Source organism: Desulfocurvus sp. DL1XJH-121, assembly GCF_054819825.1.
Window position 1 is genome coordinate 1 of the sequence record NZ_JBTVWW010000005.1, and the last position, 110,514, is coordinate 110,514.

Genomic DNA, 110,514 nt, shown 5'->3' on the forward strand with positions numbered 1-110,514 from the left:
TGGGGCGCGGCCGCGCCACCCATTCCAACACTCCCGACAAACCAACGCCCTACCCGCGAGGGAACGCGGTGGGCGGGAGGGAGGGCAGAAGTGGTTTTGCGTAACGATAAAAAAGCGCGGCCCAAGCCAACCACCCCGTTCACCTACATATCCAACACACTGACCCCCTCCACATGAATATGCGGCGCCGCGTGCTCCAGGTCGAAGCGCGCCCGGGCCTTGCCCACGGCGTCTTCTCCCTTTTCGGCCTCGATGTTGTAGCTGTACATCTTCTCGCGCTGGGAGGGATGCAGGTCCTGGGCCTCGGGGCTCGTGTCGGTGGTCAGGATGAAGACCTTGAATCGTTTCATGGCGGTCTCGTATGTGGTTGTCTTGGCTAGAAGGTGAACGTCCGCGTGTCGCCGCAGGCCGCGTAGGTCATGAGGCGCACGCCTGCGGGCGCGAGGCCCCGGGCCCGGTCGCAGACGTCTTGGGGTTTTCCGAAATCGTGGGTCGGCACCAGGACCGGCGGGCGCACGGCCTCGGCGAAGCGCTGGAAGCCGCCCAGCCCCGGCAGGCGCAGATCGCAGTCCGTGAAGGCCAGGTCCGGGGCGAAGTCCCGGACCGCCTCGATGCTGCGGCCGAAGAAATTCCGCACCTGGGTCTCGGCGGCCCGGGCCAGCCCGGGCCAGAGCCATTCGGCCAGGTCCCCGCCGTAATAGATGCGCAGGCCCTCCAGGCGGATGAGGAAGGCCACGCCCAGGTCGTTGCTCTCCAGGGCCCGCACCGAGAGCCCGGCCACGTGCGCCTCCTCGCCCGGGTCGCCGCCGCCCGGGGCGTCCCCGGGCTCCAGGACCACGGCCCCGGGCAGGTCCAGCTCGGGCACCATGTCCGGCACGTCGAAGGACAGGGCCAGGGCCGCGCTGCGCGCCGCGCCCAGGGGCCCCAGGATGTCCGGGGAGCAGTGGTCCTCGTGGCTGTGGGAGAAGAAGGCCACCGCGTCCCGGTCCGCCAGGGCCTCGCGGACCACGGCCTCGGCCTCCGGGGGGCGGTGTTCGGCGCCCGGATAGTCGAAGACCAGGGCCAGTTTCCCGGCCCGGACCACAAAGCAGTTGTGGCAAACATAGGTCACCTGGACGTGCATGGGGCTCCTCCGCGCGGAGCCCAGGCTATACCGCCCCGGCCCCGGGCCGCAAGGGTTTTGGGGTTTGCAAGGCGCAGGGATTTGGCATAAATAGCAGATGGGGGGCCTTGCCCGGCGGCGCGGCCCCGTGAACCGCAACAGGATGCACGCATATGCCCAACAAGATGAACTTCGGCCTGTTCCGCGACGGGCCGGGAGCGCCCAACGGCCGCAAAGTGGCCATCGCCGGGGCCGGTCCCTCGGGTCTGGCGGCGGCCGGCTACTTGGCCTGCCGGGGATACCAGGTGGACGTCTACGACAAGATGCCCAAGGCCGGCGGCCTGCTGTATTTCGGGATTCCGGACTTCCGCCTGCCCGTGACGCGCACCGAGGCCGCTGCCAAGCGCCTGGAGGACGTGTACGGCGTGCGCTTCCACCTGCGCACCAAGGTGGTGGGCGCGGCCAGCGAGGCCCATGACGAGGGCGACGATTTCGACCACGGCGAGGTCCTTTTGGACGACCTGCGCCGGGACCACGACGCCGTGATCCTCTGCACCGGGTCCTGGCGCTCGCGGCGCATGGGCATCCCGGGCGAGGACCTGGCGGGCGTGCTCTCGGGACTGGAGTATCTGTTCCCCCTGCGCGGGGCCACCTGCTCCGAAGAGGTCTGCGTCATCAAGGCCGAGGCCAAGAACGTGGTGGTCATCGGCGGCGGCCTGTCCGCCGTGGACGCGGCGGACTGCGCCTTGCGCAACCACGCCTCGCGCGTGACCATGCTCTATCGCCGGACCATCAACGAGGCCCCCGCCGGGCCCTACGAGATCTGCCTGCTCCAGGATCGGGGCCTGATCTGGAAGGAATTGGCCGCACCCGTGCGCATCGTGGGCGAGGGTTCGGTCACGGGCGTGGAGTACATCCAGTGCGTGCTGGGCGAGCCCGACGAGTCCGGCCGCCGCTGCCCCCTGCCCCAGGACGGGTCCAACGAGGTCCTGGAGGCGGACATGGTCATCAGCGCCGTGGGCGAGCTGCCTTCCCTGCCCATGGGCGACAAGATCGACCTGCCCAAGGTCCGCAAGGGCGCCACGGCCTGGCCGCGCATGAGCATGCTCGAGGGCGTGTTCCTGGCGGGCGACGCCCTCACCGGCCCCAGCAAGATCGGCTGGGCCGTGAGCGGCGGGCTGGAGGCGGCCAAGTCCTTGGAGGAATGGCTGGATTTCAACCGCACCGCTTAGCAGACCGCCCCAAAACAGCGATCTGCGGCGTTGCTGCGAACAATGCAAACCCTCGCGTATTGGGATACGCTTCGGCCTTGCATTGTTCTTGCGCCTTGCATCTCACTATTTTTGAACGGCCTGCGCAGAATGATCTTTTCAACAAGCGGCCGGCTGTCGGAGTAAGGATATGCCCACGAGCACGCAAAAGACCAAATGGGTGGACTACAGCCGCTGCATCGGCTGCGAGTCCTGCGAGGCCATCTGCAAGTTTCTGTACGGCCTGCCGCGCATCCAGATGACCGAGACCGACGACGGCCTGGCCTTTCCCCTGTATTGCCACCACTGCGAGCACCCCATGTGCGTCAAGGCCTGCCCGGCCGGGGCCATCGCCAAGGACGAGGAGACCGGCGTGGTGCGCCACGACCCGTCCGTGTGCCGGGGCTGCAAGGCCATGAAGTGCATGGAGGCCTGTCCCTTCGGCGCCATCTACCACGCGGGCGGGGTGGTGCCGGTGACCAAGTGCGACCTGTGCAGCGGCCGCCAGCGCCTGGGCCTGGGCCCGGCCTGCATGGAGATATGTCCGGCCGAGGCCATCCACTTCGTGACCCGCGAGGAGCTCGAGGTGTTGCGCACCAAGGAGTCCAAGGTGGCCCAGAAGCTGGTCATGAAGCAGATCCGGGAAATGAAGGAAATGCGCCTCAAAGGCGGCAAGTAACGCGCGTCCCGGCTCGCCCGGGACGCGTCGGCGGAGACGGTCATGAGCGTGATAGTGGAACTGGCGATGTTTCCCATGGACAAGGGGGAGAGCGTAAGCCCCTACGTGGCCGGGGTTCTTTTGGCCATCCGCGACAGCGGCCTGCCCTACGACCTGAACCCCATGGGCACCTGCATCGAGGGCGAATGGGACGAGGTCATGGACTTGGTGGGGCGCTGCTTCAAGGACCTGCAGTCCAAGAGCGACCGCGTGTACATGACCATGAAGGTGGATTGGCGCAAGGGCCGCTCCGGCGGGCTTTCGTCCAAGACCGCCTCCGTGCGCGCCAAGATGGATTAGCAGACCGCCCCAAAACAGCGATCTGCGGCGTTGCTGCGAACAATTCAAACCCTCGCGTATTTGGATACGCTTCGGCCTTGAATTGTTCTTGCGCCTTGCATCTCACTATGTTGGGACGGCCTGCCAAGAGACTTATTCCCGAGGATCACGGCCCCCGGGGCCGCAACCGAGACAGACCAGAACCGCCTGCCGCGGCAGAGTACTATCCATGGAATCCCCATCCCGATCCCTGCTGCGCGACAGGAACCTGCGCATCCTCTTCGGCGTGACCCTGATGGTGGTCATGGGCGTGTCCAGCATCGCCCCCGCCTTTCCGCCCATCATCAAGACCTTCAACCTCTCGGCCCACAAGGTGGCCTGGCTGGTCACGGCCTTCACCGTGCCCGGGGCGGTGCTCACCCCCGTGTTCGGCATCATGGCCGACCGCTACGGCCGCAAGCGCATCCTGGTGCCGTCGCTGGCGTGTTTCGGGCTCTTCGGCGGGGCCTGCATCCTGGCCCAGAGCTTCCACGCGCTCATCGTGCTGCGCTTTTTCCAAGGCATGGGCGCGGCGGCCCTGGGCGCGCTGAACATGACCATCATCAGCGACCTGTACACCGGCCGGGAGCGCATCCAGGCCCTGGGCTACAACGCCGGGGTCCTGGCGCTGGGCACCACCATCTATCCGCTCCTGGGCGGCGTCCTGGCCCAGATCGGCTGGCGCTGGCCCTTCATCCTGCCCCTCATGGCCCTGCCTTTGGCCCTGGCCGTGGCCCTGGGCCTGGACTGCCCGAACCCCGAGCGCGACGTTCCGTTCATGGACTACATGCGCCTGGCGCTCAGGCGCGCCACCGAGCCCAAGGCCCTGGGCCTGTTCGTGACCACGGCCCTGACCTTCGTTCTGCTCTACGGGGTGCTCATCTCCTTCATGCCCCTGTATCTGCACGACACCTTCGGGGCCGAGCCCTGGGCCATCGGCACGGTGTACGGGGCCACCAGCCTGGGCACGGTGCTCGTGTCCGGCCAACTGGGGCGCATCGCAAAGCATCTCTCGCCGGTGCGCATCCTCGCCCTGGCCTTCGTGCTCTACGCCCTGAGCTCCGCCCTGGTGCCCCTCATGCCCGGGCTGTGGTGGATGCTGCTGCCGGTGCTGATCTTCGGCCTGGCCCAGGGCCTGAACATCCCCTGCGTGCAGTCCATGATGGCGGAATTGGCCCCCATGGAGCAGCGCGGCGCGTTCATGGCCCTCAACGGCATGATCCTGCGCATCGGCCAGACCCTGGGGCCCCTCATCGTGGGCGCGGCCTACGCCATGGACGGCTACGACGGGGTGTTCGAGTGCGGCGTGGCCCTGGCCCTGGTGGCCTTGGGGGTTGTTCTTACGGTGGTGCGCCGCAAGTAGCGGACTGTTGATGCAGCAGCCGTTTTTCGCGGCGACGCGGCGGTCCGCTAGGCCTTTCCCTCGGCGCGGGCGAAGCGCCGCAGGCTGAACTCCACCACTGCCACGGTCCCGGGGCCAGGTTCGAGGCGCAGGCTGCCCATGAGCTGGAAGGCCACGATGTTGTTCATCAGGCGCATGCCCAGGCTGGTGGCCTCGGCCGGATCGAAATCCTCGGGGATGCCCGGGCCGTCGTCGGCCACGCGCAGCCGCACCGTGTCTCCCTCCCGCGACAGGCCCACCCTGAGCTCCCCCTGTTTCCGGTCCTTGAAGGCGTGCTTGTAGGCGTTGGTCAACAGTTCGTTAAGCACCATGCCCAGGGGCGTGGCCGCGGCGATGGGCAGAAGCAGGTTCTCCGTGTCCAGGTGCGCGCTGACGTGGGCGGCCTGGAAGACCTGCACGAGGTAGGAGTTCAGGTTGCCCACGTATTCGGCCATGTCGATGCTGTCCAGGGTTTCGCTCTGGTAGAGCTGGCTGTGCACCAGGCTGATGCCGTGGACCTTGGAGGACAGCTCGGTGCACAGGTCGTGCACCTGGGAGTTGTCCGTGCGGCGGCTGGCCAAGTCCAGCAGGCTGACCACGATCTGCAGGTTGTTCTTGACCCGGTGGTGGATCTCCTGGAGCAGGGTCTCCTTTTCCGAGAGGGAACTGCGCAATTCCTCGGCCATGCGCATGCGCCGCGCCACCTCGTGCTCCAGGCGGCGGTTGGCGAGGGTCAGTTCGCTCGTCCTGTCGCGGACCTCGTTCTCCAGTTGCCCGCTGTGGCGCAGCAGTTCGGCCTCCGCGCTTCTGCGCCCGGCCAGCTCCCGGGACAGGCTGCGCTGCTGGCGCAGGAAATGCGTGGCCAGCAGGGCCATGAGCAGGGCCACGGCCGAGGCGTAGAGCCCGGCGGCCATGCCCGCCGGCCGCTCCAGGGCCATGGCCAGTTCCAGGAGCCCTCCGGGGTCTCCGGGGGGCTGGCGCAGGGGCAGACGCAGCACCACCGTGTTCAGGCCGCCCACCTTTTCGCCGGAGAACTGCGGCTGGTCCCCGGACAGAACGAGGTCCAGGACGGGCCCGGCGGGCGAGCCGATGCGCGAGGGCCAGGTGCTGGCCACGGCCGTCAGGGCCCCGTCCGGGCCCGGGACGTAGACCGAGATGCGCACCACGTTGGGGACGCCCGCGGCCGCGTCCTGGATGTCCTGCTGCATGCGCGGGGCGTCGGGCGGCGGCCCCAGGCCGCGCACCAGCATGCGCCCCAGGACCCTGGCCGTGGACAGCATGCGCGAATTCAGGGCGTCGCGGTCGTGGTAGAACAGGGATAGGGTGGCGAAGGCCGACAGGGCCAGGAACAGGACCAGGAGCACGGCCACGACCAGCATGTTCTTGCCCGGGGAGGTCCCGGCCGGAATGCGGGTGCCGCGGTCCCCGCAAAGCGGGGCCGCCGAGCCGTGGGATGGGGGCTGGTCCATGGCCCTATATAGCGCGCGTGAAGAAAAATGGGAAGGCGCGGCGGGCCGAGGGGGATCAGACGTAGACGTCCAGGGCCGCGCCCGGCGGGGTCTGGGCGGCGGCGTTCAGTTCGTCCAGGATTTCCTGCGCGGCCTGCTCCAGGGTGGCGGCGGCCCCGGGCGCGCCGTCCTGCTCCAGCCGGTCGGCGGCGTCGGCGACGCCCCGGCGCAGGTTGGTCAGGTTCAGGCCGTCCGTCAGGCTGTCGCGGATCATGTCCGCCACGCCGTCGGCCGCGTCCTGGCCCCAGGCCTGACTCACGGCGCTGGCCAGCCCGGGCACCGCCTGGGCGATGCTCGTTGTCTGCGGGGTCTGGGCGTAGAATAGCTCGCTCAGGCCGTTGTCGAAGTATTCGTTGATGCTGTCGTTGAGTTCGCCGTTGAAGCGGGAGATGACCTTGTCTCCGCCGCTGAAGCCGAAGTTGCGGTCCACGAAGGCGATGACCCCGAGCAGCCCGTTGCCCAGGCTGTCCTCGTCGATCTCCTCCTGGCCCACCTTGGAGTACACGATGCCCATGGCCGCCGTGGCCGCGTCCGATCCGAACTCCTCGCCGATGTATTCCATGGCCTCGGCCAGGGACGAGGCCAGCGTCGAGGTGTCCTTGTCCCCGTCCTGGGCGGCCTGGGCCATGCGCAGGGCCAGGTCCTGGGCGAAGCCCTGGGCCGCATCGGCCACGTCCTCCGAGGCCGGGGTGCGCAGGCTCGCGGACGCGAACTCCCTGGCCGGGGATTCGTCGGTCCCCGGGGTCACGCCCCATGCGGAGGTGTAACCCATGGGCTGGTAGGCGATGGAAGTGACGGTCATGGCTCTCCGCCCGCGCCCGTTTCAGGCGCGCGGCAGTCTCGTTATCGGCCGGTGCCGGGGCGGGCTTTAGGGTTTGGAGCGCCGCCGTCTGGGCGCGCCCAGGAAGGTCTCCAGGCGTTCGCGGTCCAGGGCGGGCAGGGGGGAGAAGTCGATGCCCATGTGCCAGGTGCCGTCGGGCGCGGCTTCGGACCATACGGAGCGGGCTCCGGGCACGTCCAGGCGCAGGTCGCCTCCCTCGCTGATGAGTTGCATGTCCAGGCGGCTGCCCGCGTCGATGCGCTGCTCCGCCGCACAGCGCACGCCGACCACGGAGATGTCCAGCACCCGCGCCGTGAGGTCGCCGCCGGAGTTGTCCGTGGGCGTGCAGCGGGCCGTGAGGCAGACCTTGTGCCTCCTGGCCCGGCGCAGTTCGTCGGAGACGTCGCAGGTGCGGTTGCGGCCCTGGCCCTTGGCCCGGTACAGGGCCCTGTCCGCGGCCTCGATGAGGGTTTCGGGCGTGGCGCCGTCGTCGGGGAACGAGGCCAGGCCCAGGCTCATGGTTATCCGCGACAGGGGCCGTCCGGCGGCGTCGCAAACCGTCTCCCGGGCCATGGCGGCCCTGATGCGTTCGGCCACCACCACCCCGTCCTCCCGGCTGGTGTGGGGCAGGATCAGAGCGAACTCCTCGCCTCCGTAGCGCACGGCCTGGTCCATGAGCCGGGCGCAGCGCCTGAGGACCTCGCCCGTGTGCTCCAGGGCCCTGTCTCCGGCGGCGTGGCCGTAGTTGTCGTTGAAGTCCTTGAAGTGGTCCAGGTCGGCCATGATCAGGGACAGGGGCCGTTTCAGGCGGCGGGAGCGTTCGATTTCCTTCTTTAGTTCCGGCAGGAAGTGGCGGCGGTTGTACAGGCCCGTCAAGTCGTCCACGATCATCAGCCGCGTGCAGTGGGCCAGGGTGTCCGCCTCCAGGGTCACGGGAGACTCCAGGTGCGGGCGCACGTTGATGAAATAGTCCACCACGCAGACAAGCAGGCCCAGGTCCCGGCCCGCGAGGCGGGTCAGGCCGCGGCGGTTGTCCAGGATGGCGGCCCAATGGGCGCGGGCCTCGTCATTGGGAAAGCGGATGTGGGTCAAAAAGGCGATGGCCAGGGCGAATATCCCCGGGCCGAAGAGTTTTTCCAGTCGCGCGCAAAAGGCCTCGGACGGCTCTCCGTCCTCCCGGGCGCAGGCGAAGAACGAGTCCAGCCGTTCCTGGCCCAGGTTGTGGAGCAATGGTTCCTCTGGCATGCGCGCGCTCCGGTGTTTTCCTCCGTCGGCGCCCGGCGGAGTGTAGGGCATTGTTTCAAACCTAATGGAATTTTGCCTTTGGAGTCAACGCGTCGATTTTTTCTTCTGGCGGAAGGGGCGGGTCGCCGTGCTTCACCTGCGGCCGGGGCTCTGGTATTCGGAAGACAGGCAACGACCCGCGTCCCCCCGGGCGCAGGGAAAGCGTGGAACTCAAGCGAGGTGACTCATGCAGCCGCAGGATGAAGCCAGGTTCAAGTACTGTCCCTTCCTGACCACCAAGGACGACAAGTTTCGCATGTGCCAGGGGGCGCAGTGCATGATGTGGCGCTACAAGCACTCGGAGAAGAAGGGCGAGACGGACCTGGGCTACTGCGGCTTGGCGGGCAAGCCCGCCGGGGCCATGTAGCGGGAGCCTATTCGGCGTCTTCGTGCCAGGGGTGGCTGAAGATCCAGTCCCCGCAGACGAGGCGGCCGTGGGGCGCGTCCCCGGGCAGGAGCTCCGGGCCCGGGGGGGGCGTGTCCGCGCCCGGGGCGACGATTTCCGCGCCCAGGGGGCAGCCCAGGGCGTAGGGCGGCAGCAGGCTCTCGGCGCCCTCGCGGCCCAGGGGGATGATCCGCCCCGCCAGGCGCGCGCAGGTTTCGCAGGGCGTGCGGCCCTCGCGCACCGTGACGCGGGCGTACACGTCCTCTCCGGACAGGGCGGCCTCGATGAGCTCCGTGGTCCGGCCCAGCACGCCGCCCAAACGGTCCATGAAGGCCTGGATGGCCTCGGGGTCGGCGTCGTGCTCCTCGAACATCAGCCAGATCACTTCGCCGGACAGGCGGCGAAACAGCGGGTGCAGGTCCAGGAGCCGGCGGGGAGCGGGGGCGGATCGCGACATGGCGCCTTGCTTACCTCCTTGGCCGGGGAACCGCAAGGCCGGGGCTTTTAGCGGACTTGACTTTGGTTCCGGCAGGGGCCATCCTCTCAAATAATGGGAGGAACTCCGTTCAAAGCGGGCGTCAGGCCCACGCTCCTCCCGCATCGGGCTCGGCGGAGGCCGGGCGCACAGGCGACACGGGCCAGGCGGACGGCAACCCTGGAACCAACCGCAACCCTGTTCGGCCACAGGCCCCGTTTCAAGACAATCTTGGAATATGGTCTTTCAACCTGGCAGCGGAGCGTCCCCGGGCAATGCATCCAAGGAACGCAACCTGAGGCAGGGCCCTGTTTCCCGGCAACGTCCGAGCTCCACCGAAACGTGGGCAGAGGCACGTCGTCAGACAGCTTGCAATAAGGCCGTCAGCCCCCGCCTCCCTTGTGGAGGCGGGGTTTTTTCCGGAAAAGAACAGGTGGCTGGGGGTGCTTCCCTTTATTTTCCATGCTACGGTGAAGGTGCCGGGGCGAGTGGTTCGCCAAAGCCGGTGGAAGCGGAGGGCGGATTGATGCAGCATGCAGGGCGCGACGTGAAGGCCGCAGAGGTTTCACAGGCCATGCACAGCTTTTTGGCTCCGGAGTTCGTGTTCGGCCCGGGTGCGAGCCTCAAGGCCGGGGAGGCCCTCAAGGGCCTGGGCGCCCGGCGCGTGCTCGTGGTGACCATGGCCGACCTGCGCGGTTTCGCCTGGCACGAGCGGTGCCTCGGGGGCCTTGCCGAGGCCGGGATCGGCTACGTCGTATACGACTCGGTTTCCCAGAATCCCCGCGACACCGAGGTCATGGCCGGGGCCGAATTCTACAAGACCCAGGGCTGCGACGCCATCCTGGGCCTGGGCGGAGGCAGCCCCCTGGACTGCGCCAAGGCCATCGGCGTGGTGGTGACCAACAACCGCCACGTCCTGGACTTCGAGGGCCAGGACAAGGTGGAGAAGCCCGGCCCGCCCCTGGTCTGCGTGCCCAGCACGGCGGGCAGCGCCGCCGAGGTCTCCCAGTTCGCCATCATCACGGACACGGAACGCTGGGTGAAGATCGCCATCATCTCCAAGACCATGATCCCCCATCTGGCCCTGGTGGACCCCGACGTCACCATGACCATGCCCCCGAGCCTCACGGCCAACACCGGCCTGGACGTGCTGACCCACGCCATGGAGGCCTACGTGTCCCGGGAGAGCTCGCCCGTGACCAGGCTCTTCTCCCTGGAGACGGTGCGCCTTGTGGGCGCGAACCTGGCCCGGGCCGTGGCCGATGGCGGCGACAGGGCCGCGCGCGAGGCCATGATGCTGGCCAGCATGTACGCGGGCCTCGGGTTCTCCAACGCCATCCTCGGCGCGGTGCACAGCATGGCCCACAGCCTGGGCGGCCACGCGGACCTGCCCCACGGCCTGTGCAACGCCCTGCTCCTGGACGTGGTGGCGGCCTTCAACTTCGACTCCGCGCCCGAGCTTTACATGGACGTGACCGGGGCCCTGGGCGTCGAGGTCGCGGGCCTGGACAGCGAACAGGGCCGCGAGGCGCTCATCGAGGCCGTGCGCTCCCTGAAGCGCGCCGTGGGCGTGGACAAGCGCTTGTCCGCCCTGGGCGTGAGCTCCAAGGACTTGGACAAGCTGGCCGAACTGGCCCTCAACGACCCCTGCATGGCCACCAACCCGCGCAAGCCCACCCTGGAAGACGTCAGGAGACTGTTCGAGCAGGCCATGTAGCGGCCTGGGGCGTGGGTAAATTTTTCGCCCCTTGCCTGCACGGTCCGCATTGTGGTCAACTGCGCCATGGACATTGCAACCGGCGGGACCAGATGGCAGGCTTCTTGAGAAGATTGTTCGGCAGGGCCGGCGCGCGGGCCGAGGCCCTGGAAAAGGACCCTTCGCTGGGCCGCATGGTGGCGGGGCTCCTGGAGAACTGCGAGTACGCCCTGTGTGCCGGGGACGGAGCCGCCGACCTTGCCGTGCACCTGGCCAGGCGCTTCCCCCAGCGCGAGATACTGGCCTGCGAGCCCAAGAGCGAACTCTGCCACCGGGCCATGAACAGCGCCGGCCAAGCCAAGAACGCCTATCTGCACAACGTCACGCCCGCCCAGTTCCTGGGCCTGGTGGAGACGGACAAGCCCTATCTCTTGGACAAGGACGTGCTGGTGGTGCTGAACGCCGCTGGCGGCGGGGCGGAGCGGCGCTTTTTCGACGAGGTGTCCTTCGTGGCCTCGCGCTTCGCGGCGGCCTATCTCCTGGTCCTGGGCTGCCGGGTTCCCGGGCGCGACGAATTCGCCTTCGAGAGCCATCGCGGCCGCGAATGCTCCCTCAAGAACCTGGCTCCGTCCCTGGGCGGCTCGGCGCATTCCGTGTTCGTGCCCGGGTACGAGGTGCCGGGCTCCAGGCGCCGCGCCGTGGCGGGTTGGTGCCTGATCGCCCTGGGGCGCAACGCCTCGGCCGTGCTTCCCGAGGAGGCCGCCGCCCTGGCGGCCAAGCCCGAATAATCCCTGTCGTTACGCCAGAAGGGCCATGGCCGTGGGAATGGTCAGGGCCGAGGCCATGGTCTGCACGGTGATGATGGAGGCCATGAGCTCCGTGTCCCCGCCCAGCTGCCGGGCCAGGATGAAGGACGAGGACGCCGTGGGCAGGGCCGCGAAGAGCACGGCCACGGCGCGGGCCTCGCCGTGCACGCCGAAGAGCATGCAGGACCCGGCGGCCAGCAGGGGAAAGACAATTAGTCCGCAGACGATGGCCGCGGCGATGCCCCGGGCGTCGCTGCCCATGTGCGAGAAGCGCAGGCCCGCGCCCACGGCCAGGAGGCCCATGGGCAGGGCCGCGCGGCTGAGCACGTCCAGGGTCTCGAAGAATACCCCGGGCAGGGGCAGGGCCGAGGCGTTCAGCGCTAGGCCGGCCCCGCAGCCCAGGATCAGCGGGTTGCGCAGCACCTCCATGAGCAGGCCCGCGCCGTGGCCGTTGCGCGCGGCTCCGTGCCGGGCCACCACGGTCACGCACATCAGGTTGTTGAGGATCACCGTGCCCAGGATGACCACGGCCGACAGGGTGATGCCCAGGTCCCCGTACAGGGCCGCGGCCCCGGCCAGGCCGATGTAGGTGTTCATGCGCACGCTGCCCTGGAAGACCGAGGAGAAGGCCGGGCCGTCGAAGCCCAGCCGCCTGCGCAGCGCGAGGAGGATGCCGCCCAGGACCAGGGCCGCGCAGAACGTGGCCATGGCCAGGGCCGGGGCGCCGCCGCCCAGGTCCGCCGGGGCCAGCTTGCTCACCAAGAGCGCGGGAAAGAGCACGTAGTAGGTGATGCGCTCGGCCAGGGGCCAGAAGGCGTCGCCCGGAAAATGGAAGCGGGACAGGGCGTAGCCCAGCAGAATGACGGCGAATACCGGGACAATGGCGGAAATCATCAGGGCCTCCAGGCCGGAATGCGGGGAACCGGGACCGGAGGGTAGCCCAAAGCCCGGGCATGTTCAACGGGGATGGCTTTGCACGGGCCGCGCATTGCCCGGTGCGGGAATTTGAGGCATTGTCCCGCCATGGAAGATGTTTCGTTCGAGTGCCGGGCCTGCGGCGGCAAGGCCGAGCTCAAGGGCCGCTGAGCCGCCGCCAGGGTGGTCTGCAGGTCCTGCGGGCTCGACGTTCCGGTCTCGGCGTACCGCGACGAGCTGGACCGCTGGAAGGAGCGGGCCTGCGAACCGGACGGGGACGAGGCTTGCCCCGCGCGCGCCGCGCGCGGGGGAAAGCGGGGAGGTGGCTCATGAGTTGGGTGCTGGCCGTGTTGGCCGCTGGCGTGGCCCTGTTCTTTCTGCTGCGGGCCAGGAACCAGGCCGCCAGGCGTTTCCGGGACGTGCTTGAGGCCCGGGCAAGGGACGACGAGGCCCGCAAGGGCAAGCTGGACCGCGACGCCTAACGCGGCCCGTCCCAAACGATCCATTTCATTGCTTCGGGAAATGCGGCCCCGCATTTCTCCGCGCTTCGCATCCCACAATTTTTGTGCGGCCTGCGCACAGTCTTCCCCCCCAAGCTGCGCAGGCTGCTGTCTTTCCTTCTTCCCGCGCAAGGGCCCCGCGTAGCGGACGGGCCACAAGTGTGCGGATGCCGCGTTTCTGCGAACGCCGCAAATCCTCACGTATTGGGATACGCGTCGGACTTGCGGCGTTCTTGCGCCTTGCATCCGCACACTTGTGGCCCGTCCGCTAGATGTCGGCGCGGACGTGGAACATCTTGTAGATAAGCCCCAGGCAGACCGCGAACACCGCCGCGCACACGCCCAGCGCAGTGTTCCAGTAGGGCGGCGAGGCCAGGGCCAGGCGGATGAGCAGGGTGGCCAGGGCCAGGCCCGAATTGCGGAACACCGCCTCGAAGGAATGCAGGAAGCGCTGGGCGATGATGACCACGAAGATGTCCGAGAAGATCAGCACCGTGTAGAAGACCAGGAAGAAGTGTACCAATTCGCGGCCCATGGCCATCTGCCAGGCGTTGAACAGCCCCAGCCCGGTGAAGGTTCCCAGGAGGATGAGGGCCAGGACCTTTTTGGCCACCACAAAGGAATACAGGGCCGCGCCGTTGCGCACGCGGTCCCTGTTTTCGGTTATGCGGCGGTAGTAGAGGAGCATCAGGAACACGGCCAGGGCCCCGAACCCGTCGCAGAGGATGCGCAGGATGATGTCCAGGTGCTGGGGCATGCTCACCAGTTCCTGCAGGTTCACCAGCTCCTTGAAGGCGTTGCGCAACAGGATCAGGGACAGGATCTCGAACTGCTTGCCCATGGAGCGGGAAAAGGAGCAGGGCAGCACGAAGATCATGCCCGCCACCTCCAGCACCAGCAGCAGGGTGAAGGCCGCGTTCACCGCGTAGAACGGGTTGTCCGGCACGATGCGCGAGAGGTGCGCCGGGAGCAGGCCCAGGCGGTCCGCCTCCACGGCCGCCAACACGCCCAGGAAGCAGAAGGCCATGGCCGTGACCAGGATGCGCTGGGTGGATTCGCGGTCCCAGCGGTGGTGCAGCCAGTCGAAGACGTCGGCTCCGCTTTCCATGATTCTGGGAAAGAGTTGCGTCATGGAGTTTGATCGAGGTTTTTGCCCAGGCAGCGTCCCAGCCTGCGGTCGGTCTTGAGGATGTGGTTGACCAGCCAGTCCTTGAGAAAGACCAGGATCTCCTTGCCCAGCTTGGGGTTGATCTCCGCCACGTGGTCGGAGAAGAAGTCCAGGGCCTTGAGGTTGCACTCCATGTGCTCCTCAAGATGCCGTTCCTGTTCCGGATAGTCGCAGGCCGTCATATAGCGCTCTTCCGTGGTGAAATGGTAACGGGTGTATTCGGTGAGTTCCTCGGCGGCCCGGCCCACGGCCTCGGGGTTGCAGCCCTGGGAGCAGGCCTCGTGCAGGGTGTTGATGATGGCCAGGAGCTTTTTGTGCTGGTCGTCGATCTCCTCGACGCCCACGGTCATGCGTTCGTCCCATTCGATGAAGGGCATGGGGCCTCCTGTGTGCCGCGTGTTGCCGCCGCTCGGGTCTGTCGCCGCAGTTTACCAGCTTAAGCCGCAAGGCCCGGGCTTGGCAAGGCGGCCTTGCCTGAATCCCTTGTGTTGGGGCATAGTCGGGTCCCCCGCGCGGCTCACCGCGCGGGCACGGGAGTTGTGGGATAGACATGAGCGACAAATCCGTATCCGAGGCCGTCCGCGAGCTGGAACAGCTCAGGGACGAGGGCTATCTGGGCGAGGAGCAGTTCCGGCGCGAGATGCGGGAGCTCTTGGAGCGCGTGGAGAACGGGCCCCCAGCCCCGGCCGAGCCCGAGGCCGCCGCGCCCCCGAAAAGCCCTCCCGCCCCCAAGCCCGCCCCGGCCCCCAGGCCCAAGCCCGCCGAGCCCGGCCGGGTGCTGGTGCGCGGCAAGGTGCCCTGGGACGACGCGGGCGGGGCGCGCGTGCGCCTGTCCGCGCCTCGGCAGACGGATGACGAGTCCGGAAACGGGCCCGTGACCGTCGGCCCCGGGATCAAGCCCCTGAACCCCGTGCAGCGCGAACACCTGGCTCGCATGGCCGTGCGCACCAACAAGGCGCTCAGCCAGCGCCGCGACCCCAACGTGGCCTTTCTGCTTTCCCTGTTGCTGCCCGGTTTGGGCCAGACCTATTTCGGGGACTACGGCTCGGGCGTCCTGCTGATGCTGCTGGGCGGGGCCGGCTGGATCGGGGTGGTCATGCAGGAGTGGTGGGTGCTCTACGTGCTCGCGCCCTTGTGCCTGCTTTCCGGAGCCCTTGCCCAGCGCTCGGTGCAGGCCAAGAACCGCTACCTGGACCAGCGGAACCTCATGGAAGCCCGGGTCAGGAAAGAGGAATCGCGTCTCAACGTGGAGAAATCCATCCGTCAGGCCGGGGCCCCCCCGGCGAGGCCGCGCTAAGACAGGCTGTCCCAGAACGCACGATTGCTGCGTTGCTGCGGAAAATGCAAACCTCGCGTACGGGGTCTGCGTCGGCCTTGCATTTCCCTTGCGCCTTGCACTCGCACATTCTGGAACAGCCTGTCAGCTTTCTTCTTGCAGCAATTCTTCCTTGCGGGCTTGGATGGCTTCTTCCACCTCGTCGGCCACGGCGGCGATGTCCGGGGGCTCCGGGGATTTGAGGAGCGCGGTCTGCACGTTCAGTTCGCGCATGATGCGCACTTCGTCGGGGTTGAAGTATCCCTCCCAGGCCTCCACGGCCTTGTCCGGCTTGTTCAGGCGGCAGTGCGCGAGGCCCAGGTACAGGGAGGAGAAGTTGTCCTTGCCCGCCTCGCGCAGCACGCGGTCGAACTCCACCCGGGCCTGGACGTAGCGGCCCAGGCGGTAGTGGCAGTAGGCCACGCGTTTGCGGGCCTCCAGGTGCGCGGGGAAGAGCTGGATGCATTCCCTGTACAGGGGGGCGGCGGCTTCGTAGTCCGCGCGGGCGAAGGCGGCGTTGCCCTGGGCGAAGGCTTCCTTGGCGCGGGCGGCATCGTCCTTGCTCACCCCCTCCGTGGCCGCCGCCAGGGATCCGAAGTCCCGCCTGGGCTCCGGCTCCCCGCTCTCGCGGCGGACCTTGCGCAGCCCGGCGAACAGGAAGTCCCGGCGCGAGAGTCCGTTGTCATTCTTCTTGGCCACGTGCGGCTCCTTTGGCTGAATGAGGGGCAGAATACCCAAAAGCGCACGGGGGTCAACCGAGCCGGCTTGCCGGGTGCGCGCGGGCGGTGTATGCAGGCCCCTGTCCCGACCCGCAATTCCCCTGGGAGGAACGCATGAAATACGTTCTCGTGGCTGGATTCATCCTGCTGGGCCTGGTAAACCTGAATCTGGTGCGCTCGGCCCTGAAGACCGGGCGCGTTCAGTCCCGGATGCTGTCCATCGTGCGCAAGGAGTCGCCCACGGGCTTCTGGACGGCCATCCTGTTCCAGGTACTCATCAGCGCGGTCTGCTTCGCCGTGGCCGCGTATCGACTGTCCTACGACTGACCGCGTGGGATGGAGGCCGCCATGGACAAGAATCTGCTGGTCGTCATGGGCGAGGGCGCCGAGACCCTGGACGAGGTCCGCTTCATCCTGGGCTTTTTCGCCGCGCCCGAGCACCTCAGCCTGACCTTCTTCCATACTGTGACCAACCCGGGGCGGCTGCTGCCCGGGGACACGGGCGCCAGCGTCCGGGACCTGAGCTGCGGCGTTGGCCCTAAGGACCGGGAGGCCGACCGGGGGCTGGAGCGGGCCCGCCGCCTGCTCTGCGGCCACGGCTTCGAAGGCTCGGGCATGCGCGTCAAGACCCTGTTCAAGCGCTACGCGTCGGTGCGCGACGTGATCATGGAGAGCGAACAGGGCTTGTACGACGCCGTGGCCATGGGTCCGCCGGGCGTGGACTGGCTGGAGCAGGCCTTTGGCGACGGCGTGGGGCGCGAGGTGCTGGAGGACTACGCGGGCGCGCCCCTGTGGATCTGCCGGGAGGTGGAGGAGGAACGCTCGGGCGTGCTCCTGTGCATGGACGGCTCCGCGTCCAGCCTGGCCATGGCCGACCACGTGGGCTTCATGCTGGAGCACGAGGCCAGGCACAGGGTGACCCTGTACACCGTGGCGCCCGAGGGCGAGGACGGCGAGGCCCAGGGCCGGGAGGCCCTGGGGGCGGGCATGGCCGCGCTCCTGGACAACGGCCTGCCCGAGGAGCGCATCGACGCGCGTCTGGTGCGCGGGGCCGACGTGCCCGGGGCCATCCTACGCGAGGCCCGGGAGGGCCGCCACGCGGCCGTGGCCATGGGCCGCACGGGCACGGGCCAGGGCCGGTTCCCCCGCCTGTTCATGGGTTCGGCCAGCGACACCGTGCGCCGGGAGCTTTCGGGCGCGGCCCTCTGGCTCAGCCGCTAGACTTCTCCCCTGTCTTTCAGGTTGGTTACCCCTGACGCGAAGCCGCCGGGGGCCCGCCCCCGCGCGGGGTTCAAAAACGCGGGCCATCGTGCTACGAACCGGACTTCCCATTCCTGTTCCCTCCACCGCCTGGCCGCGTCCGGCCCGGAGGCGCGGATACTCAGACGCAAGGAGAACAATCCATGCCGAGGAAGATAGTCATCATCGGAGCCGTGGCCCTGGGGCCCAAGGTGGCCTGCCGCGCCCGGCGGCTGGACCCGGAAGCCGAAATCATCGTCGTGGACCGGGATTCGGTCATCTCATACGGCGGCTGCGGCATTCCCTATTATGTGAGCGGAGACATCCAGGACGCCAAGGAGCTCTGCTCCACGGTCTACCACGCCGTGCGCGACCCCGCGTTCTTCGGCCGCTACAAGCGCGTGGACGTGCGCACCCGCACCGAAGCCCTGTCCGTGGACCGCAAGGCCAAGAGCGTCCGCGTGAGAAATCTCGACTCGGGCGAGGAATACGACCTGGCCTACGACACCCTGGTCTTCGCCACGGGCTCCTCGCCTTTCGTGCCGCCCGTGCCCGGCGCGGACCTGGAGGGCGTGCACACCGTGGCCAACCTGCACAAGGCCGTGCTGCTCAAGGACAAGATCAGCGAGGGCCGGATCGACAGCGCCGTGGTGGTGGGCGGCGGCGCCATCGGCCTGGAGATGGCCGAGGCCCTGACCGCTCTGTGGGGCATCGAGACCACGGTGGTGGAGATGTGCGACCACATCCTGCCCCAGGCCATGGGCCCGGACCTGGCTCTGATGCTGGAAAATCACATGCGCGACAACGACGTGCGGGTCATGCTCGGCACCCGGCTCATGGAGATCACGGGCGACGCCGAGGGCCGCGTTGCCTCGGTGAAGACGGACAAGGGCGAGATCCCCTGCCAGCTGGTGATCTTCGGCGTGGGCGCGCGCCCCAACACGCAGATCGCCGTGGACGCCGGGCTGGCCGTGGGGCCCTTCGGCGGGCTGCTCGTTGACGCGCGCATGCGCACGTCCGACCCGAGCATCTATGCGGGCGGCGACTGCTGCGAGGTGCGCAACCTGATCACCGGAGGCTCCACCTACCTGCCCCTGGGCTCCCTGGCCAACCGCCAGGGCCGGGTCATCGGCACCAACGTGGCCGGGGGCAACGAGCGCTTCGAGGGCGCGGTGGGCACCTTCTGCATCAAGGTCTTCGACCTGGGCGCGGCCAAGGCGGGCCTGACGCTGAAGCAGGCCCGCGAGGCCGGGTTCGACGCCGAGGCCGCCCTGGTGGTCATGGCCGACCGGGCGCATTTCTTCCCGGGCAACGAGCTGATGTACATGACGCTCATCGCCGACCGCACCACCCGCCGCGTGCTGGGCATCGAGGCCGTGGGCCCGGCGGGCGACGCGGTCAAGGCCCGGGTGGACGCGGTGGCCGCGCTGCTCAAGTACAAGCCCGACCTGGACGACATCTCCAACCTGGAGGTGGGCTACGCCCCGCCCTTCGCCTCGGCCATGGACATCGTGAACGCCGCGGGCAACGCCCTCAAGAATATCCTGGACGGCTACAGCGAGCCCGTGGACGCCGTGAAGTTCCTGGAGATGCTGAAGGACGAGGACAACGTGTTCGTGGACGTGCGGGCCGAGTCCGTGTCCAAGAAGATGCAGGCCATTTACGGGGACCGCTGGATCACCCTGCCCCAGGACGACCTGCCCGACCGCTACGACGAGTTGCCCCGGGACAAGCGGCTGCACGTGTTCTGCAACACGGGCCTGCGCTCCTACGAGAGCCAGCTCTTCCTGCGCGAGAAGGGCTTCACGAACCTCAAGAACATCGCGGGCGGCTACGCCGTGGCCCGGCTGCTCAAGCCCGGCATCGACGAGCAGGACGGCGAAGACTAGCGCCGCTCCTCACCCGGTGAGACGACAAAGCCCCGGTCCCTGCGGACCGGGGCTTTTTGCTTCGGCTAGTGCGAGCAGCTCGTTCCAAAATGGTGAGATGCAAGGCGCAAGGAATTGTTCGCTGGCCGTCCTGGCCAGCGCCCCTGCGGGCGACGCGCTTCGCTGCGTCGACCAATTTTGCTTTCCGGTAAAATTGTCAAGACCGACGCGTACTCCCGTACGCGAGGGTTTGAATTTCCCGCAGCAGCGAAGCGACGCCGCAGATCGCTGTTTTGGGGCGGTTTGCTCAGCGGAGGTCTTCGGCCGGGAAAAACAGGGGGCAGAATCTGCCCTCCATGCGCACGTAGACCCTGTCGGACCATTGCAGTTTTCCGGCCTTCACGGGCGGGGTGGTCAGGGAGTCGATTCCATACACGGCCAGGAGAGTCAGGAACAGAAAGAGAAACGTCAGGCGCACGCGGGGGAGTCTCCTTGGGGGAATTAATTGCAGCATGGGCGCACAGGAGCAAGGCGCGTGCCGAAGGGAAATGTTTGTTTTTTATAACATACTGGAATCTATATATTTGCCAAGGATGTAAATGCGCGCGACGCACACGATCCCCCCGCCGAAGCGGGGGGATCGTGTGCGTTTTGGGGTGGTTCGCTAGGCCGTTCAAAAGCGTGCGAGCGCAAGGCGCAAGGGAAATGCGAGGCCGACGACCGACTAGCTGTTAGGCGAGTCTTCGAGCCTTACAGATATCGAGAGCAGAGCTGTACTCCCCATACGCGAGGGGTCGCATTTCCCGCAGCAACGCGGCGGGCGTGCGGTTTTCAACGGTCTAAATCCAGTCGTCGCCTTCCTCAATGGGCGCAAACCCCCGCCGCATGGTGTTTTCGCAGACCACGTAGGGGTCCATGAACTGCAGCAGGTAGTCCGGGCCGCCGGCCTTGGAGCCGATGCCCGACATGTTGTAGCCGCCGAAGGGATGGCGCTCCACCAGGGCGCCGGTGCAGTTGCGGTTCAGGTACAGGTTGCCCACGTTGAAGCCCGTGCGGGCCTTGTTCAGGTTCTCGGGGCTGCGGCTGAACACCGCGCCCGTGAGGGCGAACTTGGTGGAGTTGGCCATGTCCAGGGCCTCGTCGAAGTCCTCCGCACGCATCACGGCCAGCACCGGGCCGAAGACCTCCTCCTGGGCGATGCGCTGCTCCGGGGTGATGCCGTCCACGATGGTCAGGGGCGCGTAACAGGCCTTGTCCAGGTCCACGCCCTCGGGCAGGCGCTTCACGAGCAGGTTGCCCTCCTGGGCGGCCAGGCCGGCGTAGTCCGTGACGCTCTTCTGGGCCGCGCGGTCCACCACCGGGCCCATGGAGCAGGCCGGGTCCTCGGCCGGGCCCAGGCGCAGGGAGCGGGCCGCCTCCACCAGGCGGGACACGAACTTGTCGTACACCGCGTCCAGCACGATGACCCGCGAGCAGGCCGAGCACTTCTGGCCCTGGAAGGCGAAGGCCGAATAGATGGTGTGGCTGATGGCCTCGTCCAGCTCGGCGTCGTCATCCACGATGATGGCGTTCTTGCCGCCCATCTCGGCGATGACCTTGGTGCATTGGAGCTGGCCGGGCGCGGGCACGGCGGCGGTCTTCATGATGTGCAGGCCCACCTCCATGGAGCCGGTGAAGGCCACCATGTGCACGTCCTTGTGGCCCACCAGGTAGTCGCCCATGACCGAACTCTTGCCCGGGGTGTAGTTGAACACGCCGTCGGGCAGGCCCGCGGCCTTGAAGGCGTCCACCAGGCCCCGGCCCACCACGGAGGACAGGCCCGAGGGCTTGTAGAGCACGCAGTTGCCCGTGACTATGGCCGCGGCGCACATGCCGCAGGAGATGGCCATGGGGAAGTTCCAGGGCGCGATGACCGCGGCGATGCCCTTCCCGCGGTACTGGTACAGGGACAGCTCGCCCGGAGCGCTGCCCATGCGGCGCGGCTGGCCCAGGCGGATCATCTCGCGGGCGTAGTATTCCAGGAAGTCGATGGCCTCGCCCAGGTCGGCGTAGGCCTGATCCCACTGCTTGCCCACCTCCAGGGTCTGCAGGGCGCTCATCTCGAAGATGTGCTCGCGCATGTAGGCCGCCGCCTTGACCAGATAGGCGGCGCGCTCCCCGGGCGCGGCGGCGCGCCACGCGGGCAGGGCGTCCCTGGCGGCGGCCAGGGCGCGGTCGATCTCCGCGGTGCCCGCCTGGCAGACGTGGCCGATGATCTCGTCGGTGTCCGCCGGGTTGTAGGAGGGCAGGGTCTCGGCGGTGGTCACGTCCTGGCCGCCGATGAACAGGGGATAGGTGCCGCCGCCGTTTTCGCGCACGGCCTGCACGGCCTCGGCGTAGGCCGCGCGGACGGCCGGGATGGTGAAGTCCGCCGGGGGCTCGTTCTCGAAGGGCGGCAGGCCCTGGCCGGGCTCGGCGGCCTTGGCCTGTTTGGCCTCGCGCTCGCGCTGGGCGGTGGCGGCCGGGTCTTCCAGGAGGCGCTGCACGTCGGCCTCGTCGGCGAAGCTCTGCTTGAGGAAGGACTCGTTGGCAGTGTTCTCCAGGAGGCGGCGCACCAGGTAGGCCATGCCCGGGATGAGCTCGCCGTAGGGGCAGTAGAGGCGCACGCGCTTGGCCACGTTCTTGAGGCCCACGCGCACGGGCTCGGCCATGCCGTAGAGCACCTGGAACTCGTAGCGGTCCTCGGGCACGCCCAGGGCCAGGGCGGTCTCCTGCACCGCCGCTATGGTGCGCACGTTGTGCGACGCGCAGGCCAGACGGCAGATATCGTTGTTTTCCAGGATGTAGCGGGTGTTGCGCTCGTGGGCCGCGTCGGACTCGGCCTTTATGGTGTACACGGGCACGTCCCAGCCGTTCTGCTTGGCGCGCACGGTCTCGAAGTCCCAGTAAGCGCCTTTGACCACGCGGATGGTGATGGGCAGGTTCTCGTCCCGGGCCCAGGCGATCATGTTGCGCACGTCGTCGTCGGTGCAGGTGAGGTAGGTCTGGAAGACGATGCCCAGGTGCGGGTGGCTCCTGAATTCGTCGTAGGAGCGCAGGCGCTTGAACAGCTCGATGGTGATCTCGCGGTATTCCAGGGACTCCATGTCGATGCACATGGCCCCGCCCATGTCGATGACCCGGCGGTAGACCGGGGCGATGCGGTCGAACAGGGCCTGCACCGAGCCGTCCACGTCCCGGGCCTTGATCTGGGAATAGAAGGCCGTGGGCTTGATGGACAGGTTGATCATGGGCTCGCCGCCCCAGTCCAGGCCGTTGCCCTTGTCGTCCAGGGGCGTGAGCTTGGACTGGGCCTCGGCCAGGGCGTCCAGGAGGTCGAGGTGCTCCTGCAGGCGCGCCTCGGCCTCGGCCTCGCTCATGGTGGCCTCGCCCAGGATGTCGATGGTGAAGGCGAAGCCGTCCTTGCGGAGCTTGATGATGTTCTTCACGGCCTCGCGGGCGTCCTGGCCCACGATGAACTGGCGGCCCATCTTCTCGATGTTGGAGGAGATGGCCTTGGCCATGAGCTTGCCGCCCAGCTTGCCCGCCAGGCCGGCGCTTTTGAGCCCCGCCTTCATCACCGGGGGCAGCTCCCCGCCGTCCGAGGCGAAGTATTCCTCGATGTGGCGGGTCAGGGATTCCGTGGTGGTCAGGGTGGGCAGCACGTCCACGAAGCGGAAGAGCTTGACCTTGAAATCCTCGTTCTTCATGGACCAGTCCATGACCTTGCCGGTCCACCAGCCCTTGTTGAAGATGGACGGCGCTTCGCCGCTGATGCTGGCGAAAAAGGCCCTGCCGCGTTCCACGATTTCGGCGTCGAGTTCCTGGCTGTTCATGCGGATTCCCCTGTGTTGCCTTATGGTTGGGATATGATTTTCGGGCCGATGGTCTCCTTCACGGAGCCCAGGACGATGGTGGAGCGCGTGTCGCGCACGCTCTCTATGCTGCCGATCTTGCGCAGCAGCTCTCCCAGTTCCTCGGTGTCGGCGACGCGGACCTTGATGAGATAGGCGTCCTGTCCGGCGGTGTGGTGCACCTCCAGAACCTCGGGCAGCTCGGCCAGGGCCTGGCCCGAGCGCGTGGAGCCCACGGCGTCCTCGGCATGCACGAAGGAGAAGGCGGTCAGCCCCAGGCCCAGGGCCTTGGGGTCCACGCGCGTCTCGTAGGCCAGGATTACGCCGTTCTTCTCCAGCTTGCGGATGCGCTCCAGGACGGCCGAGGGCGCCTTGCCCACGCGCCGGGCGATCTCCGCGTTGGAAATGCGGGCGTTGTTCTGCAACAAGTCCAGTATCTGCCGGTCCACGTCGTCTATGCAGTTCTTTTTCATGGTGCTTTCAGCTAATTCCAGCGGCCCGGCAATGTCAAGAACGAAATTCGTAGAAATTGACAATAAGCAGATGATTATGCGGAGTTTTAGCATTAATTCAGAATTATCAACTTTGATAATGTAAAATTGCAGACGAAACACGGTTTCGCGCTTCGGCCTTGCCGGGCGCGTGGGAACAGGGGGAGACAGGAGAGGCGGGTTTCGAAGTGCAGTCAGTGACGGTCTGTTCACAAATGTGCGGATGCAAGGCGCGAGGGAAAGGCAAGACCGACGCGTATCCCAACGCTTCCGCTACGCGAGGTTTTGCCTTTTCCGAAGCAACGAAGCAGACGTGCGTTTGTGGGCAGACCGTCAGCCGCGCCAGCGGCAGGCACGTTTTTCCAGGGCGTTGGTGATCTCGTAGAGCAGGACGCCCAGGGCGCTCATGCCGAAGATGCCCGCGAACATCTCCTCGAAGTCCAGGCGGCCCCAGGCGTCCATGATGAACCAGCCCAGGCCCTGCTGCGTGGCGAAGCTCTCCACGAAGAAGAGCACGGCCACGGCCGTTCCCGTGCCCAGGCGCAGGGCCGTGAACCCGTGGGGCAGGGCCGCGGGCAGGAGCACGTGCCTGAGCGCGTGGCCGTAGCCGCCGCCCAGGGAATGGATGGTGTCCAGGTACTTGGGATTGATGGTGCGTACCCCGTCGCGGGTGGTGACCAGGATCTGGTAGGCCAGGATCAGGCAGATCATGGCCACGCGCGAGGTCTCGCCCAGGCCGAGGAGCAGCAGGAACACGGGCAAAAGCACGATCTTGGGGACGGGGTAGGTCAGGAACACGAAGGGCGCCAGGGCCGCGTCCAGGCGCGGGAGGCTGCCCATGAGGATGCCCAGGGGGAAGGCCAGGCCCCAGGCCAGGGCCATGGCCGCGCAGGCGCGCAGGGCGCTGGCCCGGGCGTGGCCCCAGAAGGCGGGTTCCCCCAGCTGGCCCAGGAACGCGGCCAGGGCGGCCCCGGGGCGCGGCAGCACATCCCCGGCCGGGCCCAGGGCCAGGAGCTCCCAGGCCCCGAGGATGATCAGGACCACCAGGGCGTAGCGCAGGGCCGCGCGCATCAGCTTGCCTCCGCCAGGGCCGCGCGCACGGCGCGGGCGGTCTCGTGGAAGGCCGGGGCGTCGCGGTGCCCGGGGCTGGCGAAGGCCGGGTTGTCCACGCGGGCCGTGACGTGCGCCGGGTCCCCGCCCATGACCAGGATGCGGCGGCCCAGGAACACGGCCTCCTCCACGCTGTGGGTCACCAGCACGTAGGGCGCGCCGCGCCGCTGCCAGGTGGCCAGCAGCGCCTGCTGCAGCTTTTCGCGGGTGATGAAGTCCAGGGAGGAAAAGGGTTCGTCCATGAGCAGCAGGCGGGGCCGCACGGCCAGGGCCCGGGCGATGGCCACGCGCTGCTGTTCGCCGCCGGACAGGCGCGCGGGGTAGTCGTTTTCGCGCCCGGCCAGGCCCATCTCCGCGAGCATGGCCCGGGCGGCGGCTTCGCGCTCGGCCCGGGGCGCGCCCTGGATGCGCAGGCCCAGGCCCACGTTGTCCAACACGGTCTTCCAGGGCAGCAGGCCGTAGTCCTGCAGGATGATGGCGATGTCGCGGCTGGGGCCGCTGACGGGACCGCCGCCCAGGAGCACCTGGCCGGAGCTGGGGGCCGTGAGCCCGCAGAGCATGTACAGGAGCGTGGTCTTGCCGCAGCCCGACGGCCCCACCACGGCCAGGGTCTCGCCCTGGGCCAGGGTGAAGGACACGCCGCCGACCACGTCGCGGCCCGCAAAGGCCTTGGCCAGTTCGCGGGCTTCCAGCACCCTAGTCCCCCACCAGCTCCGCGTAGGGCAGGCGCGCGTCCAGCAGGCCCTTCTTCAGCATCCAGCCCTGGACCTGGCCCACGGACTCGGGCGAGGGCAGGTGCGGCTCGGGGAACGCGGGCAGGGGGAAGTCCGCCGCCAGGGACTTGGGCACTCGGCAGGCCCGGACCATGAGTCCGCGATGGGCCTCGGGCTTGTCGCGCAGGGAAGCGAGGGCCTCGGCGTAAGCCGCCATGAAGGCTTCCCGCGCGTCCATGCGCGCCCTGGACAGGCAGATCACCGTGAGCGGGATGCCCAGGTCCGCGTCCGTGCCCAGGATCTCGCCCCCGCGCGATTCCACCAGGGCGGCCAGGGGCTCGGGCAGGATGGCGTAGCCCAGCTGCCCGGCCAGGAGCATCTGCATGCGGATGGGGATCTTCTTGACCTCCATGCGCGTGAAGGTCCGGCCCGCCGCCGTGTCGCCCGGGGCCATGAGGTCCAGGAGGAATTCCATGATCGTGGTGCTGGAATAGCCCAGGGGCGCGCCCGCCTTGGCGCCCTTGGGCGAGGCGGCCAGGGCGAACATGCGCCTGCCCGGGGTGGTGGCGTAGGACACCGTGACCATGCGCATGGGCACGCCCGCGCGGATCAGGGTCAGGGTGGCGATCATGTCCCCGAAATAGCCGTCCAGCTCGCCGCTGGCCATGGCCGTGTCGCGCTCCATGGCGCTCGCGAAGGGCACCAGCTCCACGTCCAGGCCGTGGGCCGCGAACAGGCCGTCGGCCATGGCCACCCGCAGGGGCAGGGTGTCCAGCACGGGCAGCACGCCCATGCGCAGGGCCTCGGCCCGGGCCGGAGCCGGGGTGAGGAGGAGCACGGCGAAGAGGAGCGGCGCAAAACGTCTGAGCATGGGGGTTCCCTCGGGATGGATCGCGAATGGGACCTGAGTACCCCCAGGCCCGGCCCAAGGCAAGGCCCGGGCCCCAAACGAGCGGGGCCGGGAAAACCCGGCCCCGAGGCGAACATATTGTGGTCCTCTGGAAGCCTGGAATAATATTTATGCAGGCCGTTCCAGAATAGTGAGATGCAAGGCGCAAGAAAAATTCAAGACCGAAGCGTACTCCCCGCGCTTACGCTACGTGAGGGTTTGAATTTTTCGCAGCAGCGAAGCGACGCAGCAGATCGCTGTTTTGGGGCGGCCTGCTAGCCCCGTAGCAGGCTTGGGGAGCCGAGCTTGTCCTTGAGGTATTCCAACAGCAGGGTGCTCACGCGCTCCTCGCGCGTGTCCAGGACCTTGGCGTAGCCGCCGTCCTTGACTAGCTTGGCGAAGCTCTCGGCCCCGGAGTCCGGGTACTGCTTGAAGAGCTGCTCCATGCTGCGGGCGTAGTTCCTGATGCGGCGGTCCAGCTCCTGCTCGGACAGGTCCCAGAACTCGCGGGCCTTGGCCGCCAGCTGGTTCGCGGCGGGCAGGAGCCGGGACTCGATGACCGTTCGGAAGGCCTGGGCGTAGCGGCGGCAGCCCGCCAGGATGTGCTTGGGCCGCACCACGTTCATGCCGGCCCACCCCGCGCGCAGCCACTTGTACACCGTGTTGGTGGTGGTGCCGTCGGGGTTCTCCACGTACACGGCCACGGACATGGCCTCGTACATGTAGGTGCTCATCCAGCCGATGCCGCCCTTGGTCAGGCCCTCGATGCCGGAGTAGAAATATTCCCATTTGCCGTCGTCCAGGACCACGCCCTTGCGCCCCACTTCCGAGGGGCCGTCCTGCAGGGCTACGGACACGAACACGTTGCGGCCCTTGTGCTTGTACAGGACCAGCAGGCGCTTCATGTCGTAGCGGTAGTAGCCCCCGGAGAACAGGTCCGGCGTGATCTCCTCGAATTCCCGGCCGTGGAGCACCAGGGGCGCGTCCGGCGCGGGCAGCTGCTCGCAGAGCGGCTTGTCCTGGTTCAGGATGTCGCTGTCCGGATACCAGCCCGACAGGCGCACCACCGAGGGCAGCATGAGGTAGGAGGGGATGTCCGGGTTGTAGGCGTATTCCAGGATGCGCGTGAGCGGCGCGCGCACGGTCTCGCGCAGGGCCACGCCGTTGGCGCCGCGCAGGTCGTCCAGGGTGCGCTCCTTGCCCGTGCCCGTGAGCACCGATTCGGCGAGCTCGGCCAGGGACTGGGCCGAGGGGCTGGCCCCGTCGTCGGCGGTGGCGGCCAGGATGTCCTCCACGGCGTGGAGCAGGGGGGCGGCTGTCTTGGGCTGTTTTTTGGCTGCCGAGCCGAGCATGGCCGCTTCGGCGTCGCCGGACTCGGCCAGGGCGGGCCGGGCCGGGAAGGCGAGCAGCATGATGGCGAGGATCAGCGGGATCGAAAGACGTATGTTCATATGTGTATGGTTCCGTTGTGTGTCGGATTTGTTGTGCAACGCCATGGACGGCATTGTGGCGATCAAGTCACGATACCCATTAAAACCGCCAATAGCAAGGCCCCGCGCCCGCCGGCCCGGCGCGGAGGCGTTCCCGACGCAGGCCGTTCAAAAATGGTGAGATGCAAGGCGCGAGAAAAATGCAAGACCGACGCGTATCCCAATACGCGAGGTTTTGCATTTTTCGAAGTAACGCCGCAGATCGCCGTTTTTGGGCGGCCTGCTAGAAGGACCAGCTCAGGCACATTGAGCCGAAAATCTGCGGGTCCTTCTGGCCGTCGAACTCCTCGCTGCGCAGCACGTGGGTGTAGGTCAGGGTGCAGCGGCCCATGATCAGGGACACGCCCCCGTAGAGGTCGCCCACCAGGGGCTTCTTGGTCACGTGGTGGCTGGAGCGCCAGGTGTTGCCGTCCAGGAAAATGTTGCGGGCCACGGCCCGGCCCTCCGCGCCCAGGAACACGTTCCAGCCCCATCCCTGGTTCAGGCGCGGGTCCCCGGGGGCGGCGGGCGCGGGCACCGAGGCCCCGGGCCGCAGCAGGGAGACCCCGAAATCCTGGGGCAGGTGGTAGCCCAGGCGCACCTGACCGCCCGCGTTGGCATAGGTGTAGACGTTGCCCAGCGCCGCGCCGAAGTGCGGGATGACGTCCGCGCTCCAGCCAGGCCGCGAGAGGGTATATTCCTCGCGCAGGCTGCGCTGCCAGGTGGCCATCAGGGCGGGTTCGTCGTGGATCTGGTGCTCCCAGCCCCCGGAGCGGAACTTGTTGATCAGGTCGTGCCAGGAGTCCTGCACGAGTTCCGAGTGCGCCGAGGGGCCCACCACGCCCAGGCTGAGCTCGAAGGTGTCCAGGCGGGCGGCGTTCTTGGCGTGCAGGGCCAGGGACAGGTAGGACCAGCCCGCATAGGGCCTGTCGTCCTCGATGAGCTCCTGGGCGTGGGTGTCCACGGGGGTGTACATGTCGTTGCCGATGGACAGCCCGATGTTGTGCATCGTGCCGGGGTCGTTGACGAAGGGCGCCTGCCTGATGAGGGGGATGAGCCACGGGAAATAGTCGGCCACCATCTCGCTGTGGGCGTATTCGCGCAGGTCCTTGGAGAGGATGGAGAGCTTGAAGGCGTTGGTGTAGTGCTGGTCCGTGCCGCCGAACATGTCGTTCTCCTCGTAGAACGACATGGACCAGCTCTGGCCCGGGGCCTCGGGTTCGTCCGCTCGGGCGGACGGGGCCGGGGCCGCCAGGGCCAGGACGGCCAGGGCGCAGGCCAGGACAAGAAACCGCCATGCGGCCGGGCGTTGTTCAGTCATCCCTCTCTCCCTGGTGCTTGCGGTACAATCCCCGGAACTGATGGTAGGTCAGCCCCAGGATGCCTGCCGCCTTTTTCTGGTTGTGGCGGGCCGCTGTCAAGGCGTTTCGCAGCATGTCCCGCTCCAGCAGGAGCACGGCGTCCTTGAGATGCACGGGGCGTCCGGCCCCGGGGCGGGCGGGGGCCTGCGGTTTCACGGCGTCGCGCCGGGCCTCGGATTCCCGGGGCCGCCAGGGCGAGTCGAAGGGGTCCAGGACCAGTTCCCGGAGCACCGCGCCCGGGGCGCGGTACATGGAGCGTTCCACCGCGTTCTTCAGCTCGCGCACGTTGCCGGGCCAGGGATGCTCCGTGAGGGTGCGCACGACCTCGCCCGACAGGCGCGGGGCCTCGTCCTGGCCCAGCTCCACGGCCATGCGCGCGGCGAAGTGCCGGGCCAGCAGCTCGGCGTCGCCGGAGCGGCAGCGCAGGGGCGGCAGGGTCAGGACCTCGAAGCTCAGGCGGTCCAGCAGGTCGCGCTTGAAGCGCCCGGCCTCGGCCAGGGCGGGCAGGTCCGCGTTGGTGGCGCCCACCACGCGCACGTCCACGCGTACGGGCCGCGCCCCGCCCACGCGCTCGAACTCCCCGTATTCCACCACGCGCAGGATCTTCTCCTGGGCCGTGGGCGGCATGGTGGCGATCTCGTCCAGGAACAGTGTGCCCCCGTCCGCCGTCTCGAAGCGCCCGGCGCGGCGCGCGCCCGCGCCCGTGAAGGCCCCGGCCTCGTGGCCGAAGAGCTCGCTCTCCAGGAGCGAGGGGGCCAGGGCCGAGCAGTTCAGCGCAGCCAGCGGCCCCTGCCAGCGCGGGGAGAGGTAGTGCAGCCTGCCCGCGGCCAGCTCCTTGCCCGTGCCGCGCTCGCCCACCAGGAGCACGGGCCTGTCCACGGCCGCCACGGCGGACAGGCGTTCCATGAACTCCAGGAAGGCGTCCGACTGGCCCAGGAATTCCATGCTGGAGGCTGATTCGTCATTTGGCATTTTTAGCTCCATGTTGGTTTTAAAAACCAATCTAAGGCATATATAGCTTGGATATGTGCAGGGGTCAAATTGATATTAGTAATGATCCTGGCGTATTGTATGTCATTTTGTCTTCGGCATGGTTTCTGCTTTGGGAGCGGCAGGATATAACGCAAGACCCCCAAGGAGGACCCCATGGGTGTGTTCAGCCGATTCAAGGATATCGTGGGCTCCAACCTCAACGCCCTCCTGGACCGGGCCGAGGATCCGCGCAAGATGATCCGGCTCATGGTCCGCGAGATGGAGGAGACCCTGGTGGAGCTCAAGGCCTCCTGCGCCAAGACCATGGCCGAGCGCAAGAACTTCGAGCGCGAGCGCGCAATGGTCCAGGCCGGGCTGGACAAATGGGCCGCCCGCGCGGACCTGGCCGTGGCCAAGGGCCGCGACGATCTGGCCCGGGAGGCCCTGGTGGAGAAAAACTCCCACGCCCGGCGCATGGACGCCCTGGACGAGGAGGCCGCGCACCTGGACGCCCTGGTGGAGCAGGCCCGGGAGGACATCTCGCGCCTGGAGGATAAGATGCAGGCCGCGCGCGAGAAGCAGCGCCTGCTGGAGCAGCGCCACGCCCGCGCCGCCCAGCGCCGCAAGGCCGGGGACACGCTGACCCGCGCCGAAAGCTCCGACGCGCTGTTGCGCTTCGACGGCTTCGAGAGCCGCATTGAGCGCATGGAGGCCGAGGCCGAGCTGGCCGCGCCCAAGAAGCGCCCCAACCTGGAGGACGAGTTTGCTCTTCTGGAAAAAGAGGATAGCATCGAAAGCGAACTCGCGGCCTTGAAGGAAAAGGCCGGAGGCAAGTAGGGCGCCGCGTCGAGCGGGCCGCAGCAACCCTCACAGGGACGGGATCACATGGGCCATTTCTTCGTCGGATTCATCATCGTGCCGCTGCTCATCGTGGTGGGCGTGGTCTTTCTCCTGGCCAGGCTGTTCAGCGGGGCGTTCACCCGCCGCGAGCCCGAGGAGCGCGTGGACGAGACCAGGATGATCCAGGAAATCTACCACAAGCTGTCCGCCATGGAGGACAGGGTCGAAGTGCTGGAGACCCTGCTCGTGGAGGGCGGAGGCAAGGCCAAGGACAAGAACCATGAGCAGGTATAACGGACAACGCGGCGGCCGACGGGCCTGGTGCGGCCGGGGCATGAGCGGCGGCTGCGGCCCCTTTGCCGGCGGCGGCTGGCAGCAGGGGACGCGCGGCCTGTACCGCTCCCGCGAGGGGCGGTTCCTGGGCGTGTGCAGCGGCCTGGCCGGATATTTCGACGTCCCGGTCTTCTGGGTGCGCTTCGGGGCCGTGCTGCTGATCCTGTTCACCGGGCTCTGGCCCGGCTTGGCCCTGTATTTCATCGCCGCGCTGGTCATGCGCCTGGAGCCCGTGGTGCCGCCCGCCAGCGCCACGGAGCGGGAGTTCTACGACTCCTACGCCCGTTCGCGCTCCGACGCCCTGGCCCGCATCCGCGACAAGTTCGACCGCCTGGAGCGGCGCATCCGGCGCATGGAGGACAAGGTGACCTCCAAGGATTGGCAGTGGGAGCGGCGTATGAACCAGGAATGAGCCCTTTCCGGAGACAGGCTTTCAAGGGCCCCGCGGCGTTGTCCGCGGGGCCCTTTCGTTTTGGCCGCGCATTGCCGGCGGTGGGATGCAATTTCCCCGCAAGTGTAATAGAATGATTGACAATTGTTGTGAAATATTCCTGTAAGTAATGGAGAATTCAGATGAAACACGTTTTCTGGATGTGCTTCGGCCTGCTGCTGTGCGTTGTGTTCGCTTCCTCGGCCCTGGCCGACGGCAAGACGGTCTACATGCGGTGCGCCGGGTGCCACGGCGCGGACGGCGCCAAGCACGCCCTGGGCGCGTCGCCACCCATCAAGGGCCAGAGCGCCGCCGACCTCCTGCAGAAACTCCAGGGCTACGCCGACGGCTCGTACGGCGGGGCCAAGAAGGCCGTGATGATCAAGACCCTCAAGGGCCTGAGCCCGGAACAGCTCAAGGACGTGGCGGACTACGTCGCCGGCCTGGGAGGGTAGGAGCATGAGAGGGGGGGGGATTATCGCGCTGGTCCTGGTCCTGTTCCTTTGGGGCGCCCCGGGCCCGGCCTGGGGCCAGGACCACGGCGCGGCGCCCATGGGGCATGCCGGGCAGGGGAGCATGGACCCGGCCCAGGCCATGGACCATGCGGACCACAACGCCATGGGCCAGGATCACGACCACGAGGCCCTGATGCGCGAGGCCCAGAAGGGGTCGCTGCCCGTGGGCGTCAGCGAGCGCCTGGGGGAGATGATGCCCGCCGACGCCGAGTTCACGGATTCCGAGGGCACCATCGTGCGCCTGGGGGACCTGTTCACCCGGCCCACCATGGTCCTGCCCGTGTACTACACCTGCCCCAACGTCTGCCACATCCTGCAGAGTTCCTTCGCCCGTATCCTGCCCCAGGTGGCGCTGACGCCCGGGGAGGATCTCCGGGTGGTCTCCCTGTCCTTCGACAACCGCGACACCGTGGAGAACGCGGCCCGGGCCAAGGGCAACTTCACCACGGCGTTGCGGGGCAAGTTCCCGCCGGAATACTGGACGTTCCTGGTGGGCGACACGGCCAACATCACCAGGGCCATGGACGCCCTGGGCTTCGGCTTCCAGCGCGTGGGCGACGACTTCGCCCATCCCGTGGTGGTGGTGGCCGTGGCCCCGGGCGGCAAGATCGTGCGCTATCTCTACGGCTCGGATTTCCTGCCCTTCGACGTGACCATGGCCGCCACCGAGGCCGCGCGCGGCCAGGTGGGCCTGTCCGTGAAGCGGGTCCTGTCCTACTGCTTCAGCTACGACCCCGAGGGGCGGCGCTACACCTTCGACCTGATGCGCGTGGCCGGCATCTCCATCCTGCTGGTCATCGCCGTGGTCATGGCCGTCCTGTTCATGGCCGGGCGCAAGCGCCGCAAAGGAGAGGAGCGATGAGCGACACGCCTGCCGCCGCCCCCGCGGGCACCTTCTGGGACAAGCGGGGCCTGGCCTCCTGGCTGCTGACCACGGACCACAAGCGCATCGGCCTGCTCTACCTCTGGTGCGTGCTGGGGTTCTTCATCGTTGGCCTGATCCTGGGCCTGGCCATCCGCCTGGAGCTCATCGCCCCGGGCCAGACCATCATGGGCCAGCAGACCTACAACGCCGTGTTCACCCTGCACGGCGTGGTCATGATCTTCCTGGTGGTCATCCCCAGCATCCCGGCGGCCTTCGGCAACATCATCATGCCCCTGCAACTGGGGGCCGAGGACGTGGCCTTTCCCCGGCTGAACATGTTCTCCTGGTGGCTCTACGCCATCGGGGCCGTGGTGGCCCTGGCCTCGCTGTTCACCGGCCAGGGGCCGCCGGACACGGGCTGGACCTTCTACGTGCCCTTCTCGTCCACCACCACCACCAACGTGTCCGTGGCCGTGGTGGCCGTGTTCATCCTGGGCTTCTCGTCCATTCTCACGGGCATGAATTTCGTGGTCACCATCCACCGCCTGCGCGCCCCGGGCCTGGGCTGGACGCGCCTGCCCCTGTTCACCTGGAGCCTGTACGCCACGGCCTGGATCCAGGTCCTGGCCACGCCCATTCTGGGCATCACGCTGCTGCTCATCATCGCCGAGCGGGTCCTGGGCATGGGCATCTTCGACCCCGCGCGCGGGGGCGACCCCATCCTCTACCAGCACCTGTTCTGGATCTATTCCCACCCGGCCGTGTACATCATGATCCTGCCCGCCATGGGCGTGGTCTCGGACATCATCCCCGTGTTCGCGCGCAAGAACATCTTCGGCTACAAGACCGTGGCCGTGTCGGGCCTGGCCATCGCCTTCGCCGGGTCCCTGGTCTGGGCCCACCACATGTTCGTCTCGGGCATGAGCGACACGGCGGTGATGGTCTTCTCCTTCTTGACCTTCATCGTGGCCATCCCGTCGGCCGTGAAGGTCTTCAACTGGACCAGCACCCTGTACAAGGGCTCCATCCACCTGGACCCGCCCCTGGTCTTCGCCCTGGGCTTCATCTTCCTGTTCACCATGGGCGGCATCACGGGCCTGGTGCTGGGCGCGGCGGGCACGGACGTGCACGTGCACGACACCTATTTCGTGGTCGGGCACTTCCACTACGTGATCTTCGGGGGCACGGGCATGGGCCTGTTCGCGGCCATGCACTACTGGCTGCCCAAGGTCCACGGCCGCATGTACGACAAAGCCTGGGCCAACGTCTCGGCCCTGGTCCTGGTGGTGGGCCTGAACGTGCTTTACTTCCCCATGTACCTCCTGGGCCTGGCGGGCATGCCCCGGCGCTATTTCGACTACCTGCCCCAGTACACGAACCTGCACGTGGTCAGCACCGTGGGCTCGTGGATCACGGCCCTGGGCGTGCTGATCATGTTCGCGAACCTCTGGCGCGGCATGGCCCGGGGCCCGGCCGCCGGTCCCAACCCCTGGGGCGCGGCCACCCTGGAGTGGACCCTGGCCTCCCCGCCGCCCACCCATAATTTCGACGCGGAGCCCGTGGTGGAGCGCGGGCCGTACGACTTCAGGGGCGTGGCCCGGCCCGGGGAGGCATCCGATGCATGAGGCTCATTACGATCCCGAGGGCGCGAAGCTGGGCATGTGGCTGTTCCTGTTCACGGAGATCCTGCTCTTCGGCGGGCTGTTCGTGCTCTACGCCGTGTACCTCTCGCGCCACCAGCCCGCGTTCCACGTGGCGGGCCGGGAGCTGGACACGGCGCTGGGAACCCTGAACACCGTGGTCCTCATCACCTCCAGCGCCTTCGTGGCCATGGCCGTGGCCGCCCTCAGGAAGGGCCGGGTGCGCCTCGCCTCGCGGCTGACCATGCTGACCATCGCCTTCGCCGGGGTGTTCCTGGTGGTCAAGTATTTCGAGTGGGGGGCCAAGTTCCACCACGGCCTGTACCCCGGGGGCGCGGAGCTGGCCGCGCGGGAGCCCGGGCAGATGGTCTTCTTCTCCCTGTACTACATGATGACCGGCCTGCACGGGGTGCACATCGTGGCGGGCATGGCCGTGTTGGTCTGGGTGCTCCTGCTCATGCGCGCGGGCAAGGTCACGCCCGAACGCTTCACGGCCCTGGAGAACGGGGGCTTGTACTGGCACCTGGTGGACCTGATCTGGATTTACCTCTTCCCGCTCTTCTATCTCATCACCTGAGCGGGCCCCGGGGAGGCGACATGACGAGCGAGACGCACGAACATCACGGCCCGGGCTACGGGCTGCTCACGGGCATCCTGGCGCTGCTCCTGGCCCTCACCGCCGCCACGGTCTGGGTCACGAGCCTGGATTTGGGGTTCCTGCACGTGGCCGCGGCCCTGATCATCGCCACGGTCAAGGCCGGCCTGGTGGTCTTCTATTTCATGCACCTGAAATACGAAAACTGGCTGCTCAAGGGGTTCGTGCTGATGACCTTCGCCATCCTGGCGATCTTCATCGGCTTCACCTTCTTCGATACGGCCTACAGGGGGACGACGTGACGGGACAGGTTTTCGAGGCCGCGCGGCTGGTGGACCAGGCCTTCCTGTTCATCCTGTCCATAGCCGTGGGCATCCTGCTGCTGGTCACGGCGCTGATGCTCTTTTTCGTGTGGCGCTACCATTACACGAAGAATCCCGTGCCCACGGAGACTCCGGGCAACATCTGGCTGGAGCTGGCCTGGGTCGTCATTCCCTGCGTGCTGGTGCTGTTCATGTTTTTCGCCGGGTGGGACAGCTACAAGGCCATGCGCTCGGCCCCGGAGGGGGCCATGGAGATCGGCGTGGAGGGCCGCATGTGGTCCTGGGCCTTCACCTATCCCGACGGCAGGCGCTCCAAGGAACTGGTGGTGCCCGTGGACACGCCCGTGCTGCTCAAGATGACTTCCGTGGACGTGATCCACAGCTTCTACGTCCCGGCCATGCGCATCAAGATGGACACGGTGCCCGGCCTGACCACCACGGTCTGGTTCAAGTCCGACGCCGCCGGGGAGTTCGATATCCTCTGCGCGGAATACTGCGGGCTCAAGCACGCCAACATGCTGGCCGTGCTCAAAGTGGTGGGCCAGGAGGAGTACGAGGCCTGGGCCCGGGGCGCCACCCCGGGCGCGGCAAGGGGCGTGGAGCTCCTGGAGGCCAACGGCTGCACGGCCTGCCATTCCCTGGACGGGAGCGAGAGCGTGGGCCCGAGCTTCAAGGGCATCTCGGGGCGCGGGGTCACGGTGCTGTTGCCCGACGGGGCCAAGGCCGAGCGCATCGTCGACGAGTCCTACCTGCGCCTGGCCATCCTTCAGCCCGAGGCCGAGGTGGTGGAGGGCTTCGACCCCGTGATGCCGCCCTACGAGGGGGCCCTGTCCGACGAGGATCTCAAGGCCATGGTCGGCTACCTGATGCGCGGCGACGCCGCGCCCGCGCCCCCCGGGCGCGAGCTGGCCGAGAACGAGGGCTGCCTGTCCTGCCACTCCACCGACGGCACGGTCATCGCCGGGCCGTCCTTCAGGGGCTTGGCCGGTTCCCGCCGTCAGGTCGTCGCGGACGGCAAGGAGACCGACGTGGTGGCCGACGACGCCTATCTGGCCCGGTCCATCGTGGATCCCGGGGCCAGCGTCACCAAGGATTTCGACCCCTTCATGCCGCCCTACGACCATCTGGCCCCGGAGCAGGTCCAGGCCCTGGTTGACTGGATCAAGAGTCTGGGGGACGGCGGATGATGCGCCTGGACGACGTCCTGGCCCTGGCCCGGCCGCGCGTGAGCCTGATGGTGGGCGCGGCCGCCCTGTTCGGCGGGTTGCTGCACGGGGGCGGAGAGCCCTGGCGCGTCTTCGCGGCGGCCCTGGGGTCCGTGCTGGTCTGCGCGGGGTGCTCGGCCCTGAACCAGGCCCAGGAGCGCGGCCGCGACGCCCGCATGCGCCGCACCCGGAACCGGCCCCTGGCCTCGGGGCGCATGGCCTCGCGCGCGGGCCTCGTCCTGTGCCTCTCCTGGCTCGCGCCGGGGCTGGCCCTCTACGCCCTGTCCGGGGGGGCGGGGCTCCTGGCCCTGGGGCTGGCCGTGCCGGCCGTGTACAACGGCCTGTACACACCCCTCAAACCCGTGACCGGCCTGGCGCTTCTCGTGGGGGGGCTGGCCGGGGCCGCGCCGCCCCTGGCGGGCTGGCTGGCCGCCGGAGGGAGCGCCGCCGACCCGCGCATCCTGGCGGTGGGCGCGGCCTTCTACATTTGGCAGGTGCCGCATTTCTGGCTCATCGCCCAGGCCCACGCCCGGGACTACGAGCGCGCCGGGTTCAGGCCGCCGTGGGGCGGGTTGTCGCCCGGCCTGTACCGGCCGCTCATGGCCCTCTGGATGCTGGCCCATTTCACTGCCATACTGGCCATGGCCGCGGCGGCTCCGCGCTCCGGCCCCTGGGTATTCGCCACGGCCTGCATGGGCGCGGCGGCCATGGCCGGGTTCGCGGCCCTGGGCCGCGCCGGGCGGGCCCGGCGCGCGGCGGACATTACCCTGGCCGCGGCCCTGTGCTGCCTGCTGGCCGTCTGATTCCATCCGCAACCATCGGAGGTCGCCCGTGCTCTGGATTCATCCCGTTCTGCAACTGCTCAGCACCCTGGCGGCCCTGTACGTGCTCTGGCTGGGCATCGCGCGTTTTCGCTGCAACCACATGGGCTGCAAGCTGTTCTTCGACTGGAAGGCCCACGTGCGCTGGGGCAGGGCGGTGATCATCGTCTGGTTCGCCATGCTGGCCCTGGGCGTGGCCATGACGCGCGCGAGCTGGGGCATGGCGGGCATCACCGGGGCTCATTATATCGCGGGCCTGGCCACGGTCCCGTTCATGGCCGCGGGCTACGCCACGGGCTCGTACCTGGACCGGGTCAAGAAGCGCCGCAAGGCCCTGCCCCTGATCCACGGCCTGTGCAACACCGCGCTCCTGGCCCTGGCCCTGTACCAGGTCTGGTCGGGGGTGGGGGCCGTGCGCCTGTTTCTCCTGCCCTGACAGCCCGCGCGCATCCCCCTTTCTCGCCGTGCCCGCCTGTGCTAGGTGTCGTCGAGCAAAGACACCCAGCCCAGGAGGCCATAATGGAATTCAGCAACATCGCCATCCAGAACCCCGATTCCCTGAACCTGATCATCGGCCAGTCGCACTTCATCAAGACCGTGGAGGACGTGCACGAGGCCGTGGTCTGCACCGTGCCCATGGCCAAGTTCGGCCTGGCCTTTTGCGAGGCCTCCGACGTCTGCCTGATCCGCCTTTCGGGCACCGACGAAGAGTGCGTGGAGCTGGCCCGCAAGAACGCCGAGGCCCTGGCCTGCGGCCACAGCTTCATCCTGTTCATGAAAGACATGTTCCCCATCAACATCGTCAACGCCGTGCAGGCCGTGCCCGAGGTGGTGCGCCTGTTCTGCGCCACGGCCAATCCCGTGGAGGTGGTGGTGGCCGAGACCGGCCTCGGCCGGGGCATCATGGGCGTCATCGACGGCTACGCCTCCAAGGGCGTGGAGGGCGAGGCGGACGTGGCCAAGCGCAAGGATTTCCTGCGCATGATCGGCTACAAGTTCTAGGCCCGGCGCGGGCGTCCCGGCGCGGGCGTCCCGGCGCGTTTCCGGAGCCCCGCCCCAGGGGGCTCCGGGGAGCGCGGGACGTGCCGCAAGGCTTCTGATGTGCTTGACAATCTTGAAGCCCTCTTCGTATAGGTCTATGCCTTTGAAAATCTTTGTATGAGGGGTTGAAGAATACCGGGCCGCCTTCCGGAGGCCGCGGGAACTATGGAAAAAGGGAGAAACCAATGTCGGATGCGCTCAATAGTCAGAGAACGTACGCCCTGGTGGGACACGGCGGCGTCGGCAAGACTTCCGTGGCCGAAATGCTGCTCTTCACCTCGGGCGTCGTGAACCGCCTGGGCAAGATCGAGGAAGGCACCACGTCCCTCGATACCGAGCCCGAAGAGATCAAGCGGCGCGGCTCCATCCAGCCGGCCTTCGCAACCTACTCCTGGAAAAAGAATTCCCATTTTCTCATCGACACTCCCGGCGACAACAACTTTACCGGCGATATCGGCTACTCCCTGACCGCCGCCGACGGCGTGGTCCTCACCGTGGACGCGGTGGACGGCGCCAAGCCCCTGACCAGGAAGCTCTGGGAAGAGGTCAAGGCCGCTGGCCGTCCGGCCATGGCCTTCATCAACAAAATGGACCGCGACCGCGCGGACTTCCAGATGGCCTTCGACAGCCTGGTGGACATGCTGGGCATCAAGCCCGTGCTCCTGTACATGCCCATCGGCGCCAAGGAGGACTTCAAGGGCGTGGTGGACGTGCTGGGCGGCAAGGCCCTGTTGTTCGGCGCCGACGGCGCGGTCGCCGAGGGCGAGATCCCCGGCGACATGGCCGACGAGGTCGAGGCCCTGCGCGAGACCATGGTGGAGAACATCGCCGAGGCCGACGAGGAACTCATGGAGAAGTACCTCGAGGAAGGCGAGCTGACCCCCGAGGAAGTGGCCCGCGGCATGCGCGCGGGCGTGCTCTCCGGCGAGCTGGTCCCCGTGGCCTGCGGCGCGGCCCTGAGCAACATGGGCGGCGCGCTGATCCTGGACATCGTCCAGGACCTGTTCCCCTCGCCCCTGGACCACGCCCCCTGGCAGGGCGTGGACGGCGAACTGGCCGTGGCCGAGGACGGCCCCATGGCGGCCTTCGTGTTCAAGACCCTGGCCGACCCCTTCGCCGGGCAGCTCACCGTGGTGCGCGTGCTTTCCGGCCAGCTCAAGCCCGACAGCACCGTGCTCAACGTGGGCAAGGACGAGAAGGAGCGCGTGGGCCAGCTCCTGGCCATGGTGGGCAAGGAGCAGAAGCCCCTCAAGGGCGCGGCCGGCCCCGGCGCCATCGTGGCCATGGCCAAGCTGAAGTGCACGGCCACGGGCGACACCCTCGTCGACGAGAAGGGTTCCTTCGCCTACCAGGCCCCGGTGCTGGCCCCGTCGCTGATCTCCTACGCCCTGGCCCCCGAGGAAAAGGGCGAGGAGGACAAGGTCTACACCGCCGTGCAGAAGCTCTTGGGCGAGGACATCTGCCTCAAGTTGACCCGCGACGCCGAGACCGGCGACATCCTGCTCTCGGGCTCCGGCCAGCTGCACATCGAGATAAGCGTTGAGCGGGCCAAGCGCCGCTACAAGACCAATATCCTGCTCAAGACCCCCAAGATTCCCTATCGTGAGACCTTCAAGGGCAAGGCCGACGTGCAGGGCCGCCATAAGAAGCAGTCCGGCGGCCGCGGCCAGTTCGGCGACTGCTTCATCCGCCTGGAGCCCCAGCCGCGTGGCGCGGGCTACGAGTTCGCCGACGAGATCGTGGGCGGGTCCATCCCGCGCCAGTATATCCCGGCCGTGGACAAGGGCATCCAGGAGGCCGCCGCGCGCGGCGTGGTGGCCGGGTACCCGGTGGTGGACTTCAAGGTGGCCTGCTACGACGGCTCCTACCACACCGTGGACTCCTCGGAGATGGCCTTCAAGGTGGCCGGCTCCATCGCCTTCAAGAAGGCCGCCGAGGTGGCCAAGCCCGTGCTCCTGGAGCCCGTGGTCCTGATCAGCGTGTTCGTGCCCGACGAGTTCATGGGCGACGTCATCGGCGACCTCTCCAGCCGCCGGGGCAAGGTGCTGGGCTCGGATTCCAAGTCCGGCGTCACCGAGGTCAAGGCCCACGTGCCCATGGCCGAGGTCCTGAAGTACGCCCCTGATCTGCGGTCCATGACCGGCGGCCAGGGCACCTTCACCATGGAGTTCGACCATTACGAGGAGGCCCCGCCCCAAGTGGCCGAAAAGGTCATCGAGGAGAGCAGGAAGGAGCAGGACTAGTCCGGCTTCGTCCTCCCGGCGCATCCGAAACACAGGGCCGCCTCCCGGGGCGGCCCTTTTCCGTCCGGCTTGCGATGTGGTTTTCCGAGGCGCGGCTTGTCCGGCGGTGCGATTTCCAGTACATTGCTGCGTCACGAACACACCAACCGCGCCCTCTCCGGGGCAGGAGCCGTTTCGCACCGATCATGCTGAGAACAATTTACTTTTATCTTATCGCGTTGCCCGCCACGGGCCTGTTCAGCGCCATCGCCATCGCGTTCCCCCGCTTCGCCGGCTGGAGCGGCAGGACCTGGGCGGGCATCCTCTGCCGGGCCACGGGCGCTCCCCTGGCCGTGGACCTTTCGGCCCTGGACCCGGACCGAAACTACGTGTTCATGGCCAACCACCAGAGCCAACTGGACATCCCGCTGTTGAACCACGTGCTCGGCTCCCGCAAGGTGGGCTTCGTGGCCAAGCAGTCCCTGTTCGACATCCCGCTCTTCGGCCGGGCCAGCGTGGCCGCCGGGCACATCCCCATCGACCGCTCCAACGGCCGCCGGGCCATGAAGAGCATCGACGCCGCGGCCGAGAGCGCCAAAAACGGCGCCGGGGTGATCATCTTCCCCGAGGGCACGCGCAGCGAGGATCTCTCCAAGATACACGAGTTCAAGGTCGGCGGCATGCTCATCGCCCTGAAATCCGGCCTGCCCGTGGCGCCCGTGGTGGTCACGGGCACGGGGTTCGTGCTGCGCAAGCGTTGCCTGCGCATCCGCCGCGCGCCCATCCGCGTGCGGGCCCTGCCCCCCCTGGAGACCTCGGGCTACACCCTGAAGGACCGCGAACGCTTCATGGCCGACCTGCACGCCATGATGGACGCGGCCTATCGCGAGCAACTGAAGGAGGAGGGCCTTGGCGATGCTGCGTGAACGCGAGGTCCGGATCACTCCCCTGGGCGGCCTGGGCGAGATCGGCATGAACTGTCTGGTGGTGGAATCCCGGGACTCCATGTTCGTGGTGGACTGCGGGGTGATGTTCCCGGAGCATTTCCTCCTCGGCATCGACGTGGTCATCCCGCGCTTCGACTACATCCTGGAGAACAAGGACAAGCTCAAGGGCATCGTCCTGACCCACGGCCACGAGGACCACATCGGCGCGCTGCCCTGGCTCATGCCCCACGTGGACGTGCCCCTGTACGGCTCGGAGTTCACCCTGGGCCTGGTGGCCGGGCGCCTGCGCGAGCACGACCTGGAGCGCTTCGTGGACATGCGCGTGGTGCAGGACCGCGAGCGCGTGGCGCTGGGCGATTTCGCCGTGAATTTCTTCCCGGTCTGCCATTCCATCGTGGGCGGCTACGGCCTGGGCATCGAGTCCCCGGCCGGGCGCATCGTGCACACCGGCGACTTCAAGATCGACCGCTATCCCCTGGACGGGCTGGAGACGGACCTGAAGGCCTTTTCCGAGTTCGCCGCGCCCGGGGCGCTGCTCATGCTCTCGGACTCCACCAACGTGGAGATGGACGGCTACGCCCTGACCGAGCGCGAGATCAAGGCCTCGCTTAAGGAGATATTCGCCGCTGCGCCGGGCCGCATCCTGGTGACCCTGTTCTCCAGCCACATCCAGCGCATGCAGGAGATCTTTGACCTGGCCCGGGAGTTCGGGCGCAAGGTGGCCGTGTCCGGCCGCAGCCTGCAGCGCAACATCGACCTGGCCAGCGAGCTGGACTACCTGCGCACGGGCGGCGGCACCGTGGTGTCCCTGGAGGACCTGCACCGCTACAAGCCCGAGGAGATGGTGCTCCTGGTCACGGGTTCCCAGGGCGAGCCCCTGGCGTCCCTGTCGCGCATCGCCCAGGGCGAGCACCGGCAGCTGCGCATCCACCAGGGCGACCTGGTGCTGCTGTCCTCGCGCTTCATCCCGGGCAACGTGCGCGCCATCACCCAGGTCATCAACAATCTCTACCGCCTGGGCGCGGAGGTCATCTACGAGCGGGTCTCGGGCATCCACGCCTCGGGCCACGCCTACAGCGAAGAGCTGCGCATCATGCTGGAGACCGTGTCCCCCAAGTTCTTCGTGCCCGTGCACGGGGAGTACCGCCATCTGGTCAAACACGCGCGCCTGGCCCGGGAATGCGGCGTGCCCCGCGAGCGGACCATCATCCTGGAAGACGGCGACCCCCTGACCCTGTCCCCCACCTCCATCCGCCTGGAGGACAGGGTGCCCGTGGACTGCATCTACGTGGACGGCAAGGGCGTGGGCGACGTGGGCCAGAGCGTGCTCAAGGAGCGCCACCTCTTGGGCGGCGAGGGCATGGTGGTGGTGAACATGGTCATCTCCAGCGAGACCGGCGAGCTGCTCTCGGGGCCGGACATTCTGTCCAAGGGCTTCGTGTTCGAGCAGCAGTACAGCCACCTCCTGGAGGACGCCAAGTGCGTGGTCCTGGACATCTTCGAGAACGTGCGCCCCGGGGACACGGACAAGCTCCGGGAGCGCATCCGCTCGTCGCTCAGGCGCTTCTTCCGCCGGGTTCTGGAGCGTGATCCCGTGGTGGTGCCGACCATCGTCCTCATCTAACAGACTGTCCCACAACGCACGTCTGCTTCGTTGCTTCGAAAAAGGCAAACCCTCGCGTATTGGGATACGCGTCGGGCTTACCTTTTTTTCGCGCCTCGCATCCGCACATTGTGGAACAGCCTGACACGGCTGTTGTGAGATGGGGAAAGACAAAAATACGGGGCCCGGCTCCCCTCGTGCGAGGGGAGCCGGGCCCGTGAAATATGGTCTTTTGGCCAGGGCCTACTGGAAGAGGTCCAGTTCCTCGGCGATGAGCTTTTCGGCGATGGTCCTGCCGTTGGCGTTGTAGGTGCCGGCGTCCACCTGCTCCTTGAGCCGGGCCACCTCGTCCTCGCGGATGTCCGGGGCCTCCTGCGCGGCCTTCATGGCGGTGGCCAAGAGGCGCGCGTCCTCGCTCACGGAGATGTTGTCGCCGGTATCCGCCGAACCATTGACGCCCTTGGCGTTCTGGCCGTCGGCTTCCAGTTCCTTCTGCTGCCTGATGCGCAGTTCGTCGTAAGCCGATTTTCCGTTTCCAACACCGTTGATGGACACGCTGCTATCCTCCATTTCCGCGGTTGCCGGGCCGTTACCCGGTTCCGCTTGATTGCACACTAGACCGGCCCTGCGCTGGTTGTCAAACAGGGCGCCGGAACATTTGCAAAATCAGGGCCAGATGTGCCAAGGGCGCAGGGCGCGGCTAGTGCGCCGGCGCGCGGGGCCGGGCAAGGGGACCCGGACCTCGCGCGATGCGGCGTGGGGGCTTGGGCGCCGACCAGGCGTCAGGACGAGTAGCCCAACGACTGGATCAGTTCGCCACGGGAGTTGTAGACCGGCGAAGCCTCGACGGCGACGAGCTTCTGGGCCAGGGACGGATCGGCATAGACCTGACGGCGAAGTCGGGCCTTCCTCACGTCCTTCATGGCCTCGGCCATGGTCTGCTTACTCTGTGGCTGCGGCTCCAGGCCCTTGGCGTGAATCGTGTCCACTGCTGCAAGAGTCATGATGAAACCTCCGTGTTTCAAGCTGGGGCGCAATCCGTGTGCCGACAGAAGTCTAATCGTCCGGATGGGGCCGCGTCTTTAGGGCCGGAACGGGATTTTCGTCTTCAGGCCCCGAGGGCGGGGGTGTGGCTCAGGCGCACTGTTCGCGCTGCGGCCCCGGGCAGGAGGAAGCCAGGTGGCAGCGTTCGCAGCCGCCCCGCCAGGGCAGGGCCGTGAGCACGGCGTAGCGGCGGTCCAGGGTGTTGGGTTCGGCAAAGGACAGGCCCAGCTCCGCAGCGGCCTCGCGCATGGCCGGGCTGGGCTCGGGCACGGGCGCGCAGCCGTGTTCCGCGATCTCGGGCACCAGCATGGCCGCCGCGGCCATCAGGCAGTCCACGGCCAGGGCGTGCTCCAGGAAGCCGCGCCTGGGGGCCTTGCCCCAGGTGGCCTCCACGCGGGCCTCTACGTCCTTGCTCAGCCAGGCCAGGATCCAGGTTCCCGTGCCGTTCTCGATGCGCTGCACGCGCAGCCCGGCTGTGAGGCCGTCCCACAGGGCGCGCAGGGCCTGGATGTCTTCGGGGGGCAGCTCGCCCGCGTGGCTGGTGGCCAGGAAACGGTCGGCGTCAAATTCCGGACGGACGTCGACGGCGGAGATGGAGTAGTCGGACAAGAGGAAGCGGCTCCTTTGCTGTTGTCGTTGGCTTGCCGGGCGGACATCGAGCAATATCCATGCCGCCTTCCGGGCGCAACTGGACAGGGCGCTGCGGGCCGATTATCATATGTCCAGCGGGCGCATTCCGCGCCCCGGAGAGCAGCATGGCCTATTTCAAGGACAGCGGATACACGCGGGCGTTCCGGGACCTGTTCGAGCGTCTGCCGCCGTATACCCTGCACAACATGCGGGCGTCCCGCGAGAACGAGATGCAGCGCATCGAGTCCGCCCGCCAGTCGGGTTTCGCCGCGCGCACCCAGACCGGCGCGTCCGTCAAGGACCGCTTCACCGCGACCCCGGCCGTGAACGGCCTGGCCCCCCGCCCCGAGTCCGGGGTGGGGCGGATCGTCAATTCATCGGCCTGATTTCCCCGCCGCGATACTTCGGAGTTGGGTCAGGAAGCCGTTCCGTCGCCCGACTGCAGCGCGTTCTGTTCCTCGACGAAGCGTTCGATTTCCCTGAGCAGCAGCTGGCCTTCCTTGAAGTCCGGGTTCAGGCCCAGGGCCATGGCCGCGAATTCCATGGCCTGGTCCATGTTCTCGTTGTCGTAGCAGGCCCGGGCCAGGTTGAAGAAGAGGTGCTCGTCTGTCCTGGAGAGCTTCAGGGCGCGCTGGTAGTATTCCAGGCATTCCTCGTACATGCCGCTCTTGCGCAGTTCGATGCCGAACTCGTTGAAGAGGTGCTTGTGCTCCTCCCGGAAGGTGCCCTTGAGGCTGACGATGCGCCGGAAGGTGTGGCGCGCGCGGTCCTGGTCGCCCATGCCCAGGTAGCTGAGGCCCAGGCCGAAGTTGGCCCGGATGTGGAACTCGTCGATTTGCAGGGCCTCGTTGTAGGAGAATTCCGCGCTGTACAGTTCGCCCTTTTCCCTGTGCTCGTCGCCCTGGGTCACGGCGCGCTCCAGCTGGGCGAGCTTGGGTTTGACCTGGCTCATGTAGATGTCGGGCTCGGGAAAGAACGTGGCCACCGCCTTGGCCAGGTCGGCGGGCTCGCGTTCGCCCGAGGGCAGGTAGTCGCGGCTCAAGGGGCGCAGGAAGGTCTCGCCGTTTTTGTCGCGTTCCAGAAACCAGAATTTCTTTATCTTTTCGTTGCGCTTGGTGCCGCCGAAGCCCACCGATTTGGTGATCATCTCGGAGAAGACCCCCTGGAAAGGGCAGGGGATGATGGCATCGGGTGTTTCGGCTTGGTTCATGCTCGTGCTTTCGCTACTGGTGCGGGTGAATTTCTTTTTATTATTGTTCACTTTCATGCGCGGTTGGTCAAGGCCGGAATCGGGCGTCGGCCGCTCGGGACGGAGTTTCGCCAGGCAGTTCATTTTTTTCCTGTTTTCCAGTAAACAGTGATGGAGGGATCGGCGGTTTCCATTTTCTGATTCGCACGTGAGCCGAAAGGGAAGCACCCATGACCATCCGTTCCAGGATCTTCGCCGGTTTTTTTCTGGTCTGCGCGGGTACCGTCATCTTCGCCGGGCTGGGGCTGTACGCCCTGCTCGGCGATGCGGTGCGCAAGGACATCGAGAGCGGTCTTTCCAGCACGTCCACCGTGCTCATGGAAATGGTCAGCACATCGGTGAAGGTCTCGGTGCGCAACCATCTGCGGGCCGTGGCCGAGAAGAACCGGGACATCGTGGCCCGGCTGCATGCCCGGGCCATGCGGGGCGAGATGACCGAGGCCCAGGCCAAGGCGCTGGCCAGGGATATCCTCCTGTCCCAGGCCATCGGCAAGACCGGGTACATCTATTGCCTGACCAGCCGGGGCATGCTGGACGTGCACCCCGTGGCCGCCACGGGCACGGACCTCGCCGACCACGCCTTCATCCAGCGCCAGACCATCGAAAAGAACGGATACATCGAATATTTCTGGAAGAACCCCGGCGAGCCAGCGCCCAGGCACAAGGCCCTGTACATGGCCTATTTCGAGCCCTGGGACTGGATCATCTCCGCCAGCTCCTACCGCGAGGAGTTCAAGAACCTGGTGGACGTGGAGGACTTCCGGCCGGGCATCGAGGGGCTGCGCTTCGGCCGGGACGGGTACGCCTTCGTGCTCGATTCGGCGGGCAACGTGGTCCTGCATCCCTACGCCAAGGGCAACGTGCTCGAGCAGCTCGACGCCCACGGCCAGCCCCTGATCCGCGAGATAGTGAGCCGCAAGTTCGGCAAGATCCACTACCGCTGGAAGAACCCGGGGGAGGACAAGGCCAGGAAGAAGATCGCCACCTTCAGCTACATCCCGGAGGTGGACTGGGTGGTCTGCGCCACGGCCTACGAGGCGGATTTCGACGCGCCGCTGAGGCACCTGCGCAACTCGGTCCTGGGCATCGTGGCGGTGACCCTCTGCCTGGGGCTGTTCTTTTCCTGGCGCATCGGCCGTTCCGTGACCGGCCCGTTGCGGGAGATCGTCAAGGGCTTCGGCACGGCCATGGAAGGCGACTTTTCCGTGCGCCTGACCCCCAGGGAAAACGACGAACTGGGCACCGTGGCCCAGTGCTTCAACGGCTTCATGGAGCGCATCCAGGAATACGACCAGAGCCTTCGGCGCGAGATCAAGGAACGCCGCGCCGCGGTCAAGGGGGAGAAGCTCCTGCGCGGGCACCTGCAGGAGGTCATCGACTCCATGCCCGCCATGGTCCTGGGCGTGGACCGGGAGCGCAGGATCACCCTCTGGAACCAGCGCGCCGAGGAGATGCTCGGCCAGAATGCCGGGGGGGTCCTGGGCAGCCCGGTCATGGACGTCTGCCCGGTGTGCGCGACCTTCACGGACCTGATGGACGAGGCCATCCGCGAGCGGCGGCCCATGACCCGGGACCGCATCCCCGGCGTGCGCGACGGCAGGACCGTGTATCACTGCCTGGAGGTTTCGCCCCTTCCCGGAGGCAACGGCGCGGTCATCGTCATCAGCGACGTGACCACCCGCGTGCAGGCCGAGGAAATGATGGTCCAGAGCGAGAAGATGCTCTCCGTGGGCGGGCTGGCGGCGGGCATGGCCCACGAGATCAACAATCCCCTGGGCGGCATCATCCAGGGCGCGCAGAATCTCGGCCGCCGCCTTTCCGCGGACTTCCCGGCCAACCTCCAGGACGCGGCCGAGGCCGGGTTCTCCATGGAGTCCCTGGCGCGCTACATGGAGCTGCGCAAGATCCCGCGCATCATCGAAGGCATCCAGGAGAGCGGCAAGCGGGCGGCCATGATCGTGGCCAACATGCTGGAATTCAGCCGCGTCAGCGCGGCCTCCCGGTCCTCCCACGACGTGGTGGAGCTGTTGGAAAAGGCCCTGCTCCTGGCCCAGAGCGACTACGATCTCAAGCGCAGCTACGACTTCAAGGCCATCACCCTGCACCGGGAATTCGAGTCCGGCCTGCCGCCGGTGATCTGCTCGGGCATCGAGATCGAGCAGGTCTTCCTGAACCTTTTCCGCAACGCGGCCCAGGCCTTGGCCGGGGTGGAGCACCCGGAGCTGCGGCTGTCCGCGTCCCGCGAGGACGGCTGGCTGCGCGTGGAGGTGGAGGACAACGGGCCGGGCATGGACGAGGAAACCCGCAAACGCATCTTCGAGCCCTTCTTCACCACCAAGGAGGTGGGCCAGGGCACGGGGCTGGGGCTGTCCGTGTCCTATTTCATAATCGCGGACAAGCATTCCGGGACCTTCGCCGTGGATTCGGTGCCCGGCCGGGGCGCGCGGTTCATCATCCGTCTGCCCCTGTAGCCGCCTCAGACGGAAAAGCCCATGGGAGCGGATTCCGACGCGGACGGCAGGCTCTGGGGCAGGGTCTCCACCCAGGCCCGTATCTCGTCGCGCACGCGGCGGTAATGGGGCAGGGCCTCGTCGTCGGGCAGTCTCCTGCCCAGGGCCGCCGGGTCGTCGAAGCCGTGGTGCAGCTGATGCGCCCGGCCCGGGAAACGCGGGCAGGACTCTTTGGCGTGTCCGCAGAGGGTGATCACCCAGTGGAAATCCAGGGAATCAAGGTCCTCCACCAGCTTGGAATACTGGCCCGAGAGGTCCACTCCGGCCTCGGCCATGACCCGCTTCACCAGCGGGTTCATGCCGTGGCGTTCCACGCCCGCGCTGGCCGGGGCGATGACCCCGGGCTTGAGGCTCCGGGCCCAGGCCTCGGCCATCTGGCTGCGGCAGGAGTTGCCCGTGCACAGGAAAAGGATGCGCAGGGGGGTGTCGTTCATATGGTCTCCTTGGGGCCCGCGATGGCTCGCCCGGCCCGTTCGGGTACCCTACGCACCGCGTGTTGCGGGCGTGTGACGCGGCCTCAGGCCTGGGGAACCGGCGGGATTTCCCGGCAGAAGTCGTCCCATTCCGCGCAGGTGTCCGGGGTTACGGGGGCGTTGTAGGGCTTGCCGCATTCCGGGCACTGGGCCAGGGCCTTGGGGGCCTCGCCCTGGGGCAGGGCCAGGCGTTCATCGGCGGCGATGCTCAGGATTTCCTCGTGTCCGCAATGGGGGCAGCGGGCCTGGACGGCGTAGGTCTTGTCGCTCATGGGGTTCTCCGCATGGTTGGTCGGCGTTCGCCGGTTTATTATCAGTAGATATTACTAATAAATCGGCACAGAAAGTCAAGCCCGCGAAATCCCTCAATCCTTGACGTAGCCCCAGTCGCGCAGGCGGCTGTAGGCCTGGTTGGCGTTGTTGCCCTTGCTGCCGGTCTTCAGGAAGCGGCTGTATTGCTGGGCGGCCTCGCGGCGGCGGCCCATGGCGTCCAGGGACAGGGCCTGCCGGTAGACGGTGTTGGGGTTGCCGGGCAGGGCCCGCTCGTAGGCCGTGAAGTCCCTGAGGGCCGCGTCCGGCCGCCCGCCAGCCAGCTCGGCCATGCCCGCCACGTGCAGGGCCTGGGGCTCGCCGGGCTGAGCCTGTTTGGCCTGGTCCGCGTAGCGCTTGGCCTCGGCGTCGCGGCCCTGGGCCAGCATGCATTTGCTCATCAGCAGGAGCCCCGCGTAGTCCCCGGGGGCCAGGCGAAGGGCCTTGGCGAACTGGGCCTCGGCCTCGGGGTACTGCTTCTTGCCCATGTACTTTTCGCCGGTCTGCATGGCCTCGATGGCCGGGCCCAGCTTGCGCAGGGACGCGGTGTTGTCCATGTAGCGCTCGCGGTACAGGGGCAGCTTGCCGGCCGAAGCGTAGGTGGTTTCGGCCTCGTATTCGGCGGTGTCGCGGCGCTCCTCGCTCATGGGATGGGAGGCGAAGAGGGTCTCCAGGGCCGAGGGTTTTTCCGTGTGCAGGTCCACCAGATGCTGCTGCAGGCCCACCATGCCCTGGGGGCTGTAGCCTCCGGCCACCATGTACTCCATGCCCAGGGCGTCGGCCTGGCGTTCGTCCTCGCGGGAATAGTGCGCCAACAGCGCTCCCGTGCCCACGGCCCCCAGCCCGGCGGCCAGGGGCGCGAGGTCGTCGTAGCGGCTGGCGGACACGCCCAGGACCAGCCCGGCGGCCAGCCCCTGGACGATGAGGGCCTTGGACATGCGCGCGGCCGTGTGCCGGGCGTTGACGTGGCCCAGCTCGTGGCCCAGGAGCGCGGCCAGTTCGCCCTCGTTCTCCAGGTCCAGGAGGATGCCGCGCGTGGCCGCGATGCTGCCGCCCGGGAAGGCGTAGGCGTTGACGTAGGTGGCGTTCACCACCTGGAAATTGTAGGGCATGTCCGGCCTGTGGGAGCGCCTGGCCAGGCCCAGGCCCACGCCGGAGACGTACTTCTGCAGCGCGGGATCGGCGGCGCGGCCGTAGTCCGCGGAGAACTGGTGCGGGGCGTTGTCCTTGTCCAGGCTGATCTCCTGATCGCGGGATACGAACATCAGCTGCTGCTGGCCGGTGACGGGGTTCACGGCGCAGCCCGCGATGAGCCCGGCCGCGCCGAGGCTCGCGGCGTACAGGAAATGTCTGCGGGTCATGGTCCGGGTCATGGTTCCTCCTGGATTGCTGCGGCCAATGTACACCGCCCGGGCGCGGAAGCTCAAGGCCGGGCCGTCAGCCCAGCAGGCGGTGGGCCGAGGAGAGCATTTCCTCCAGCTCCGCGTCGCGCAGGGACAGGCGCATCTGCAGGCGTTCCATCTCGCGGCCGGGGTCGAACAGCGGGTAGTCGCTGCCGAAGATGATGCGTTCGCGCGGGTGGCGGCGCAGGATGGCGGCCAGGGTGGCGGCGTCGATGTAGGGGATGGTGCTGGAGGTGTCGATGTACACGCGGGAGCCGATGAGCGCGTCCAGGGCCCATTTCCAGTGCAGGTAGCCGCCCATGTGCGCGGCAATGATAGTCAGCCCCGGGAAGTCGTCCACCACGCGCCTGAGCTTGTAGGGGCAGGACGGATTGTCCTTCGGCGCGGCCTTGTCGCCCACGTGGACCATGAGCACGAAGCGGCCCGAGGCGGCCTCGAAGATGGGTTTGAGGGCCGGGTCGTCCAGCCAGAAGCCCTGGAAGTCCGGATGGATTTTCAGGCCCTTGATGCCATGGGCCTCCAGGCGGTCCAGCTCCCGCTCCCAGCGCGCGAACCCGGGGTGCACCGTGCCGAAGGGCAGGGCCTGCCCGTAGCGGCGGGCCAGGTCCAGGGCCCAGTTGTTGGCCGGGATGACCTGGGCCGGGGCCGTGGCCGCGGTGTGCACCACGAAACGGTCCAGGCCCGCGTCGGCGATGCGCCGGGCCAGATCCTCGACGGTGCCGTCCCCACGGGGCGGGATGCCGTAGTGTCCGACCATCTGCCCCAGGACCTTGGGGGCGATCTTGGGATGGAAGGCGTGGGTGTGCACGTCATAGAGCATGGCGCGCATCCTGCCCGCCGTGTGCGGGAATTGCAAGGCCGGGATGCGAAAAAGCTTGCCAACGGGAGCGTGGCGGCGTATGAACTCCGATTCGCTAACAGTGCAACTCTTCGATTAGGGGCGCTTGCCGCCCTTCTCCCCTCATCGTGTCGACATGTTTCCAGGATTCGTCGGTTCGCAGGGGCCGGTTGATCACCAAGGAAGCAGAACATGGAAAGATTTAGAGTCTTGGGGCTGTCTGAGCGCACGCTCGACGCCCTGCGCAACAAGGGCTTCAACGAGCCCACCCCCATTCAGGAACGCACCATTCCCCTCATTCTGGACGAGGGTGTGGACGTGGTCGGTCTGGCCGGCACGGGCACGGGAAAGACCGCGGCCTTCGGCCTGCCCCTCATCGAGCTCACCGAGGAGCGCGCCGGGCGCGTGCAGGCCCTGGTGCTCTGCCCCACCCGCGAGCTGGCCGTGCAGGTGGCCCGGGAGATGGAGTCCCTCCTCGGGGGCAAGCATTTGAACATTCTCACGGTCTATGGCGGCCAGCCCTTCGGCCCGCAGCTTGCGGGCCTGCGCCGGGGCGCGGACGTGGTGGTGGGTACCCCGGGCCGGGTGCTGGACCACATGCGCCGAGGCAGCCTGGATCTCTCGGACCTGTCCTTCCTGGTGCTGGACGAGGCCGACGAGATGCTGGACATGGGCTTCGTGGCCGACATCGAGGCCGTGCTGGAAGCCTGCCCCGAGGACCGGCGTACGCTGCTGTTTTCCGCCACCATGTCCCGCGAGGTCATGGGCATCGCCCGCAAATTCATGGGCGAGCACCAGGTGGTCAGCGTGGACAGCGAGACCGAGGGCCCGGACATCGAGCAGTATTACCACGAGGTGCCCGAGCGTTCGCGCTTCGACGCCCTGTGCCGGGTCATCGACTGCAGCGACGGGTTCTACGGCCTGGTCTTCTGCCGCACCAAGGCCGACGTGGACGAGGTGGCCGCGCGCCTGGTGCAGGGCGGCTACGCGGCAGAGGCCCTGCACGGCGACATGAACCAGGCCGGGCGGGAGAAGATTCTTTCGGCCTTCCGCAGCGGCCGGGTGCGCGTGCTTGTGGCCACGGACGTGGCCGCGCGAGGCATCGACGTGGCCGACCTGACCCACGTGGTGAACTTCGCCCTGCCCCAGGACCCGGAGTCCTACGTGCACCGCGTGGGCCGCACGGGGCGCGCGGGCAAGACCGGCATCGCCGTGACCCTCATCAGCCCGCGTGAGTTCGGCAAGCTGCGCTGGATGATGCGCGCCGTGGACGTTTCGCTGACCAAGCGCAGGCTCCCCGACGCACTGGAAGCCGCTGCGGCCCGCCGGGCCAGCGTGGCCGGACAGGTGCGCGAGGCCCTGGAGGGCGGCGATTTCGAGTGCTGCCTGGAGATGGCCGACGAGCTCCTGGCCGAGGGCGAGGCCCGCGAGGTCCTGGCCGCGGCCCTGCGCAGGGCCTACGGCGACGGCCTGTCCGCCGAGAGCCACGCCGAGATTCCCGAGCCCGAGCGCTTCGAGCAGGCCACGGGCGGCATGAAGGTCAACCTGTTCATGGCCGCCGGGCGCAACCACGGCCTGACCCTGGCCAAGCTCCTGGACTTCATCTGGACCGAGGCCGGGGTGCGCAAGAATTCCGTGCAGGGCGTGCGGCTGTGCGCCAACCACACCCTGTTCCACGTGCCTGCCCGCGAGGCCGAGGCCATCCTGGACAAGCTCGGCAGGCCCGAAGACGGCCAGCCGCCCCTGATCCGCAAGGACCGGGCCGCCCCCGGCGGCCGCCCGGCCGGCCGCTTCAACAAGCGCCACGCCGCCTAGGCGTCTCCCGCGGCACGCGGGAAATTCCGTACAGCCCCGGACAGGCACTGCCGTCCGGGGCTTTTTCCGTTTTGGATAATGGTTTTGCCTTCGGGGCCGGGTTTGCGGTATGCTTAAAACAGTCGGCGGCGACGGCGGGGCGATGCCGTGCAGGCCGCGGATGCCGGGCGTGAAACCCCGGCGGGCGGAAACCAAACGATGCCGGGCGCGTCCGGCGGGAGGTCGTTCATGTTGGGGGAGATGAAGAACCGCATCGGTTTCGTGCTGGCCATGGCGGGGCTGCTGCTCCTGGCCGCGGTGAGCGCCAGGGGAGAGGACTGGGGCGACGGCAAATACGGCATCGTGCCCAGGGCCGCGCAGACGGTGGATTTCAACGTCTATGCCGCCAAGGCCGAGATTCCCACGCCCCTGGGCGTCGCGTTCTATCCGGCCGTGGTCAAAAAGGGCGGCGACGCCCGCGTGCTGGCGCGCGACGGGGTGCGGCACCGCACGGAATATTCCGTGTTCACTGGTTCCGCGCACTGGTGCGAGGTCAAGGGCAACGCCGTGCCCCATGGCGCCGTGGTCTTCGGGGACAACGGCGGTCCCGTGTACCTGGTTCGCGCCGGGGGCGGGGACACGGCCAGCTTCGGTTCGCAGGTGGGAGACGGCGCGCCGGTGCTGTATCGTGGCGACGAGCCTGTGGAGGCGGAGTCGTATATGATGTTGTGTCGGTAGGTTGATTTTTTGGAGTTAGGAAAAGGCCCGCTTTGCGGGCCTTTTTTGTTGTGTGATGAGGAGGGGGAGGCGTGGTGTGGAGGGGAGAAGGATTTGGTGAGGGGGAACAGCTGGTTCAAACGCTTTCGCATTTGAACCAGCTGCCAGAGGGGCCGGGGGGCGAGCCCCCCAGGCCCCTCTGGACTCCCCTGCCCCCCTCTTAGAGAGGAGGCGGTACCGCACCCATGAGCAAAATGGTAACGCCAAGGCGTGTCCTCCTGTGAAAGCCATGCGTGTCGACGGAGCAGGGGCTTTGGCGGGGCTACGCGATACGCCTCCGCGTCGCCCCTATCGCCCCGATAGAAGGGGTGGGCATGTGCGCCCGACAGGCGCGCTGCTGGAAGAGAATGGCCGCAGGGCCATGACGACTAGTGAGCAGGCGGTCCCTGCGTAATTTCTCGGGCTACACGGTACGCCCGGGAATTCGCTTTACGGTCCCGATTTTCGGGGTGGGTATGGGTGTGCGCCGCTGATATTGGCTGATGAGCTTAGATATTGAGCGGATGAGGGGCAGGATCATTGGGCATTGCCCGACGCCACGGCTCTTGGCCACAAATCTCCGCATCGATCGCGCCGAGACTCCCAGCCCCGGAAGGCAGCACTTTGTGCGTCCCGCCCTCCGGGACTCCCCAAGCCCCGGCACGCTGCCCGGTGCAGCGGCTGTGATGGTAATCAGCGAAGCGGAGCCGGGCTCGTGCGACGGGGCGGCATCACCTGTGCCGCGACACGAGGGGAAGAATTATTGAAGGACTGCACCACCGAGACTTCCCAGCGCCCCAGGCGGGTACGGAGGGCGCAGCGACCTGGGTGGCAACCCCCGAAGCGAAGCCCTCCGTATCCGCATGGGGCGCGGCTGCGTCACCCAATCCAACACTCCCGACAAACCAACGCCCTACCCGCGAGGGAACGCGGCGGGAGGGGCGGGAGGGCACCGTTGGTTTTGCACCACGACTCCCCCAGCCCAACACCCCAGCTACACGAACAATTCCTTGAGCCAGTCCGGCACGCGCACGGGGCGGCCTTCGGCGTTGACGCAGGCGTGCTCGGTCCAGCCCGTGGCGTGCAGGGTTTCCCGCGTTTCGTTCCATATCTCGTAGCCGAACTTCACCGAGGCCCGGCCCCAGTCGCTGATGCCGGTGCGTATCAGGATCAGGGCGTCGTAGACCACGGGCCGCCGGTGGCGCACGTGGGATTCGCGGATGGGCAGGTAGATGCCGCGCTCCTCCACCGTGGCGTAGCTCATGCCGTGCTCGCGGATGAAGAGGCCCCGGGCGCGTTCGAAATAATGCAGGTACTCGCCGTAGTAGACCACCTTCATGGCGTCGGTCTCGCCGTAGGACACGCGGTGTTCGAGCCAGCAGTCCGGGGTGGGGAAGTCGCTCACGACAACGCCTCCAGTACATAGGACAGGGCCTCGTGGCCCTTGTCTATGACCAGGCCCGTGCCCGCGGCGTTGGCCTCGGAGAAGGCTGGCAGGCCGTGGTCCGAGGCCTTGGAATGGTGCAGCAGGAAGGGCACCGGGTCCGTGGTGTGGGTGCGCTCGATGAGCGGCGTGAAGTGGTCGCAGGTGATGAACAGGGCCGCGTCCTGGCCCTCCAGGGCCTTGACGATGGGGGCCACGATGCGCTGGTCGAAGCGGCGGATGGACTCCACCTTGTCGGCCACGATGCCCGAATGCCCGCACTCGTCCGGGGCCTCCACGTGCAGGTACACGAAATTCCCGCCCTGGTTCAGGAAGTCCAGGGCCGCGTCCACCTTGCCCTGGTAGTTGGTGTCCAACAGCCCGGTGACGTCCGGGACATCCAGGACCTCCATGCCCGCGGCGCGGCCCAGGCCGCGCACCAGGTCCACGGCGGAGACCACGGCCCCACGCAGGCCGAAGGCGTCCTTGAAGTCCGGCAGCATCAGCGGCCTGCCCTGGCCCCAGGGCCAGACGGCCCGGGCCTTGGTCTCGTTCTCGGGCCGCGCCAGGCGCACCGCCGCCGCATCGAACAGGGCCTTCAGGCGCGGGGACTTGGCGTATTCCGCGATGTCCCGGGCGATGGGCTTGTCCGTGATGTCGTGGGGCGGGTTGATGTCCAGGCCCGCCTCCATGGCCGTGGCGCCGCCCGCCTGCACCAGCAGGTGGCGGTACTGGATGCCGGGCACGAAGGTGAACACGTCGTCGCCCAGGTGCTCCTGGAGGTCGTTGATGAGCCGGGTGGAGCGCTCGGTGGCGATGTGGCCCGAGGAATAGTCCAGCATGGTGCCGCCCTCGTCCGGGGCGGTGAGGTTCACCAGGTTCATGCGCCAGACCAGATCGCCGGGGTCCAGGGTCAGGCCCTGGGCGGCGGCCTCGATGGGCCCGCGCCCGGTGTGGTGCGCGGCGGGGTCGAAGCCCACCAGGCTCATGTTGGCCACGTCGGAGCCCGGGGGCATGCCCTGGGGCACGGTGCGGATCAGCCCCGCGTTGCAGCGCGCGGCCAGGGCGTCCATGGCCGGGGTCTCGGCGGCCTCCAGGGGGGTCCGGCCGTTCAGTTCCTTGACGGGCCAGTCGCCCATGCCGTCGGCGATGAGAAAGAGAAGTTTCATGCGTCAATCCGTGTTGGGGTGGGAGTCAATTGAAAAACAGGCCCGCCAGCGCGGCCAGGAGCAGGAGCGCCATGGCGGCCAGGACCAGGATTAGGCCCACGGGATGCTGGGTCGTGGAGGTCCAGAGCTTCTCCCTGAGCAGGGCGAAGATGTTGTTGATCATGGCCTGGCCTCGCGCTGTGGCGCTTTGCTGTGGTCGTTTGCGGGCGCGGGTGCGCCCTGTCTTTTGGTAGAGGAAAACGCCGCGTATTTCAATGCGCGGGCCCTGGGCGCGCCCGGGCCCCGGTGCGGCCTCCCTGGCTCTCTGTCGATTGCGCAAAAAATGCATAATATATTTTGTATTAAAGAAAAAAGCTGGACATTTTTGTCGGTAGGCGCAAATGAGCACATTTGTGCGGACTGGCCGCATGCGGAGGCCCCGGTGACGGGGCGGGGAAATCATGCGGCTGGGGGCGGCGCGAGTGGGGCGCCGGGAGGCTGGAGGCCGCGAGCACAAAGGGGAGACAATGAGCGCCAAGCATCTGCAAAAGAAATACGGGTTCTGGACCGCCACGGCCATGGTGGTGGGCATCGTCATCGGGTCGGGCGTGTTCTTCAAGGCCGACGACGTGCTCAAGGCCTCGGGCGGCGACCTGGCCACGGCCCTGGGCGCGTGGCTCATCGGCGGTTCGATTATGGTGGTCACGGCCTACGTGTTCTCCAAGATCGCCACGCGCATCGAGCGGGTCAACGGCGTGGTGGACTATTTCGAGCAGGCCTACGGCGAGCGCGCCGGATACCTGGTGGCCTGGTTCATGACCTTCATCTACTACCCCACGCTGGTGGCGGTGCTGGCCTGGGTCTCGGGCAACTACACCGTGGGGCTCTTGGGCCTATCCGGCGGCGTCTGGCCCATCGCGGCCGCGTACCTGACCGGGTTCTTCCTGCTGAACTATTTTTCGCCCGTTTTGGCGGGCAAGTGGCAGGTCTCGGCCACGGTGATCAAGCTGATCCCCCTGGGGCTGGTGGCCGTGGTGGGCGGCTTCGTGGGCCTGGGCAACGGCCAGACCATGGCCAACTTCACCCACGCGGCCCAGACCGTGGGCCAGGGCGGCGGCTTGGCCGTGGCCACCCTGGCCACCGCCTTCGCCTACGAGGGCTGGATCATCGCCACGGTGATCAACGCGGAGCTGAGGGACGCCAAGCGGACTCTGCCCCGGGCCCTGGTGGTGGGGACCATCGCGGTGGCGGCCATCTACATGGCCTACTACCTGGGCATTTCCGGCGTGCTGACCAACGACCAGGTGCTGGCCCAGGGCGACGCCGCGCCGGTGCGCGTCATCGGGCTGATCTTCGGCAACCTGGGCGGGACGCTGCTCACGGTGTTCGTGGTCATCTCCTGCCTGGGCACGCTGAACGGCCTGATCATGGGCGCGGCGCGGGGCATGTATTCCATCGCCTCGCGCAACATGGGGCCCTGCCCGGAGTTCTTCGCCAAGGTCAACCCGCAGACCAACAGCACCATCCACTCGGCGCTCATGGGCTACGTCCTGTCCTGCTTCTGGCTGCTGGTCTGGTACGGGAACTTCGCTGGCTGGTGGGGCGGCTTCATGGACGTCTCCGAGCTGCCCATCGCCTTCCTCTACGTGATCTACATCTCCCTGTACGCCTGGGTGATGAAGACCTTCACGGACCTGGGGCCGTTCGCCCGCTACGTGTGCCCGGCCCTGGCCGGGTGCGGCTCGGTGTACATCATCTGGGGCGCCATCCAGAAGGACATGTTCATCCATTTCCTGATCCTGGCCCTGGCCATCTTCGGCGCGGGCCTGGCTCTGATGCGCCCCGGGAGACGCTAGTTCCTTTGATTCCTTCCTGATCCCCCCATACGAAGAGGCCGCCCCCGGACACGGGAGCGGCCTCTTTAATATAAGGATTGCAAGCCTCCAGCCCTTGGCTGTGTGGAACGAAGTGAACACACGGCCTTAGGGATGGGGACAGCAGCGCTAGGGGATTATCCCTTTTGCCCGCCGGAGGCATGCCTACAGAATCCTGTAATGCATGGTCTTTCCGCGAGTGAGCCCCATGTCCTGGGCGCTTTTCATGGCGGCGTGAACGGCGTCGGCCGTGGCCTCGTGGGTCAGGAACACCAGGGGCACACCCTCGTCGCCCTCGCCCCGGCCCTTCTGGATGACCTGGTGCAGGCTGATCTCGTTGTCGGACATGATGCCCGCGATGTCGCGCAGCACGCCGGGCTGGTCCGGGACGATGAAGCGCACGTAGTGTTTGGACACGGCGGCGTCCAGGTCCAGGATCTCGGCCTCGGGCAGGTCGGTCATGGTGAAGCCCAGGATGTTCGGGGCCTCGCCGCGCGCGATGGACATGATGTCCGCGAGCACGGCGCTGCCCGTGGGCAGGTCGCCGGCGCCATGGCCGTGGAGCATCACGGGCCCGGCGTCGCCCTCGAAGCGGATGGCGTTGAAGGAGCCCTGCACCGAGGAGAGCAGGTTGTCGGCGGGCACCAGGGCGGGGTAGACCCCGGCCTCGATGCGGCCGTCCACCTCGCGGGCCTGGGCGATGAGCTTAACGGCGTAGCCGAACTCGCGGGCGAAGGCGATGTCCATGGGCGTGACCACGGAGATGCCGGTCACGGGCAGGGCCGTGAAGGGGTATTTGCGCCCCAGCGCCAGCTGGATGAGCAGCGTCAGCTTGTGGGCCGCGTCCACGCCCTCGATGTCCAGGGTCGGGTCGGCCTCGGCGAAGCCCTTGTCCTGGGCCATCTTCAGTGCGGTGGCGAAATCCAGGCCGTGCACGCTCATCTGGGTCAGGATGAAGTTGGCGGTGCCGTTCAAGATGCCGATGAGCCCCCGGATGCGGTTGCCGGCCAGGCCGCCGCGCAGGGTGGCGAGCACGGGAATGCCCCCGGCCACCGAGGCCTCGAAGCCCAGGTGCACCTTGTGCTCCCCGGCCAGGGGGAAAAGTTCGTCGCCGTGTTCGGCCAACAGCGCCTTGTTGGCCGTGACCACGTGCTTGCCCGCCTTCATGGCGCTGGCCAGGATGTCCTTGGCCACGGTGGTGCCGCCGATGAGCTCCACCACCACGTCCACATCGGGGTCGTTGATCAGGTCGTGCCAGTCCGTGGTCATGACCGCGCCCTTGGCCTCGATGGCCGCGCGGCGCGACTCGTTGCGCTCGGCGACCTTCATCAGGCGGATGTCGCGGCCCGTGCGCTTGAGGATCATGTCCCGGTCGGAATCCAGGACCTCGGCCAGGCCGCCGCCAACCGTGCCGAAGCCGGCGAGGCCGATTTTCAGGGGTTCTAGCATGCTCCCGCCTCCAATACCTGTTTGATGCCCCGGATGGCCTGCTTCGTGCGGTGCTCGTTCTCGATGAGGGCGAAGCGCACGTGGTCGTCGCCGTAGTGCCCGAAGCCCAGGCCCGGGGACACGGCCACGTGGCCTTCCTTGAGCAGCATCTTGGAGAACTCCACGGAGCCCATGTCGCGGAACTGCTCGGGGATCTTGGCCCAGACGAACATGGTGGCCTTGGGCGGGGTGACTTCCCAGCCCACGCGGTTCAGCCCCTCGCACAGGGCGTCGCGGCGTTCCCTGTACACGTTCACGATCTCCTGCACGCAGGACTGGTCCTCGTTGAGCGCGATGATGGCCGCGATCTGGATGGGCTGGAAGATGCCGTAGTCCAGGTAGGACTTGATGCGCGTCAGCGCCTGGACCATGTCCCGGTTGCCGCAGCAGAAGCCCACGCGCCAGCCGGCCATGGAGTAGCTCTTGGACATGGAGTAGAACTCGACGCCCACGTCCTTGGCGCCCTCGGCCTGCAGGAAGCTGGGGGCCTCGTAGCCGTCGAAGGTCAGGTCGGCATAGGCTAGGTCGTGGATGACGTAGATCCTGTTTTCCTTGGCGAAGTCCACGATGCGCTGGAAGAATTCCAGGTCCACCACCTGCCCGGTGGGGTTGTGCGGGAAACAGAGCACCAGGAGCTTGGGCTGGGGCCAGGTCTGGCGCATGGCCAGCTCCAGGTCCTCGATGAAATTGCGGTCCGGGCTCATGGGGATGCGCCGCACGTCCGCGCCGGCGATGATGCTGGCGTAGGGGTGGATGGGGTAGGTGGGGTCCTGGGCGAAGACCACGTCGCCCGGGGAGAGCATGACCATGGCCAGGTGCGAGAGGCCCTCCTTGGCGCCCATGGTGACCACGGCCTCCTGGTCCGGGTCGATGTGCACCCCGTAGCGACGCTCGTACCAGCCGGAGATGGCCTTGCGCAGGTTGGGGATGCCCCGGGAGGCGGAGTAGCGGTGGTTTATGGGCTTCTGGGCCGCCTCCACCAGCTTGTCCACGATGTGCTGAGGGGTGCCGATGTCCGGGTTGCCCATGCCGAAATCGACGATGTCGATGTTCTGGCGGCGCATCTTCATCTTCAGCTCGTTGACCGTGGCGAACACATACGGGGGGAGCCGATGGACTCGCGGAAACTGGTTCATGTCTTCTCCTTTGGCGGTCCTTGCCCGCGAATTTTCGCCGCGCGGGCGCGCACCGCATGCGGTTCCCTGGGGCGCGGTTGGCGTACCGGCGGCTGGTGTACAGTTTTCCGTCCCCCCGCGTTCCGGGAGGCCGGTAGAGCGGGGGGACCGCCTACTCGAAGAGGTAGGCGTACTTTTCGGCCACGGCGGCGGTAGTGGCCGCCAGGGCCTCTGCGGTTGCGTCCACGGTAGTGGTGTCGACGGTCCCGGCCTCGCTGGCCAGGTAATGGGTGAGGACGTTCTCCCCGGAGGAGAAGATCCACACCGCGCCGTACACCGATCCAACCTGCGGGCGGCCGGAAAACTCGGGCCTCGTGGCGACGATGACCTTGATTTTGGGCTCGTCCTTGGAGGTCAAGGTGAACAGCCCGGAACCGTTGAAAATTTCTTTCAGACGGAAGGCCAAGCGCGTGCCCAGCTGGTCCACGTCGCCGTGGCTCACGGCCACGGGTGTGGACCCGGCCTTGACCTCGCCGGGGGTGTCGGGGATGGCCGCGCCCTGGGGCACGGGCAAGCCCTGCGACTCGGCTGCCGCGACCAGGGACGGAAGGGTCAGGACGGCGACCAGTGCCAGGACGAGGATGTGGATGCGAGGGCGTGATATCATGCTGGTTCCTTCACCCGTGCGGGGTGGCCCGCAAGGCTCGGGCTACACTGGCCGAGTGAAGGCAGTTTTGTCAATATGCGTGATGTCGTGCAGGAAACAATCCACGGCCTCGCGGTCGTCCTCGTGGATGCGCAGGTCGGCCACGGGCAGGGGCGCGGGCGCCCCGGCGTAGAGCTTCAGCGCCCTGTCCACGAACTCCGAGGGCAGGAACGCGGCGCGGATGCGCCGGGACACGGACGGCTCACCCCAGATCACGGTCAGGGGCAGGTGGTGCTCCCCCTGCGTGTCCAGGATGAGGTTCCCGGTCTTGACCAGGGCCTCGCGGGCCGTGTCCGGGAACATGCCCGCCCATTCGGCCAGGCGCGCGAGGAAGCCGGGCATCACCGCGAGATAGTAGTGGGGATCGACCTTCACGGCCACGGACACGCCGGGTACGCCAATGACCATGGGAGAATCGGCGTAGGCCCTGCCGAGCCCCTTGCCGAGGCGTTCCAGGATTTCCGAATAGTCCTTGATCATGGGTCCTCCCCGGCTTCGCCCCGGGTCAGTGCCCGGACGAATAGTTGGGCCTGTGGCGCACGGTCTCCACGGCCCGGCGCACCGAGGCCTTGACCTCGTCCATCTGCACGGGCTCGCGCAGCACGATGGAGCCCTGCTGGATGTAGCGGGGCATGAGCCCGTTGAGCGACAGGGCGTAGATGTCCTGTACATCGATGGCGTTGGGCACGTAGTCCGGATAGTCCTCGGGCAACACCTGGCGCATGGCCTCGATGACCCGCTTTTCGTTTCTGTTGCGGACGAAGAGCAGATTGACGTCCAGGTATTCGTAGGTCTCGGCCAGTTCGGTGAGCTTCCTGTTCATGCGCTTGCCCCCCCATTGGTATTGTGAGGATTCCATAGCAAGTCTGCAAAGCCAATTCAATGAAAATGCACGAAGAACGCGCAGTTGCTCGTCGGGGAGGGCTCAGAAGGACATCTGGATGGGGGCGGAGGACTTCTTGCGCCTGCGCTGTATGTAATCCAGAAACAATTGGGATTCCTTGAGGTTCGGGTTGGCCTGCAGGGACTTCTCCAGGAATAGTACAGCGTTGCCGAAGTCGCGCTGTTCGAAATAGGCGCGGGCGATGTTGTGCAGCAGGTTCTCGTCCTCGTCCGGGGCCAGATCCAGGGCGCGCAGGTAGTGCTTCAGCGCCGTGCCCAACAGTTTCTCCTTGCGCAGGGAGATGCCGAACTCGTTGAACATGTGCTTGTGCGCGGGCGAAAACGGCGCGTCCACCTCGGCCAGGCGCAGGAAGATGCCCTCGGCCTTGTCCTGGTTGCCGCGCTTCAGATACGTGAGGCCCAGGCCGAAGCTGGCGCGGGCGCTCTTCTCCATCTCCTCGGGCGCACCCGAGAGCTCGAACCCCTCGATCTCCGCGCGCGGCGTTCCCGGGTGCGGCGGGGCGGGAAGCTCGCCGTCGTCCAGGTCCAGGATGGCGCTGCCCTCGCCCTCCGAGGGCGCGGGAATCTGGTTGGAGATGTAGAATTCCGGCTCCGGGGAGAAGCGCTCCAGGAGCGTGCCCACGGAGATGGTGCGCTTCTTCCCGATGGGGATGAGGTGCTCGTTGATGGGCTGGACCTCGGCCAGGTCCTCGCCGTTCTCATGCACCTCGCGCACCAGCCAGTACTGCTTGACTTTGGTCTTGCGCTGGGTGGTGCCGGTGCCCACCTTGCGGATCTCCATGGTGGAGAACACGCCATGGATGGGTTCGCGCTGGGCTTTGCCTTCCTGGCCGGGCATGGGGGCCTCAGAGAAGCGGGACGATGCGCTGTACGATGCCGCCGCGTTTGAGCTTGTCGAAATAGCGGTCACGACCCGTGTCGATGACCTGGTACAGATAACTCATGTTAGCTTCGATGGACTTGTCATACAAGTCCTCGGGGATGTCCCAGCGCGCGGAAAAGTGCGCGGCGGCGAATTTCCTGATCCCGCCCAGGGGCCCGTCCATGCGGCTGGCCATCATGTCGTAGAACCCGTGGGTCTTTTCCAGAAGGTCGTGGGGCGATTCGTAGGGCAGGCCCGCCTCGGCGAACTCCAGGTACAACAGCAGCAGCTTTTCCAGATATTCGCGGTCCGCCATCTGGGCCAGCAGGTCGGCGGTGGCCAGGACCTGGGCGCAGAAGCGGGTCTGGTCCCCGCCGTAGGGAATTTCCTCGGCGTCCAGTCCCAGGCAGGTGGCCTCGATCATGCGCGAGGCGTCGTGGATGTCGAACCCCGGGCGGTCGGCCTTGTGGAAGTAGTCCTTGAGGAAGGCCACGCTGCGGTTTTCGTGGCCTACGGTGTATTTGGCGCCCGTGCCCTCGAGGTCGTCCTCCTCCTGGATCAGGCCCGTGTCGTGGAACAGGGCGCTGACCAGGGTCATCTCGGCCAGGCGCGGCGAGATGCGGATGCCGCTGGCGAAGGCCCCGTGCAGCAGCCGGGCGGCGCACAGGAAGACCTCCAGCGTGTGCTGCAGGTTGTGGTACCTGGTGGTGCTGGAGCGGAACCCCGGGAATTCGCCCTTGAAGAGGCGAATGGTGTCGGCGAAGGCCGCGTCCATGAACCCCGAGTCGAAGCCCGGGAGCATCATCTCCAGAGTAATGTGAACTTCATTGAGCAGTGCGGCTGGGTCGGTGACGTCCACCAGATCGTAGAGCTTGACGTCACCAGGCGCGTGAGCAGTCTCCATGTATCCCCCTCGAAATGCGATGCGGCGAAAGCGGATCATCCCGGTTTCGCGCATTCCCCCTCGCGCATTATATTGTTTTTCAAAATCCCGTGCAACAGGTCTGCCAATAATTCAGCCTGTGGATTGAAAATCAGTCGAATAACAGGGGATTGTTTGTTCCAGATGTCGTTCTAGAGTCGAGATGGATATGGAAATTGCTTAGCGCCACAGGAACGAGAGGCCGCCGCCCAGGGCATAGGCCGCCAGTGCGATGCCCGTGCCCAGGAGGAACCAACCGATGGTGCGCCCCAGGCGCAGGGGCTCGCGCCCGGGGGGGAGGTGACGGAATTGTGACGAGTCCGCCCCCCGGGGCGGGGTCAGGGGCAGGCTGTCCCAGTCCGCCCGGCTGAAGTCCATGGCGCGCAGGTCCGGGGCGGGCTCGTCCCCGGCGGGAGCGTGCGGGCCGGAATCGCCTGGCGCGCCGCCTTGCGCGTCGGGCATAGGCCGAGGGGAGGGCTGGGCCTCGCGCCGCGCTTCCTCGCGGGGCTTCGGCGGGGCCGGGGGGGCGGGCTCCGCGCTGGGGGCGGATCGGTTCAGCTCGGCCAGGGCTGCGCGGAACACGACGTCCAGGGACTGCTGGCGCGCGCGGCGGCTTTGCAGGCTCATGATCCCGTGCAGCAGGGTGGCGCGCACCAGGGTCCGGTCCCCGCCGCTGCGCGCGAAGGTGAAGGCCACGCGGCGGCCCACGTTGAGCAGGGAGAACGGGGGTTTGGCTACGGAGAGCCCAACCCGTCTGTCGGCGCTGACCACGGTCAGGCCCAGGAGGATGGCCGCGCTGTTCACCGCGTCCCAGACCTCGTCGTAGGGCCGCAGGAAGGTCCAGGCCAGCTCGGTGCTGCGGGCGCCGAAGGCCACGTTTTCGATGCTGTAGAGGCGTTCGCCGGTCTGGTCCCTGTTCACGGCGGCTCCCTGGTTTGCGGGGCTGGATCAGTAGCGACCATGCCTCAATCCCGCGCCGGGGGCAACGGGCGGCCCAAAGAGGCGAAGGCCTCGCGGGCCCGGGCGACGAAGGCGGCCACGAGGCGCGGGTCCTTGCGCCCGTCCGGGCCCTCCAGGCCGGTGTGCGCGTCCACCCCGGCCGGGCGCACGGTGAGGATGGCCTCGCGGATATTGCCCGGGTTCAGGCCCCCGGCCAGGATCAGGGGCCGGGGAGAGATTTCCGCCAGGCGGCGGCTGACCTCCCAGTCGTGGGTCAGGCCCGTGGCGCCCGTGGCCGCGCTGGCGGGGTCGGCGGTGTCCGTGAGCAGGGCGTCGCAGTGTGGGGCCAGGGCCAGTGCACGGGCCTCCAGCTCGCGCCGGGCGCGGGGACCCGGGTCGGGGGGCACGATGACGCTTTTTATGAGGTACAGGTCCGGCCTGCGACGGCGCAGCTCGGCCAGGGCGGGCAGGGGCGGGTCCGCGTGGATCTGCACCCCGCCCGCGCCCAGGGCGGTGCAAAGTTCGTCCACCTCCGCCGGGTCCCGGGCGTAGGTGATGCACACGCCGAGCACCCCCGGGGGCAGGGCGGCCACGATGCGCGCGGCCTCGGCCTCGGTGCAGTCCGGGGCGTGCACGGCCAGGCGCAGGGGCAGGCCCACGGAGTCCACGCCCAGCCGGGCCAGGGCCAGGGCCTCGTCCGCGTCGTGGACTCCGGCCACCTGGACGAGGGGGCAGGGGCGCACGCCTAGTCCTCCCAGCCCGCGTCGCCGGGGTCGCGCAGGATCGTGCGCTCCAGGCGCGCGGCCAGTTCGTCCGGGGGCAGGTCCGCCAGGCGCAGCAGGTCGAAGCCCAGGCCGGGATGCGTGGGCGCGTCGGCGATCCCGGCCGATCGGAACAGGCTCCGGGCCAGGTCGTATTCCCCGTCCTCCCGGGCGCGCAGGCCCAGATGCAGCACGGCCAGGGCCTCCGGGCCCGGGGCCTCCTGGCCCGGGGCCTCCGGGGCCGGAACCCCGGCGAGACGGGCCAGGGCCGCGACGGCCAGCCCGGGCCAGCGGGACAGGTAGGCCAGGGGCAGGTCGAATTCCTCGCTGCGCTGCGCGCGCCAGTCCACGGCGGCCAGGTCGCCGATGTGTGCCTCGCGCCTTCTGGCCGCGTCCAGGCGAGCGGAGGCCTGTTCCAGGCGGCCGTCCAGGTGCCGGGCCAGGTCGTCGAAGGCCCGGGCCGTGGAGCGGCCGGCCTCGTCCAGGGAGGGCACGGCCCGGCGTTCGTATTCCCTGATGCGGGCCTGGACTTCGGCCAGGGCCTCTTCGGCCAGGTGGTAGCGCTTGATGGCGGCCAGGGCCCCGGGCGCGTCCCCCTCGCGGTTCAGGCGGGAGACGACGGCCGCCTCCCTGTCCCGCAGGGCCACCAGTTCGCCCTGGCGCTCCCTGTTGCGGTAGTAGGCCAGGGCCTCGGCGCAGCGCCCGCGCCGCACGGCCAGGGTCTCGACGTCGGACTCGGCCAGCATGCGCGCCCCTCGAGCGTCCTCAAGCTCCTTGTGCAGGCGCAGGGCGCGCAGGGCCATGGCCTCGGTGGCCTGGACCGTGAGCCGGGTGCGCAGGATCTCAGGGGCCTCCCGGGGCGTCCGGCAGGACAGGGCCAGGGAGTATTCCGCGCCCAGGATGCGCGCCAGGCGCAAGGGGCCGCCGGGGCGCCGGTCCTTGCCCGCCTCGGCCCTGAGGGCGTCCACCAGGCCTCCCGGGGCCGGGCGCAGGGGGCCGTTCTGGTCCAGGGCCCGGAGCAGGACGTGTTCGAGGCCCAGGTCCAGGCGCGGCGCTCCCGGGTCGCGCTCCCCGTCCCCGGGAGGCGCGGCGAGCACGGCCACGGTGCCGGGCACGGCCCGGGCCAGGACGCCGCGCTGGAAATCCTCCAGCATGCGCCGGGCGCGCAGCCTGTCCGCCAGCAGCCCGAGCCCCTCGGCGCGCGCGCGCAGCACGGCTTCCCGCTCCGGGTGCCCCGGCGAGGAGAATCCTTGCCACAGGGCCGTGGTCTCCCCGGGGCGTCCGTTGAACCACAGGGCCAGGCCCAGGCGGGCCACGGCCTCGAAATCGTGGGGATTGCGCGCGGCCAGGACGCCCAGGCGGCGCGCCGCCGCGTCGTACTGCCCGGCGCGGAACAGCTCCACGCCCTTGTCCAGGATGTCCGCGTCGGAGCTTTCGGCCAGCAGGCGCTCCTCGATGCTCGCGGTGTCGAAGCTGAAGGGGGCGTCCGTGGACGGCATGCAGCCCGCCAGCGTGGCGGCGAGGGCGGCGGCGGGCAGCAGGGCGCGGAGCAGGGCGGCGGGGATGTGGGCAAGCATGGGCCGGAGCCTACCAGAGGCCGGAGCGCCTGCCTAGCCGGATGCGGGAGGAAATCCGGGTCTTGGCTTCCCGTTCGAGGCGGGCTACAACCCCGGCCATGTCTGCTCCGCTCATCCATATCGAACACTGCTGCGTGCGCCTGGGCCGGGGCTACGCCCTGCGCGACGCGACCTGGGATCTGCTGCCCGGCCAGCACTGGGCGCTGCTGGGCTCCAACGGGGCCGGCAAGACCACCCTCATGCGCTTGGCGCGCGGGGAACTGCACCCCGCCCAGGGCCATCCCTTCGGCCATGGGGCCAAGCGCGTATGGGATTTCGGCCACGGCCCCACCACCAGCGCCCTGGACGCCCGGGAGCGCGTGGCGCTGATCTCCAGCGACGACCAGGACGCCTGGGTGCGTTCGGACCGGGGCTACAGCGGCGAGGAGCTGGTCTGCACAGGCATCCTGGACACCCTGGCTCTGTGGGGCGAACCCGGCCCCGAGGTCCGCGCCCGGGCCCGCGCCCAGTTCCGGCGCCTGGGGGCCGAGGACCTGGCGGACCGCAACGTCCTGGAGATGTCCCGGGGCCAGGCCCGGCTGGCGCACATCGCCCGGGCCCTGGTGCGCGAGCCCCGGGTGCTCATGCTGGACGAGGCCCTGGAGGGCCTGGACCGCCGCATGCGCGCGCGCATCCTGGAGGCCCTGGCCCGCGAGGCCGCGCGCGGCACGCAGATCGTGCTGTCCACGCATTACATGGAGGAGTTCCCCGCCTTCCTGACCCACGCGGCCGTGCTGGAGAACGGGGCCGTGGCGCGCAGCGGCCCGGCCCGCGCCATCCTGGGCGAGCCCGATTCCGGGGCCGCGCCCGTGGTTGGTCCGTCCGTCCCGGCCGTGGAGCCGGGGGCGGTCATCATCGACATGCGGGGAGTCACGGTGCTGCGCGGCGGTCGCGCGGCCCTCGACGACGTGGACTGGACCGTGCGCCGGGGCGAGCATTGGGCGGTGCTGGGGGACAACGGGGCGGGCAAGAGCACCCTGGCGGCCCTGGCCATGGCCGCGCTGCGGCCCAGCACGGGCCGGGTGTCCTGGTTCGGCCGGAGCGAGGGGGTCAACGTCTGGGAGCTACGCAAGCGCATCGGCCTGGTCTCCCCGGAGCTGCAGGCCGGGTACCGCTACAACATCAGCGCCCTGGACCTCGTGGCCTCGGGCTTCTTTTCCAGCGTGGGGCTCTACGACCGGGTCAGCGAGGAGCAGGCCGCGCGGGCCCGCGAATGCATGGCCCTGGCCAACATGGCGGGATTCGAGGAGCGGCCCGTGCGCAGCCTGTCCTACGGGCAGATACGGCGGCTGGTCATCGCCCGGGCCCTGGTCACGCGGCCCGAGCTGCTCATCCTGGACGAGCCTTCGGCGGGGCTGGACGCGGCCTCGCGCCAGGGGTTCCTCGCGGACCTGGACGCCCTGGCCGCCTCGGGCGCGACCCTGGTGGTCATCACCCACAGGCCCGAGGAGATCCCTGCCTGCGTGGGCAAGGCCATGATCCTGGCCCAGGGCCGGGTCACGGCCATGGGGCCCAGGGACGAGGTTCTCAAGGGTTGACCTTGGCGTATTGAAAGAAATCCTTTCCCGTAGGCCGATCCAAAGGAGTGAGATGCGAGGAAGCGAAAAAATCCAGGACGCGTAGTGTATTATGTATACATAAGCGGTCTGGATTTTTTTGTTGACGAAGCAGATTGCCCCTTTGGGGCGGCCCGCTATTCCACCGCTACCAATTCCATCTTTCCCCAGACCGCGATGCGCCCGGCGCATTGGGCGAAGACTCCGTCCAGGCCCATCTCCTCGGCCGCGTCCGTGACCCGCGTCAGGTCCCGGGCGTCGCGTAAGAGGTTGCACAGGGCCGTGGCCGCGGCGTCGGCCAGGGCGCCGCTCCGTGCCCGGGCCACCACCAGGTCGCCCTGGCCCAGTGACAGGGAATGCCCGATGCTGGCCGAGGAGGCGCACAGGGAGCAGGGGAAGTCCTCCGTTCCCAGGGCCACGCCCAGGCGCGCGCTCCCGGACGGGTCCGAGAGGATGGCGGCCACCCGGGGCCGGGTGGAGCAGAGATACAGGTCGCCCCCGTTCTCCACCAGGATGTCCGGGCTGCGGCCCACGAGGGCGCGGGCCGTGAACTCCGCGATGGTCCCGGCCACGGCGGCCATGGGGCCCACGTCGCACGCGGCCCCGGCCTCGGCCATGGCGCGCACCACCGGGGGCGAAGTTTCGGGCACGGCCACGGGAACGAGGCTCGCGCCGAAGGCCGGGGTCAGGGCCATGGCCGCCTTGATCTGTCCGCGCAGCTCGGCCACGCACCGGGCCGCCTCGCGGGACAGGTCGCTGCGGGCCACAACCAGCAGGTCCGTCTCCTCCACGACCACCTGGAAGGCGGTTTCGCCGCCGGCGGGATGCACCCCGGCGCGGTAGGCGCGGTGCGTTGCTGTGTGCTGTGTGCGAGGGGGCTTGACCATGGCCGGGTCAGAATACGACGACCACCCGGCACTGGTCCAGGAAGTTGTTCTCGCGCGTCAGCACGGCCCTGATGAACTCCGCGTCCGCGTCGGAGACCGCCAGGTCCCCGCCCTGGGCGCTGGCGCGCACCACCAGGGGCGCGGTGCCCGCCGAGGCGCTCTGCTGGGCCTCGGCCAGGTCGCGGTAGTAGCGCACGAAGCCCTGGCGCGTGCCCACCGTGTGGTCCACCCCGTCGCCCGGGTAGAGCACCTGGCCGCCGTGCACCAGGCGCGGCTTCAGCGTCGGCGTGAACCCGCTGCCCCGCGCGTCCAGCACCAGGCCCGTGGCCGACTCGGCCTGGGCCCGGACCTGGGGGGTGAACACCGGGGCGGCCCCGGGAGCGGGCTCGGGAGCCTGGGGAGCTTGGGGAGCCGGGGGCCTCGGCGCGGCCGGAGGCGTGGGGCCGGTTTCGGGGGCCTCCTGGGGCGTCTTCGGTTCCGGGGCCGGGGCCGGAGCCCCGCCCAGGCGCGCGATCTCCCGGGCCGCCTCCCCGGTCAGGGGCAGGCTGAGGATCACGCGCACCATGGTGCCCTGCACGATCTTTTCCACGGCCACGGGCGCGCGCTGCACCATGCGCTGGAAGCGCTCCTCGGCCGCCTGGTCCTTGAGCAGCAGATCGCCCAGCAGCGTGTCCTTGTCCACGCGCACCTGCCGGAGCACCTGCATCAGGTTGCTGCGGGCCACGAACAGGGCCGTTTCCCGGGCCAGGGCGCGGGCCTGGTCCGCGTCGGGCGCTCCGGCCGGGGGCGTTCCCTGGCCCACGGCCACGGCGCGGGCCCCGGGCCAGTCCAGGTAGCCCATGGTGCCGATGCGCTCCATGGCGCTGGTGTCCGGGCCCGGCTGCGCCAGGGCCAGGAACGGCAGCACGATGAGAAACGCCAGCAAGGCGGGGAAAAACAGGATCGGAAAACGGCAAGGCATTGGCGTCTCCTCAAGGCGCGGGGCAGCCCGCCCAGGGCGCGTCCAGGGCCGGGGCCAGCAGGCTGGGGCCCAGTACGGACGGCCCGTGCGGCGAAGTCCAGTAGTTGTTGCGCAGGTCCAGGGCCGAGGTGGAATAGTTCTGCACGTCGAAGGGAGCGTTGGCGTCGAAAGTGCTGTGGCGCATGGCCAGGCCCAGGCCGAAGCCCTGGGTGACCACCCCGCCCATGCCGCCGTTGCCCTTGATCAGGCAGCAGTCCGCGTCGGGCTTGGCGCCGGACTCCAGGGACATCCCGGCCTGGCTGCTGGCCCGGATCACCGCGCCGTGCAGGCGCGGGGCCGAATGGGCCACGGCCAGGCCCACGCGCGCGCCCAGGATGTGGGCGTGGTTGACGAGGGCCCGGGTCGCGCCGTCCAGCCGCAATCCGGCCCAGGACCCGGGCCGCGAGGCCGGGGTTTCGGGCACCAGGCGCACGGGGTTTTCGGCCTCGCCCCACAGGGCCAACTCCCCCTTCACGACCAGGCCCGCGCCCTGGGCGAAGCGCAGGACCACCCCCGGGGCCGCGTGCAGGGCCGAGCCAGGGGGCACGGTGAGGGTGGAGCGCACCAGATAGGGCGAGAACTCGCGCGGCAGGTACAGCACGCCGTCCACCGCGCTCTCCAGGAACGGGGATGTGGCCGCGGCCTCCTCCAGCCCGGGCTCGGGCAGGGGCGTGGTCTTGATCCCGGCGCTGAACCCGCTGCGGTTGCCCGCCGCGTCCAGGGCCGTGACGCGAACGAACAGGGGCGCGAAGTCCGGCAGCCCGTCCAGCACGGCCTCGGGGCTTTCGCTGCGCGCGGCCAGGCTGAAGCCCGTGAGCCCGCGCGGGGAGGTCCAGACCTCGTAGGCCGCGAGATCCTCGTCCCGCACCGGGTCCCAGGTCAGGCGCACGCGGCCGTGGGCGGCCTGGGCCTCGAGGCCCTCGGGCGCCGCCGGGGGGGCCGCGTCCACGGACACGGTGCGCGGGTAGGCGCGCACGCTGCGGCCTCCGGACGCGCCCAGGAGCACGCCGTGCACGGACACGCCCCGGGCCTGGGCGCCGGATTCGGGGTAGTAGGCACCCTGGTAAATCTCCAGGGAATCCAGCTCGCGCAGGGCGGCGGCCAGTTCCTCGGGGGTCGGGGCCGTGCCGAAGGCGCGGAAATGTTCGTCCAGGGCGGCCAGCAGGCGGCCGCGCAGGGCGCGGCGCTCCACCTGGGGCGCGGGGCGCAGGACCACGTCCGTCGCGAAGCCCCGTCCCGAGAGGTGGGCCGAGGCCCGGGCCCCGGGGGATCCCGCCAAGCGGAAGATCAGCGCTTCGCCCTCGCGGCGCACGCCGTCCGCGCCCTCGACCATGAACAGGTCGATGGTCGGCGCGGCCAGGGAGCCGGAGCGCGCGTCGGGCACGCGGATGGTGCTGGCGATTTCGCGGAACAGGGTGTCGGTCTCGCGTTGTAATTGCTCGCCGCGCAGGTTCCACAGCGACGACAGGGCGGACAGGGCCAGGCCCACGGGGGTGATGGAGACCCCGCCGCCGAAGCCCCGGCTGACGTGCACCGCGCGCCAGAGCAGCTCGCCCGAGGGCAGGGCCAGCATGCGCACCCGGCAGCCCACGGCGGCCTGGGACACGATGCCAGCGAAGGTGCGGTCGTAGTGCGTGACCTCGCCGATGACCACGGCGTCCACGCCGAGGATGGAATGCAGCCGGGCCGGGTCGGTCTTGAGCAGTTCGGACACGGCCCCGTAGGAGTCCAGCTCCAGGGGCGCCAGGCGGGCGTCGGTCTCGAACAGCTCCTGGTCCCCGAAGGGCAGGGCCGCGATGTGGTTGTAGGTGGCCAGGCGGACCATGGAGCGCGGGTCCTCGGAGTCCTGGGACAGGGTCCACTGCGTGGGGTCGCCGCCGAAGGGCAGCACCGCCAGGGTCGCGGGCGGGTGCTTCACCATCAGGGTGGTGTTTTCGTATTCCCCGGCAAAGGCCTTGAAGCCCTGGTCCCCGGCGAGCACGGCCGGAGCCCCGGCCACGGGTTTTCGCGCGGTCCTGGTTCCCGAACAGGCGGCGCAGGCGGCCGCGAGGCACAGCGCCAGAAGGATGACGGCGGCTCGTCGGGGCATTTGTCGAGACTCTCCAATGAAGACAGCGTGTTAAGTCGTTCCTATCGCGCGGCGTGTGCAACGCGCGCGGGCCTGGCGAAGCTCATGCAAGAAGTATCCCCGTGTGGACAGTATCGCACGGTCCGGGGCTTCAAGGCAACGCCCGGCGATAATCCGGTGCGCGAGAGCCTGAAAGCGGTCTGGCGGATTGATGAAAGAAACATCGGTACGCAGGCTGTTCAAAAATAGCGAGATGCAAGGCGCAAGAAAAATTCAAGACCGAAGCGTACTCCCTGTACGAGAGGGTTTGAATTTTTTGCAGCAGCGTAGCGGCGTAGCGACGCAGCAGATTGCTGTTTCGGGACAGCCTGCTAGCCCAGGCGCTCGCGCACCAGCTCCAGCCAGGGCTCCAGGCCGGCCTGCACGTCGTCGGGCCAGGCGAAGCCGTGGGGCCGGGGTTCGGCCAGGGTCCTGTCCATCATGGCGGCCAGGGCCTGGTGGTCCCCGGGGTCCCCGATGACGCAGGGCTCGGGCAGGAAGCGGCTGGAGCCGTTGTCCCGCGAGGAGATCACGCGCGTGCCGCAGGCCAGGGCCTCGAGCACGGCGTTGGAGCAGGTGTCGTAGAACGAGGGCAGGCAGAACAGGTCCGAGGCCCGGTACAGGGAGGGCATGTTCTGCACGCGCCCCAGGAAGCGCACCCTCTCCCCCAGGCCCAGGGTGCGGGCCAGCTCCGCGTAGCGGCCCGGGTTGCGGCCTCCGGCCACGAACAGGCGCACGTCCGGGGGCAGGAGCGCCAGGGCGCGGATGGTGGGCTCCAGGCCTTTGAGGGCGAAGTTGGTGCCCGCCAGGACCACCAGGCGCTGGTCGTCCTTGACGCCCCAGGTGCAGCGCAGCTCGTGGCGCCGGTTCTCGTCGGCCGGGGTGAAGCGCGTCAGGTCCGGGCGGTTGTAGATCACGCGCAGATCCCGGCCCGCCAGCCAGGGATGGGCCTCCAGGAGCCAGTCGCGCACCCTGTGGGACACGGTGACGCAGATTTCCTGGCTCTCCAGGGCCCGGCGCTCCAGGGCCTGGATGAGCTTGCCCGACGGGGACAGGCGGCGGCGCAGCATCTTGAAGCCGCGCGGCAGGCCCGGGGCGTAGGCCCGGCTGGACAGCCGCCAGAACACGGATTGCGGCCCGCCGCTCATGCGCATCACGTCCTGGCGCAGGGTCTTGCCCATGCTGATGGACAGGGCGTAGCCCCCGCGCCTGCGCGCCCGTTCGGCGGCGAAGGCGTACCAGGCGATCTTGGCGGCGCGGGTCAGGGGCGGGCGGCCCAGGATCACGGGCCGGACCCCCTCCGGGGCGCGGGCTTCCTGGCGCGAGCAGAGGAAGTCGACTTCGCGGCCGTCGGCGGCCAGGGCCTCGGCCAGGCGGAAGGCGAAGCCCTCGGCCCCGCCGTAGGTGGAGAACTTGGGCAGCATCAGGGCGATGCGGCCGCCTGAAGGCGTGGAAGTCAAATCGCTTCTCCCTTGTACACGGCCAGGGTCCGCTCCAGGAAATCCCGGCCCGAGAGGATGCCGATGGTGCGGGCCTGCTCCCCGGCCAGGGCCTCCCGCGCCTCGGGCCCGAGGGTCCGGGCCAGGGTCTCGGCCATGGCCGCCTCGTCCGCCGGGGGGAACAGGGCCCCGGGCGACAGGAGGTCGGGCATCACGCCCACGGTGGTGCCCACCAGGGGCACGCCGCAGGACATGATCTCCAGGGCCGCGCGGGCGATGGTCTCGGACCATTTGGAGGCGATCACCCCCAGGTCCATGGCCGAGATGAGGTCGGCCACGTCGCCGCGTTTGCCCACGACGGCCGTGGCCTCATCAACGCCCGCTTCCCGGGCCCAGCCGCGCACCGTTTCCAGGGGCGTGGGGTCGGGCAGGCCCGCCAGGAGCAGGCGCACGTCCTTCCTGCCGTGCTCGGCGCGCAGGCGCGCCACGGCGTGCATGAGTTCCCGCTGGCCCTTGACCTCGTCGAAGCGGCCCAGGAGCCCGACGACCACGTCGTTCGGGCCGAAGCCCAGCTCCGCGCGCACCCGTTCGCGCCCGGGGGCGGAAAAGGCGAAGCGCTCGCGGTCCACCCCGCCCAGGATGCAGGCCAGCCGGTCCCCGGGCAGGCCGAAGGCCGCGCGGAAATGCTCGCGCATCACGGAGTTGGTGACCACCACGGCGTCGGCCACGCGGCGGTGCAGCCAGCGGTTCACGGGGTCGCCCTTGGGCGGGCGCTGGTCGCCCCTGGTGCGCACCAAGCGGAAGGCGTTCGTGCGCCGCCTGAGGAGACCCCAGAGCCAGAAGGATTCGCCCCGGTGGCAGTTCACGGCCTGGGGCCGGAACTCGCGCACCAGGCGGGCCAGATCGCGGTACAGCCCGGCCAGGGCCAGGGGGCTCGCGGTGTTCAGGGGCAGGGTGCGCACGTCGAGTCCCCAGGCCAGGGCCTTCTCGTGGGTCTCGGTTCCCGGCAGGGCCAGGACCAGGGACTCGTGCCCGGCCTCGTTCAGCAGCCGCGCCAGGTACAGGGCGTACCAGGCGGTGGCGTTGAACCAGCGGACATTGGCGACTTGGATGATGCGCATGCCGCTTTGTATGGATATTGCACGGGAATTGCAATACATTGTGACCCGTGCCGGGTTTCCGACGCGCGAGGGGGGGCCGGGGATGACAGCCGGGCCCCCGGATGGCACAGTTGGTTGGCGTCAGACGGCCAGGATTTCGGTCTTGGTCACGGCCTCGGACTTGATGCGGTCCAGGAGCTCCGCCAGGGCGGGCTTGACGTTCTCGCGGAAGTCCCCGGCCACGATGATGAACAGCAGGTCGTCCCCGGGCTTCAAGGGGCCGGAGGCGGCCTGGGCCATGGCCTTCCAGATGCCGGGGCGTTGTTCGCATTCCCGGCACAGGGCCGCGATCCTGTCGTGGTCCGGGCGCACGTCCACGCCCGTGACCTCGGCCCCGTCGCCCCGGGACGTGGCGCGCACCACCCCGTTGTGCACCAGGATCATGCCCACGTTCTTGGCGAAATCGGGGTGGGTCTTGAGTTCGGCGATGGTTTTTGAAATGTCCATGGCAACCTCCTTGCGAATGGCCTGTTGAGATAAGGTTTCCAACAAGCAGATAGGCAAGCATGCTCAAATTTTCCTCTTTGCTCAAGGACCTTCCGACCCTGCACGAGTACAGGATGTCGTCCACGGGCTACGCCGTGTGGATCGTCTGGAACGGCGAGCTCAGCGAGGCCGTGTCCTCGACCCTGCGCGACTACGGGGGCATGCTCATCGCCGAGGAATCCTTCCAGGCCCTGTGGTTCTTCTATTCCAAGGACGTGTTCCACGGCGCGGCCAGGCTCCAGGTCTGGGCCAACCTGAACGATCTCCCAGTCTTCATCCAGATCCTGCCGACCAACCTGATGATCGGCTTCCAGCTGGAAAAGGCCCTGTCCATTCCCTCGGAACTCTACAGCCAGCAGGCCATGCGGCCGGAGAAGTTCTCGGTCTGGGTGCATCCCAAGGTGCGGCCCGACGCCGAGGGGCTGCCCGGCCTGACCCTGGAGCCCGTGGAGGTGCGGGCCACGGGCCTGGCCCCGGCGTCCTGGCTGCAGCTCTACGGCGACCCGCGCATCAGCATGCCGTCCTCCCTGGGCTGGTTCTTCGTCCTGAAGCCCCTGGGCAACCCCCTGGACAAGGCCTTCCAGGACGGCTGGCGCAATTTGTTCGGTGAACTGGAGACCATCCTCAAGCGCCTGAAGTTCAAGTTCATGGTGCACGAGGGCTTTTTGCTCTTCGCCCTGGACTCCTACAAGGGCCTGGACACCTGGTGCCGGGAGGTCCTGTCCCTGGTGCGCAGGCTCAAGGCCGAGGAGAGCGAGGAACACCACTACTGGCCCAGCGTTATGCTGGCCGTGGAAAAGGCCGGGTACCAGTTCAACGAGGAACTGCCCAACAAGGTGCCCATCGAGTGGGACCAGATGGCCCCGGATTTCCCGCACATGAGCTACCGCTCGGCCTTCCTGCTGGGCAAGCGCTTCCGCATCAAGGACGTGAGCTACAGCTTCGAGCGCAGCAAGGTCTCGGACTGGTGCTACGTGCATCTGGCGGACCTGGAGAACGGCGAGGCCGAGCAGGGCAGCCTGAACATCACCATCCCCGTGGGCCTTTTGGCGGGCAAGGAGCGGCCCTGCTTCTACTGCGGGCTGCGCACCCACGAGGAAAAGGACTGCCCCTCGCGCAAGCTGCACGACCTGGACTCCTCCTGCTGGGGCGACGTGTCCATGATGGGCCTGGACGGCATCAACGACGCCCTGGCGGAGCTGGGCGAGCAGGTCAAGGACGATCCCGTGGGGGGCGTGTCCAAGGCGCTCACCTCCGGGGACCCGGGGGGCACCATCATGCGCTGCCTGATGGAGATCAACGCGGCCTCGCAGCTGCGCACGGCCCCGCTCATCTGGCGCTCCGTGGGCAAGGACCTGCCCGACGGCCTGACCCGTCTGGCCCCGCCCGACGCCAATTCCCTGTACAAATCCTATTCCGCGCTGGTGGACGGGGAGGCTTCCCATGCCGACCAGATGGTCAAGGAAGGGGAGATGCGCAACCCCAGGGACTACCCCTGGAAAACCCTGCAGGGCTTCCTGGCCCTGGAGCGCGGGGACCTGGACCGGGCCGTGGCCCACTGGAAGGAGGCCGAGCCCCTGGGCGATTCGCCCATCCATTTCGCGTACCACAAGTACCTGCAGGCCCGGGCCTTGGAGGTCCAGTCCCGCTACGACGCGGCCATGGCCCTGTACAAGGAGGCCCGCGTCCTGTGCCCGGCCTGGATCGAGCCCCTGTACCGCCAGGCCGTGTGCATGGTGAAGATGGGCTTCTCCGAGCACGCCGTGGGCCTCATCGACCAGATCGTGGACGAGGACCCCAACGCCTTCAACCGCATCATCATCGACCCCGAGGCCGAGCGCGGCGTGGTGCACATCCTGGCCAGCCTGCACTCCCGCTGGCTCGCGGCCGAAGCCGGCGCGTCCGAGGGCGCGGAGCGCCTCAAGCAGCTCTCCGCCGAGGTGGAGGACTGGTTCGGGGCGGACCACGAGTTCAACAAGCAGATCCAGCGCCAGATCAGCGCGGTGCTGGCCCTGGCCGAGGTCCAGAACTACGTGGTCTTCCACCGCCTGTTCTCGGGCAAGTCCAAGGTGGAGAAGGCCCTGAAGAACAGGGTGGACAAGGAGATCGGCGTGCTGGGCAAGCAGGCCGAGCAGTTCCGCAACCGCTTGAAGGATATCCACAAGGAGATATCCTGGTTCCCCTTCCCGCGCACGCTCAGGGAGTTCAACAAGGATTTCAACTACTGCGTGACCAAGCTGAACTGGGTCAAGCAGCAGCACTTCAAGGTGGCCCGCAATTTCCGCCTGAGCCACGAGTACTTCCAGGTGGTGGACGAGAAGATCAAGCGCCTGTCCTCGCGCCTGGTGACCCTGCGCATCGTGCGCGACGCCACGCTGTTCATGCTGCTCATGGGCAAGAGCTTCATGTGGCTGGAGATCGTGGGCCTGGGCCTGGCGCTCCTGGGCGCGCCCGCCACGGTGTTCGTGGCCGAGCACTACAACTACACTTGGCTCACGAACCTCATCGAGGGGCAGCGCTGGAACATCCAGAAGGGGCTGATCATCATCGTCAGCGTGCTGGCCCTGTCCGTGTCCCTGCTCAAGACGGCCCTGGTCTTCGACAAGCGCAAGGAGAAGTTTTTCGACGAGCAGCGCAGGTTGGCGGCCAAGCACGCGGGCAACGGCAAGAACGGCAAAAAGAGCAAGAAATAGGCGGGGAAAAGAGCAAAAAAAAGCGGGAGCCGAAGCCCCCGCCGTGCAGTCGAAATCCGGATACGGATCAGACGCAGCCCGTGGGCTTGGGCAGGCCGGCCATTTTGCAGGCGCCCTTGCCGGGGCCGGAGGGGAACAGCTCGTAGATGTGCTTCAGCTTGAAGCCGGTGACCTTGGAGAGGATGCGCACCATGGGGGCGATGCCGTTCTTCCTGTAGTAGTCCTGCAGGAAGTCCAGAACCTTCTGATGTTCCTCGGTCATCTCTTTGATGCCTTCGGACTCCTGAACGTATTCCACCCACTCAGGGCTCCAGTCCTCGAATTTCTGAAGGAACCCGTCTTCGTCGATGTCGAAGCTTTTGCCTTTGAATTCAACAGTAGCCATGCTCGTCCTCCTTGAGGTTGATTGAACGTAATGGTCGTTCTATCTCTGCCTCACACCTGTGTCAAACAAAACCGGGAAACCCGGCAGCCTATGAACGAAGCAGCTTCCGCTGCTCATTTCCTTGAGTCTGTGTCGGTTGGAGAGGGGTTACCTAAAAAGTGGACAGATTGTATGTTCGCGCTCGGTTTTTTGTCAATGGGTTCAGGATGGAATTCGTTGAATTCCTGTGCCCCGCGCGGCTCGTTTCCGGCCTCATGATCCGAGCAGTTCCTCCAGGTTCGCGCGTGCGAAATCCAGGCTTGCGTCCAGCTCCAGGGCGCTGGCCAGGCAGTGCAGGGCCTCTTCGGCCCGGCCCAGGTTCTTGTAGCACAACCCCAGGTTGGCCAGGTCCATGGCCGAGCCGGAATCCAGGTCCAGGGCGGCGCGGAAATCCTCGGCCGCGGCCAGGTAGTTTCCGGCCTTGAAGCGCGCCACCCCGCGCAGGTTGAAGTACTCCTTGACCTCGCCCGTGTGGGCGATGGCCCTGTCCAGGTGCGGCACGGCCCCCTGGAAGTCGCCGCCGCTGGTCAGGGCGTAGGCCTGGTAGAAGGCCGCCAGGGCCTTGTCCTCGGCGTCCTCCTGCAGGGGCTCGGCCAAAGCGAAGAGCCCGGCCGCACCGGCCGCGTCGCCGCCGCGCAGGGTGGCCAGGGCCCGGTAGAAGGGCAAAAACGGCGCGCCGGGATACACGCTCTCGATGACGTCCAGGCCTTGCAGGGCCTGGTCCGGAGGCAGGTCCTCGGCCAGGGTCCGGCCCACGAACAGGCCCAGGCAGGCGCGCGGCGTGCGCTCGCGGAACAAGAGCCCGGGCGCGAAATTGTAGTTGGCGGGCATGCCCAGGTCCGGATGGGTGGTGGCCACGCTGTACAGCGGGTGCCCCAGGTCTTCCAGGCCCCGGGCCAGGGCGGTGAGTTCCTCCAGGATGTCCCCGGCCTCGATGCTCGGCAGGGAGTCCAGGGCCGCGAGGGGCCCCTCGGTCAGCCAGCGGTAGTCCTCGGGGGACGCGAACTTGGGCAGGCCCGAGGCTTCGTAGTTGGCCCCGGTCTCGAAGTCCCCGCCCAGTTGGGCCACCTCGGTGAGGGCGCGGATGGCGGCCTTGGCCGGGGAGGCGGCCGTGCCCGCCGTGAACACGATCTCGCTCTTGTCCGGGAAGGTGGCCGGGTCGTGGGCCAGGGCGCCCACCGTGGGCGCGGGCATGCCCATGGTCATGTCCTTGAGCCAGACCTTGATGCCGTTGTCCGTGAAGGCCGCGAGGAGCTTCAGGAGCACGGGGTCGTCGATGGACGCGGGGTCGATGGTGGGCAACTCGGGCCGCTCGCGGTCCGCGAGGGCGCAGACGTGGCGCTCCACCAGCTCGGCCGCGCCCTGGAGGATGGACTCCTCGTAGGTGTTGCCCGCGCTGGCCCCGTTGAATTCGTTGAGCCGCTTGAACAGGTCCAGGGGCACGCGCACCGCCCGTTCTTCGGGCAGGCGGGTGGCCTCGGCGAAGCGCCAGGGCGCGAGGTCCAGGATGCGCTGCGCGTCCTCCTCGGCGAGGTCCGCGTCCCCGGCGGCGCGGGCCGCCTCGGCCGCGGGCATGACCTGTCCGGGCCACAGGGCCCGGGCCTCGGACCAGGTGGCCGGGGTCAGGTCGCCGTCCTCCCAGAAGGAGAACCAGCTGTAGCGTTCCGTGAGCTCCATGAGGGCCGAGGCCTCGGCCTGGGCCGGGGAGGCGCCCTTGCCCATCTGCTTGCGCGTGGGCATCACCCGCCGCGCGCCCGAGCCGGTCACGGACATGAACACCGGGATGCCCAGGCGGCCCGTGTCGATGCGCCTGGTCTCGGCCAGGATGTCGCCGCCCCGGGCCTCGAACAGCGCGCGCACGCGGGCCACGGTCTGCTCGGGGCAGGCGGCCTTGTCCAGGTCCGTGGTGTAGGCTTTGGGGCAGGGGGAGAGGCGGATCACGGGGTCACCTTCTTGCGCGGCTTCAGGCGGATGATCTCGCAGAGGTAGCGCTCGGTCTCGCCGCCGTCGGTGGCCTTGCAGCCGATGGTCCGCCGATCGAGGTGGAATTCCTCCTCGGCCAGCTTGAAGAACCGGATGGACTTGCGCTTCCAGTCTCTGGAGATGATGACCTCGGCCTTGTCCTCGGGCCGCAGGTGCGCGCCCAGGAATTTCACCAGGCCCCGGTGCAGCTTTTCGATGTACAGAACCTCGGCCCCGTAGATGTATTGGAAGCGCTTGCCCAGGCGGTCGGCGGCGAAGTCGGCCTTGCGGGCCTCGGCCAGGCCGCCCAGGCCGTTGTGCAGGATGTTGATCCGCGAGAAGAGCAGGGCGTCGGGGTTGATGTCCGTGATGGTGGCGCGGATGCCCCTGGCCGCGGCGGTCAGCCCGCAGATGCCCACGCCCGCGCCGATTTCCAGGAGTTCGGTGTCCCGGTCGGCGGGCAGGGAGCCGATGGTGTGCGCCAGAAGCAGGGACGCGGGCCAGATCCTGGCCCAGAAGGGCAGGTCCAGGCCGTCCTTGGCCGCGCCTTCGGCCAGGCGCTCCACGTACTTGGCCATGTCGGCGATCTGCAGGATTTCAAGGGACACGCCGTCCACGGCCACGGGTTCGAAACAGACCTCGTAGCGGGATCTGGCCATGTCCAGCAGTTCGTCCAGGGGGGCATCCAGGCGGATGTCGTTCATGCCGCTTTCGCCGTTCACGTTGGGACCTCCGATGCCTGCGCCGCGCGCTGGCCGCAGGGCGCAAAAAAAACGCCGGCTCTGCAACCGGCGTTGATTTTTGTGGAGCGGGAGACGGGATTTGAACCCGCGACTTCAACCTTGGCAAGGTTGCACTCTACCACTGAGTTACTCCCGCTTGTGGAGGCGGCATCCGGATTTGAACCGGAGAATCGCGGATTTGCAGTCCGCTGCCTTACCACTTGGCTATGCCGCCCCGTGAACCGAGGAATAGAGCCTATAGTCCAGAGACTTGGCGCTGTCAATGACCTTGCCGGCGGTGCCGGGGTTACCGGGCCACGAGAAGCGTACTGTCATCCGACGCGGGGGGCAACCCCGCTTCGGGCCTCCGGAAGAGAAAGGGCCGGTTGTGACCGGCCCGGCAGTGCTCTTGGAGCGGGAGACGGGATTTGAACCCGCGACTTCAACCTTGGCAAGGTTGCACTCTACCACTGAGTTACTCCCGCTTGTCCGTAAGGCGAGTGAGTTTCTATCCGTGTCGTCCGAACCTGTCAACAGGAAAGGGCGAAAAAATCAGACCCTGGTCCAGGTCAGGGATTCGGTGCCGGGCAGGGCCTTGAAAGGCAAGCCCTTTTTGACCCCGTCCAGGGCCGCCTCGCGGTCCCGCACCACGGCCCCGGCCAGGGCGTCCACCCCGAAGCCGAACAGGGAGGGGGCGAAGGGCGTGCTTGGGCCCAGCACGAGCACGAAGGCGTCCGCGCGGCAGAGGCGCAGCAGCCCGGCCAGGGTGCCGTTCAAGAGCGTGGTGGCCGTGGCGGCCAGCAGGTCCGCTCGGGGCACGACGTCGGCGGCCCGGGAGGCCTCCAGGTCCCCGGGGCGGGGCGAGAGTTCCAGCACCTTGAGGTCCGCGAAGGTGTCGCCCATGCGCTCCACGAAGGGGAAATGCCCCACCACCACCACCCGGCGGCCCCGGCCCTTGTCCAGAATCAGGTCCTGGCCCTTGGCCCCGGACAGTCCGTCCGGGGGCGGCAGCAGGGCGTTGAGGGCGGCCATGCCCAGGGACCGGCCCTCGCCACGGCCCGGCGGGGGCCGCAGCAACCAGTCGGCCATGGCCCGGCCGGGGACGCCGTCGTTTCCGGCGCCGTCATCGGCCGCGGGCAGGCCGTGGGAGCCCATGCGCGAGGCCAGGCCCACTCGGCCGCCGCACTCCACGGCCACCAGGTGGCCGCCCAGCACGGCGCGGCTCGCGAGGGCATCGCAGCCGGGCAAATCGCCCAGCACCCCTTGCAGTATGTCCGTTTGTGTGGTGGATTCGTCGAGCTTCGCCATGTCGCGGCTCTCCGGCGGGCCCTCCTGGGCGGAGGGCGGAAAAATTTTTGAATCCTAAGGCCCCGGTATTTCCCTACAAAATCAAACTACCCTCTGGGGCTTTACTTTTCAAGCGGTTGTGAATTAAAAAACCGCTCTTACTCTATCAAGTTGACCCGGCCGAAACCGGCCATTTTATCGTCTTGCACGGAGGTCCCCCATGGATGCCAAGGACATTGAATTTTTTCGCCAACATTTGAATGGGATGCTGGACGACATCCTGCGTAAGGGCGAAGAAACCATTGAGGACATGACCGAAACCCGCGAGGTCTACGCCGACCCCGCGGACCGCGCCACCGCGGAATCGGATCGCTCCTTCACCCTGCGTCTGCGGGACCGCGAGCGCAAGCTCATCAAGAAAATCCAGCAGGCCCTGCACCGCATCGACGACGGATCCTTCGGCCAGTGCGAGGAATGCGGCGACGAGATCGGCGTGGAGCGCCTCAAGGCCCGCCCCGTGACCACTCTGTGCATCAACTGCAAGAGCAAGCAGGAAGAAGAGGAGAAGGTGCGCGGCGACTAGCCCGGCGCATCGGCCCATGGAAGCCAACTTCTTCCGTTGCCTGGCGCGCGAGCTGGCCCCCCGTCTGGAGGGCGCGCGCGTGGAAAAGGTCTTCAATCCCGCCCCCGGGGTCTGGACGTTCAAGGTCCGGACCAGCGGGGGTGGTTCGTTTCTCCTGAACCGCGCTGACCAGCGCGGGGGACTCCTGTTCCTGACCACGGACAAGCCCGCCAACCCCGAGCGGCCCACGGCGCGCTGCATGTGGTTCAGAAAGCGCCTCTCCGGGCGCATGCTGGGCCCGGGCGTGACCCACTGGCCGGACCGGGCCCTGGCTCTGCCCCTGTCCCGGGGCGAGGAGGGCTGGCTGGTCCTGTCCTGCGTGGCCGAGCCGGAGATCGTGGACGCGCTGCCCGAAGGCTTCGGCGCGGAGCCCGCCTGGCCGGACGCCGTGCCCCGGGGTCCCGGGGCCTGGCGCGAGTATCCGCAACTGACCCCGCCGTTGAGGCGGCTGCTTTCGGCCTCGCCCGAGGGCCGGGCCGAGGCGCTGCTGGGCGCGGTGCGCCGGGGCGGGTGCGCGGGGTTCTTCCTCTACGGCGAGGGCGAGGGGGCCGAGATCCTGGCCTGGCGGCTGCCCGAGGCGCTGGCCGCCGGGCGTCCGGAACAGGTGTTCGACGCCGCCCTGGACGCCGCCGACCACCTGGGGCGCATGGCCCTGTTCCCGCATTTGCGGGACCTGGCCGAGGCCGGGGAGCGCGCGGCCCTGGGGCGGGAGGCCAGGCGTCTGGAAAAGGCTTTGGCCTCGGTGGCCCGCGACCGTGAGCGCCTGCGCGCCATGGCCGCCCTGGCCGAGGACGGCGAGGCCCTGCGCGGGGTGCTCTACGCCCACGGCAAGGAGGAGCGCCCCGAAGAGGTGGAGGTTCCCCTGCCCGATGGCGGCACGCGCACCATTCGCCTGGACCCGCGCCTGAACGTGGCCGGGAACATGGAGCGCCTGTTCGCGCGCGCGGCCAAGGGCCGTCGGGGGCTGGCCTTCGTGGATTCCCGCGAGGCCGAGCTGGCGGCCATGCTTGAGGAGGTGCGGGCCGGGCGCATGCCCGAGGCCGGGCAGCGGCGCGTGCGCGCCGTGAAGGGCGAGGACGCGCCCGGGGCCAAGCCCAGGGAACGCAAGGGGCTGGCCGCGTTCCGCACCAGCGACGGTTTTTTGGTCCTGCGCGGCAAGAACGCCCAGGGCAACCGCGAGGCGCGGGTCTCGGCCCGGGCCTGGGACCTCTGGTTCCACGCACGCGGCGGGCCCGGGGCCCACGCTGTGCTCCGGCGCGACTACCCGGACCAGGAGGTGCCCGAGTCGAGCCTCAGGGAGGCCGCGACCCTGGCCGCCCTGCGCAGCTTCGCCTCGGGCCAGGCCCGGGCCGACGTGATCTGCGCCCTGGTACGCCACGTGCATTCGGTCAAGGGCGCGGGCCCGGGCACCGTGACCGTGGACCGCGAGTTCGCGGCGCTCAGCGTGGACCTGGACCCGGAACTGGAGAAGCGCCTGGCCGGGGAATAACCCCGCGCGGCGGTGCGGCGCGGGGGTTGATCGCGTATCGGGACGGGCTGTTATATTTTATCGAAATACATCAGGCCGCCGATGACCACGAAGGCCGCGGCCGCCCCTTTTTTGACGATCTCGGCCGGAATCTTGTCACAGATGAAGGCCGCGAACATCACGCCCAGGAAACTCACGGAGACCAGGGCCAGGGACGAGCCCAGGAAGACGGTCCAGGGCTTCTGGGTTTTGGCGGTCATCAGGATGCAGGCCAGCTGGGTCTTGTCGCCCAGTTCGGCCAGGAAAAGGGTCACGAAGGTCGTGGCCAGGAGCTTCAAATCCATGGGCGGGGTCCTCGCTTGCGGGGAAGGATGTGTTCGGGTAAAGGCCCGCTTCTGAGCGCGGGCGGCGCGTTGGACGCGTGCGTTGAAAGGGACTATAGGTGTATTCCGCCGTTACGGCAAACCGAGGAGAAGGGCATGTCCCGCCACACTCAATTTGAACGCTCGCTGGAATTCGAGGATTGCGATCTGGCGCGCGATCTGTTCGGGCCCCAGGAAGCGAACCTGGCGGCCGTGGCCGCGGGCAGCGGCGCACGCGTTCAGACGCGGGGCAACAAGGTCTTCCTGGGCGCGGACAGCGAGGAAGCCCTGAACCGCGCCGCCGGCGCCCTGGTGCAGCTCTACGCCCACGTCAAGGCCGGGCACCCGGTGTTCCCCCGCGACGTGGACCTGGCCATGGGCGTGCTGGCCCGCGATCCCTCGGCGCAGATCAAGGAGGTCTTCCGGGACGAGGTCTTCGCCGTGTCCCCGAAGATGCGCATCGGGCCCAAGACCCTGGGCCAGCGCGACTACCTCCAGGCCATCCGCGACAACGATTTGACCCTGGGCATCGGCCCGGCGGGCACGGGCAAGACGTACCTGGCCGTGGCCATGGCCGTGGCCGCCCTCACCGAGCGGCGGGTCAAGCGCATCGTGCTCACGCGCCCGGCCGTGGAGGCCGGGGAGCACCTGGGGTTTTTGCCCGGCGACATGGCCGAGAAGATCAACCCCTATCTGCGGCCCCTGTACGACGCGCTGCACGACATGCTGGATTTCCACAAGGTCCAGGAGATGATGGAGACCGGGGTCATCGAGGTCGCGCCCCTGGCGTTCATGCGCGGCAGGACCCTGAACGACGCCTTCATCATCCTGGACGAGGCCCAGAACACCACGCCCGAGCAGATGAAGATGTTCCTCACTCGCCTGGGCTTCGGGTCCAAGGTCGTGGTCACGGGCGACGTGACCCAGATCGACCTGCCCGGCCGCGCCCCTTCGGGCCTGGTGGACGCATCGCGCTGTTTGCGGGGCGTCGAGGGCATAGCTTTCATACATTTTCGCGAGGACGACGTGATCCGTCACCCCCTGGTGGGGAGGATAGTATCCGCCTATGAGCGTTACGAAGACAACGAAGACCGCAAGTAAGTCCCGCCCGTCCCCGGGCAGAAACCTGTACGTCGAGAGCCAGGGCGGCCTGGCCCTGTTCTGGTGCGTGCTGCTTCTGCTCTCCTGCCTGGCGGGAGTGAAGTTCGTCAGCGGCCCGCCCCAGTATAAGGAGGGCGAGATCGCCGAGAGCGATGTGGAGGCCCGCGAGGACTTCCTGGTGGAGGACGTGGAGGCCACCCAGGCCAAGCGCCGCCAGGCCGCCCAGGCCGAGCCGCCCGTGTTCGACCTCTCCTCCCAGGCCTACGAGGACCTGCACAAGGGCGTGCACACGGTGTTCGCCACCATCATGGCCGCCACGCCCGAGAGCCTGGAGGACGTGCGCTGGCAGGTGGCCGAGGACCTCAACTCCGAGATCAGCAAATCCACCCTGAACCTCTGGCGCAGGGAGGACTTCCAGAACATGGTCCTGGCCCGGGTGCTGCCCTGGCTGCGGGACTACATGGCCAACGGCGTGGCCAAGGACGTCGCGGAGCTGGTCGGCTACACCCAGGGCGTGGTGGTGCGCGACGTGCAGATGGGCACCGAAAGCCTGAACCGCGACCCCGGGGCCGTGGCCGACGTGCGCCAGATGCGCGCGGACCTGGCCGCGTATCTCAAGGCCGACCTGCACAAGCCCCTGGTGATGCGCAAGGCGGTCTGGTCCCTGGTGGGGCAGCTGGTCTCCCCGAGCCTGACCCTGAACACCCGGGAGACGCGGTTCAGGATCGAGCAGTCCGTGGGCGGCGTGGGGCCGGTGTTCTTCCACGTGCGCCGGGGCGAGGTGGTGGTGCGCCAGGGCGAGGCCGTGACCGCGCGCCAGCGCCTGAAGCTCCTGGCCATGGCCGAGCAGATTCCCCAATCCTTCACCGTGCACCGGGCCGTGGGCATCTTCATGCTCTGCGGGCTGTTCGCCCTGGGGCTGTTCCTGGTGCGGCGCACGGGCCTGTACCGCGCCCTGGAGCCCAAGGACTACGTGCTGTTGTCCGTGATCCTGCTCGTCTTCGGCGGGCTGGCCAAGTTCCTGGCCCTGTCCGCCGGGAGCCTGTCCGCCGGGGCCATGCACGACGTGATCCCCTACAGTCTGCCCCTGCCCGGGGCCGCCGGGGTCATGGCCCTGTTCTTCCCGGTGCCGGTGTGCATGTTCGCCCTGGTCTGCCTGTCCTTCGTCTGCACCGAGATGATGGGCGGCGGGCTGCCCCTGTTCATCTTCTTTTTCATCGGCGGCGTGGTGCAGCTGTTCACGATCAAGCGCGCGGAGACGCGCAGCGAGCTCCTGGCCAGCGTGCTGCCGCTTCTGGGCTGCCTGGTCATGGCCTGGGTCGGGGTGAACATCATGGACTATCAGGGCATGCAGCGGGCCCTGGCGGGCGGGGCCTACGTCCTGGCCGGGGGCGCCGTGTCCCTGATCCTGGTCCTGTCCCTATCGCCCATCGTGGAGCTGGTGCTCGGCTACACCTCGCGTTTCAGGCTTATGGAGCTCATGAGCCTTGAGCAGCCGCTGATGCGCGAGCTCATGGTGGGCGCGCCCGGCACCTACCACCACAGCATCGTGGTGGCGGGCATGGTGGAGGCCGGGGCCCGGGCCATCGGGGCCAACCCCCTGCTGGCCAAGGTGGCGGCCCTGTACCACGACGTGGGCAAGCTCTCCAAGCCCCAGTATTTCATCGAAAACCAGATGGGCGGCGAGAACCGCCACGACAAGCTCTCCCCGTCCATGAGCGCGCTGATCCTCACGAGCCACGTCAAGCAGGGCGTGGAAATGGCCCGGACCCACAAGCTGGGCCGCAGGATCGAGGACATCATCCAGCAGCACCACGGCACGTCGCTGATCTCCTTCTTCCACCACAAGGCCGTGGAGCAGGCCCTGGCCCGGGGCGAGGAGCCCCCGCGCGAGGAGGCCTTCTGCTATCCCGGGCCCAAGCCCCAGACCAAGGAGGCCGGGCTGCTGCTTCTGGCCGACGCCATCGAGGCCTCCAGCCGCGCCCTGGTGGAGCCCACGCCCAGCCGCATCAAGGGCCACATCGAAAAGACCGTGAAGCGCATCTTCCTGGAGGGGCAGCTGGACGAGTCCGCCCTGACCTTGAAGGACCTGCACCAGATATCCAGCGTGTTCGAGCGCATCCTGGCGGGCATCTTCCACCAGCGAATCCGCTATCCCGAGGACAAGGCCGCGGCGGCCGAGGCCCGCGAGGACGGCGAGAACCGCAAGGACGGCAAGGGCCGCAAGAACGGCAAGGCCGTGGAGAACGGCGACGGAGGCGGCACCGTGCTGGCCTTCGACGCCAAGCGGAGCGCCAAGTGAGCGGGCTGGCCGTGGTGTCGCGGCCGGGGTCCCTGCGGCCCCTGGCCCGCAGCCTGGCGCGTGAGCGGGCAGAGGCCGTGCTGGCCTTCCTGGACCTCGCGGACGCCGAACTGGAGCTGACCCTGGTGGGCGACGCGGACATGGCCCGGCTGCACGCCGACGCCCTGGACCGCACCGGCCCCACCAACGCCCTGGCCCTGCCCGAGGAGGACCCCGAACGCCCGGGCAGCCTGGGCGAGGTGGTGCTCTGCGTGGACGCCCTGCACCGCGAATGCGACCTCTACGGCCAGGACCCGGACGAGCATCTGACCCGGCTCCTGGCCCATTCCTTCCTGCATCTGGCGGGCTTCGACCACGGCCCGGAGATGGACGCCCTCACCGAGGCGGCCGTGGACGCCCTGGCCGAGGGCTAGCGCCTTCCGCCCCTTGCGCGGGCACGAGCCTGTAGTTCCCGTATTCCGGCCTGGTTTTTTCCAGGGCCAGCTCCAGCGGCCCGCGGCGGTAGGCTGTGCGGAGTGCGTTCGCGCCGACGCCGGGCCCTGGTTCGTGGTTCTTTACAAGGCCCCGAATTGAAGGTTAGATGAAAAATTCCCCTGCGGGGACGGACATCAATACACAACAAGGCGACCAGACCATGACACGCGACTTCCTGAGCATACTCGACCTGGACAAGGATACGGCCCAGGCCCTGGTGAAACGGGCCGTGGACATGAAGCGCACGCGCCACGTGGGCAACCTGCTTGGCGGGCGCACCGTGGCCCTGATCTTCGAAAAGGCCTCCACCCGCACCCGCGTCTCCTTCGAGATGGGCGTGCGCGAGCTGGGAGGCAATCCCCTGCTCATGACCCCCGCGGAATCGCAGCTCGGGCGCAACGAGCCCCTGCGCGACACCGCGCGCGTGCTCTCGCGCTACTGCGCGGGCATGGTGGTGCGCACCTTCGGCCAGGAAGTGGTGGAGGAACTGTCCCAGTACGCGGACATCCCAGTGATCAACGCCCTCACGGACCTCTACCACCCCTGCCAGGTGATGAGCGACATGCTGACCATGTACGAGCGCACCCCGAACTTCGAAGGCCTCGTGGTGGCCTGGGTGGGCGACGGCAACAACATGGCCCATTCCTTCATCAACGCCTCGGTGCATTTCCCCTTCGAGTTGCGCCTGGCCTGCCCGGTGGGCTACGGCCCGGACCCGGACATCCTGACCCGCGCCAAGAGCGCCGGGGCGCGCATCTCGCTGACCCGCGACATCCGCGAGGCCTGCGCCGGGGCCCACTACGTGAACACCGACGTCTGGGCCTCCATGGGCCAGGAAGAGGAGCAGAAGAAGCGCGAACAGGCCTTCGCCGGCTACATGGTGGACGACGACCTGCTTTCCGTATGCCACAAAGACGTGAAGTTCATGCACTGCCTGCCCGCCCACCGCGGCGAGGAGGTCACGGAGGCCGTGTTCGAGGGCCCGCATTCCATCGTCTTCGACCAGGCCGAGAACCGTTTGCACATGCAAAAAGCGATCATGGAATGGGTTTTTACGTCGTAGGGGCTGTTGAAAACCGCACGTCTGCTGCGTTGCTTCGGAAAATGTGAACCCTCGCGTACGGGGAGTACGCGTCGGCTCCCCATTTCCCTCGCGCCTTGCATCCGCACGCTTTTGAACAGCCCCACGCGGCAAACGGGAAAAAGAGATAAACACCGGGGCGACCCGGAATACTTTCAATACCAGAGGAACCAATGAGCGATATCAAGAAAGTCGTGCTGGCCTATTCCGGCGGCCTGGACACCTCGGTGATCCTGGCCTGGATCAAGAACACCTACAACTGCGAGGTGGTCACGCTGACGGCCGACCTGGGCCAGGGCGAGGAGCTGGACGGCATCGAGGCCAAGGCCAAACGTACCGGCGCGGTCAAGGCCTATGTGGACGACCTGCAGGAGGAGTTCGCCAAGGACTTCATCTTCCCCATGATGCGCGCGGGCGCCATCTACGAGGGCCGCTACCTGCTGGGCACCTCCATCGCCCGGCCGCTCATCGCCCGGCGCCTGGTGGAGATCGCCCACGCCGAGGGCTGCCAGGCCGTGGCCCACGGCGCCACGGGCAAGGGCAACGACCAGGTGCGCTTCGAGCTTTCCGTGGCCGCCCTGGATCCGTCCATCAAGACCATCGCGCCCTGGCGCGAGTGGGACCTGACCTCGCGCACCGACTGCCTGGCCTACGCGGCCGCCAACGGCATCGAGTCCCCGGTGTCCCACGGCAAGACCTATTCCTGCGACCGCAACCTGCTGCATTGCAGCTTCGAGGGCGGCGAGCTGGAGGAGCCCTGGAACGAGCCCGGCGAGTTTTCCTACGCCATGTGCGTGCCCGTGGAAGAGGCCCCGGACGAGGCCGAGATCGTGACTATCGATTTCGAGGCCGGAAACCCCGTGGCCGTGAACGGCGAGAAGCTGTCCCCCGCCGCCATCATGCTCAAGCTCAACGAGCTGGGCGGCAGGCACGGCATCGGCCGCGTGGACATGGTGGAGAACCGCTTCGTGGGCATGAAGTCCCGGGGCGTGTACGAGACCCCGGGCGGCACCGTGCTCTTCGCGGCGCACCGCGACCTGGAGGGCATCACCCTGGACCGCGAGGTCATGCACCTGCGCGACGGGCTCATCCCGCGCTACGCCGAGATGGTCTACAACGGGTTCTGGTTCGCGCCCGAGCGCGAGGCCCTGCAGGCCCTCGTGGACGAGAGCCAGAAGCGCGTCACCGGCACGGTGCGCCTGAAGCTCTACAAGGGCCAGGCCATGCCCCTGGGCCGCAAGTCCCCGTATTCCCTGTATCGCGCCGACCTGGCCACCTTCGAGACGGACCAGGTCTACGACCAGGCCGACGCCGCCGGGTTCATCACCCTCCAGGGCCTGCGCATCCGCGGCTACGCCGGCAAGGAGTGATCCATGGCCGAGAAGAAGATGTGGGGCGGCCGCTTCGCCCAGGGCACGGCCGCCTCGGTTGAGGCCTACACCGAATCCCTGAGCTTCGACCGCACCCTGGCCAGAGAGGACGTGCGCGGGTCCATGGCCCACGCGCGCATGCTGGCGCGCCAGGGCGTGCTCACCCTCGAGGAGGCCAAGCAACTGGTCCAGGGCTTGGGCCAGGTGCTGGTGGAGATCGAGTCCGGTGAGTTCCACTGGCGGGTGGAGCTGGAGGACGTGCACATGAACGTCGAGGCGCGGCTCACGGAGATCGTGGGCCCCCTGGGCGGCAAGCTGCACACGGGCCGCTCGCGCAACGACCAGGTGGCCCTGGACTTTCATTTGTACGTGTATACCCGCATGGGCGAATGGCAGAAGCTCCTGGCCGGGCTGGTCAAGGTCCTGGCGGACCGCGCGTGCGAGCACGCGGGCACGCTGTTGCCCGGCTGCACGCATTTCCAGCCCGCCCAGCCCGTGAGCCTGGCCCAGCATCTTCTGGCCTACGCCCAGATGTTCATGCGCGACTGCGAGCGCGCGGGGGACTGCGCGCGGCGCGCGGGAGTCTCGCCCCTTGGCGCTGCGGCCCTGGCGGGCACCACCTATCCCCTGGACCCGGCCTCCGTGGCCAGGGACCTGGGCCTGCCCGGGGTGTTCGCCAACTCCATGGACGCGGTGTCAGACCGGGACTTCGCCATCGAGGCGGTGTTCACGGCGTCGCTGACCATGGCGCACCTCTCGCGCCTCTGCGAGGAGCTGATCATCTGGGCCAACCCGGCCTTCGGCTTCGTGCGCCTGCCCGACGCCTTCGCCACGGGCTCGTCCATCATGCCCCAGAAGAAGAACCCGGACGTGGCCGAGCTCATGCGCGGCAAGACCGCCCGGGTCTACGGTTCCCTCACGGCGCTTCTGACCCTCATCAAGGGCCTGCCCCTGGCCTACAACCGGGACATGCAGGAGGACAAGGAGCCCTTCTTCGACGCGGACCGCACGGTCACGGCGTCCCTGTCCATCATGGCCGACATGATGGCGGCCATGGGCTTCGACGCGGGCGCCATGCGCGCGGCCGTGTCGCGCGGGTTCCTGAACGCCACGGAGCTGGCCGACTATCTGGTGGGCAAGGGCCTGCCCTTCCGCGAGGCGCACCACGCCTCGGGCGCGGCCGTGGGCTACGCCGAGCGCGCCGGCAAGGGACTTGAAGACCTGACCCTGGACGAATTGAAGTCCTTTTCCGAACTCATTGAAGAGGATGTCTTCCAGGCGCTGGACTACGACACCGCCGTGGCCCGGCGCGAGACCCCCGGCGGCACGGGCCCGGGCAGCGTGAAGGCGCAGCTCAAGGCCATCGGGGAGTGGCTTGAGGCCAACGCCTCCTAGACGCCGCCTGCCCGGGCATCACGAAATCAAACCCCGGTCCGCCGGGGTTTTTTCGTGCGCAAAAAAGCGCCGCGCTGGGGGCGCGGGCGGCGTGCGTGGCGGGGAGGAGGGCGGTGCCCCGGACGGGGCGGGGTTCCTCGGCGTGGCGTGAGGAACCCGACGCGAAAGCCTAGCGGGGGCGGTAGGTGATGCGGCCCCTGGACAGGTCGTAGGGCGAGAGCTCCACCGTGACCTTGTCGCCGGGCAGCACGCGGATACGGAACTTGCGCATCTTGCCGGAGATGTGGGCCAGCACCTCGTGGCCGTTCTCGAGCTTGACGCGGAAAGTGGCGTTGGGCAGGGCTTCCTCGACGACGCCCTGTACTTCGATTGCTTCTTCCTTGGGCATGAATCCTCCGGTGGATGATGCTGGGACCGTATTTTCCGGCCTTCGTGGCCGGATACGGGTAGGACTGGATATAACCTCCAGGGGCGTTCAGTCAAGTAACAGCTTCATCCGGGCCCGGGAAAGGGCGCGTACGCGGGCGGTTATGGCCTCCGCGCCGTTTCTCGGGTCGTGGAAACTGCCTTTTCGCGCAGGCCGTTCAAAAATAGTGAGATGCAAGGCGCAAGGAAAATTCAAGACCGAAGCGTACTCCCCGTACGCGAGGGTTTGAATTTTTCGCAGCAACGAAGCAGATTGCTGTTTTTCAACGGCCTGCTATATCTTTTGGTCCTCTTTCATGAAGCAGGGGATGCACAGGGTGCGGCCGCCCAGCAGCCGGGCCTTGGATTCCATGACCCGCTCCCCGCACGCCGCGCAGGTCAGGCTGGAGAGGATGTGCGCGCCCCGGGGCAGGGTGAACTGCGGTTCCTGGATCTCGAACATTTCCTCCAGGTCTAGGTCCATGTAGGCCCGCTGCTGGTCCTCGCGCAGGTGGAACAGCTCGTGCTCGTCCTCGTGGGTGGCGCCGTTCTCGCGCATGCGCGCCTGGAGCTCCTTCATGCGGTTCATCATGTCGCCGCAGGACTCGTGGCGGAACAGGGCGCGGAAGCCTTCGCCCGTGGCGCGGTTGAAGAAGGTGAAGGCCACCTTGCCGTGGTCCTTGACGATGAGGTTGCCCTTGCCCAGGGTGCAGCCCGTGAAGAACTGGATGGCGTCCACCGCGCACATGTCCGTCTCGGTGACGGCCACCAGGTCTTCGTCCCCCGTGGGGCCGAAATGCAAAAGCGCGAGTTCGGCCGCGCGGATGCCGATGGCCAGGCCGGGGCAGGAGTGGCCGTGGAAGGCGATGACGTCGTCGATGGCTTCGGGGCGGATACGGCAGGGCATAGCTGGTATTCTCCTTGGTTTCAGGCGGGAACGATTACGGGGTGTCCGTTCACATGGTGGATGTCCACGGGCAGGCCGTAGACCGCCTCCACCATGTCCGGGGTCAGGTCGGCCACGCTGCCAGCGGCGAAGATGGCCCCGTCCTTGAGGAATAGGTACTTGTGGGCGAAGCGCAGAGCCGTGTTCAGGTCGTGCATGGTCATCACCGCGGCGATGCCGTGGCCGTCCACCACGTGCCTGAGCATGGTCAAAATATCCACTTGGTTCTTGAGGTCCAGGGAGCTGGTGGGCTCGTCCAGGAGCAGGAGGCGCGGCTCCTGCACCAGGGCCCGGGCGATGGAGACCTTCTGGACCTCGCCGCCGCTTAAGGAGTCGATGTGCCGGAGCGCCAGCCTGGCCAGGCCCAGGCGGCGCAGGGCCGCGTCCACGATTTTGAGGTCCTTGTCCGAGACCTTCCAGCGGATGTGCGGCTTGCGGCCCATGAGCACGGCGTCGAACACCGTGAGCCGGGCGGTTTCCGCGCGCTGGGCCACGTAGCCCACGCCCAGGGCGATGTCCGCCGGGCTCATGCGCAGCACGTCCCGCCCGTCCACGTACACGGCCCCGGCGCGGGGCCTGTGGATGGCGTTGATGCATTTGAGCAGCGTGGTCTTGCCTACGCCGTTGGGGCCCAGGATGACCAGCAGTTCCCCGGGCTCCACGGAAAAGCGCACCTCGTCGAGCACCGGGTGTCCGTTGTAGGAGAAGGTCACGCCGTCCACGTTGAGGATCATCGGCCCCTCCCGCGAATGATCAGGGCGATGAACACGGGCGCGCCCATGAAGGCCGTGAGCACGGACACGGGCAGCACGTGGGGGGCCAGGATCAACCGGGCCACGGTGTCCGAGACCAGCAAGAGCAGCCCCCCGCCCAGGATGCAGGCCGGGAGCAGGAAGCGGTGGTCCGCGCCGATGAGCCGGCGCACCATGTGCGGCACCACCAGGCCCACGAAGCCGATGACCCCGAGATAGGCGATGGTCACGGCCGTGAGCAGGCTGGCCGCCAGCATGCCCATGAGGCGCAGGCGCTCCACGCGCACGCCCAGGCCCTTGGCGGTCTCGTCCCCGGCGTCGATGGCGTTGTAGTTCCAGCTGTTGGCCAGGAAATACAGGCAGGTGGCGGCGGTGATGGAGGCGATGACCCCCAGCTCCGCCCAGGACGCCCGGGCCGTGTCCCCGAAGGTCCAGAAGACCATGGCCGCCAGCTGGATGTCGTCGGCGAAGTATTGCAGGAACATGGTCCCGGCCGTGAACAGGGCCGACAGGGCCACGCCCGTGAGCACCATGACCTCGGGGGAGGCCCCGCGCACGCGCGACACGCCCACGATGACCCCGGCGGCCACGAGGCTGAAGACGAAGGCGGCGGCCGTGGTGGTCAGGGGGCTGGTCACGGCCACGGCCCCCACGTTGGAGGAGCTCATGACCCCGCCGCCCAGAAACATCACGGCCAGGGCCGCGCCGAAGGCAGCGGCGTGGGAGATGCCCAGGGTGAAGGGCGACCCCAGGGGGTTGCGCAGGATGGACTGCATCACCGCCCCGGCCACGGCCAGCCCGGCCCCGGCGGTGATGGCGGCCAGGGCCTGGGGCAGGCGGATGTTCCAGATGATGACGTCGAAGCGCTTGGACACGCCCTCGCCCAGCAGCGTCCTGACCACGTCCCCGAGGGGCACGTTGGCCGCGCCCAGGGACACGGCCACCACCAGGGCCGAGATCAGGGCCAGGGCCGTGGCCGCGATGAACAGGGTCTTCAGGCCGATGTAGCGCCTGTAGTTCTCGGGTATGACGCCGTCCGCGAAGTGCATCCTAGTCCACAGGCACCGGCTGGAAGGCCAGGCCGCCGAAGAGTTCGTTCATGCGCGCGAATTCGGGCTCGCCCACCAGGAAGGCGTAGATCTCGTCGGCCTTGGCCGCCGGGTCCACGTCCCGGAAGCGGTCCGGGTAGGCGGTCTTGCCCACGAAGTAGGCGTTGGCCAGGATGGACCCGAAATTGCGCGAGTACCAGTTGTAGGGCAACAGCCCGTAGACCTTGTTGTTCTTCACGGCGGTGAGCGTGCGGTAGGCCGGGTCGGTCTTCAGTTCGTACAGCCCGCCCGCGCCCTCGCCTATCTGCAGGGTGGAGAGGTCCAGGAACAGGATGTCCGGATTCCACTCCACGATCTTTTCCTTGGCCACGTCGGAGTGGGCCAGGTCCTTGCCCTTGAGGCCCGCGGTGTGCGCCGGGTTGTTGATGCCCGCGAATTTGAAGGGCGGGTACCCGGGCTCCGTGGACTGGTAGCCGTGGGGCCCCTTGTGGGCCACGCCGCCCACGAAGGCCGTGGGCCGCTTGTCCTGGGGGATGTCCTTGGTGCGCGCGGCCAGCTCCGCGATGTGCCCGTCGAAAAAGGCGATGAGTTCCTCGCCGCGCTCAACCTTGCCCGCCACCTGGGCCATGATGCGGACGGCCTGGTAGAAGTCCTTCCTGTGCGCGCCCAGGTCCCCGTAGTTCATGGTCACCACGGGGATGCCCGTCTTGGCCTGCAGCTCCACGGGGTCGTGGCCCATGGTGGGGTAGGTCTTCAATATCACCTGGGGCTGCGGCTCGAGGGTCAGGATGCGCTCGGGGTCGTCGAAGCCCCGGAACCCGCCGAACACGGGGAACTTCTTGAATTGCGGGTTGGCCAGGGCATAAGGCCGGGCGTCGAACATCCTGCGCCGGGTCTCGATGTCGTCCACGCCCGCGATCATGTCCTGGGACCGCAGATAGGTCAGCAGGCGCAGGCAGCCAGGGCCCGAGCAGATGACGCGTTCGACCCGCGCGGGGATCTCCACGTCGCGGCCCAAGGCGTCGGCCACGGTGCGCGCGTCGGCGGCGCGCGGCGCGAGGGCTAGGCCGGCCAGGAGTGCAACGCATACCAGGGACAGGGGAATCCGTGCTTTTCGGGCATTGAAGCGCATGAGAGACTCCGTTTTCAGTGATTATACGAAGTTTTAGGTGTTCAAGTTGTTACGGATATGGAGAAAGTATCTGATGGGTAGCCGATTCCCGAAGCCGGTGTCAAGGACGCTCGGCGAAGGGAAAAGAAAAGCCCCGTGAAACGGGGCTGTTGTATTCGTCAGACCTGAACCGGGGCTGGGCGTCACATGCTGGCGCTGTGCATGCCGCAGGGCGGGGCCAGGGCGGGGAAGAGCATGGCGAAACGGCTGACCGTGATGTCCGCCAGCGGGGCCTGGACCTCGGGCATGGTCGCGGAGCTGAACGTGGCGGATTCCTGGTCGAAGCGCACGGTGAGCGGCGCGGGCTCCGGGGTTTGGCCGTCGCAGGGGCTTTTGCGGATGGGCGGTGCGATGCGCAGGGGCCTGCCGTCCTCGCCGGGCATGGTGAAGACGTGGGAAACCGTGGTCAGGGATTCGATGTCGCCCTGGGGGCTGAAGCCAAGGGAGTTGACGTCCCCGGTGATGCCGATGGCGTCGGGGTCGAAGGCCAGCAGTTCGCCCAGGGGGGTGGCCACCGGGACGGGGCGGGCGGGCTCCAGGGACTTGAGCGACCCGTCGTCGTGCAGGGCCACGCCCACGCGCGCGGGCAGGGGGCCGCAGGGCGCGGGGACCTCGATTTCCTCGTCGGGCCACAGCGTCAGGCTGCGCAGCGCGCCCCGGGGGCTCAGGTACACGGCGATGCATTTCGCCTCCACCGGGCCCCAGGGCGCGGGAAGGGCGATGGGCGCGGCCAGCTTGGCCTCGTCCTCCTGGGTCCAGTAGCCGCTGAGGCAGCCGTTGAGCGGGAAGAGGCGGCGCAGGGCGCCGTCCGCGTACAGGGTCACCTGCTCGGCGGGCAGTTTTCCAAGGGGGGTCGAGATGGTGGTCTGCTCCTCCAGGGGCACGGTGCGCAGCATGCCGTTCACATGGAACGACAGCGCGGGGAGCTGCCGCTTGCGCAGGGTGTTGGCCGTGTGCTGCGGCACCAGCTCCCCCAGCGGCGTCTGCAGCGGGCAGCGGGACGCCGCGATGCACGAGCGCACGGAGCCGTCGGGAAAGCGGGCGATGCTGGGCAGGGCCTCAAGGGGGCCGAAAGGAGTTTCAAGTATTGGCATGGAAACCTCCAGACCGAGGCGAAGCATAAAGTGTTCCATGTCTACTGTTCTGAATTTATAGCTATTTTTTTAGGCATCGCATGACGGCCTGCATATCTGTCACGCCAAAAACGTAAGGTTCGACGAATTTGTAGGCTTTCCAGGGCCGTTCGCATTTGGGTGGGAATAGGGGAGGGCGGTTGCCGACCTGGTGTAACTGCTGCATGTACAATTATTGCACATACCATGTGCATGTACATGCACTTGTGCAATCGCGTGTCCCAGGTGCGGCGCTGCAATAGGCGGATGGAGTATTAAATGGCCATGAATATAAAGAGTTATTGCCCATGCAGGCAGGATGCCTCCGGGGGAAGGGGGCTTGATGTATGGATGTCTGCTTCTTTAATTCGCTGAAATAAAAAATCTTATTTTAAGATGAGGGCCTTAGGCCGATGCGCATTCCGGGTGTGAATCGTTGTGGATGAAAAATTAAAATCAATAATTTGAATATCTTGTGAATGGCATGGATTGTGCTGCATACAGAGTGGTTTTTAACGCAAACTGGTAATCAAGGAGAGATACAGATGGCTATCAATGACGTGTTCACCCCGCTGGCTCAGGCGCACATGTACGGCGGCGACGGGGCCGGGTGGTCCCATATGATGTTTGGACAGGCCGGCGGCTGGATGCATCCGTTTGGCGGCATTCTCATGCTGCTGCTCGTCGTCGCTGCCGGAGTCGTCCTTTTCCGTGCGTTCGGCGGATCGAATTCCGCCTGCGCGCCCACGCGGCAAACGCCGGAGGAGATTCTCAAGTCCCGTTTTGCCCGGGGCGAGATAGGCAAGGAGGAATACAAGGAAATGCTCGCGTCGATCCGTTGAGCGGCGACTCGTCGCTGCATGGGAGTCTGTGAGCGGGCCTGCCGAGCCGGTGCGTTCCTTGTCTGTGAAAAGTGCCGTGCGTGTTGCTTTTCGACTGACACTGTGTAGTATGGAAGATGGAGTTTTCTGTGCGTACACGCTCAAAACAGTGCAGGAGGTCGAAATGAGAATTTTTCCTAGGATGTTACTGCTTGCTCCGTTGCTCCTCATCTTGGCCGTTGGGGTCGGGTATGCCCAGATGGGCATGTCGCCCGGGCAGGGCCAGCGGCATATGGGCGGAGGCCAGGGCTACATGATGGATGGCCAGGGCTACCAACAGGGCAATCCCGGAATGGGGTACGGCTATGGCCCGATGATGGGCGGCTACGGCATGTTCAACCAGGGGACGCCCGAGCAGCAGGCCGAATACCAGAAGGTGTATGATAAGTATTGGCCCGCGCTTCGTGAGCTTGCCCAGGCGACGTGGGCCAAGAGCGCCGAACTGAATGCGGCGCTGGCCCAGAAGAAGATCGACCGGAGCAAGGCGGATGGCCTGGCAAAGGCCGTCGGCGAATTGGTCACGGAGTCCTATCGCAAGCAGGTGGAGATGACCATCGACCTCAACGAAAAGGGGCTTCCCTATTATCCCATGGGGATGATGGGCCCTGGCCACATGATGGGCGGCGGCCATATGATGGGCGGACAGGGAATGTATCCCTATCGCTAGGCCCGTCGTCCGCAACGAAAAAAAGCCCCGCTTGGCGGGGCTTATTTTCGTTTGGCGGAAGCGTATAGGAGTCGAACCTACCTGCGGGGATCAGCCCGCACAACAGTTTTGAAGACTGCGCGCCACACCGGTGACGAAACGCTTCCGTGCTGGCTGCCTGATAGCAGCGTTCCCCGGCTTTGACAAACATCGGCCATTGGCTCAGGAAACGGCACAGGGGCGGGGCGCTTCCCCTCGGCGGCGCCCCGAACCGCGTGGACAGGGGCGGGCCGCTGTGCTAATGTAATAAGCCAGTGGTATATTGCCCGAATCAAGGAATAATCCCCCCGGCCATTGCCTGAGCGTGGTTCGGGTCTTATAGTCCGCTGAGGCCGCGAGCGCGTCCTCCCTCACAGCACGGACACAGGAGAAGGAAACTTGAATAATTTCAGCAGAAATCTCTTCCTCTGGGCGGCCATCTCCCTGGTCATGGTCGTCCTTTTCAACCTGTTCAACCAGCCCCCGCAGTCCCAGTCGCGCATGAGCTACACCGAGTTCATCCAGAGCGTGGAAAAGGGCTCGGTGGAGGAAGTGACCATACAGGGCCAGAACATCTACGGCCGCACCCAGGACGGCACGCGCTTCTCCAGCTACGCGCCCGACGACCCGGGCCTGGTGCAGCGCCTCATCGACCGAGGGGTGCAGGTCACGGCCGAGCCCAAGGACGATTCCCCCTGGTACATGACCCTGCTCGTGTCCTGGTTCCCCATGCTGCTGCTCATCGGCGTCTGGGTCTTCTTCATGCGCCAGATGCAGTCCGGCGGGGGCAAGGCCATGAGCTTCGGCCGTTCCAGGGCCAAGATGATCACCCAGGACCAGACCAAGGTCACCTTCGCCGACGTGGCCGGGGTGGACGAGGCCAAGGAAGAGCTTTCCGAGATCGTGGACTTCCTCTCCGATCCGCGCAAGTTCACCCGCCTGGGCGGGCGCATCCCCAAGGGCGTGCTCCTCGTGGGCCCTCCCGGAACGGGTAAGACGCTGCTGGCGCGCGCCGTGGCCGGCGAGGCCGGGGTGCCCTTCTTTTCCATTTCCGGCTCGGATTTCGTGGAGATGTTCGTGGGCGTGGGCGCGTCCCGCGTGCGCGACCTGTTCACCCAGGGCAAGAAGAACGCCCCCTGCCTGATCTTCATCGACGAGATCGACGCCGTGGGCCGCCAGCGCGGCGCCGGCCTGGGCGGGGGGCACGACGAGCGCGAGCAGACCCTGAACCAGCTCCTGGTGGAGATGGACGGTTTCGAATCCAACGAGGGCGTGATCCTCATCTCCGCCACCAACCGGCCCGACGTGCTGGACCCGGCGCTGCTTAGGCCCGGCCGCTTCGACCGCCAGGTGGTGGTGCCCACCCCGGACGTGCGGGGCCGCAAGCGCATCCTGGACGTGCATACCCGGCGCACCCCGCTGGGACACGACGTGGACACCGAGGTCATCGCGCGCGGCACCCCGGGCTTCTCCGGCGCGGACCTGGAGAACCTGGTCAACGAGGCCGCCCTGCAGGCCGCCAAACTGGGCCGCGATCAGGTGCTCATGGAGGACTTCGAGCAGGCCAAGGACAAGGTCCTCATGGGCAAGGAGCGGCGCAGCGTGATCCTCACCGACGAGGACAAGAAGACCACTGCCTACCACGAGGGCGGCCACGCCCTGGTGGGCAAGCTCCAGCCCGCTTCGGATCCGGTGCACAAGGTTTCCATCATCCCGCGCGGCATGGCCCTGGGCGTGACCCAGCAGCTGCCCGTGGACGACCGCCACAACTACAGCCTGGACTTCATCGAGGCCACCCTTTCGGTGCTGCTCGCCGGTCGCGCCGCCGAGGAGCTGATCTTCAACCAGCGCACCACCGGGGCCAGCAACGACATCGAGCGGGCCACGGACATGGCGCGCAAGATGGTCACCCAGTGGGGCATGAGCGAGGCCGTCGGGCCCCTGGCCCTGGCCGAGAAGGACGACTCCGTGTTCCTGGGCCGGGAGATGATGCGCCACAAGGCCCACAGCGAGGAAACCGCGCGGCTCATCGACGCCGAGATCAAGCGCATCGTGGAGGAGGCCAACCAGCGGGCCATGAGCCTGCTCAAGGACAACCTCGACATGCTGCACGCCATCGCCGAGGCGCTGCTCGAGCGCGAGACCATCTCCGGCGGGGACATCGACCTGCTCATGGAGGGCAAGCCCCTGCCCCCGGCCAACGGGCTGAGCAACGGCAAGGACAAGGACTCCTTCGGCAAGGTCATGGACGGCGAGGCGGGCGCCACGAGCGCCCCGGCCGACGACGCCAAGGAAATGGAATTCAAGCTGGAGCCCGACGACGACGGGGCCCCGGACAAGAACGAATAGGAAGCGCGTAGCAATGCAGGATCGGGTTCTGTGGAACATCACCGGGGGAAGGGTCTTGGGCCCTGCCCCCTTTTTCGTTGTGGGCATCATCAACGTCACGCCGGATTCCTTCTATGACGGTGGGCGGCACCAGACCCTGGACGACGCCGTGGACCACGGCTGGCGCATGGTCGTGGACGGGGCCATGGTCCTGGACGTGGGCGGCGAGTCCACCCGGCCCTACGCCCCCCACGTGGACACTGAGACGGAGCTCAAGCGCGTGCTGCCCGTGGTGCGCCAGCTGGCCGACACCCTGAACGAAGAGGGCGAGGAGGCCGTGGTCTCCGTGGACACCTACAAGGCCGACGTGGCCGCCGCCTGCCTGGAGGCCGGGGCGGCCATCGTCAACGACGTCTCGGCCTGCCGCTTCGACCCGGGGCTCATGGACGTGGTGGCGCAATACAAGCCCGGCTACGTGCTCATGCACTCCCAAGGGCGGCCCGGGGACATGCAGGACGCCCCGCACTACGGCGACGTGGTGGACGACATCCTGGCATTTTTCGAGGAGCGCCTGCGGGCCCTGTCCCACGCGGGCGTGCCCGAGGACAACGTGGTCATCGACCCGGGCATCGGCTTCGGCAAGACCCTGGAGCAGAACCTGCAGATCCTTTCCAACATCGAGGCCTTCGGGGTCCTGGGCCTGCCCGTGTTCGTGGGCCTGTCCAACAAGTCCATGTTCGAGCACCTGCTGGGCCTGCCCGTGAACAACCGCCAGGTGGCCACCCAGGCCGCCACGGGCGTGCTGGCCTCGCGCGGGGTGCGCATCCACCGGGTCCACGACGTGGCCCTGACCATGCAGACCCTGGCAGTGGCCGAGGCCATGCGCCCCGGCCGCAGGGTGCTTGTGGCCAGAGGGGGTGTCGACCAGGGATGATCGACCTCGGCTGGCTCCAGATATCCTGGCGGGAGATAGCGGACATCGCCCTGGTGGCCTTCGTCTTCTATCGCCTGATGCTCCTGGTGCGCGGCACCAGGGCCGTGTCGGTGTTCTGGGGCCTGATGCTGGTGGTGGTCGTCTTCTTCCTCTCCGGCCAGTTCGGCCTGTTGACCCTGAACTGGCTTTTGGCCCAGTTCCTGGGCTCCTTCTTCATCGTGGTCATCATCCTCTTCCAGCGCGACATCCGCAACGCCCTGTCCCAGGTGGGCGCTGGCGGGCTCTGGAAGCGCTCATCGGGCGTGCGCGAGGACGTGTTCAACGAGGTGGTCTCGGCCCTGACCGTCATGGCCGACAAGCGCGTGGGCGCCATCGTGGTCATCGAGAAGCACGTGGCGCTGGGCGATTTCATGGACAAGGGCGTGGCCCTGGACGCCAAGATTTCCGCCGATCTCCTGCGCACCATCTTCGACACGCACACGCCTCTGCACGACGGGGCCGTGGTCATCCGGGGCGAGCGCATCGCGGCGGCGGGCTGCATCCTGCCCCTGTCCGTGGGCGTGCGCAAACGCGCGGCCTTCGGCACGCGCCACCGCGCGGCCCTGGGCGTCACCGAGGAGACCGACGCCGTGGCCGTGGTGGTCAGCGAGGAGCGCGGCGAGATCACCGTGGCCATCGGCGGCAGGCTCACCGCCGCCCTGGACGGGGTGCGGTTAAAACGAGTTTTGAGAAGAGCTTGGGAAAAGTAGGCAGACTGTTGAAAAACGCACGATCGCTGGCGCTGCTTCGTTGCTTCGGGAAAGACAAACCCTCGCGTATTTGGATACGCGTCGGCCTTGTCTTTCCCTCGCGCCTCGCACTCGCACATTTTTGAACAGTCTGCCGGGAAAACCCTGAATACTGTAACGCATGGATTGAGGCACAAGACGGCATGTTCTCCAACTGGCAATACCGGCTCCTGGCCCTGGTTCTGGCCCTGGCCTGCTGGTACATCGTCACGGGCCGCGAGAAGGTCGAGGCCTGGGTCGACGTGCCCGTGGAGATCGTCAACGCCCCCGAAGACCTGGCCATCCAGGGCGACGGGCTGCCCACGTCCATCAAGGCCCGCATCCGGGGCTCCCGCGCCCTGATCCGTTCGCTCACGGAAAAGCCCAAGGCCTACAGCCTGGACCTGTCCGAGCTGGCGCCCGGGGAGAATTCGCTGATCCTGGAGAAAAAGAACCTGACCATCCCCATGGCCCTGGAGGTGGTGGACATCGATCCCCAGCGCCTGACCGTGGCGGCGGACAGGCTCGTGTCCCGGTCCCTGCCCGTGAAGCCCGTGTTCAGGGGCGGCCCGGGCGAGGACTTCGAGTTGGCGGCCGAACGCTCCGACCCCATGCGGATAACGGTGCGCGGCCCCGAAACCGTGGTGGGCAAGCTGGACGAGGTGCCCACCCTGTCCCGCGACGTGAACGCCACGGGCCCGGGGGAGGTGGTCTACGAGGTGGGCCTGGCCCTGCCCGAGCGGGTGACCTCCGACGTCGCCGGCGTGCGCGTGGCCCTGCGCTACGCGGCCAGGACAAAGGCCGTGTGGATCCGCCTGCCCGTGAAGGTCCTGCCGGAGAACGTGGAGGGCCGTAGCGTGTCCCTCAAGCCCACCACCGTCCAGATCCAGGCCGATGTGCCGCTCACCCTGCTCAGGCGCGAGGACTTCAAGTCCCTGTTCCTGGTCACGGCCATGGCTCCGGCTTCCTTCAAGGAAGGCAGGCATTTGGTGCCAGTGAACCTGCGCCTTCCCGAGGGCTGCGCCCTCAGGAAGACCGTGCCCGAAATGGTGGAAGTCCGGGTCAAAAAAGGCTAGCATGCCCTCCTTTGCTTGGTGGCAGCATCCCTGGAGCGAGGAATCCATGACAGAACGCATTTTCGGGACCGACGGCCTGCGCGGACGGGTCGGCTCCTTTCCCATGCTGCCGGAGACCGTCCTCAGGCTGGGCCTGGCCGCGGGCCAGTATTTCCGCAACGGAAAGAAGCGCCACAAGGTGCTCATCGGCAAGGACACCCGCATCTCCGGCTACATATTCGAAAGCGCCCTGACCAGCGGCTTCTGCGCCGCGGGCATGGACGTGTACCTGGTGGGGCCCCTGCCCACCCCGGCCATCTCCTTTCTGACGCGCAACATGCGCTGCGACCTGGGCGTGGTCATCTCCGCGTCCCACAACCCCTTCGCCGACAACGGCATCAAGTTCTTCGACTCCGAGGGGTTCAAGCTGCCCGACGCCGTGGAGGACGAGATCTCGGCCCTGGTGCTCAACGAGAACACGGTCTGGGACCAGCCCGCCCCGGACAGGGTGGGCAAGGCCCGGCGCATCGTGGACAGCCCCGGCCGCTACATCGTGAGCCTCAAACACTCCTTCCCCCAGGGCGTGACCCTGGACGGGGTCAAGATCGTGCTGGACTGCGCCAACGGCGCGGGCTATCGCGTCGCGCCCATGGTCTTCACCGAGCTGGGGGCCGAGGTGGTGCTCATGGGCGCCGAGCCCGACGGGCTGAACATCAACGAGTGCTGCGGCTCCCTGCATCCCGAGGCCCTGGCCCAGCGCGTGGTGGCCGAGGGCGCGGACGTGGGGTTGGCGCTGGACGGCGACGGCGACCGGCTCATCGTCAGCGACGAGAAGGGCGTGATCCTGGACGGCGACCAGCTGATGGCCGTGTGCGCCATGGACAAGCTGGAGCGCGGCGTCCTCGACGGCGGCCTGCTGGTGGCCACCGTGATGAGCAACATGGCCCTGGAAGTCTTCATGCGCGAGCGCGGCGGACGGCTGCTGCGCACCAACGTGGGCGACCGCTACGTGGCCGAGGCCATGCGCCGCGAGGGCGCGGCCCTGGGCGGCGAGCAGTCCGGGCACCTGATTTTCATGAACTATTCCACCACGGGCGACGGCATCCTGGCCGCCCTGCAGCTGTTGCGCGTCATGCGCCTGAAGGACCGGCCCATGTCCGAGCTGGCCCACCTCCTGACCCCCTATCCCCAGGAACTGATCAACGTGCCCGTGAAGAGCAAGCCGCCCTTCGACACGGTGCCCGCGCTCAAGGACGCCGTGGCCCAGGCCGAGGCCGAGCTGGGCGACACGGGGCGGGTGCTGCTGCGCTATTCCGGCACCGAGGCCAAGGCCCGGGTCATGGTCGAGGGCCAGGACGGGGCCCAGGTCCGCCGCCTGGCCGAACAGCTGGCGGACGTGGCCCGCGACGCCTTGCGTTGACCCGGAAAATCGGTATCTTGGGACAGCACAGGACATCAATCAAGGAGACCCTCATGGACATCCGCAAAGTGGTCATTCCCGTGGCCGGTTGGGGCACGCGCTCCCTGCCCGCCACCAAGAACGTGCCCAAGGAACTCCTGCCCATCTATAAGAAGCCCGTGGTCCAGTACGTGGTGGAGGAAGCCATCGCCGCGGGCATCGGCGACGTGATCTTCGTCACCAACCAGAACAAGACCATCATCGAGGACCATTTCGACTACAACCTGGTGCTGGAGCGCCTGCTGGAGCGCAAGGGCAAGACCGAGGCCCTGGCCGAGGTGCGCCGGGTTGCGGAGCTGGCCAACATCATCTCCGTGCGCCAGAAGGTGCAGCTGGGCCTGGGCCACGCGGTGCTCTGCGCCCGCGAGATCATCAAGGACGAGCCCTTCGCCGTGATGGTGGGCGACGACCTGATGTTCGGCATGGACCCGGGCATCCGCCAGCTGGTGGAAGTGGCCAAGGCCGAGCGCCTGGCCGTGGTTGGCGTGGTGGAGGTCCCCAAGAACAAGGTGGACCGCTACGGCATCATCCAGGGCGAGGAGTTCCGCCCCGGCGTGTTCCGCGTGCGCCAGATGGTGGAGAAGCCGTCCATCGAGGAGGCCCCCTCGCAGCTGGCCGTGGTGGGGCGCTATCTGCTGACCCCCGACGTGTTCGAGCACCTGGACGACATCGGCCCGGGCGTGGGCGGCGAGATCCAGCTCACCGACGCCCTGGAGCGCATGGCCCGGGAGAACCGCCTGCTGGCCGTGAAGCTCCACGGCCGCCGCTTCGACGCCGGGGACTGGACCGAATACCTCACCGCCAACATCTATTTCGCCCTGCAGGACGAGGAGCTGCGCGACAGCCTGGTCAAGAACCTGCAGGAACTTCTGTCTTGCAAATAGCTGCCTGGGGCCGCATTCTGATCCCGCCGCGCGGCGTCCGCCCGGCGGGATTTTTTCGCTCCGCGGGCGGGCCCGGGCGCACAGGGGAGCCATGACGTCCTTTTTCTGGCAGGTGGCGCTGCCCTGCGCCCCGCACGAGACCTACACCTACGCCGAGCCCGAACATCTGCCGCCGGACACCTGGCGGCCGGGCCTGCGCGTGCTCGTGCCCGTGGGCAATTCCACGCGCCTTGGGGTGCTCTGCGCCCGTCTGGACCAGCGCCCGGCCGACCTGCCCGGGGACGTGCGCGTGCGCGGGCTGCTCTGGCCCGTGGAGCGCGAGCCCCTGCTCACGGAGGACTACATGGCCCTGGCCGCCAACCTGGCCGCGCGCCAGATGGAGCCCTTGGGCCGGGTCCTGGAGAATCTGCTGCCCTCTGGCCTGCGCGCCGTGGGCTTTTCCTTCCGCGTCTACGATGCGGCCTTTCCCGCGCGCCTGACGCCTGCGGCCCTGCGCGCCCAGACGCCCGAGGGGCTGGCCGCCCTGGCCGCGCTCTGGGCCGAGGGGCGCATGCAGGTGGCCGTGTCCAAGCGCCACGACAAGGCCCAGGAATTCTGTTCCCTCACCGCGGACCCGCCCTGGGCCGTGCGGCCCACGGCCAAGCGCCAGATGGAGATCTGCGAATACCTCTGGGACAACGGCCCCACCCCGCGCCCGGCGCTCATGGCCGAGCTGGGGCAGGGCGCGGCCCAGTCCCTGAACCGGCTCATCGCCTCGGGCCTGGTGGCCGTTGGCCCGGCCCCGGAGTTCGCGCCCCAGGATTGCCCGCCCGACGGATGCGAGGGCCAGGCCTGCCTCCTGCCCGAGGACGGGGCGGGGGAGGGCGGCGGCGATTTCGCCCCCACCCCGGAGCAGGCCCGGGCCCTGGGGACGCTCGAGGCGGCCCAGGCCTCGGACGCGCCCCGGCCGCATCTGGTCTACGGGGTCACGGGCAGCGGCAAGACCCTGGTCTACCTGCGCCTGGCCGAACAGGCGCTTGATGCAGGGCGTTCGGTCCTGCTCCTGGCGCCCGAGGTGGCCCTGGCCTGCGCCCTGCACCGGGCGGCCCAGGCGCGTTTCCCCGGGCGCGAGGTGCTCCTGTATCACGGCTACCAGCCCCCGGCGCGGCGCGAGGAGGCCTTCAAGGCCGTGGCCGCCAATGGCGGTGCGCGCCTGGTGGTGGGCACGCGTTCGGCCCTGTTCCTGCCTTTGCGCGGCTTGGGCCTCGTGGTTCTGGACGAGGAGCACGACGCCTCCTTCAAGCAGGAGGAGCGTCTGCCCTACCAGGCCAAGGAGGTGGCCCATTTCCTGGCTCGGCGAGCGGGCGCGCTGCTGGTCCTGGGTTCGGCCACGCCCGACGTGAAGACCTTCCAGGCCGCGCAGGCGGGCAGCGTGGGCCGGGTGGACATGCCCAGCCGCGTGAGCGGCAACGGCCTGCCTCCGGTGGAGTTGGTGGACCTGCGCACCGAACCCCCCGAGGACGGCCCCCTGGCCCCCTCGGCCCTGGCCGCCCTCAAGGACACCGTGGCCCGGGGCGAGCAGGCCGTGATCCTTCTCAACCGCCGGGGCTACGCGCCGGTCATGTACTGCCTGGACTGCGGCAAGGTGGCCCGCTGCTCCCACTGCGACGTGGGCCTGACCTACCACAAGGCGCGCGAGCGCCTGGTCTGCCACTATTGCGG

General features: G+C 67.8%; 108 protein-coding genes and 4 tRNA genes (1 of these 112 only partly in view). 51 read left to right on the forward strand and 61 right to left on the reverse strand.

What is annotated here, in order from left to right:
- Positions 1 to 143: 143 nt before the first annotated feature.
- Both ACYYG1_RS04835 and ACYYG1_RS04840 read right to left on the reverse strand, forming a co-directional pair.
- The gene (locus tag ACYYG1_RS04835) at positions 144 to 350 is read right to left on the reverse strand and encodes a hypothetical protein (RefSeq protein ID WP_461209155.1); all 207 of its coding nucleotides are present in this window, start codon (positions 348 to 350) and stop codon (positions 144 to 146) included.
- Positions 351 to 376: 26 nt separating this feature from the next.
- On the reverse strand, positions 377 to 1,123 hold the full coding sequence (locus tag ACYYG1_RS04840; protein ID WP_461209156.1) for an MBL fold metallo-hydrolase: 747 nt from the start codon (positions 1,121 to 1,123) through the stop codon (positions 377 to 379).
- A 152-nt stretch (positions 1,124 to 1,275) separates the two neighbouring features.
- Here ACYYG1_RS04840 and ACYYG1_RS04845 point away from each other — a divergent pair, with 152 nt between their 5' ends.
- The 4 genes from ACYYG1_RS04845 to ACYYG1_RS04860 all read left to right on the forward strand — a co-directional run bounded on the left by ACYYG1_RS04845 (position 1,276) and on the right by ACYYG1_RS04860 (position 4,751).
- Positions 1,276 to 2,334, forward strand: a complete 1,059-nt coding sequence (locus ACYYG1_RS04845; RefSeq protein WP_461209157.1) for an FAD-dependent oxidoreductase — start codon at positions 1,276 to 1,278, stop codon at positions 2,332 to 2,334.
- A 169-nt stretch (positions 2,335 to 2,503) separates the two neighbouring features.
- Positions 2,504 to 3,031 carry a 4Fe-4S dicluster domain-containing protein gene (locus tag ACYYG1_RS04850; RefSeq protein ID WP_461209158.1) on the forward strand — a complete coding sequence of 176 codons (528 nt, stop codon included), beginning with the start codon at positions 2,504 to 2,506 and terminating at the stop codon, positions 3,029 to 3,031.
- 42 nt (positions 3,032 to 3,073) lie between these two features.
- Positions 3,074 to 3,370, forward strand: a complete 297-nt coding sequence (locus ACYYG1_RS04855) for an MTH1187 family thiamine-binding protein (RefSeq protein WP_461209159.1) — start codon at positions 3,074 to 3,076, stop codon at positions 3,368 to 3,370.
- Between the two features lie 208 nt (positions 3,371 to 3,578).
- Positions 3,579 to 4,751 carry an MFS transporter gene (locus tag ACYYG1_RS04860; protein WP_461209160.1) on the forward strand — a complete coding sequence of 391 codons (1,173 nt, stop codon included), beginning with the start codon at positions 3,579 to 3,581 and terminating at the stop codon, positions 4,749 to 4,751.
- 47 nt (positions 4,752 to 4,798) lie between these two features.
- On the opposite strand, the gene ACYYG1_RS04865 is transcribed toward ACYYG1_RS04860, so the two are convergent.
- The 3 genes from ACYYG1_RS04865 to ACYYG1_RS04875 all read right to left on the reverse strand — a co-directional run bounded on the left by ACYYG1_RS04865 (position 4,799) and on the right by ACYYG1_RS04875 (position 8,342).
- Complete coding sequence (locus tag ACYYG1_RS04865) at positions 4,799 to 6,238, reverse strand: sensor histidine kinase (RefSeq protein ID WP_461209161.1); 1,440 nt, start codon at positions 6,236 to 6,238, stop codon at positions 4,799 to 4,801.
- A 55-nt stretch (positions 6,239 to 6,293) separates the two neighbouring features.
- Entirely contained in the window at positions 6,294 to 7,079 is a 786-nt protein-coding gene (locus ACYYG1_RS04870) for a hypothetical protein (protein ID WP_461209162.1), read from the reverse strand.
- A gap of 66 nt (positions 7,080 to 7,145) precedes the next feature.
- Entirely contained in the window at positions 7,146 to 8,342 is a 1,197-nt protein-coding gene (locus ACYYG1_RS04875) for a diguanylate cyclase (protein ID WP_461209163.1), read from the reverse strand.
- Between the two features lie 226 nt (positions 8,343 to 8,568).
- Here ACYYG1_RS04875 and ACYYG1_RS04880 point away from each other — a divergent pair, with 226 nt between their 5' ends.
- Positions 8,569 to 8,748, forward strand: coding sequence for a hypothetical protein (locus ACYYG1_RS04880; RefSeq protein ID WP_461209164.1), 180 nt, complete (start codon positions 8,569 to 8,571; stop codon positions 8,746 to 8,748).
- Between the two features lie 7 nt (positions 8,749 to 8,755).
- Here ACYYG1_RS04880 and ACYYG1_RS04885 read toward each other — a convergent pair whose 3' ends face one another.
- Positions 8,756 to 9,223, reverse strand: coding sequence for a hypothetical protein (locus ACYYG1_RS04885; RefSeq protein ID WP_461209165.1), 468 nt, complete (start codon positions 9,221 to 9,223; stop codon positions 8,756 to 8,758).
- Positions 9,224 to 9,767: 544 nt separating this feature from the next.
- On the opposite strand from ACYYG1_RS04885, the gene ACYYG1_RS04890 reads away from it, so the two are divergent.
- Positions 9,768 to 10,958, forward strand: coding sequence for an iron-containing alcohol dehydrogenase (locus ACYYG1_RS04890; protein ID WP_461209166.1), 1,191 nt, complete (start codon positions 9,768 to 9,770; stop codon positions 10,956 to 10,958).
- A 92-nt stretch (positions 10,959 to 11,050) separates the two neighbouring features.
- On the forward strand, positions 11,051 to 11,725 hold the full coding sequence (locus tag ACYYG1_RS04895) for a hypothetical protein (RefSeq protein WP_461209167.1): 675 nt from the start codon (positions 11,051 to 11,053) through the stop codon (positions 11,723 to 11,725).
- 9 nt (positions 11,726 to 11,734) lie between these two features.
- Here the strand turns inward: ACYYG1_RS04895 and ACYYG1_RS04900 are convergent, their stop codons facing one another.
- On the reverse strand, positions 11,735 to 12,637 hold the full coding sequence (locus tag ACYYG1_RS04900) for an AEC family transporter (protein WP_461209168.1): 903 nt from the start codon (positions 12,635 to 12,637) through the stop codon (positions 11,735 to 11,737).
- A gap of 350 nt (positions 12,638 to 12,987) precedes the next feature.
- Here ACYYG1_RS04900 and ACYYG1_RS04905 point away from each other — a divergent pair, with 350 nt between their 5' ends.
- Complete coding sequence (locus tag ACYYG1_RS04905; protein ID WP_461209169.1) at positions 12,988 to 13,140, forward strand: hypothetical protein; 153 nt, start codon at positions 12,988 to 12,990, stop codon at positions 13,138 to 13,140.
- A gap of 286 nt (positions 13,141 to 13,426) precedes the next feature.
- On the opposite strand, the gene ACYYG1_RS04910 is transcribed toward ACYYG1_RS04905, so the two are convergent.
- Together ACYYG1_RS04910 and ACYYG1_RS04915 are read right to left on the reverse strand one after the other, a co-directional pair.
- Positions 13,427 to 14,290 carry a hypothetical protein gene (locus ACYYG1_RS04910; protein WP_461209170.1) on the reverse strand — a complete coding sequence of 288 codons (864 nt, stop codon included), beginning with the start codon at positions 14,288 to 14,290 and terminating at the stop codon, positions 13,427 to 13,429.
- Positions 14,287 to 14,703 (reverse strand): bacteriohemerythrin, encoded by a 417-nt coding sequence (locus ACYYG1_RS04915; protein WP_461209171.1) that lies wholly within the window; start codon positions 14,701 to 14,703, stop codon positions 14,287 to 14,289. The genes ACYYG1_RS04910 and ACYYG1_RS04915 overlap by 4 nt, the downstream gene beginning before the upstream one ends.
- A gap of 173 nt (positions 14,704 to 14,876) precedes the next feature.
- Between ACYYG1_RS04915 and ACYYG1_RS04920 the strand changes: the two genes are divergently transcribed.
- Positions 14,877 to 15,623, forward strand: a complete 747-nt coding sequence (locus ACYYG1_RS04920; protein WP_461209172.1) for a hypothetical protein — start codon at positions 14,877 to 14,879, stop codon at positions 15,621 to 15,623.
- Positions 15,624 to 15,746: 123 nt separating this feature from the next.
- Here the strand turns inward: ACYYG1_RS04920 and ACYYG1_RS04925 are convergent, their stop codons facing one another.
- Positions 15,747 to 16,340: a tetratricopeptide repeat protein gene (locus ACYYG1_RS04925; RefSeq protein ID WP_461209173.1), complete on the reverse strand. Its 594-nt coding sequence runs from the start codon at positions 16,338 to 16,340 to the stop codon at positions 15,747 to 15,749.
- 134 nt (positions 16,341 to 16,474) lie between these two features.
- Here ACYYG1_RS04925 and ACYYG1_RS04930 point away from each other — a divergent pair, with 134 nt between their 5' ends.
- From ACYYG1_RS04930 to ACYYG1_RS04940, 3 genes are all read left to right on the forward strand, one after another.
- Positions 16,475 to 16,687: a hypothetical protein gene (locus tag ACYYG1_RS04930; RefSeq protein WP_461209174.1), complete on the forward strand. Its 213-nt coding sequence runs from the start codon at positions 16,475 to 16,477 to the stop codon at positions 16,685 to 16,687.
- A 21-nt stretch (positions 16,688 to 16,708) separates the two neighbouring features.
- On the forward strand, positions 16,709 to 17,581 hold the full coding sequence (locus tag ACYYG1_RS04935) for a universal stress protein (protein WP_461209175.1): 873 nt from the start codon (positions 16,709 to 16,711) through the stop codon (positions 17,579 to 17,581).
- 182 nt (positions 17,582 to 17,763) lie between these two features.
- Positions 17,764 to 19,488, forward strand: a complete 1,725-nt coding sequence (locus tag ACYYG1_RS04940) for an FAD-dependent oxidoreductase (protein ID WP_461209176.1) — start codon at positions 17,764 to 17,766, stop codon at positions 19,486 to 19,488.
- A 286-nt stretch (positions 19,489 to 19,774) separates the two neighbouring features.
- On the opposite strand, the gene ACYYG1_RS04945 is transcribed toward ACYYG1_RS04940, so the two are convergent.
- The 9 genes from ACYYG1_RS04945 to pspF all read right to left on the reverse strand — a co-directional run bounded on the left by ACYYG1_RS04945 (position 19,775) and on the right by pspF (position 30,344).
- Positions 19,775 to 19,945, reverse strand: a complete 171-nt coding sequence (locus ACYYG1_RS04945) for a hypothetical protein (protein WP_461209177.1) — start codon at positions 19,943 to 19,945, stop codon at positions 19,775 to 19,777.
- 361 nt (positions 19,946 to 20,306) lie between these two features.
- Positions 20,307 to 23,321: a proline dehydrogenase family protein gene (locus ACYYG1_RS04950; protein ID WP_461209178.1), complete on the reverse strand. Its 3,015-nt coding sequence runs from the start codon at positions 23,319 to 23,321 to the stop codon at positions 20,307 to 20,309.
- A gap of 20 nt (positions 23,322 to 23,341) precedes the next feature.
- A complete protein-coding gene (locus tag ACYYG1_RS04955) occupies positions 23,342 to 23,812 on the reverse strand; it encodes an Lrp/AsnC family transcriptional regulator (protein ID WP_461209179.1) in 471 nt (156 codons plus the stop codon).
- 351 nt (positions 23,813 to 24,163) lie between these two features.
- Positions 24,164 to 24,901 (reverse strand): ABC transporter permease, encoded by a 738-nt coding sequence (locus tag ACYYG1_RS04960; RefSeq protein ID WP_461209180.1) that lies wholly within the window; start codon positions 24,899 to 24,901, stop codon positions 24,164 to 24,166.
- The gene (locus ACYYG1_RS04965) at positions 24,901 to 25,635 is read right to left on the reverse strand and encodes an ABC transporter ATP-binding protein (RefSeq protein ID WP_461209181.1); all 735 of its coding nucleotides are present in this window, start codon (positions 25,633 to 25,635) and stop codon (positions 24,901 to 24,903) included. Before ACYYG1_RS04965 ends, ACYYG1_RS04960 begins: the two co-directional genes overlap by 1 nt.
- Before the next feature lies 1 nt (position 25,636).
- Positions 25,637 to 26,524 (reverse strand): ABC transporter substrate-binding protein, encoded by an 888-nt coding sequence (locus ACYYG1_RS04970; protein WP_461209182.1) that lies wholly within the window; start codon positions 26,522 to 26,524, stop codon positions 25,637 to 25,639.
- A gap of 293 nt (positions 26,525 to 26,817) precedes the next feature.
- A complete protein-coding gene (locus ACYYG1_RS04975) occupies positions 26,818 to 27,993 on the reverse strand; it encodes a hypothetical protein (protein ID WP_461209183.1) in 1,176 nt (391 codons plus the stop codon).
- A 262-nt stretch (positions 27,994 to 28,255) separates the two neighbouring features.
- Positions 28,256 to 29,332 (reverse strand): lipid A deacylase LpxR family protein, encoded by a 1,077-nt coding sequence (locus tag ACYYG1_RS04980; RefSeq protein ID WP_461209184.1) that lies wholly within the window; start codon positions 29,330 to 29,332, stop codon positions 28,256 to 28,258.
- Positions 29,325 to 30,344, reverse strand: coding sequence for a phage shock protein operon transcriptional activator (gene pspF / locus ACYYG1_RS04985; protein WP_461209185.1), 1,020 nt, complete (start codon positions 30,342 to 30,344; stop codon positions 29,325 to 29,327). The genes ACYYG1_RS04980 and pspF overlap by 8 nt, the downstream gene beginning before the upstream one ends.
- A gap of 174 nt (positions 30,345 to 30,518) precedes the next feature.
- Between pspF and pspA the strand changes: the two genes are divergently transcribed.
- The 15 genes from pspA (at position 30,519) to ACYYG1_RS05060 (ending at position 43,745) form a co-directional block, all read left to right on the forward strand.
- A complete protein-coding gene (gene pspA, locus ACYYG1_RS04990; protein ID WP_461209186.1) occupies positions 30,519 to 31,181 on the forward strand; it encodes a phage shock protein PspA in 663 nt (220 codons plus the stop codon).
- Positions 31,182 to 31,229: 48 nt separating this feature from the next.
- Positions 31,230 to 31,478, forward strand: a complete 249-nt coding sequence (locus tag ACYYG1_RS04995) for a hypothetical protein (RefSeq protein WP_461209187.1) — start codon at positions 31,230 to 31,232, stop codon at positions 31,476 to 31,478.
- A complete protein-coding gene (gene pspC, locus ACYYG1_RS05000; protein ID WP_461209188.1) occupies positions 31,465 to 31,929 on the forward strand; it encodes an envelope stress response membrane protein PspC in 465 nt (154 codons plus the stop codon). The genes ACYYG1_RS04995 and pspC overlap by 14 nt, the downstream gene beginning before the upstream one ends.
- A 161-nt stretch (positions 31,930 to 32,090) precedes the next feature.
- Positions 32,091 to 32,402 (forward strand): c-type cytochrome, encoded by a 312-nt coding sequence (locus ACYYG1_RS05005; protein WP_461209189.1) that lies wholly within the window; start codon positions 32,091 to 32,093, stop codon positions 32,400 to 32,402.
- Positions 32,403 to 32,406: 4 nt separating this feature from the next.
- On the forward strand, positions 32,407 to 33,324 hold the full coding sequence (locus tag ACYYG1_RS05010; protein ID WP_461209190.1) for an SCO family protein: 918 nt from the start codon (positions 32,407 to 32,409) through the stop codon (positions 33,322 to 33,324).
- Entirely contained in the window at positions 33,321 to 34,952 is a 1,632-nt protein-coding gene (gene ctaD, locus ACYYG1_RS05015) for a cytochrome c oxidase subunit I (RefSeq protein WP_461209191.1), read from the forward strand. The genes ACYYG1_RS05010 and ctaD overlap by 4 nt, the downstream gene beginning before the upstream one ends.
- Entirely contained in the window at positions 34,945 to 35,544 is a 600-nt protein-coding gene (locus ACYYG1_RS05020; RefSeq protein ID WP_461209192.1) for a cytochrome c oxidase subunit 3 family protein, read from the forward strand. Before ctaD ends, ACYYG1_RS05020 begins: the two co-directional genes overlap by 8 nt.
- A 20-nt stretch (positions 35,545 to 35,564) precedes the next feature.
- Entirely contained in the window at positions 35,565 to 35,864 is a 300-nt protein-coding gene (locus ACYYG1_RS05025) for a cytochrome C oxidase subunit IV family protein (RefSeq protein WP_461209193.1), read from the forward strand.
- Positions 35,861 to 37,072, forward strand: coding sequence for a cytochrome c oxidase subunit II (gene coxB, locus ACYYG1_RS05030; RefSeq protein ID WP_461209194.1), 1,212 nt, complete (start codon positions 35,861 to 35,863; stop codon positions 37,070 to 37,072). The genes ACYYG1_RS05025 and coxB overlap by 4 nt, the downstream gene beginning before the upstream one ends.
- Positions 37,069 to 37,893, forward strand: a complete 825-nt coding sequence (locus ACYYG1_RS05035; RefSeq protein WP_461209195.1) for a UbiA family prenyltransferase — start codon at positions 37,069 to 37,071, stop codon at positions 37,891 to 37,893. The genes coxB and ACYYG1_RS05035 overlap by 4 nt, the downstream gene beginning before the upstream one ends.
- 28 nt (positions 37,894 to 37,921) lie before the next feature.
- On the forward strand, positions 37,922 to 38,347 hold the full coding sequence (locus tag ACYYG1_RS05040; RefSeq protein WP_461209196.1) for a DUF4079 family protein: 426 nt from the start codon (positions 37,922 to 37,924) through the stop codon (positions 38,345 to 38,347).
- Between the two features lie 83 nt (positions 38,348 to 38,430).
- A complete protein-coding gene (locus tag ACYYG1_RS05045) occupies positions 38,431 to 38,913 on the forward strand; it encodes an adenosine-specific kinase (RefSeq protein ID WP_461209197.1) in 483 nt (160 codons plus the stop codon).
- Positions 38,914 to 39,137: 224 nt separating this feature from the next.
- A complete protein-coding gene (fusA, locus tag ACYYG1_RS05050) occupies positions 39,138 to 41,195 on the forward strand; it encodes an elongation factor G (protein WP_461209198.1) in 2,058 nt (685 codons plus the stop codon).
- Positions 41,196 to 41,380: 185 nt separating this feature from the next.
- Positions 41,381 to 42,100 (forward strand): lysophospholipid acyltransferase family protein, encoded by a 720-nt coding sequence (locus tag ACYYG1_RS05055; RefSeq protein WP_461209199.1) that lies wholly within the window; start codon positions 41,381 to 41,383, stop codon positions 42,098 to 42,100.
- Positions 42,090 to 43,745 carry a ribonuclease J gene (locus ACYYG1_RS05060; RefSeq protein WP_461209314.1) on the forward strand — a complete coding sequence of 552 codons (1,656 nt, stop codon included), beginning with the start codon at positions 42,090 to 42,092 and terminating at the stop codon, positions 43,743 to 43,745. Before ACYYG1_RS05055 ends, ACYYG1_RS05060 begins: the two co-directional genes overlap by 11 nt.
- Positions 43,746 to 43,967: 222 nt before the next feature.
- On the opposite strand, the gene flgM is transcribed toward ACYYG1_RS05060, so the two are convergent.
- The 3 genes from flgM to ACYYG1_RS05075 form a co-directional block, all read right to left on the reverse strand.
- Positions 43,968 to 44,279: a flagellar biosynthesis anti-sigma factor FlgM gene (gene flgM, locus ACYYG1_RS05065; RefSeq protein ID WP_461209200.1), complete on the reverse strand. Its 312-nt coding sequence runs from the start codon at positions 44,277 to 44,279 to the stop codon at positions 43,968 to 43,970.
- Positions 44,280 to 44,506: 227 nt separating this feature from the next.
- Positions 44,507 to 44,728, reverse strand: a complete 222-nt coding sequence (locus ACYYG1_RS05070) for a hypothetical protein (RefSeq protein WP_461209201.1) — start codon at positions 44,726 to 44,728, stop codon at positions 44,507 to 44,509.
- 130 nt (positions 44,729 to 44,858) lie between these two features.
- Positions 44,859 to 45,377, reverse strand: a complete 519-nt coding sequence (locus ACYYG1_RS05075; RefSeq protein ID WP_461209202.1) for a hypothetical protein — start codon at positions 45,375 to 45,377, stop codon at positions 44,859 to 44,861.
- A 146-nt stretch (positions 45,378 to 45,523) separates the two neighbouring features.
- Between ACYYG1_RS05075 and ACYYG1_RS05080 the strand changes: the two genes are divergently transcribed.
- Positions 45,524 to 45,784: a hypothetical protein gene (locus ACYYG1_RS05080; RefSeq protein ID WP_461209203.1), complete on the forward strand. Its 261-nt coding sequence runs from the start codon at positions 45,524 to 45,526 to the stop codon at positions 45,782 to 45,784.
- Positions 45,785 to 45,813: 29 nt separating this feature from the next.
- Here ACYYG1_RS05080 and ACYYG1_RS05085 read toward each other — a convergent pair whose 3' ends face one another.
- Entirely contained in the window at positions 45,814 to 46,608 is a 795-nt protein-coding gene (locus ACYYG1_RS05085; protein ID WP_461209204.1) for a tetratricopeptide repeat protein, read from the reverse strand.
- 209 nt (positions 46,609 to 46,817) lie between these two features.
- On the opposite strand from ACYYG1_RS05085, the gene ACYYG1_RS05090 reads away from it, so the two are divergent.
- The gene (locus ACYYG1_RS05090; protein WP_461209205.1) at positions 46,818 to 49,118 is read left to right on the forward strand and encodes a cache domain-containing protein; all 2,301 of its coding nucleotides are present in this window, start codon (positions 46,818 to 46,820) and stop codon (positions 49,116 to 49,118) included.
- Positions 49,119 to 49,123: 5 nt separating this feature from the next.
- On the opposite strand, the gene ACYYG1_RS05095 is transcribed toward ACYYG1_RS05090, so the two are convergent.
- The 4 genes from ACYYG1_RS05095 to ACYYG1_RS05110 all read right to left on the reverse strand — a co-directional run bounded on the left by ACYYG1_RS05095 (position 49,124) and on the right by ACYYG1_RS05110 (position 52,162).
- The gene (locus ACYYG1_RS05095) at positions 49,124 to 49,591 is read right to left on the reverse strand and encodes an arsenate reductase ArsC (RefSeq protein ID WP_461209206.1); all 468 of its coding nucleotides are present in this window, start codon (positions 49,589 to 49,591) and stop codon (positions 49,124 to 49,126) included.
- 83 nt (positions 49,592 to 49,674) lie between these two features.
- Complete coding sequence (locus tag ACYYG1_RS05100) at positions 49,675 to 49,902, reverse strand: hypothetical protein (RefSeq protein ID WP_461209207.1); 228 nt, start codon at positions 49,900 to 49,902, stop codon at positions 49,675 to 49,677.
- 93 nt (positions 49,903 to 49,995) lie between these two features.
- Positions 49,996 to 51,312 (reverse strand): M48 family metalloprotease, encoded by a 1,317-nt coding sequence (locus ACYYG1_RS05105; RefSeq protein WP_461209208.1) that lies wholly within the window; start codon positions 51,310 to 51,312, stop codon positions 49,996 to 49,998.
- Between the two features lie 64 nt (positions 51,313 to 51,376).
- A complete protein-coding gene (locus tag ACYYG1_RS05110) occupies positions 51,377 to 52,162 on the reverse strand; it encodes an amidohydrolase family protein (protein ID WP_461209209.1) in 786 nt (261 codons plus the stop codon).
- A gap of 210 nt (positions 52,163 to 52,372) precedes the next feature.
- Here ACYYG1_RS05110 and ACYYG1_RS05115 point away from each other — a divergent pair, with 210 nt between their 5' ends.
- Positions 52,373 to 53,995, forward strand: coding sequence for a DEAD/DEAH box helicase (locus ACYYG1_RS05115; RefSeq protein WP_461209210.1), 1,623 nt, complete (start codon positions 52,373 to 52,375; stop codon positions 53,993 to 53,995).
- Between the two features lie 228 nt (positions 53,996 to 54,223).
- Entirely contained in the window at positions 54,224 to 54,712 is a 489-nt protein-coding gene (locus ACYYG1_RS05120) for a hypothetical protein (protein ID WP_461209211.1), read from the forward strand.
- Positions 54,713 to 55,724: 1,012 nt separating this feature from the next.
- On the opposite strand, the gene ACYYG1_RS05125 is transcribed toward ACYYG1_RS05120, so the two are convergent.
- Genes ACYYG1_RS05125 through ACYYG1_RS05135 form a run of 3 tightly spaced genes read right to left on the reverse strand, consistent with a single transcriptional unit; the run spans position 55,725 to position 57,485 of the window.
- Complete coding sequence (locus ACYYG1_RS05125) at positions 55,725 to 56,135, reverse strand: acyl-CoA thioesterase (RefSeq protein WP_461209212.1); 411 nt, start codon at positions 56,133 to 56,135, stop codon at positions 55,725 to 55,727.
- Positions 56,132 to 57,322: a cofactor-independent phosphoglycerate mutase gene (locus ACYYG1_RS05130; protein ID WP_461209213.1), complete on the reverse strand. Its 1,191-nt coding sequence runs from the start codon at positions 57,320 to 57,322 to the stop codon at positions 56,132 to 56,134. Before ACYYG1_RS05130 ends, ACYYG1_RS05125 begins: the two co-directional genes overlap by 4 nt.
- Before the next feature lie 25 nt (positions 57,323 to 57,347).
- Positions 57,348 to 57,485, reverse strand: coding sequence for a hypothetical protein (locus tag ACYYG1_RS05135; protein ID WP_461209214.1), 138 nt, complete (start codon positions 57,483 to 57,485; stop codon positions 57,348 to 57,350).
- A 343-nt stretch (positions 57,486 to 57,828) separates the two neighbouring features.
- On the opposite strand from ACYYG1_RS05135, the gene ACYYG1_RS05140 reads away from it, so the two are divergent.
- A complete protein-coding gene (locus ACYYG1_RS05140) occupies positions 57,829 to 59,157 on the forward strand; it encodes an APC family permease (protein ID WP_461209215.1) in 1,329 nt (442 codons plus the stop codon).
- A 183-nt stretch (positions 59,158 to 59,340) separates the two neighbouring features.
- Here the strand turns inward: ACYYG1_RS05140 and ACYYG1_RS05145 are convergent, their stop codons facing one another.
- The 10 genes from ACYYG1_RS05145 to ACYYG1_RS05190 form a co-directional block, all read right to left on the reverse strand.
- Positions 59,341 to 60,624, reverse strand: a complete 1,284-nt coding sequence (locus tag ACYYG1_RS05145) for a homoserine dehydrogenase (protein ID WP_461209216.1) — start codon at positions 60,622 to 60,624, stop codon at positions 59,341 to 59,343.
- Positions 60,618 to 61,799, reverse strand: coding sequence for an aminotransferase class I/II-fold pyridoxal phosphate-dependent enzyme (locus ACYYG1_RS05150; protein ID WP_461209217.1), 1,182 nt, complete (start codon positions 61,797 to 61,799; stop codon positions 60,618 to 60,620). Before ACYYG1_RS05150 ends, ACYYG1_RS05145 begins: the two co-directional genes overlap by 7 nt.
- A 151-nt stretch (positions 61,800 to 61,950) precedes the next feature.
- Entirely contained in the window at positions 61,951 to 62,445 is a 495-nt protein-coding gene (locus ACYYG1_RS05155; protein ID WP_461209218.1) for a hypothetical protein, read from the reverse strand.
- A gap of 42 nt (positions 62,446 to 62,487) precedes the next feature.
- Positions 62,488 to 62,964, reverse strand: a complete 477-nt coding sequence (locus tag ACYYG1_RS05160) for a lysophospholipid acyltransferase family protein (protein WP_461209219.1) — start codon at positions 62,962 to 62,964, stop codon at positions 62,488 to 62,490.
- Between the two features lie 25 nt (positions 62,965 to 62,989).
- A complete protein-coding gene (locus ACYYG1_RS05165; RefSeq protein WP_461209220.1) occupies positions 62,990 to 63,307 on the reverse strand; it encodes a late competence development ComFB family protein in 318 nt (105 codons plus the stop codon).
- 102 nt (positions 63,308 to 63,409) lie between these two features.
- Positions 63,410 to 64,225, reverse strand: coding sequence for a tetratricopeptide repeat protein (locus ACYYG1_RS05170; RefSeq protein WP_461209221.1), 816 nt, complete (start codon positions 64,223 to 64,225; stop codon positions 63,410 to 63,412).
- A 7-nt stretch (positions 64,226 to 64,232) separates the two neighbouring features.
- Positions 64,233 to 65,153, reverse strand: coding sequence for an HD domain-containing protein (locus ACYYG1_RS05175; protein WP_461209222.1), 921 nt, complete (start codon positions 65,151 to 65,153; stop codon positions 64,233 to 64,235).
- A 198-nt stretch (positions 65,154 to 65,351) separates the two neighbouring features.
- A complete protein-coding gene (locus ACYYG1_RS05180) occupies positions 65,352 to 66,092 on the reverse strand; it encodes a hypothetical protein (protein ID WP_461209223.1) in 741 nt (246 codons plus the stop codon).
- 44 nt (positions 66,093 to 66,136) lie between these two features.
- Positions 66,137 to 66,853, reverse strand: coding sequence for a phosphoribosylanthranilate isomerase (locus ACYYG1_RS05185; protein WP_461209224.1), 717 nt, complete (start codon positions 66,851 to 66,853; stop codon positions 66,137 to 66,139).
- A gap of 2 nt (positions 66,854 to 66,855) precedes the next feature.
- Complete coding sequence (locus tag ACYYG1_RS05190) at positions 66,856 to 68,448, reverse strand: hypothetical protein (protein ID WP_461209225.1); 1,593 nt, start codon at positions 68,446 to 68,448, stop codon at positions 66,856 to 66,858.
- Between the two features lie 98 nt (positions 68,449 to 68,546).
- Here ACYYG1_RS05190 and ACYYG1_RS05195 point away from each other — a divergent pair, with 98 nt between their 5' ends.
- A complete protein-coding gene (locus ACYYG1_RS05195; protein WP_461209226.1) occupies positions 68,547 to 70,025 on the forward strand; it encodes an ATP-binding cassette domain-containing protein in 1,479 nt (492 codons plus the stop codon).
- 155 nt (positions 70,026 to 70,180) lie between these two features.
- On the opposite strand, the gene ACYYG1_RS05200 is transcribed toward ACYYG1_RS05195, so the two are convergent.
- The 6 genes from ACYYG1_RS05200 to ACYYG1_RS05225 form a co-directional block, all read right to left on the reverse strand.
- The gene (locus ACYYG1_RS05200) at positions 70,181 to 70,930 is read right to left on the reverse strand and encodes a UPF0280 family protein (protein ID WP_461209227.1); all 750 of its coding nucleotides are present in this window, start codon (positions 70,928 to 70,930) and stop codon (positions 70,181 to 70,183) included.
- Between the two features lie 7 nt (positions 70,931 to 70,937).
- Positions 70,938 to 71,891: a hypothetical protein gene (locus ACYYG1_RS05205; protein ID WP_461209228.1), complete on the reverse strand. Its 954-nt coding sequence runs from the start codon at positions 71,889 to 71,891 to the stop codon at positions 70,938 to 70,940.
- A 10-nt stretch (positions 71,892 to 71,901) separates the two neighbouring features.
- Positions 71,902 to 74,019: a hypothetical protein gene (locus ACYYG1_RS05210; protein ID WP_461209229.1), complete on the reverse strand. Its 2,118-nt coding sequence runs from the start codon at positions 74,017 to 74,019 to the stop codon at positions 71,902 to 71,904.
- 350 nt (positions 74,020 to 74,369) lie between these two features.
- Positions 74,370 to 75,497 carry a glycosyltransferase family 4 protein gene (locus ACYYG1_RS05215; protein WP_461209230.1) on the reverse strand — a complete coding sequence of 376 codons (1,128 nt, stop codon included), beginning with the start codon at positions 75,495 to 75,497 and terminating at the stop codon, positions 74,370 to 74,372.
- Positions 75,494 to 76,597 carry a glycosyltransferase gene (locus ACYYG1_RS05220; RefSeq protein ID WP_461209231.1) on the reverse strand — a complete coding sequence of 368 codons (1,104 nt, stop codon included), beginning with the start codon at positions 76,595 to 76,597 and terminating at the stop codon, positions 75,494 to 75,496. Before ACYYG1_RS05220 ends, ACYYG1_RS05215 begins: the two co-directional genes overlap by 4 nt.
- A gap of 120 nt (positions 76,598 to 76,717) precedes the next feature.
- On the reverse strand, positions 76,718 to 77,083 hold the full coding sequence (locus ACYYG1_RS05225) for a molybdenum cofactor biosynthesis protein MoaE (RefSeq protein ID WP_461209232.1): 366 nt from the start codon (positions 77,081 to 77,083) through the stop codon (positions 76,718 to 76,720).
- A gap of 59 nt (positions 77,084 to 77,142) precedes the next feature.
- On the opposite strand from ACYYG1_RS05225, the gene ACYYG1_RS05230 reads away from it, so the two are divergent.
- Positions 77,143 to 79,815, forward strand: a complete 2,673-nt coding sequence (locus ACYYG1_RS05230) for a tetratricopeptide repeat protein (RefSeq protein ID WP_461209233.1) — start codon at positions 77,143 to 77,145, stop codon at positions 79,813 to 79,815.
- A 67-nt stretch (positions 79,816 to 79,882) separates the two neighbouring features.
- Here ACYYG1_RS05230 and ACYYG1_RS05235 read toward each other — a convergent pair whose 3' ends face one another.
- The 7 genes from ACYYG1_RS05235 to ACYYG1_RS05265 all read right to left on the reverse strand — a co-directional run bounded on the left by ACYYG1_RS05235 (position 79,883) and on the right by ACYYG1_RS05265 (position 84,231).
- Positions 79,883 to 80,200, reverse strand: a complete 318-nt coding sequence (locus ACYYG1_RS05235) for a TusE/DsrC/DsvC family sulfur relay protein (protein WP_461209234.1) — start codon at positions 80,198 to 80,200, stop codon at positions 79,883 to 79,885.
- Between the two features lie 252 nt (positions 80,201 to 80,452).
- Positions 80,453 to 82,180 (reverse strand): YcaO-like family protein, encoded by a 1,728-nt coding sequence (locus tag ACYYG1_RS05240; RefSeq protein ID WP_461209235.1) that lies wholly within the window; start codon positions 82,178 to 82,180, stop codon positions 80,453 to 80,455.
- The gene (locus ACYYG1_RS05245) at positions 82,177 to 82,923 is read right to left on the reverse strand and encodes a class I SAM-dependent methyltransferase (protein ID WP_461209236.1); all 747 of its coding nucleotides are present in this window, start codon (positions 82,921 to 82,923) and stop codon (positions 82,177 to 82,179) included. Before ACYYG1_RS05245 ends, ACYYG1_RS05240 begins: the two co-directional genes overlap by 4 nt.
- A gap of 82 nt (positions 82,924 to 83,005) precedes the next feature.
- Positions 83,006 to 83,080 (reverse strand) — tRNA-Gly (locus tag ACYYG1_RS05250).
- 3 nt (positions 83,081 to 83,083) lie between these two features.
- Positions 83,084 to 83,158: transfer RNA gene (locus tag ACYYG1_RS05255), tRNA-Cys, on the reverse strand.
- 175 nt (positions 83,159 to 83,333) lie between these two features.
- Positions 83,334 to 83,408 (reverse strand) — tRNA-Gly (locus ACYYG1_RS05260).
- Between the two features lie 67 nt (positions 83,409 to 83,475).
- On the reverse strand, positions 83,476 to 84,231 hold the full coding sequence (locus tag ACYYG1_RS05265; protein WP_461209237.1) for a Rossmann-like domain-containing protein: 756 nt from the start codon (positions 84,229 to 84,231) through the stop codon (positions 83,476 to 83,478).
- Between the two features lie 199 nt (positions 84,232 to 84,430).
- Between ACYYG1_RS05265 and dksA the strand changes: the two genes are divergently transcribed.
- Both dksA and ACYYG1_RS05275 read left to right on the forward strand, forming a co-directional pair.
- Positions 84,431 to 84,793, forward strand: a complete 363-nt coding sequence (gene dksA, locus ACYYG1_RS05270) for an RNA polymerase-binding protein DksA (protein WP_461209238.1) — start codon at positions 84,431 to 84,433, stop codon at positions 84,791 to 84,793.
- 16 nt (positions 84,794 to 84,809) lie between these two features.
- Complete coding sequence (locus ACYYG1_RS05275) at positions 84,810 to 86,321, forward strand: NFACT RNA binding domain-containing protein (protein ID WP_461209239.1); 1,512 nt, start codon at positions 84,810 to 84,812, stop codon at positions 86,319 to 86,321.
- Between the two features lie 50 nt (positions 86,322 to 86,371).
- Here ACYYG1_RS05275 and ACYYG1_RS05280 read toward each other — a convergent pair whose 3' ends face one another.
- A complete protein-coding gene (locus tag ACYYG1_RS05280; protein WP_461209240.1) occupies positions 86,372 to 86,644 on the reverse strand; it encodes a TMEM165/GDT1 family protein in 273 nt (90 codons plus the stop codon).
- Between the two features lie 135 nt (positions 86,645 to 86,779).
- Between ACYYG1_RS05280 and ACYYG1_RS05285 the strand changes: the two genes are divergently transcribed.
- From ACYYG1_RS05285 to argH, 6 genes are all read left to right on the forward strand, one after another.
- Positions 86,780 to 87,763: a PhoH family protein gene (locus tag ACYYG1_RS05285; RefSeq protein ID WP_461209241.1), complete on the forward strand. Its 984-nt coding sequence runs from the start codon at positions 86,780 to 86,782 to the stop codon at positions 87,761 to 87,763.
- Positions 87,729 to 90,065 carry an HD family phosphohydrolase gene (locus ACYYG1_RS05290; RefSeq protein WP_461209242.1) on the forward strand — a complete coding sequence of 779 codons (2,337 nt, stop codon included), beginning with the start codon at positions 87,729 to 87,731 and terminating at the stop codon, positions 90,063 to 90,065. The genes ACYYG1_RS05285 and ACYYG1_RS05290 overlap by 35 nt, the downstream gene beginning before the upstream one ends.
- Positions 90,062 to 90,478 (forward strand): rRNA maturation RNase YbeY, encoded by a 417-nt coding sequence (ybeY, locus tag ACYYG1_RS05295; protein WP_461209243.1) that lies wholly within the window; start codon positions 90,062 to 90,064, stop codon positions 90,476 to 90,478. Before ACYYG1_RS05290 ends, ybeY begins: the two co-directional genes overlap by 4 nt.
- 221 nt (positions 90,479 to 90,699) lie before the next feature.
- The gene (gene argF, locus ACYYG1_RS05300) at positions 90,700 to 91,602 is read left to right on the forward strand and encodes an ornithine carbamoyltransferase (RefSeq protein WP_461209244.1); all 903 of its coding nucleotides are present in this window, start codon (positions 90,700 to 90,702) and stop codon (positions 91,600 to 91,602) included.
- Between the two features lie 191 nt (positions 91,603 to 91,793).
- Positions 91,794 to 92,990, forward strand: a complete 1,197-nt coding sequence (locus ACYYG1_RS05305; protein ID WP_461209245.1) for an argininosuccinate synthase — start codon at positions 91,794 to 91,796, stop codon at positions 92,988 to 92,990.
- Positions 92,991 to 92,993: 3 nt separating this feature from the next.
- Positions 92,994 to 94,385, forward strand: a complete 1,392-nt coding sequence (argH, locus tag ACYYG1_RS05310) for an argininosuccinate lyase (protein ID WP_461209246.1) — start codon at positions 92,994 to 92,996, stop codon at positions 94,383 to 94,385.
- A 169-nt stretch (positions 94,386 to 94,554) separates the two neighbouring features.
- Here argH and infA read toward each other — a convergent pair whose 3' ends face one another.
- The 6 genes from infA to ACYYG1_RS05340 all read right to left on the reverse strand — a co-directional run bounded on the left by infA (position 94,555) and on the right by ACYYG1_RS05340 (position 99,802).
- Complete coding sequence (gene infA / locus ACYYG1_RS05315; RefSeq protein WP_461209247.1) at positions 94,555 to 94,773, reverse strand: translation initiation factor IF-1; 219 nt, start codon at positions 94,771 to 94,773, stop codon at positions 94,555 to 94,557.
- Between the two features lie 312 nt (positions 94,774 to 95,085).
- Complete coding sequence (locus ACYYG1_RS05320; RefSeq protein WP_461209248.1) at positions 95,086 to 95,697, reverse strand: FmdE family protein; 612 nt, start codon at positions 95,695 to 95,697, stop codon at positions 95,086 to 95,088.
- Between the two features lie 20 nt (positions 95,698 to 95,717).
- Complete coding sequence (locus ACYYG1_RS05325) at positions 95,718 to 96,470, reverse strand: ABC transporter ATP-binding protein (RefSeq protein ID WP_461209249.1); 753 nt, start codon at positions 96,468 to 96,470, stop codon at positions 95,718 to 95,720.
- Entirely contained in the window at positions 96,467 to 97,537 is a 1,071-nt protein-coding gene (locus ACYYG1_RS05330; RefSeq protein WP_461209250.1) for a FecCD family ABC transporter permease, read from the reverse strand. The genes ACYYG1_RS05325 and ACYYG1_RS05330 overlap by 4 nt, the downstream gene beginning before the upstream one ends.
- Before the next feature lies 1 nt (position 97,538).
- Complete coding sequence (locus tag ACYYG1_RS05335; RefSeq protein WP_461209251.1) at positions 97,539 to 98,669, reverse strand: iron ABC transporter substrate-binding protein; 1,131 nt, start codon at positions 98,667 to 98,669, stop codon at positions 97,539 to 97,541.
- Positions 98,670 to 98,851: 182 nt separating this feature from the next.
- On the reverse strand, positions 98,852 to 99,802 hold the full coding sequence (locus ACYYG1_RS05340) for a hypothetical protein (protein WP_461209252.1): 951 nt from the start codon (positions 99,800 to 99,802) through the stop codon (positions 98,852 to 98,854).
- Between the two features lie 563 nt (positions 99,803 to 100,365).
- Here ACYYG1_RS05340 and ACYYG1_RS05345 point away from each other — a divergent pair.
- Both ACYYG1_RS05345 and ACYYG1_RS05350 read left to right on the forward strand, forming a co-directional pair.
- The gene (locus ACYYG1_RS05345; protein ID WP_461209253.1) at positions 100,366 to 100,662 is read left to right on the forward strand and encodes an SHOCT domain-containing protein; all 297 of its coding nucleotides are present in this window, start codon (positions 100,366 to 100,368) and stop codon (positions 100,660 to 100,662) included.
- Between the two features lie 163 nt (positions 100,663 to 100,825).
- Positions 100,826 to 101,368, forward strand: a complete 543-nt coding sequence (locus tag ACYYG1_RS05350; RefSeq protein ID WP_461209254.1) for a periplasmic heavy metal sensor — start codon at positions 100,826 to 100,828, stop codon at positions 101,366 to 101,368.
- A gap of 52 nt (positions 101,369 to 101,420) precedes the next feature.
- Here ACYYG1_RS05350 and ACYYG1_RS05355 read toward each other — a convergent pair.
- A tRNA-Sec gene (locus ACYYG1_RS05355) sits at positions 101,421 to 101,514 on the reverse strand.
- A 271-nt stretch (positions 101,515 to 101,785) separates the two neighbouring features.
- Here ACYYG1_RS05355 and ftsH point away from each other — a divergent pair.
- From ftsH to priA, 7 genes are all read left to right on the forward strand, one after another.
- Positions 101,786 to 103,735, forward strand: a complete 1,950-nt coding sequence (gene ftsH / locus ACYYG1_RS05360; protein ID WP_461209255.1) for an ATP-dependent zinc metalloprotease FtsH — start codon at positions 101,786 to 101,788, stop codon at positions 103,733 to 103,735.
- 13 nt (positions 103,736 to 103,748) lie between these two features.
- On the forward strand, positions 103,749 to 104,648 hold the full coding sequence (gene folP, locus ACYYG1_RS05365; protein ID WP_461209256.1) for a dihydropteroate synthase: 900 nt from the start codon (positions 103,749 to 103,751) through the stop codon (positions 104,646 to 104,648).
- Complete coding sequence (cdaA, locus tag ACYYG1_RS05370; protein ID WP_461209257.1) at positions 104,645 to 105,397, forward strand: diadenylate cyclase CdaA; 753 nt, start codon at positions 104,645 to 104,647, stop codon at positions 105,395 to 105,397. The genes folP and cdaA overlap by 4 nt, the downstream gene beginning before the upstream one ends.
- Before the next feature lie 182 nt (positions 105,398 to 105,579).
- On the forward strand, positions 105,580 to 106,491 hold the full coding sequence (locus ACYYG1_RS05375; protein WP_461209258.1) for a CdaR family protein: 912 nt from the start codon (positions 105,580 to 105,582) through the stop codon (positions 106,489 to 106,491).
- Positions 106,492 to 106,537: 46 nt separating this feature from the next.
- Positions 106,538 to 107,890 (forward strand): phosphoglucosamine mutase, encoded by a 1,353-nt coding sequence (gene glmM / locus ACYYG1_RS05380; protein ID WP_461209259.1) that lies wholly within the window; start codon positions 106,538 to 106,540, stop codon positions 107,888 to 107,890.
- A gap of 53 nt (positions 107,891 to 107,943) precedes the next feature.
- Positions 107,944 to 108,813: a UTP--glucose-1-phosphate uridylyltransferase GalU gene (gene galU, locus ACYYG1_RS05385; RefSeq protein ID WP_461209260.1), complete on the forward strand. Its 870-nt coding sequence runs from the start codon at positions 107,944 to 107,946 to the stop codon at positions 108,811 to 108,813.
- Positions 108,814 to 108,904: 91 nt separating this feature from the next.
- On the forward strand, positions 108,905 to 110,514 hold the 5' portion of the coding sequence (gene priA, locus ACYYG1_RS05390) for a replication restart helicase PriA (protein WP_461209261.1). It continues 793 nt past the right edge of the window; the window shows 1,610 of its 2,403 coding nt (coding positions 1-1,610); the start codon lies at positions 108,905 to 108,907; the stop codon falls past the right edge of the window.

Coding starts and splice junctions, on each gene's coding strand:
- ACYYG1_RS04835 (WP_461209155.1), bottom strand. CDS start 350: ATGAAACGATTCAAGGTCTTCATCCTGACCACCGACACGAGCCCCGAG.
- ACYYG1_RS04840 (WP_461209156.1), bottom strand. CDS start 1,123: ATGCACGTCCAGGTGACCTATGTTTGCCACAACTGCTTTGTGGTCCGG.
- ACYYG1_RS04845 (WP_461209157.1), top strand. CDS start 1,276: ATGCCCAACAAGATGAACTTCGGCCTGTTCCGCGACGGGCCGGGAGCG.
- ACYYG1_RS04850 (WP_461209158.1), top strand. CDS start 2,504: ATGCCCACGAGCACGCAAAAGACCAAATGGGTGGACTACAGCCGCTGC.
- ACYYG1_RS04855 (WP_461209159.1), top strand. CDS start 3,074: ATGAGCGTGATAGTGGAACTGGCGATGTTTCCCATGGACAAGGGGGAG.
- ACYYG1_RS04860 (WP_461209160.1), top strand. CDS start 3,579: ATGGAATCCCCATCCCGATCCCTGCTGCGCGACAGGAACCTGCGCATC.
- ACYYG1_RS04865 (WP_461209161.1), bottom strand. CDS start 6,238: ATGGACCAGCCCCCATCCCACGGCTCGGCGGCCCCGCTTTGCGGGGAC.
- ACYYG1_RS04870 (WP_461209162.1), bottom strand. CDS start 7,079: ATGACCGTCACTTCCATCGCCTACCAGCCCATGGGTTACACCTCCGCA.
- ACYYG1_RS04875 (WP_461209163.1), bottom strand. CDS start 8,342: ATGCCAGAGGAACCATTGCTCCACAACCTGGGCCAGGAACGGCTGGAC.
- ACYYG1_RS04880 (WP_461209164.1), top strand. CDS start 8,569: ATGCAGCCGCAGGATGAAGCCAGGTTCAAGTACTGTCCCTTCCTGACC.
- ACYYG1_RS04885 (WP_461209165.1), bottom strand. CDS start 9,223: ATGTCGCGATCCGCCCCCGCTCCCCGCCGGCTCCTGGACCTGCACCCG.
- ACYYG1_RS04890 (WP_461209166.1), top strand. CDS start 9,768: ATGCAGCATGCAGGGCGCGACGTGAAGGCCGCAGAGGTTTCACAGGCC.
- ACYYG1_RS04895 (WP_461209167.1), top strand. CDS start 11,051: ATGGCAGGCTTCTTGAGAAGATTGTTCGGCAGGGCCGGCGCGCGGGCC.
- ACYYG1_RS04900 (WP_461209168.1), bottom strand. CDS start 12,637: ATGATTTCCGCCATTGTCCCGGTATTCGCCGTCATTCTGCTGGGCTAC.
- ACYYG1_RS04905 (WP_461209169.1), top strand. CDS start 12,988: ATGAGTTGGGTGCTGGCCGTGTTGGCCGCTGGCGTGGCCCTGTTCTTT.
- ACYYG1_RS04910 (WP_461209170.1), bottom strand. CDS start 14,290: ATGACGCAACTCTTTCCCAGAATCATGGAAAGCGGAGCCGACGTCTTC.
- ACYYG1_RS04915 (WP_461209171.1), bottom strand. CDS start 14,703: ATGCCCTTCATCGAATGGGACGAACGCATGACCGTGGGCGTCGAGGAG.
- ACYYG1_RS04920 (WP_461209172.1), top strand. CDS start 14,877: ATGAGCGACAAATCCGTATCCGAGGCCGTCCGCGAGCTGGAACAGCTC.
- ACYYG1_RS04930 (WP_461209174.1), top strand. CDS start 16,475: ATGAAATACGTTCTCGTGGCTGGATTCATCCTGCTGGGCCTGGTAAAC.
- ACYYG1_RS04935 (WP_461209175.1), top strand. CDS start 16,709: ATGGACAAGAATCTGCTGGTCGTCATGGGCGAGGGCGCCGAGACCCTG.
- ACYYG1_RS04940 (WP_461209176.1), top strand. CDS start 17,764: ATGCCGAGGAAGATAGTCATCATCGGAGCCGTGGCCCTGGGGCCCAAG.
- ACYYG1_RS04950 (WP_461209178.1), bottom strand. CDS start 23,321: ATGAACAGCCAGGAACTCGACGCCGAAATCGTGGAACGCGGCAGGGCC.
- ACYYG1_RS04955 (WP_461209179.1), bottom strand. CDS start 23,812: ATGAAAAAGAACTGCATAGACGACGTGGACCGGCAGATACTGGACTTG.
- ACYYG1_RS04960 (WP_461209180.1), bottom strand. CDS start 24,901: ATGCGCGCGGCCCTGCGCTACGCCCTGGTGGTCCTGATCATCCTCGGG.
- ACYYG1_RS04970 (WP_461209182.1), bottom strand. CDS start 26,524: ATGCTCAGACGTTTTGCGCCGCTCCTCTTCGCCGTGCTCCTCCTCACC.
- ACYYG1_RS04975 (WP_461209183.1), bottom strand. CDS start 27,993: ATGAACATACGTCTTTCGATCCCGCTGATCCTCGCCATCATGCTGCTC.
- ACYYG1_RS04980 (WP_461209184.1), bottom strand. CDS start 29,332: ATGACTGAACAACGCCCGGCCGCATGGCGGTTTCTTGTCCTGGCCTGC.
- pspF (WP_461209185.1), bottom strand. CDS start 30,344: ATGCCAAATGACGAATCAGCCTCCAGCATGGAATTCCTGGGCCAGTCG.
- pspA (WP_461209186.1), top strand. CDS start 30,519: ATGGGTGTGTTCAGCCGATTCAAGGATATCGTGGGCTCCAACCTCAAC.
- ACYYG1_RS04995 (WP_461209187.1), top strand. CDS start 31,230: ATGGGCCATTTCTTCGTCGGATTCATCATCGTGCCGCTGCTCATCGTG.
- pspC (WP_461209188.1), top strand. CDS start 31,465: ATGAGCAGGTATAACGGACAACGCGGCGGCCGACGGGCCTGGTGCGGC.
- ACYYG1_RS05005 (WP_461209189.1), top strand. CDS start 32,091: ATGAAACACGTTTTCTGGATGTGCTTCGGCCTGCTGCTGTGCGTTGTG.
- ACYYG1_RS05010 (WP_461209190.1), top strand. CDS start 32,407: ATGAGAGGGGGGGGGATTATCGCGCTGGTCCTGGTCCTGTTCCTTTGG.
- ctaD (WP_461209191.1), top strand. CDS start 33,321: ATGAGCGACACGCCTGCCGCCGCCCCCGCGGGCACCTTCTGGGACAAG.
- ACYYG1_RS05020 (WP_461209192.1), top strand. CDS start 34,945: ATGCATGAGGCTCATTACGATCCCGAGGGCGCGAAGCTGGGCATGTGG.
- ACYYG1_RS05025 (WP_461209193.1), top strand. CDS start 35,565: ATGACGAGCGAGACGCACGAACATCACGGCCCGGGCTACGGGCTGCTC.
- ACYYG1_RS05035 (WP_461209195.1), top strand. CDS start 37,069: ATGATGCGCCTGGACGACGTCCTGGCCCTGGCCCGGCCGCGCGTGAGC.
- ACYYG1_RS05045 (WP_461209197.1), top strand. CDS start 38,431: ATGGAATTCAGCAACATCGCCATCCAGAACCCCGATTCCCTGAACCTG.
- fusA (WP_461209198.1), top strand. CDS start 39,138: ATGTCGGATGCGCTCAATAGTCAGAGAACGTACGCCCTGGTGGGACAC.
- ACYYG1_RS05055 (WP_461209199.1), top strand. CDS start 41,381: ATGCTGAGAACAATTTACTTTTATCTTATCGCGTTGCCCGCCACGGGC.
- ACYYG1_RS05060 (WP_461209314.1), top strand. CDS start 42,090: ATGCTGCGTGAACGCGAGGTCCGGATCACTCCCCTGGGCGGCCTGGGC.
- ACYYG1_RS05070 (WP_461209201.1), bottom strand. CDS start 44,728: ATGACTCTTGCAGCAGTGGACACGATTCACGCCAAGGGCCTGGAGCCG.
- ACYYG1_RS05080 (WP_461209203.1), top strand. CDS start 45,524: ATGGCCTATTTCAAGGACAGCGGATACACGCGGGCGTTCCGGGACCTG.
- ACYYG1_RS05085 (WP_461209204.1), bottom strand. CDS start 46,608: ATGAACCAAGCCGAAACACCCGATGCCATCATCCCCTGCCCTTTCCAG.
- ACYYG1_RS05090 (WP_461209205.1), top strand. CDS start 46,818: ATGACCATCCGTTCCAGGATCTTCGCCGGTTTTTTTCTGGTCTGCGCG.
- ACYYG1_RS05095 (WP_461209206.1), bottom strand. CDS start 49,591: ATGAACGACACCCCCCTGCGCATCCTTTTCCTGTGCACGGGCAACTCC.
- ACYYG1_RS05100 (WP_461209207.1), bottom strand. CDS start 49,902: ATGAGCGACAAGACCTACGCCGTCCAGGCCCGCTGCCCCCATTGCGGA.
- ACYYG1_RS05105 (WP_461209208.1), bottom strand. CDS start 51,312: ATGACCCGGACCATGACCCGCAGACATTTCCTGTACGCCGCGAGCCTC.
- ACYYG1_RS05110 (WP_461209209.1), bottom strand. CDS start 52,162: ATGCTCTATGACGTGCACACCCACGCCTTCCATCCCAAGATCGCCCCC.
- ACYYG1_RS05115 (WP_461209210.1), top strand. CDS start 52,373: ATGGAAAGATTTAGAGTCTTGGGGCTGTCTGAGCGCACGCTCGACGCC.
- ACYYG1_RS05120 (WP_461209211.1), top strand. CDS start 54,224: ATGTTGGGGGAGATGAAGAACCGCATCGGTTTCGTGCTGGCCATGGCG.
- ACYYG1_RS05130 (WP_461209213.1), bottom strand. CDS start 57,322: ATGAAACTTCTCTTTCTCATCGCCGACGGCATGGGCGACTGGCCCGTC.
- ACYYG1_RS05135 (WP_461209214.1), bottom strand. CDS start 57,485: ATGATCAACAACATCTTCGCCCTGCTCAGGGAGAAGCTCTGGACCTCC.
- ACYYG1_RS05140 (WP_461209215.1), top strand. CDS start 57,829: ATGAGCGCCAAGCATCTGCAAAAGAAATACGGGTTCTGGACCGCCACG.
- ACYYG1_RS05145 (WP_461209216.1), bottom strand. CDS start 60,624: ATGCTAGAACCCCTGAAAATCGGCCTCGCCGGCTTCGGCACGGTTGGC.
- ACYYG1_RS05150 (WP_461209217.1), bottom strand. CDS start 61,799: ATGAACCAGTTTCCGCGAGTCCATCGGCTCCCCCCGTATGTGTTCGCC.
- ACYYG1_RS05155 (WP_461209218.1), bottom strand. CDS start 62,445: ATGATATCACGCCCTCGCATCCACATCCTCGTCCTGGCACTGGTCGCC.
- ACYYG1_RS05160 (WP_461209219.1), bottom strand. CDS start 62,964: ATGATCAAGGACTATTCGGAAATCCTGGAACGCCTCGGCAAGGGGCTC.
- ACYYG1_RS05165 (WP_461209220.1), bottom strand. CDS start 63,307: ATGAACAGGAAGCTCACCGAACTGGCCGAGACCTACGAATACCTGGAC.
- ACYYG1_RS05170 (WP_461209221.1), bottom strand. CDS start 64,225: ATGCCCGGCCAGGAAGGCAAAGCCCAGCGCGAACCCATCCATGGCGTG.
- ACYYG1_RS05175 (WP_461209222.1), bottom strand. CDS start 65,153: ATGGAGACTGCTCACGCGCCTGGTGACGTCAAGCTCTACGATCTGGTG.
- ACYYG1_RS05190 (WP_461209225.1), bottom strand. CDS start 68,448: ATGCTTGCCCACATCCCCGCCGCCCTGCTCCGCGCCCTGCTGCCCGCC.
- ACYYG1_RS05195 (WP_461209226.1), top strand. CDS start 68,547: ATGTCTGCTCCGCTCATCCATATCGAACACTGCTGCGTGCGCCTGGGC.
- ACYYG1_RS05200 (WP_461209227.1), bottom strand. CDS start 70,930: ATGGTCAAGCCCCCTCGCACACAGCACACAGCAACGCACCGCGCCTAC.
- ACYYG1_RS05205 (WP_461209228.1), bottom strand. CDS start 71,891: ATGCCTTGCCGTTTTCCGATCCTGTTTTTCCCCGCCTTGCTGGCGTTT.
- ACYYG1_RS05210 (WP_461209229.1), bottom strand. CDS start 74,019: ATGCCCCGACGAGCCGCCGTCATCCTTCTGGCGCTGTGCCTCGCGGCC.
- ACYYG1_RS05220 (WP_461209231.1), bottom strand. CDS start 76,597: ATGCGCATCATCCAAGTCGCCAATGTCCGCTGGTTCAACGCCACCGCC.
- ACYYG1_RS05225 (WP_461209232.1), bottom strand. CDS start 77,083: ATGGACATTTCAAAAACCATCGCCGAACTCAAGACCCACCCCGATTTC.
- ACYYG1_RS05230 (WP_461209233.1), top strand. CDS start 77,143: ATGCTCAAATTTTCCTCTTTGCTCAAGGACCTTCCGACCCTGCACGAG.
- ACYYG1_RS05235 (WP_461209234.1), bottom strand. CDS start 80,200: ATGGCTACTGTTGAATTCAAAGGCAAAAGCTTCGACATCGACGAAGAC.
- ACYYG1_RS05265 (WP_461209237.1), bottom strand. CDS start 84,231: ATGGCGAAGCTCGACGAATCCACCACACAAACGGACATACTGCAAGGG.
- dksA (WP_461209238.1), top strand. CDS start 84,431: ATGGATGCCAAGGACATTGAATTTTTTCGCCAACATTTGAATGGGATG.
- ACYYG1_RS05275 (WP_461209239.1), top strand. CDS start 84,810: ATGGAAGCCAACTTCTTCCGTTGCCTGGCGCGCGAGCTGGCCCCCCGT.
- ACYYG1_RS05280 (WP_461209240.1), bottom strand. CDS start 86,644: ATGGATTTGAAGCTCCTGGCCACGACCTTCGTGACCCTTTTCCTGGCC.
- ACYYG1_RS05285 (WP_461209241.1), top strand. CDS start 86,780: ATGTCCCGCCACACTCAATTTGAACGCTCGCTGGAATTCGAGGATTGC.
- ACYYG1_RS05290 (WP_461209242.1), top strand. CDS start 87,729: ATGAGCGTTACGAAGACAACGAAGACCGCAAGTAAGTCCCGCCCGTCC.
- argF (WP_461209244.1), top strand. CDS start 90,700: ATGACACGCGACTTCCTGAGCATACTCGACCTGGACAAGGATACGGCC.
- ACYYG1_RS05305 (WP_461209245.1), top strand. CDS start 91,794: ATGAGCGATATCAAGAAAGTCGTGCTGGCCTATTCCGGCGGCCTGGAC.
- argH (WP_461209246.1), top strand. CDS start 92,994: ATGGCCGAGAAGAAGATGTGGGGCGGCCGCTTCGCCCAGGGCACGGCC.
- infA (WP_461209247.1), bottom strand. CDS start 94,773: ATGCCCAAGGAAGAAGCAATCGAAGTACAGGGCGTCGTCGAGGAAGCC.
- ACYYG1_RS05320 (WP_461209248.1), bottom strand. CDS start 95,697: ATGCCCTGCCGTATCCGCCCCGAAGCCATCGACGACGTCATCGCCTTC.
- ACYYG1_RS05325 (WP_461209249.1), bottom strand. CDS start 96,470: ATGATCCTCAACGTGGACGGCGTGACCTTCTCCTACAACGGACACCCG.
- ACYYG1_RS05330 (WP_461209250.1), bottom strand. CDS start 97,537: ATGCACTTCGCGGACGGCGTCATACCCGAGAACTACAGGCGCTACATC.
- ACYYG1_RS05335 (WP_461209251.1), bottom strand. CDS start 98,669: ATGCGCTTCAATGCCCGAAAAGCACGGATTCCCCTGTCCCTGGTATGC.
- ACYYG1_RS05340 (WP_461209252.1), bottom strand. CDS start 99,802: ATGCCAATACTTGAAACTCCTTTCGGCCCCCTTGAGGCCCTGCCCAGC.
- ACYYG1_RS05345 (WP_461209253.1), top strand. CDS start 100,366: ATGGCTATCAATGACGTGTTCACCCCGCTGGCTCAGGCGCACATGTAC.
- ACYYG1_RS05350 (WP_461209254.1), top strand. CDS start 100,826: ATGAGAATTTTTCCTAGGATGTTACTGCTTGCTCCGTTGCTCCTCATC.
- folP (WP_461209256.1), top strand. CDS start 103,749: ATGCAGGATCGGGTTCTGTGGAACATCACCGGGGGAAGGGTCTTGGGC.
- cdaA (WP_461209257.1), top strand. CDS start 104,645: ATGATCGACCTCGGCTGGCTCCAGATATCCTGGCGGGAGATAGCGGAC.
- ACYYG1_RS05375 (WP_461209258.1), top strand. CDS start 105,580: ATGTTCTCCAACTGGCAATACCGGCTCCTGGCCCTGGTTCTGGCCCTG.
- glmM (WP_461209259.1), top strand. CDS start 106,538: ATGACAGAACGCATTTTCGGGACCGACGGCCTGCGCGGACGGGTCGGC.
- galU (WP_461209260.1), top strand. CDS start 107,944: ATGGACATCCGCAAAGTGGTCATTCCCGTGGCCGGTTGGGGCACGCGC.